A 111439-nucleotide genomic window follows, 5' to 3' on the forward strand; every position below is an offset into this window, starting at 1 on the left:
GGCCGGAGCGGGGCGGGCCGCCGGCAGCGCCGCCCTGGCGCGCGCCGGCGCCGCCAGCGCCGGCTGCTGTCCCTCGTCGCCCAGCTTGAACGAGGCCGCCACGTCGGCCAGCCGCGCCGCCTGGTCCTGCATGCTGGCCGCCGCCGCCGCCGCTTGCTCCACCAGCGCCGCGTTCTGCTGCGTCACCTGGTCCATCTGCGTGATGGCGGTGTTGACCTGGTCGATGCCGATGCTTTGCTCGCTGCTGGCCGAGGTGATCTCGCCCATGATGTCGGTCACGCGGCGCACGCTGGCCACCACGTCGCCCATGGTGGTGCCGGCCTGCTGCACCAGCTTGGCGCCGATGTCGACCTGCTCGACCGAATTGCCGATCAGCTCCTTGATCTCCTTGGCCGCCGCCGCGCTGCGCTGGGCCAGGTTGCGCACCTCCGACGCCACCACCGCGAAGCCGCGTCCCTGCTCGCCGGCGCGCGCCGCCTCGACGGCGGCGTTGAGCGCCAGGATGTTGGTCTGGAAGGCGATGCCGTCGATGACGGAGATGATGTCGACGATCTTGCGCGACGAGGCGTCGATCGAGCCCATGGTGTCGACCACCTGGCCGACGATGGTGCCGCCGCGCTCGGCCACGTCGGACGCGGCCTGCGCCAGCTGGTTGGCCTGCTTGGCGTTCTCGGCGTTCTGGCGCACGGTGCTGGTCAGCTGCTCCATCGACGACGCGGTCTCCTCCAGCGAGCTGGCCTGTTCCTCGGTGCGCTGCGACAGGTCCATATTGCCGGCCGCGATCTGGTTGGACGCGGTGGCGATGGTGCTGGTGCCGCTCTGCACCTGGCTGACCACATTGCGCAGCGCATCGTTCATGCCCTTGAGCGCGGTCATCAGCTCGCCGATCTCGCACTTGCTGGTCTCGGCGTCGAAGCGGGTGGTGAGGTCGCCGTTGGCCACGGTGGCGGCGATCTCCACCGCCGACTTCAGCGGCACCGTGATCGAGCGCGAGATCACCCACGCCGCCAGCGAGCCGATCGACACCATCAGCACCGCCAGCACCATCAGCAGCATGTTGCTGCGGTCGTTGGCGGCGTCGATCGCGCGGGCGGTGTCGTCGATCGCCTTGCGCTGCATGGTCAGCAGCGCCTGCACCTTGTCCTGGTAGGCCGTGGCCGACGGCATGAAGACCTCCTTGTACAGTTTTTCCGCCTGCTCGGCGTTGCCGGCCTTCTTGGCGTTCATGATGTCGGTCTTGGCCTTCTGGTAGGTGGCGCGCAGCGCGCCGGAGGCCTCGAACACCGCCTTTTCCTCGTCGCTGGCCATCAGCTCCTTGAGCTTGCCGATCAGCTCGCCGCCCTTCTTGCTGCTGTCGGCGATGACGTCGGCGAAGGTGGTCGACAGCGTGTCGTCGGTGCTGCGGGCGATCAGCGCGGTGCGCGCCACGGCCGAGTAGATCAGCACGTACCAGTCGGAGGCCAGCCGTTCCTTGGCCAGCGGCTTTTCCATCATGTGGCGGGTGGCCTCGGCGTTGGCGCGGGCGTTGACCAGCGCCACCGAGGTGGCGCAGATGGCGAGCAGCAGGACGATGGCGAAACCGAGCGCGAGGCGGGTGCCGATGCGCAGTTGAGACAGTAGATTCATGATGGACGCTCCGAAGTAGCCCGGGAATGGCTGCGCAGGCGCGCCGGACGGCACGGCTGGCAGGCTACAAGTATGCACCCGCCGCACCGTGGCGGTCATGCAACTTCAAGCCGTGGCGTTGCTTTTTCGAAACAATTAAAAGGCGGCGGCCTGCGCCAGGTCGGGCTGCTCGCACCAGCGGGCGAAGGCCTCGGCCAGGCGTTCGCTCTCGGCGATGGCGCGGGTCCAGTCGCGGTTGCGGGCGGCGTGGTCCTGGCCGTAGAACCGGAAGTCCTTGCGGTCGGGCAGTTTGCCGTTGGGCAGCCTGGCGACGAACCCGGCCGACGGCGACACCAGGATCACATTGTCCAGCGCCGGGTTGTGGGCGCCGGCGCGGGCGCGGCGCCACGGCATGCCCTTGTCCAGCCAGCCGGGCACGAGGTAGTCGTTGAAATGCGGGTACAGCACCAGGCCGGGATCGCGCTGGTAGGGCAGGTGCAGGTGGTAGTCGATCAGGCCGCCGTCCCAGTAGGCGCCGTCGGGCGCGCCGGCGATGCCCGACACCGCCTCGAGCAGCAGCGGGATCGAGCCCGAGGCCAGCAGCGCGTCGCGCAGGTTGGCCTCGCTCAGGCCGACGAAATGGCCGGTGAAGGCGTCGAACTGGCGGCGCAGCCAGTCGGCGTCGTCGCGCGTGTTGTGGAACACCACCCGCTGCATCGCCCCCGCCAGATGGCGGCGCGCCAGCGCGTTGCCGGCCGCCGCGCGCATGAAGCCGGCCACCTCGCGCCAGCGCTGGCCGTTGGTGCGGGCCAGCGGGCCGACGCCGCGCATGGTCAGCACCGAGACATGATGGTCGGCATGGCGGACCGGTTCGGCGGCGCGGCCGTCGAGCAGTTCATCGAGCAGCGCGCGCACGGTCTGGCTGACGTAGGCGGGCGTGACCTTGGCCGGATAGCGCTGGCCGGCGTACAGGCGGGCCAGGCGCCGGTGGGCGGCGAGCGGATCGTCGAAGGCCGACGCCGCCATGCGCCAGGCGCCGATCGAGGCGCCGACCAGCTTGCGCGGGCGCGGCGCGGCGCGCAGCCAGTGGCCGAACATCCAGCAGTCGAGGCCGTGCAGGATCAGGCCCTTCGGCCCGCCGGCGGCGGCCGGCACGATGGCGACATCGGCCGCCCGCAGGCCCTCGGCGGCGATGCGCTGGCGGGCGCGCGCGCCCAGGCGGATGGTGATCGGAGAGGTCATATACAAGTGGGGTCAGATCTGACATTCGGACACGGACTCTGCCGTAGTGGCCGTTACGGTGGAGCCCGTGTCCGAATGTCAGATCTGACCCCCGGGGTTATTTTACGCCGCCGCCGAGGGCGCGGTACAGGTCGATGGCGCTGGTGGTGCGCAGCAGGCGCGCTTGCACCAGCGTCTGCTGCGCGCTGAACAGCTCGCGCTGCGCGTCCAGCACGTCCAGCGAGCTGGCGACGCCGTTGTCGAAGCGCAGTTGCAGCAGCTTCAGGCGGTCGGCCTGCGCGTCCTGCACGGCGCGCTGCGCCGCCACCTGCTCGCCCAGGTAGTCGCGCGCGGCCAAGGCGTCGGCCACTTCGCGGAAGGCGGTCTGGATGGTCTTCTCGTAGTCGGCCACGGCCAGGTTCTTGCGCACTTCGGCCAGGCCCAGGTTGGCGCGGTTGCGGCCGGCGTCGAAGATCGGCAACGTCAGCTGCGGCGCGAACGACCAGCTGCCCGAACCGCCGTCGAACAGGCCGCCCAGCGACGGGCTGCTGCTGCCCAGCGCGGCCGTCAGGCTGATGCGCGGGAAGAAGGCGGCACGCGCGGCGCCGATGTTGGCGTTGGCCGACTTCAGGCGCTGCTCGGCGGCGCGGATGTCGGGCCGGCGCGCCAGCAGGTCCGACGGCAGGCCGGTCGGCAGCGCGCTCAGGGCGTCGATCTGCCGGTCGCTCGGCATGGCGCCGGCGGGCGTGCCCGACCCCGCGCCGGCGCCGACTGCAGCGCCGGTAGCTGTGGCGGCAGCGGCGGCGTTGGGCGCGCCGGCGCCGGCGCTGGCCGGCTGGCCGACCAGCAAGGTCAAGGCGTTGTCCGCCTGCGCGCGCTGGCGCGCCAGCGTCAGCGCGGCGGCGCGCGCGGTTTCCATCAGCGTTTCGTTGGAGCGCAGGTCCAGCCGCGACGAGGCGCCCACTTCGGCCCGCTGCTGCGTCAACTTGTAGGTGCGGGCGCGGGCGTCGTAGGTCTGCTGCGCCAGTGCGTACTGCTCGGCGTAGGCGCGCTCGGTGTAATAGGCTTGCGCCACCTGCGCCACCAGGCTGATTTGCGCCGCCTGGCGCGCTTCGTCGGTGGCCAGGTAGGCCGCCAGCGCGGCGTCGTTCAGGCTTTTCACGCGGCCGAAGAAATCCAGCTCGAAGGCCGATAGCGCCAGCCCGGCGTCGTAGCGCTTGCCGATGCTGGTCTGGCCGCTTGGCGACAGGAAGGCCGGCGTCTTGGCCTTGGTGGTGCTTGCGTTGGCGTTGAGGTTGGGCAGGCGGTCGGCCGACTGGATGTCGTACTGCGCGCGCGCCTCCTCGATGCGCAGCGCGGCGGTGCGCAGGTCGCGGTTGTTTTCCAGCGCGGCGGCGATCAGCTGCTGCAGGCGCGGATCGGCGAAGTACTCGCGCCAGCCGGTATCGACGGCGTCGCGCGCGCCGGCCGCCAGCGGCAGCGGCACGCTGGTGCGCGCGGCGGCGCCGGCGCTGTCGGCCGGGAAGGCGGCGGCCACCGGCGCGGCGGGGCGCTGGTAGGTCGGCGCCATCGAGCAGGCCGACAGCAAGGCCGCCAACAGCGTTGCCGGCACGGCCAGGGGCAGGTTAGGCTTATGGGCGGGCTTATGGACAAACTTAATCATAGGTTTCATGGTTCTTATCGTTCATTTCATGTGCGGCCAGTTTGCGCTGGCGTTCGCTGCCCTTGAAGATCTTGCGGATCACGACGAAGAACACCGGCACCAGGAACACCGCCAGCACCGTGGCGGTGATCATGCCGCCCATCACGCCGGTGCCGATGGCGCGCTGGCTGGCCGAACCCGCGCCGGTGGCGATCACCAGCGGCAGCACGCCGAGGATGAAGGCCAGCGACGTCATGATGATCGGCCGGAAGCGCAGGTGCACCGCCTCCAGCGTCGCCTCGACCAGGCCCTTGCCCTGCGCCTGCAGGTCCTTGGCGAATTCGATGATCAGGATCGCGTTCTTGGCCGACAGGCCGATGATGGCGATCAGGCCGACCTTGAAGTACACATCGTTCGGCAGCCCGCGCAGGGTGGCGCCCAGCAGCGCGCCCAGGATCCCCAGCGGCACCACCAGCAGCACCGCCACCGGGATCGATTCGCTTTCATACAGCGCCGCCAGCACCAGGAAGGCAGCCAGCAGCGACAGCGCGAACAGCATCGGCGCCTGCGAGCCGGAAGTCTTCTCCTCCAGCGACTGGCCGGTCCATTCGATGCTGAAGCCCGGCGGCAGCTGCGCCGCCAGGCGTTCCAGTTCGGCCATCGCCTCGCCGGTCGAGCGGCCCGGCGCGGCGTCGCCAGTCAGCTTGATGGCGGGGTAGCCGTTGTAGCGCACCAGTTGCACCGGACCCTGGATCCAGTGCGAGCTGGCGAACGAGGAGAACGGCACCATGGTGCCGGCCGCGCTGCGCACGTTGAGCTGCATGATGTCGGCCGGTTGCAAGCGGCGCGGCGCGTCGGCCTGCACGATCACGCGCTGCTGGCGCCCGCTGCTGGCGAAGTCGTTGACGTAGGACGAGCCGAGCGCGGTCGACATCATCGAGTTGATGTCGGCGAAGGTCACGCCCAGCGCGTTGGCCTTCTCGCGGTCGATGTCCACTTGCAGCTGCGGCGCGTCTTCCAGGCCTTCGGGACGCAGGCCCTTGAGGATGGCGCTCTTGCCGGCCATGCCGAGCAGCTGGTTGCGCGCCGCGATCAGCGCGTCGTGACCGAGCGCGCTGCGGTCCTGCAGGCGCGCGGTGATGCCGGTGGCGTTACCCAGCTCGCGGATCGGCGGCGGCGACAGCGGGAAGATGACCGCATCCGGAATGCTCGACAGCGCGCCGAACGCGCGCTGCGCGATCGCCTGCGCCGACTGTTCCGGCCCGCGTTCCTTCCAGTCCTTCAGCGGAATGAACACCAGGCCGGCGTTCTGGCCGTTGCCGGAGAAGCTGAAGCCCGCCACCGCGATGGTGCGGGCCACGCCCGGCTGCTTGCGGAAGTAGGCGTCGGCCTGCGCCAGCACGGCCTGCGTGCGGCTGCTCGAGGCGCCGGCCGGCAGCTGCACGTTGGCGATCAGATAGCCCTGGTCCTCGTTCGGCAGGAACGACGACGGCAGGCGCGCATACAGCCAGCCCACCACGCCGCAGATCAGCGCGAACACCACCAGGTAACGGCCGGTGCGCTTGATCATCTTGGCGATCACGCCCTGGTAGCCGGTGGCGGTCACCGCGAACTTGCGGTTGAACCAGCCGAAGAAGCCTTTCTTCTCATGGTGATGGCCGGCTTCCACCGGTTTCAAAATGGTGGCGCACAGCGCCGGCGTCAGGGTCAGCGCCATCAGCGCCGAGAACAGCATGGCCGACACCATCGCCAGCGAGAACTGGCGGTAGATCGCGCCGACCGCGCCGCCGAAGAAGGCCATCGGAATGAACACGGCGATCAGCACCAGCGTGATGCCGATGATGGCGCCGGTGATCTGGGTCATCGCCTTGCGGGTGGCGTCGCGCGGCGACAGGCCTTCCTCGCTCATGATGCGCTCGACGTTCTCCACCACCACGATGGCGTCATCGACCAGGATGCCGATCGCCAGCACCATGCCGAACATGGTCAGCACGTTGATCGAGAAGCCGAACAGCTGCATCGCCGCGAAGGTGCCCATCAGCGCCACCGGCACCACGATGGTCGGGATCAGGGTGTAGCGGAAGTTTTGCAGGAACAGGTACATCACCAGGAACACCAGCAGCACCGCCTCCAGCAGCGTCTTGACCACTTCCTCGATCGAGATCTTGACGAACAGCGAGGTGTCGTAAGGGATGGTGTACTTCACGCCCGGCGGGAAGTACTTGGCCAGCTGGTCCATCTTCTCGCGCACGGCGGTCGCCGTTTGCAGCGCGTTGCCGGTCAGGGACAGCTGCACCGCGATGGCGGAGAACGGCGCGCCGTTCAGGCGCGCGTTGATGTTGAAGCTGGCGCCGCCCATCTCGATGCGCGCCACGTCCTTCAGGCGCACCAGCGAGCCGTTGGGATTCGCGCGCAGCACGATCTGGCCGAATTCGGTGGTGGACGACAGCTGTCCGGTCACCACGATGGGCGCGGAGAAGGTCTGCCTGGCGGGGCTGGGCAAGTCGCCCAGCGTGCCGGAGGTGACCTGCGCGTTCTGTGCGCGGATGGCGGCGGTGACGTCGGCCATGTTCATCTTCAGGCCGATCAACTTGGCCGGGTCGACCCAGATGCGCATCGCCCGTTCGGTGCCGAACAACTGCGCCTGGCCCACGCCCGGTATGCGCTTGACTTCATTGACCACGTTGCGGGCCAGGTAGTCGCCCAGGCCGGTCGGGTCGAGCCGGCCGTCGGTCGAGGTCAGGCCGACGAACATCAGGATGTTGGAACGCGCCTTGTTGACCTGCACGCCCTGCTGCGTGACGGCGGCCGGCAGGCGCGACTCCACGCGCTTGATGCGGTTCTGCACATCGACCGCCGCCAGGTCCGGATTGGTGCCGGGGACGAAGGTGACGGTGATGGTGACGGCGCCGCTGGCCTCACTGGACGATTCGACGTACTGCAAGCCGTCGGCGCCGTTCATCTCCTGTTCGATCACGCTGGTGACGGCGTCGTCCAGCACCTGCGCGGTGGCGCCGGGGTAGTTGGCGGTCACCACGATCGATGGCGGCGCGATGGTCGGGTACTGCGACACGGGCAAGACCGTGATCGCCAGCATCCCGCCCAGCAGTATGAAGAGTGCGATCACCCACGCAAACACGGGGCGGTCGATGAAAAACTTGGCCATCAGGATACCCCAGGGTTATTTGGATGCTGCGGAAGCGGCCGGCGCCGGCGCCGGTGCTGCTGCGGGAGCTGCGCCGACCGGGCCTTTCCATGGCTGCGGATTGACGGTGGTGCCTGGCTTGGCCTTCTGGAAGCCTTCGACCACGATGCGCTCGCCGCCCTTCAGGCCGGAGCTGACCACCCAGTTCTGGCCGTCGTTGGCGGTGGCGCTGACCGGCTGCGCCAGCACCTTGTTGTCGGCGCCGACGATCAGCACCGACGAACCTTCGGGGCTGCGCACCACGGCCTGCTGCGGCACGGTGATGGCGGCGTCGCTGACGCCCTGGTCCAGCCGCGCGCGCACGTACATGCCGGGCAGCAGGGTGCGGTTAGGGTTGGGGAACTCGGCGCGCATCGATACCGCGCCGGTGCTCTCGTCCACCGACACGTCCGCGAACAGCAGCTTGCCGGCCTGCGGATAGGCCTGGCCGTCCTCGGTGATCAGGGTGACGCGCGCCTCGTTCTTGCCGGCGCCCTTGATCTTGCCGCTGGCGAGCGCGCGTTGCAGTTGCAGCAGTTCGGTCGAGGACTGGGTGATGGTGACGTAGATCGGGTCCAGCGTCTGCACGGTGGCCATCGGCGTCGCTTCGCCCTGGCCCACCAGCGCGCCCTCGGTCACCAGCGCGCGGCCGATGCGGCCGGAGATCGGCGAGGTCACGGTGGCGTAGCCCAAGGTCAGGCCGGCGTTGGTGCGCGCGGCCTTGGAGGTGGCCAGGTCGGCGGCGGCCTGCTTCTGCGCGGTGACGGCGTCGTCGTACTCCTGCTGGCTGACGGCCTGCGCCGCCAACAACGGTTTATATCGTTTTACCTTTAAATCGGCCTGGGCCAGGTTGGCCTCGGCCTTGGCGACGGCCGCCTGCGCGCTGTCGTAGGACGCCTGGAAGCTGGCGGGGTCGATGCGGAACAGTACCTCGCCGGCCTTGACGTCGCCGCCTTCCTTGAACACCCGCTGCAGCACGATGCCGGCGGTGCGCGCGCGCACCTGCGCGATGCGCGACGCTTCCGTGCGGCCCGGCAGTTCGGTGCTGAGCGTGACGGAGGCGGGCGCGACGGTGATGACGGCGACGGTGGCGGGCGGCGGGGCGGCGGGAGCGGCGGCTTTATCGCCGCAGGCGGCCAGCAGGGACAAGGTGACAACGGCGGCAGTGTAACGAGGTACTAATCTCATGGATGGTTCTCGTAAAAGAGTGATGTGTAGCGCTGGATCGGCCAGCTGGGGTAGGCTGGCTAAGGTCGCAACATTGTAATACAGCCAGTAATGTAACGTTTTGTATGGCAACAAAGTAAAAAAGGCGGCAACACAGCTTGCGCCGCGTTACCGCCTTGGTGCCCTGGCCGGCGCTGGATCAGCGCATGCCGGAGATGATTTGTTTCAGCTTGCCCGAGTCGGCGCAGAAGGCGCGGATGCCTTCGCCCAGTTTCTCCGAAGCCATCTGGTCTTCGTTGAGCTGGAAGCGGAAGGTCTTCTCGTCCTGCGACAGCTTGATGATGCCGGCCGCTGGCGCGCTGTCCGCGCTCAGCTTGCGTTCGACCGGGGCGTTGGTGTCGGCCAGCTTTTGCAGCAGGTCCGGGCTGATGGTGAGCAGGTCGCAGCCGGCCAGTTCCAGGATCTGGCCGGTGTTGCGGAAGCTCGCGCCCATCACTTCGGTCTTGTAGCCGAACTTGCGGTAGTAGTTGTAGATGCGCTTGACCGACTGCACGCCCGGATCTTCGGCGCCGACGTAGTCGATGCCGGTGGATTTTTTATACCAGTCGTAGATGCGGCCGACGAACGGCGAGATCAGCTGCGCGCCCGCTTCGGCGCAGGCGATGGCCTGGCCCAGCGAGAACAGCAAGGTCATGTTGCAGTGGATGCCTTCCTGTTCCAGGATCTCGGCGGCGCGGATGCCTTCCCAGGTGGCGGCCATCTTGATCAGCACGCGCTCGCGCTCGATGCCGGCCTGCTCGTACAGCTTGATCAGCTCGCGGCCCTTGGTCACCGAGCCTTCGACGTCGAACGACAGGCGGGCGTCGATTTCGGTCGACACGCGGCCCGGGATGATGCGCAGGATCTGCTTGCCGAAGGCGATCAGCAGGTGGTCGATGGTGTCGGCGATCGAGTTGTCGAGGTTGTCGCGCACGGCTTTTTCCAGCAGCGGCTTGTATTCTTCCTTCTGCACCGCCTTCAGGATCAGCGAAGGATTGGTGGTGGCGTCGCGCGGGGTGTAGGCCTGGATGGACTGGAAATCGCCGGTGTCGGCGACTACGGTGGTGAATTTCTTGAGCTGTTCGAGTTGGTTCATGTGCGCTGCCAGTCGGTTAAGGGGAGTGAGGCTTGCCTTATTGTACTCAACCATGAACAATTGTTAAAGAATGCGAAATTCAACAGTCTCTATATTGACACGCAATAAAGCTCAGTTTGCCGTTTAGGCAAGCTCATTCCCGGTTTTATTCCAGCCGGGCCAGGATGCGGTAGGCCGCCGTGATCCGCGCCGCGCCGGGATAGCCTTTGTTGGCCAGCATGACGATGCCGGTTTTCCGGCCGGGGCTGAAGAGCACGTAGGCGCCGAAGCCGCCGGTCGATCCGGTCTTGTGGAGCAGCACATCGGATTGCGGCGCCAGCGGCGGCGTCAGCGGCGTGACCGGATTGCTCTGCCAGACCATCTGTTCGGACGCGCTGACCAGCAGGCCGGGCAGGCCCGCGGCGGCGGGAAATTGTTCCCAGATCAGATCCTGGGTCATCTTGCCGGCCTGGAAGTAGCCGATATGCGTGGCGTCGACTGCCAGGCGCAGCGAATCGTCCAGTTGCGCCTGGCCCAGGTTGGCGTCGACGAAGCGGATCAGGTCCGCCGCCGTGGTCTTGACGCCGTAAGCCTCGGACGCCAGCACGCCGGGATGGACGCGCACCGGCGCGTTGGCGTCGTTGTAGCCCTGGGCGTAGTGCTGCATCTGGTCCGCCGGCACATTGATGTAGGTTTGGTGCATGCCCAGCGCGGGCAGCAGCCGGTGTTCCATCGCGTCCGCGAACGGCAGCCCCATGCTTTGGGCGCTGATCATGCCCAGCAGGCCTATGCCCAGGTTGGAGTAGGTCCGGCGGACGCCGGCCGGCTGTCGCCAGCCTCGGTAGTAGTCCATCAGCTGATCGTAGTTCTTGATGTCGTCGGGCACCTGCATCGGGAAGTCGCCCGCCGTGTGCGTGCCCAGGTGAATCAGGTTGACGTGGTCGAAGCTGCTGCCGCGCAGCGCCGGCATATGCTGGCTGACCTTGTCGGACAGCGCCAACCGGCCCTGGGCCTGCGCGTAGCCGGCCAGCGTGGCCACCAGCGTCTTGCTGACCGAACCGATTTCGAACAGCGTGTCGCGGTCGACGGGCTGGCGGGTCTCGCGCGAGGCGAGGCCGTAGTTGAAGACGTAGTGTTTACCGTGATCGGTGAGCGCCAGCGCCATGCCGGGGACATCGTATTTTTTCATCAGCGGCTTGATGGTCTGGTCCACCGTTGCCCTGAGCTGTGCCTCCTGTTCCAAGGAGCCCAATAACTGCGGGAGTTCCTTGAGCAGCGCCTCGCGCGCCAGCACGCCGGCCGGGACATCGTTCGGCTGCGTGCCATCCCTTTGCATCAGGTGCGCGAAGCTGAAGCTGCGCTTGCCCTTCGTGGCCCAGCCCACGTACCAGCCGTAGCCGGAGGCGGAGCCGGTCTTGCCGTGGATGCGCCATCCGGCCAGCGGCTGCCCGGCTTGCGTCAGGCGCGCCGTCATGTCATAGGCGCGGGCGCTGACGCCCAGCTGGCGGTTGACTACCTTGTTCAGGAAGGCCAACTGCTCCAGCGGCGAGATCTTCAGTGACGACGAGATCCACGACAAGGTCAGGCCGTCATGTTCGGCGTCGCCCGCGACGTCGGCGTTCCCGTACTGGAATTTGCTGGCGTAGCCGGCGAAGCGCCGCATGCCCAGCGACTGCGTCACCTGCTGCGAGTACCAGACCACCGAGTCTTTCATCCACTTGGCGGGATCGGTGTCCTGGCGCCAGTCTGCGCGCCAATCGACATAGCCTTCGCGGAACGGCAGTTTCGGCGCGTGCTGGTCTTTCAGGATGCCGGTGTCGTAGCCCATCAGGCTGATGGCGATCTTGAAGGTCGATGCCGGCGTCACCTGGCGCTGGCAGTCGCCTCGCTGGAATAAGGTCGGGCCGTTGCTGTCGGCAAGCGCCATGCACACCTCGGTGGCGTGGACTGCGGAAATCGGGACGAGACTAGCCAGCGCCCCCAATATGATGTGGCGAAAATTCATACGACTCCTTTGTGTTTGCGTGTGTTTAGAGCGTGTCCAGTTGCGCAGGCAGGTCGCGCAGGAACGCATCCCTGGTTTTGGGGCCGGCGGCGCGTGCCTCTTTGTCTTCCAGCACCAGGCGGGAAAAGACCACGGTGCGCGCGCCCTTGCTGGCCCAGCCGACAAACCAGCCGTAGCTATGCCGCTGGTCGTCGCTGCCGTCCGCCAGCACCGGCGAGGCGGTGCCGGTCTTGCCGTGGATTTGCCAGCCGTTCGGCAAGGTGCCCAGTGCGGTGAGGCGGGCGGTCATGTCGTAGGCGTGGGCTGACAGCGGCAACTGCCGGTTGACGATCTTGCGCAGGAAGGCCGCCTGCTCGGCTGCCGAGATCTTCAGGCTGGACGCGATCCAGGACATCGCCAGGCCGTTGTCCTTGCCGGCGTCGCCCGAGACATCCAGGTTGCCGTAGCCGAAGCTGGTCACATACTGCTGGAAGCGGCGCGCGCCGAGACTGGCCGTCACCTGCTGGGCATACCACACGGTTGAGTTGCGTATCCAGCTGGTCGGGTCGGTCGTCACGCGCCAGTCGGGGTTCCAGTCGATATAGCCGGGTTTGAACGGCAGGCTGGGGGCGTGGGCGTCGTGCAGTATGCCGCTGTCGTAGCCCATCAGGCTGACGGCGATGTTGAAGGTGGATGCCGGCGTGACGCGTTCGTCGCAATGGCCGTCGTGCACCAGCCGCACGCCGCTGGCGGCATCGACCATTTCCGTGCAGCTGAAGGTAACCGGCGTTGCGGCGCGGTCGGCCAGGGCTGGTTGGAATGCCAGGCTTGCGGCGAAGATGCCCGCCAGGCCGGTGACTGCGGCGCCGCGTGCCCACGGCCCGTGCGGTGTGGCGGCCGGTTCGCGGATCAGGCCAATGCGCGCCGCCACCGTGCGGGCGCTGACGCCGCCGAACGCCAGCGCTGTCTTGGCCCGATGCATGACCGGATGCGGTTGCAGCCGCAGCTGCGCCACCAGCGCCGCCGCATACGCTTTGCGCTGCGCCGGCGGACGGTTGCGCAGCACGTCGCTGTCGCAACCGAGTTCCTGCGCCCAAGCCAGGTTGTCGCGCAGCAGGCGCATGAAGGGATTGAACCACAGCAGCGTTTGCAGCACGATGCCTGTGCTCATCCATTGCAGGTCGTGCCGGCGCAGATGCATGAGTTCGTGTTCGACGATCATTTGCTGCTGCAAAGGGTCGAAGCTGCGCAGATGGCGCGGCAACAGCAGGCGCGGGCGGAACCAGCCGAACAGCATCGGTGATATCGGTGCATCGATTTCGATCACGGTGAGCGATGGCGCCGGCGTCGCGGCCGCGTCCAGGCCATGATGCAGGCCCGGTGCGGCCAGGCGTTCGCCGGTGGCGGCCAGGCCGTCCAGCGTGCGGTGCGCCTGCAGCACGCGACCGGTGGTGTAGGCCAGTCCCAGCAAGTAGAGCGACAGCCAGGCTTGCGCGCCACCGGTCAGCCAGGCGCGGTAGTCCGTTGCCGCATCAGCGCCATCGGCCATGGCGGCGGTCGGCGCCGGCATGGCGGCATGCTTCGGCGCGGCAGCAGCGGACAGCAAGGTCTCGGGAAGTTCTATCGGAGGAAGCAGGCGCAGCCGCTCACTGTGCGGCAGCAGGATGACCAGGAAGGTCGCGATGATCGTCATCTGGCCCAGCAGCCAGGTGGAGCGCTGCATGGCGACCTGGGGCAGGTAGCGGCGGCAAGCCGCAGTCAATGCCCACACCACCAGGCCGGCGGCCACGCAGCCCAGGCTGGCAAGCAGAAAACGACAAATCAACAGGGTGGAAATCAGCATGCGACGCCTCTTTGCGACAGATGTCACACATTATGTGACACGTGTCGCATGGCGTCAAGAGCCTTTGTTGCCCGGGGTGCTCAGCCGATGAAGGAATCGAACTGCAGGTCGAACTCTTGCAGCGCCTTTTGGGCGTTCTGCATCTTCTTGCGGAATTCGGGGCCGCGTTGCAGCGCCAGTCCTACCGCCAGCACGTCGATCACCACCAGGTAGGCCAGGCGCGCCGAGATCGGCGTGTACGGGTCGATGTTGAAGATCAGGTCGATCGGGATCAGCACCGTCGCCATGTCCGCCAGCGGCGTGCCGGACGGCGCCAGCACGATGACGTCGGCGCCGCCGCGGCGCGCCAGCTTGATCGAGCGCACCAGCGACGGGCTGTTGCCGCGCTGCGAAATGGCCACCACGGCGTCGCCGGCGCGCAGCAGGGCGGCGGCGATGCTGTGGATGTGCGGGTCGGCATAGGCCACCGTCGGCACGCCGGAACGGAAGAACTTGTGCTGCGCGTCCGCCGCCACGATGCCGGAGGTGCCCTGGCCGTAGAACTCGATCTTGTTGGCCTTGGACAGGATGTCCAGCGCCCGCTGGATCGCTTCCGGGTCGAGGTTGTTGCGCAGGTCCAGCAGGGTGTTGATCGAACGGCTGCAGATCTTGTTGACCAGGTCGGCCGCGAGGTCGTCCTGGGTCGGCTGCTCGTTCAGGCCGGGCAGGGCCAGCGCCAGGCCTTGCGCCAGCTTGAGCTTGAACTCATGCCAGCCGTCGTAGCCCAGCGTGCGGCAAAAACGCACCACGGTCGGCTCGGACACCTGCGCGCTCTTGGCGAGCGCCGTGATGTTCTGGCTGACCGTCTGGCCCGGATGATCAAGCACGGCCAGCGCGACCTTGCGCTCCGATTTGGAGAGCGAGTCGAGCTGGGTGCGGATGGAGTCTAAGAGCATTGCGGCTTAATCTTCAGGAAGCGCTTCTTCGCGCCATTGCAAACCATCGCGGCCGATCAGGGCCGACGCGGCGGCCGGGCCCCAGGTGCCGGAGGCGTAAGGAATCGGGAAGCTGTCGTCCGCTTCCCAGTTGTTCAGGATAGGCTCGACCCATTCCCACGCCGCCTCCAGCTCGTCGCCACGCATGAACAGCGTCAACTGGCCGCGCAGCACGTCGAGCAGCAGGCGCTCGTAAGCATCCATGCGCGGCGATTTGAACGATTCGCGGAAGTCCAGCTCCAGCTCGGCCTGTTTCAGGCGCATGCCGTCGCCCGGCGTCTTCGCCATCAGGTTCATGCGCAGGCCTTCGTCCGGCTGCAGGCGGATCACCAGCGAGTTGGGCTGGAAGCTGTTGGTCGGCTGGGCGAAGATCGAATGCGGGATCTGCTTGAAGCGCACCACGATCTCGGCCAGGCCGTCGGCCATGCGCTTGCCGGTACGCAGGTAGAACGGCACGCCGGCCCAGCGCCAGGTATCGATTTCCGCCTTCATCGCCACGAAGGTCTCGGTGCGCGAATGTTCCGGCGCATCCGGCTCGTCGCGGTAGCTCGGCACGGCCTTGCCATCGACGTGGCCGGCGCGGTACTGGCCGCGCACGATGTTCTGCGCCAGCGTGGTCGGGGTGAATTTTTTCAGCGAACGCAGCACCTGCAATTTCGCATCGCGCACGGCGTCCGGCGCGATCGAGGTCGGCGGTTCCATGGCGACGATGCACAGCAGTTGCAGCAGGTGGTTCTGCAGCATGTCGCGCAGCGCGCCCGAGGTGTCGTAGTAGCCCATGCGGTTGCCCACGCCCAGCTTCTCGGCGATGGTGATCTGTACGTCGGAGATCCACTCGCGGCGCCACAGCGGCTCGAACAGGATGTTACCGAAGCGCAGGGCCAGCAGATTCTGCACGGTCTCCTTGCCCAGGTAGTGGTCGATACGGTAGATCTGCGATTCCTCGAACACCTGGCCCACTTCGGCGTTGATCTGCTTGGCCGAAGCCAGGTCGCGGCCCAGCGGTTTTTCCAGCACCACGCGCGAGTTCTTCGTCACCAGGCCGTTGGCCTTGAGGTTCTCGCAGATTTGCGAGAAGATCGCCGGCGGCGTCGCCAGGTAGTAGACCTTGGTGATGGCGTCGTCCTTGCGCAGCGCCTCGACCAGCGTCTTGTAGCTGTCGGAGTCGGTGGCGTTGAGCGACACGTAGACGATGCGGGCGGTGAACTTGGCCCACGCGGCCGGCGTCACGGCCGGCGACTTGATGTGCGGCTTGGACGTGGTCTCTACCGTATGCAGGAAGTCCTGCTGGCTGGCGTCGGCGCGGCCGACGCAGATGATGCGGGCAGTTGCAGGCAAGTCATTGGCGACGTCGCGGGCGTACATCGCGGGCAGCAATTTGCGCATCGCCAGATCGCCGCTGCCGCCAAACAGAACCAGGTCAAAATCGGTAAGAGCCATAATTATTCGCAGTATGTAGAGTGCTGAAAGAGGGATTACTAGTCGTGACTGTAAATTTACTACACGATTTGTCGTTTTGCAAGAAAATTTACTACATATGCTGCGACTGCAGCATATAGTTTATTCGATATAGGCCGGCTCCGTGCGGCCGGCCACGTCGACGCGGAGGGACAGCAGTTTTCCGCTGAGCGGGAACTGCGCCAGTTCCGGCGCCGGACGGGCGCCGGCGCTGGTGACGTACAGCGTGCGCAGGTCGGCGCCGCCGAAGGCCATCATGGTCGGGCAGCGCACCGGCAGCGCGATCTCGCCGATCAATTCCCCGGTGGGCGACAGCTTGACCAGACGCGCGCCTTCGAACATCGCCACCCAGTAATTGCCTTCGCTGTCGACCGCGGCGCCGTCGGGACGGCCGCCGTAGTTGTTCTCCTTGTCCATCGAGAACTGGTGCAGCAGGCGCTGGTTGGAAGCGAGGCCGGTGGCGACATCGAAATCGAGCTTGGTGACGCGGTGGGCGCTGGTGTCGGCGTGGTACATGGCGCTGTAGTCCGGGCTGAAGCCCAGGCCGTTCGAATTGGTCATGCCGCCCGACCAGGCCTTGCGGATCGCGCCCCGTTCCAGCACGAACATCTCGGCGGCCGGCTTGTCGCGCGGCTCGTAGATGGTGCCGACCCAGAAGCGTCCGGCGCCGTCGACGTGGCCGTCGTTGAAGCGGGTGATGGCGGTGTCGTAGGGCGCGGCGGCGATTTCGGTCAGGCGCACTTCATCGCTGCTGGTGTCGAGGTGCGCGAAGCCGCTGCGCATGGCGACCACCAGGCCGCCCTGGTCGCTGACGGCCAGCGTGGCCGGCTCGCTGGAGAGCTTCCACGAGCGATGCGCGCCGGTGGCGGGATCGAGCCGGTGCACGGTGAAGGCGGGGATGTCGACCCAGTACAGCGCCTGCTCCTGCGCGTGCCACAGCGGGCACTCGCCGGTTTGCATGACGGCGTCGTAGGCTACTTCGATTGGATAGGTACTCATTGCATTGTTATCCGATGAGCCGTCATTCCCGCGTAGGCGGGAATCCATAGAACGCCTGTTGCATAGGCTCAGTATGGATTCCCGCCTACGCGGGAATGACTGGCGGTTAAATGTGCTGGGCGGCTTTGGCCATGATGATCAGGCCATTGGTGGAACTGTCGTGGCGTTCCGGCTTGATGTCGCCGGTCAGCTCCGCGTGGATGTTCTTGGCCAGGACCTTGCCCAGCTCCACGCCCCACTGGTCGAAGCTGTTGACGTCCCAGATCACGCCCTGCACAAAGGTCTTGTGCTCGTACAGTGCGATCAGCGCGCCCAGCGTGGACGGCGTCAGCTGGTCCATCAAAATGGTGTTGGATGGACGGTTGCCGGGGAAGGTCTTGTGCGGCACCAGCTCGTCGATTTCGGCTTCGCTCAACTTCTGCGCGGTCAGGTCGGCACGCACTTCGCCGGCGGTCTTGCCGGTCATGAAGGCTTCCGATTGCGCGAAGCAGTTGGCCAGCAGCGAATCGTGATGTCCCGCCAGATCATGCGTGGCGCGCAGCGCGGCGATGAAGTCGATCGGCGTGACGTCGGTACCCTGGTGCAGCAGCTGGAAGTAGGCGTGTTGCGCATTGGTGCCGCACTCGCCCCACACCACCGGGCAGGTCGGCGTATCGACTTCGGCGCCGCCGCGCGTGACGCGCTTGCCGTTGCTCTCCATGTCCAGCTGTTGCAGGTAGGCCGGGAAGCGGCTCAGGTCCTGGTGGTACGGCGCGATCGACAGCGAAGCGGCGTTGAGGAACTGGCGGTTCCAGAAGCCGATCATCGCCAGCAGCACCGGCATGTTCTGCTCCAGCGGCGCCTCGCGGAAGTGTTCGTCCATCGCATGCGCGCCGCCCAGGAAATCGGTGAAGTAGCCGTAGCCCACCGCCAGCGCCAGCGCCAGGCCGATCGCCGACCATACCGAATAACGGCCGCCGACCCAGTCCCAGAACGGGAACATATTGGCCGGATCGATGCCGAAGGCTTCCACCGCTTCGGTGTTGGTGGAGACGGCGACGAAGTGGCGCGCCAGGTCTTCCTCCTTGGCCGATTGCAGGAACCAGGTGCGGGCGGTGCCGGCGTTGAGCATGGTCTCGGCGGTGACGAAGGTCTTGGAGGCGATGATGAACAGCGTGGTCTCGGGATTGACCTGGGCCAGCGCGGCGTCCATGTCATGGCCGTCGACGTTGGAGACGAAGTGCATCTTCAGGCGTGGATGCGCATACGAGCGCAATGCCAGCACCGCCATCTTCGGGCCCAGGTCCGAACCGCCGATGCCGATGTTGACGACGTCGGTGATCGGCTTGCCGGTGTGGCCCAGCCAGGCGCCGCTGCGCACGCGGTCGGTGAAATCCTTGATGTGGTCCAGCACCGCATGCACGTCGTGCGCGATGTCCTGGCCGTCCACCGTCAGCGCCTTGCCGCGCGGCATACGCAGGGCCGTGTGCAGCACCGCGCGATGTTCGGTAAGATTGATCTTCTCACCACTGAGCATGGCGTCGCGCTGGCGCTCCACGCCGCGTTCGCGGGCCAGGTCCAGCAGCAGGCCGATGGTGTTGGCGTCCAGGCGGTTCTTCGAATAATCGAGGAACAGACCGGCCGCGTCCACCGTCAGTTTGGGGAAGCGCTGGGCATCGGCGGCGAACAGCTCGCGCAATTGCCAGTATTTCGCGGCGGCGGCATGGGATTCGAGGGCTTGGAAGCTGGGAGTGGAGGTCAGTGCTGGCTGGCGCATAATTGAGTGGCGTCGTTAAGTCTGAGGGAGGGGATGCGTGAATGATACATGAAAATCAGGTAAATTCACTACGGTTCCGTGAAAACTATGCTTTCCGGGCTGCGCGGCGTGGGTGGCCAGATACCTCGGACGCCAGCGGGATAAGAAAAGTAGGTTGAATTCGAAATTTTGTAGTAAAATTTCACGGAATTCATTCATAAGGAACGATCATGGCGTTGCATCCAGTCCTAGAAACCGTCACCGCACGCATTATCCAGCGCAGCAAACCATCGCGCGGCGCTTATCTGGCCCATCTTGAAGCCGCCCGCGTCAAAGGCGTGCAGCGCGGCGCCCTGGCCTGCACCAACCTGGCCCACGGCTTTGCCGCTTTCCCCGCCAACGACAAGCTGTCGCTGAAGGAGCTCAAGAAGCCATCGGTGGCGATCGTCTCGGCCTACAACGACATGCTGTCGGCCCACCAGCCCTTCGAAGGCTTCCCTGCATTGATCAAGGATGCCGTGCGCGAAGTCGGCGCGGTCGCCCAGTTCGCCGGCGGCACGCCCGCCATGTGCGACGGCGTCACCCAGGGCCAGCCGGGCATGGAGCTGTCGCTGTTCTCGCGCGACGCCATCGCCATGGCCACCGCCGTCGCGCTGTCGCACAATATGTTCGACTCCGCCGTCTACCTGGGCGTGTGCGACAAGATTGTACCCGGCCTGCTGATCGGCGCGCTGCACTTCGGCCATTTGCCTGCGGTGTTCGTGCCGGCCGGCCCGATGACCACCGGCCTGTCGAACTCCGAGAAAGCCAAGATCCGCCAGCTGTACGCGCAAGGCAAAGTCGGCCGCGCCGAACTGCTGGAAGGCGAATCGCAGTCTTATCACAGCGCCGGCACCTGCACCTTCTACGGCACCGCCAACAGCAACCAGATGCTGATGGAAGTGATGGGCCTGCACCTGCCGGGCGCCGCCTTCATCACCCCGAACACCCCGCTGCGCGATGAGCTGACCAAGGCCGCCGCCAAGCGGGCCGCCGTCATCACCGCGCAATCGAGCGAATACCTGCCGGTCGGCCATGTGGTCGATGAGAAGTGCATCGTCAACGCCATCGTCGCGCTGCTGACCACCGGCGGTTCGACCAACCACACGCTGCACCTGGTGGCGATCGCCAAGGCGGCCGGCATCGTCATCGACTGGAACGACTTCGATGAACTGTCGAAAGTGGTGCCGCTGCTGACGCGCATCTACCCGAACGGCAACGCCGACGTGAACCACTTCCACGCCGCCGGCGGCACCGGCTTCGTCATCCGCGAACTGCTCGATGGCGGTCTGCTGCACGACGACGTCACCACCATCCTGGGCAAGGGCCTGCGTGCGCACTGCGCCGAGCCGTTCCTGGGCGAGGCAGGCAAGGGCGTGGTCTGGAAGGATTCGCCGACCGAGTCGGGCGACGAAGCGGTGCTGCGCAAGATCACCGCGCCGTTCTCGCCGGACGGCGGCACCGTGCTGGTACAGGGTAACCTGGGCCGCGCCGTGATGAAGGTCTCGGCCGTCAAGCCTGAGCATCAGACGGTGGAAGCGCCGGCGCTGGTGTTCAACTCGCAGGAAGATTTCATGGATGCCTACAAGGCCGGCACGCTGGACCGCGACTTCGTCGCCGTGCTGCGCTTCCAGGGCCCGCGCGCCAACGGCATGCCGGAACTGCACGCGCTGACGCCGGCGCTGGCCAACCTGCAAGACGCCGGCCGCCACGTGGCGCTGGTCACCGACGGCCGCATGTCGGGCGCGTCGGGCAAGGTGCCGGCGGCGATCCACGTGTCGCCGGAGATCCTGGCCGGCGGTCCGCTGGGCCTGGTGCGCGATGGCGACATCATCCGCGTCTGCGCCCGCAGCGGCACGCTGGAAGCGCTGGTCGAATCGAGCGTATGGCATTCGCGCTCGCTGGCCACGGCCGACCTGACGCCGAATGGCGTCGGCATGGGCCGCGAGCTGTTCGCCATGTTCCGCAACAGCGTGTGCGAAGCGGAGAAGGGCGCCACCACCTTCGGGCTGCCGTCGCCTATCCCCACCACGGTGGGCCTGCATGACAAAGACCCGGTCGGCAATACCGTGCCAGGTTCCGATGAAGATTACTCGATGAAGAAAGATGCGTAAATCATGACCATGACTCTGCTCGACATTATGCGTACCTCGGCCGTGATCCCAGTGATCGCGATTGACGAACCTGAACATGCAGTACCGCTGGCGCGCGCGCTGGTGGCCGGCGGCATCCGCGTGCTGGAAGTAACGCTGCGCACCAAGCACGGCCTGGCCGCGATCAAGGCCATGTCGGAAGTGGAAGGCGCCATCGTCGGCGTCGGCACGTTGACGCAGCCGGAAGAATTCGCCGCCGCGCGCGATGCGGGCGCGGTGTTCGGCGTGTCGCCTGGCTTGACGTCGGCGCTGATCGCCGCCGCCAAGAGCAGCGGCCTGCCGCTGCTGCCGGGCGTGATGACGCCGTCGGAAGTGATGGCGGCGCGCGAGCACGGCTTCCGTCAGTTGAAGCTGTTCCCGGCGGTCCCGGCGGGCGGTATCGGCATGCTGAACGCGATCGGCGGTCCGCTGCCGGACGTGATGTTCTGCCCGACCGGCGGCATCTCGCAAGAGACCGCGTCGCAGTTCCTGTCGCTGAAGAACGTGGCCTGCGTAGGCGGCTCGTGGCTGACGCCGAAAGACGCCATCGCCGCCGGCGACTGGGATCGCATCACGGACCTGGCCAAGGCAGCCAGCGGCCTGCGCTGATAGAAGAAAGACGCCGCTGGCGTCTTTTTTTATGGAAAATCAGGCAGGTTTCTCATTTTTCCGAAGCATCGAAAGTTCTTCGCGGATGACTTTTCGGAGAGCTGCTGCGGTAATTGGCTTGCCGGGTTCGGCAGGTGGACTCATTGCGCTCCGCAGCGCGGTATTGATCATTGTTTGATAGCCGCTACCTTGCGCTTCGGCCAAATTTCGAAAATGTTGGATGACGTCGTCATCGAGCATGATGGTAATGCGCGTTTTTCCAGTTGCAGCGATAACGGCGCCGCGCTTTCCCTTGCTGAAATCATATTCTTTACGCATGGTATTGCTCCGCTTCGCCTTTGCTTGCCTTGCGCGCGGAAATCAGTCGAGTGCGATCTCCGCGAGGTGTATGAACGATGACCAAAATTCGTGCCTTGGAATCTGCACCGATTGTGACAAAGCGTTGCTCATCCAATGAGTCGATGTCTTGAATCGTGACGGCCATTGGATCGTTTAGTGCCTCTTCCGCTTGGGCAAAGCTAACCTTGTGCTTGTTCAGGTTTGCTCTTGCCTTGACCGGGTCGAATTCGACATCTGTATAAGGATTATGCATATCCTATGCATATAAGGTCAAGCGAGGCATGCGCCTTGATGTAGCGCAGCCTCGGAGTAATCAGCGGTTGGGATTCAGGCAGAACAGACCCGCTTTGGCGGCGAGTTCCAGTATCGGCGCTGCTTGCTCGCGGTTTTTGAAGTACAGGATATTGGTGTCATCCCAGCCCGCCGCGTAGATGCAGCCCAGTTCGGGCAGGATGATGAATTGCGAAGGCACGCCGTAGTCGTCGAAGCGCGACTGGCGCAGGAAGCCTTCGCGGTCGGTGTAGCGCTTCAGCACCGGCTTGGCCTTGGCCGGCCAGCGGCCGCGGTAGCGCAGCGTGTAGACCGGCGTCAGGTCGAACAGCGCCGCCCAGTGCTGTTCGAATTTCTTGTTGCGCTGTACGCGCTCCTGGCCTTCGAAACAGTCCAGCAGATGCCATTCGCTCTCGTCGTCGAGCCAGTGGTCGAACACGGAGATCGCCAGGCGCTCCATGCCGCCGTCCGAGTCCAGCTCCCTGATTTGCTTCAATTGCGGAAACTGCCGATTGATTTCGGCAGCGACGTTCGCGTCAACGCGAGACAGCATCTTCATATACATCCTTGATTGGTGACGGGGCTTTCAGCGCCGAAGTATATACCTCAAGCCACCGCGCTGGCGATGTGCTCGCGCAGCCACTGGTGCGCCGGATCGCGGTGCGAACGCTCATGCCACAGCATCGCCATCTCATAGCCCGGCACCTCGACCGGCGGCGCCACGCTGCGCAGCCCGGGATGCCCACGCACCAGCCGCTCCGGCAGCATCGCGACCATGTCGGTACTTGCTAGCGCCGATATCACAAACAGGAAGTGCGGCACCGACAACGCCACCCGCCGCGACATTCCCGCCGCCGCCAGCGCTTTATCCGTGACGCCGCTGAATCCTCCGCCGTCTGGCGATACGATGACGTGCTCCATGACGCAGAACTGCGCCAGCGTCGGCCGCCGTTTCAGGCGCGGATGGGCGCTGCGCCCCGCCAGTACGTAGCGTTCCCGGAACAGCAGCCGATGACGCATGCCGGGCGGCGCCTCCTCGCTGGTGTGGAAGGCCAGGTCGATCTCGCCCGATTCCGCCTGCCTGGCGATGCGCGGCGGGATCAGTTCCAGCACCGCCAGCCGCGTCCCCGGTGCCGCCGAGCGCAAGCCCGCCAGCGCCGGCAGCAGGATGGTCGATTCGCCGTAGTCGCTGGCGGCGACGCGCCAGGTTTGATTCGCCTCCAGCGGATCGAACGGACTGGCCGGCGACACCGCCCGGCCGAGCGCCTCCAGCGCCAGCCGCAAGGGCTCGCGCAATTGCTCGGCGCGCGCGGTGGGGCGCATGCCGCGCGGTCCGGGCAGCAGCAGCGGATCGCCGAAGATGTCGCGCAGCTTCGCCAGGTGCACGCTGATGGATGGCTGCGAAAAGTTCAAGCGTTCCGCCGCCCGCGTTACGTTGTGCTCCGAAAGCAGCACGTCCAGCGTCACCAGCAGGTTGAGGTCCAGACGACGGAGATTATTCATGACTATACCTGGAATATTGGAAATTCATTTCTAATATACCTGACGCGGTCCTATGCTGGTGTTTTCCAATCCAGGAGTAGCGTCATGAATGTTCTGATTGTGTATGCCCATCCCGAACCGCAGTCCCTGAACGGTGCGCTGAAGGACTTTGCGGTGCGGCGTCTTGAAGCGGCGGGACACGCCGTCCAGGTGTCCGACCTGTATGCGATGAAATGGAAGGCGCTGGTCGATGCCGACGACATCGTCGGCGGCCCGGTCGGCGCCCGTTTCGATCCAGTGATGGATTCGCGTCACGCCTACGCCAACAATTTGCAAAGCGCCGATATCGCCGCCGAGCAGGACAAGCTGCGCTGGGCCGACACCGTCATCTTCCAGTTCCCGATGTGGTGGTTTTCGATGCCGGCCATTATGAAGGGCTGGGTGGAGCGCGTCTATGCGTATGGCTTCGGCTACGGCGTCGGCGAGCATTCGGAGGTGCGCTGGGGCGACCGCTACGGCGAGGGCACGCTGGCCGGCAAGCGTGCCATGCTGGTGGTGACGGCGGGAGGATGGGAGTCGCATTACGGTCCGCGCGGCATCAACGGGCCGATCGACGATCTGCTGTTCCCGATTCACCATGGGATCCTGTACTACCCGGGCATGGAGGTATTGCCGCCGCTGGTGATCTATCGCAGCGATCGCATGGACGATGCCAGGTTTTCCGCCATCCGCGACGAATTCGGGCAGCGTCTCGACACGCTTGCGCAAACCGCGCCGATACCGTTCCGCCGACAGAATGCCGGCGACTATGAGATCCCTGCGATGACGCTGAAAGCCGATATCGCGCCCGGGCTGTCGGGCTTTGCCGCGCACCTCGCTGAGCCGCCCATCTTGTTGTAACGGATGCGCGGCCAGTGACTGGCTATTGGAACGTGGCGAGATATTTCGCCGGCACCGCAACGTCATACAGCGCGCCGGAGAAGGCCGCGACGATCAGCGTGGCGGCCGTGACGCCGGAGACCACCAGCAGCGTCGTGGCGATGCGCATCGCCCCAGCGCTCAGGCGATCGTGCGCCAGCCAGTGCAGCGCCCGCGCCAGATGGACGGTGATCGCCAGCACGGCGAAGAAGTAGTAGGGCATGAAGAAGTAGCGATACGGCAGCACATACATGCCGGCGGCGGCATAGTAGAAGTTCGTATCGAGCCCGAACTGCATGCGCCCGGCCAGCACCGCGCCCACATGCACCAGCAGGAAGAAGGCCAGGTACAGGCCTGAACCGAGCTGCAACAGGTCGAGTCCTTCATGCCGGTCGCGCCAGCGGCGGCGGACGAAGGTCAGGCCGCTGGCGGCCTGGCTGGCGACGCACAGCAGCAGGATGACTTCCACCACCCGGTTGCGGTACACGGCCCGAAACGCCTCCATGAAGTGGATGTGCGCTTCCGGGCTGCGGATCGCCAGCAGGTGGTTGAACAGATGCAGCGTCAAAAAGGCGCCGAGTACACCGGCGCCCGCGCGATGGATCTTGTGCAGCATGCGGCTTACTCGATGCGGTCGCGGTCGCACAGCTGCATGCGCAGGCCGACCGGCGACATCGTAAATGCCATCAGCTCCTCCGGTTCCTTGCCGTCTTCCGTGTCGAGCGAGGCGATGTCGAAGCTGTTGAGCAGCATGGCGCCGGCCAGTTTGATTTCCAGCAGCGCCAGATAACGCCCGGGACAGGTGCGCACGCCGGAGCCGAACGGCATCGACACATGCTTGTCCATCGCGCCGTCGCCTTTTTTCAGCCAGCGGTCGGGATCGAACTGGTCGGCCTGCGGCACGTGGCGATCGCTGACGCTGTCGTTGCGCATCACGCACCACACCATGCCGCCCTTGGGGATCTGCACGTCGCCGATCACGCTGTCGCGCAATGCTTCCAGCGGCAGGAAGGGCGCCACCGGTTTCAAACGCATGGCTTCCTGGGCGCAGGCGTCCAGGTAGTCCAGCGCGTCCATCTGTTCGATGGTGAAGGCGGCGGTGTCGGGCGCGATGCGCAGCACTTCCTCGCGCGCCTTGCGCAGCGCGGCCGGGTTCTTCTGCAGCAGGTACAGCATCCACGCCAGCGTGTTGCTGGTGGTGTCCTCGCCGGCCAGCAGCATGGTGGTGACGTTGCCCGCCACGGCGACGTCGTCGAGGCCGCTGTCGCCTTCGTCGGCCGCGCAGATCATCGATTCCAGCAGGTTGGTGGGACGTTCGCGCCGCTGCGGCTCGGCCGCCAGGCGGACGCGCGCGGTGGCGATCAGCTCATCGACTGCCTTGTCCAGTTCCCGCACGCAGTGGTCCAGGTGGCGGTCGCGCGGCAGCTTGACGTAGCGCCAGTAGGGGAACAGCGCGAACGAACGGCGCGACACTTCCGGCAGGATGGTGTCCATGTGGCGCTGGATCACGTCGTCGCCGCCGTCGATGGTGTTGACGTCGTTGCCGAAGGCCAGGCCGGCGATCACGTCGACGCTGAAGCGCTTCAGGTCCTCGGTCAGGTCGATCGCGCTGCCGTCGCGCGCGGCCTGTTGCCAGCGGCGTTGCAGCCGCAGGCCGACCGACACCAGCGAAGGAAAGTAGGCCTTCACCGCGTGCGGCGCCAGCGCGGTCATCACCATGCGGCGCTGGTTGCGCCAGGCCGCGCCTTCGGCCAGGAATACGCCGGGGCGTCCGCCCATCTCGTTCGACACCTCGGCCGTGATGGAAGGGCGGCGGAAACCGTCCGGCCGGTCGCGCAAGGCGGCGTTGACCAGTTCATGACCGGCCAGCACCAGCATCGGTACCGGACCGATGTTGATCTTGAACATCCGCCCGTAGCGCTTGCTCCAGTCCTCGACGTTGCGGTGGATCTGATCCAGCTTCATGTTCGGCAGGTTGCCCATCAGCGGCCAGGGGCGCGGGCCGGGCAGGCTGGCGATGGTGCGCAGGCGGGTGGCGGCGGGGGCTGTGATCGTGTTCTCCATTTCGGCTTCCTTTCGTGATGATGCCTCACTATGCCGGGTCGCCGCCGGCGCGTATTGAACGTTTGCGACAGCTTTGGTATAAACTTTACAAATGTCCAACACCGAACCTTCCCTGACGCGTTTGATCGTGCCGCCCTTCGCGCTGGCTTCCTGCGTGCGCGCCTACATCACGCGCAGCACGGTGGAAGCGCCGCTGACCGATCCGGCCGACCGCTTCAATCACTTCCCGGCCACGCCGCATTGCTCGATCACCTGGTTCATCGAGGGCGAGGCCGAAGTGGTGCAGCCGACGGGCATGCCGAAGACCGAAATCCGCGCCGTGTTCGTCGGCCCGCAGACGCGGCCGATGGCGACCTACAATCCGGGGCCGGTGCGCATCTTCATGGTGATGTTCTATCCGCAGGCCATGCACGCGCTGAGCGGCATCGACGTGCCGGCCTGGGTGAACCGCTGGGACGATGTGGGGCAGGTGCTGGGCCCGGAGTGGGGCGCGATGTCCGAGGCACTGCTGGCGGCCGCCGACGACGCGGCGCGGATGGCAGTGCTGGAAGCCTTCCTGACGCCACGCTGGCAGGCGGCGCGTCCAGGCGGGCCCGGCGCGACGGCGAGCGACTGGGTGCGCCACCTGGCGTGGCAGGTGGCCGATACCGCGCTCGGTCGCGGCGTGCGCAGCATCGAGCGCCACATCAAGGCGCGCGCCGGCCAGCCGATGCGCAAGCTGCTGCGCCTGCAGCGCGCCGAGCAATCGTTCTTCGACGCCCGCGACGAGTTCCTGGCGGGGCGGGTGGTGTGGTCCGACGTGGCCGCGCGCGGCGGCTATTCCGACCAGGCCCACCTCTGCCGCGAAGCGCGCGAGATCACCGGCCACAGCCCGCACGAACTGGCGCGCATCATGAAGTCCGAAGACGAAAGCTACTGGATCTACCGCATCTGGATATAACACCGGGGTCAGGTCTGATATTCGGACACGAGCTCTGCCGTAAGCTGCATTACGGCAGAGCTCGTGTCCGAATGTCAGACCTGACCCCGGGTTAAGAGAGCGTGCCGCCCCAAGCGGCCGGATCGACGTCGGCGATGGTCTGGGTGAAGGTCCACACATGCCCGCCCGGATCGGCCACCGAATACCGGCGCTCGCCGAACGGATAGCCGGTCGGCGGACTGAGCGAGCGCGCCTTGGCGGCCATGGCGCGCTTGTAGTGCTGGTCGATGTCGGTGATGCGCACCATGATCGAGTGGCAGGGATGCGGGCAGGGCGGCGCCGGCGCGGGCCGCTGCGCCACCACCACCGCGCCGGCGCCGCCGGCGATGTCGAGCTGGATGCGGTGGTCGCCGATGCGCAACCGCTCGCTGAAGCCGAACGCCCCGCACAGCCATTGCGCCGCCACCGCCACGTCCTGGTAGTGCAGCACCGGGATCACCATCACCTGCTGGATCGAACGGTTCGGGGCCAGCTGGGTCATGGTGCGCCTCTTGCAATGGAGATGGTTATCGTGCCGGGATTTTCAGCTTCAACTCTTCCCAGGCGGTGGTCAGCAGGCAGGTGATCAGCAGCGCGCTGTACTCCCAGCCGCCGGTGCCCGGCCCGACCACGAAGAAGCCGTTGTGGCGGTGGAACAGGATGATGCCGGTGCTGTAGATGATAGTCAGCGCGGCGCACACCGGCAAGGTAAATAAACGCAGCGCCAACAGCGCCGAGCCCAGCGTTTCGACCAGGTTGACCGCGTAGGCCAGCGCGGTGCCGCTGCCGGCCGGGAAGCCTTCCTCCTCGAGGATCTGGCCCAGGATGGGGCTGCTTCCCTCGTAGAAGCGGTAGGCGCCGTGGGTGAACAGGATGGCGCATAAAACCAGGCGCAGCAGGTCGGTGCCGGCGCTGGCGCGTGCAAAGATCTTCATCTTACGTCTCCGGGAATATTATTGTTTTTGCATGCCTGCGCAGGCACTCTAGCACAGGCGCGCCGCGCTGGATATCAGACCGGCAGCAACGCTTCGGTGCGGTTGCGGCCGTTGCGCTTGGCCAGGTAGAGCGCGCGGTCGGCGGCGCCGATCAGCGCTTCGATCTCCGCCGTCGCGTCGAGCTTGCGCGTGGTGATGCCGATGCTGATCGTGACCTGCCGCGCGTCGCCGCCGTCGCGCTCGTGCGGGATGGCCAGCTCCTGGACCCGGGCGCGGATCGCCTCGGCCATCACGGTGGCCTGCTCGACGTCGGTCTCGGGCAGGATCATGGCGAACTCCTCGCCGCCGTAGCGCGCCATCAGGTCGCACGGGCGCTTGAGCATGGCCGCCAGCGCGGCCGCCACCTGGATCAGGCACTGGTCGCCCTTCTGGTGGCCGTAGTAGTCGTTGTAGGCCTTGAAGTGGTCGATGTCGATCATCAGCAGCGACAGCGGCGTGCCGCCGCGCTTGGCGCGCCGGTGCTCCTTTTCCATCGCCACGTCGAAGTGGCGGCGGTTGGCGATGCCGGTCAGGCCGTCGGCGAAGGTTTGCGAGCGCAGCACCATGGCCTGCTCGCGCAGCAGCTTCTCGCGGGCGACCGCGATGCTGACGTCTTTAATCTGGATCAGGCAGTGGCGCGGCGCGCCCTCGACCGCGATCGGCGTCACCTCCACCGCCTGCTGGATGCGCTCGTTGCGGGCGGCCGCCGCCGGGCTGGCGTGCAGCGCGAACGGCGCCTTGTTGAGCGTTTGCGACAGCAGCGAAGGGAAGTTGTTGTACAGCGCCTGCTGGATCGCCGCCTCGACCCGGCCGCCGCGCAGGCTGGGGCAGACGCTGAAGAAATCGGCGCCGATCACCTTCTCGTGGCCCAGGCCGGAATGCTTGATCATCCAGGAATTCCACAGCACGACGCGGCGTTCGTTGTCGAGCACGATGGCGCCCAGGTTCACCGCGCACAGCACGCTGTGCAGCAGATGCAGGCGGTGGGCTTCGGTCAACGGACTCATCATGCCTGGCCCATGGCGCGGGCGATGTAGAGGTTGATCTGCTCCTTCAGGTCGTGCAGCGCCGAGACGTCCAGCACGAAGGCGACGTAGCCGTGGATCTGGTGCTTTTCCAGCAGGAAGTCGATGTGCAGCATCAGCACCACGGTGTCGGGCAGGCTGCCGGAGGCGACCAGGATTTCATCGCTGGTGCCGACATGGTATTGCGGCAGCGAGCCGTGCAGCTCGCGCTGGAAGATGTTGGCCAAGGTGCCGACGCAGGAATTGAGGATGATGTTGCCGATCTCGCACATGGCCTCCTGCTCCATCTCGGTCAGCTCCTTCAGCGGCACCGATTCGCCCACCATCAGGCGCACGATCTCCAGGCTTTTATCCTCGGGGAACATGAGGATGGCCTCGGTCGCGAACGCGCCCTCGTAGTGCTGGCTGACGCCGCAGATGCTCTCGGCCTCGGGCGACTTGCCGTCGAGCAGCCGGGCGGCCTCGGTGCGGTTGATGAAGCTCACCGACGGCACCGACATGCGCACCGTCTCGTTGACGATGGCGCTCATCGAGGCGGCCGCCTGGCCGACGCCGATGTTGAAGATCTCGATCAGCGCGTCGTTTTCCAGTTCGGTCAGGGAGAACATGATCAGGCCGCTTCCAGCGTGGACAGCAGCTGCGCGATGCGCGCTTCGGTGATCGGCTTTTCCATGAAGCCGATGCCGAGCTGGGTGGCGCGTTCGCGGGTGGAGGATTGCACATTGGCCGTCAGCAGCGAGATCGGCACGGCCGGGAATTCCTGCCGCAGCAGCTCGGCGGCGGCGATGCCGCCCATGCCGGGCATGTTGACGTCCATCAGGATCAGGTCCGGCGGCGTGGCGCGCGCCTTGAGCAGCGACTCCTCGCCGGTGCCGGCCTCCTCGACGATCCAGTCGGCATGCAGGCTGGTGATGTACTGGCGCGCCATCAGGCGCGAAACGCGGCTGTCATCGACTATCAAGACTGTTTTAGTAGGCGTCATATGTCATCCCCGGCGATCGTTTTTCGGACCTGTGTGGTGATCATTCTCGCATATCCCGCCCGGTCGCTGGCAACCATCGTTGCGTGGCCGCAGCGCTTGTGCCAGTCTGCGACACCGGCGCCGGATTGGTGTTGTCTCGGCGCAATTTTTGGCCGAAATCGGTGGCGGGCAGGGGCGATCCGTTAAAATAGCGGAATTGAATTCCCCTCTCTTATAGAAACATCATGACCCAAGACGAACTGAAACAAGCCGTAGCCCGCGCCGCCATCGAATACGTGGTGGAAAACGAGATCATCGGCGTCGGCACCGGCTCGACCGCCAATTTCTTCATCGACGAGCTGGCCAAGATCAAGCACCGCATCAAGGGCGCGGTGGCCTCGTCCGAAGCGACCGCGGCGCGCCTGCGCGGCCACGGCATCGAGGTGTTCGACCTCAACGACGTGCCGGAAATCGCCGTCTACATCGACGGCGCCGACGAGATCACCAATGCCGGCGCCATGATCAAGGGCGGCGGCGCGGCGCTGACGCGCGAGAAGATCGTCGCCTCGGTGTCGAAACAGTTCGTCTGCATCGCCGACGGTTCCAAGCTGGTCGAGGTGATGGGCAAGTTCCCGCTGCCGGTGGAAGTGCTGCCGATGGCGCGCGCTTCGGTCACCCGCGCGCTGGCCAAGCTGGGCGGCACGCCCAAGCTGCGCCTGAAGCCGGGCACCGAAGAGGCTTTCATCACCGACAACGGCGGCATGATCATCGACGTGGCCGGCCTGGCGATCGCCGATCCGGTGGCGCTGGAGCAGCGGATCAACCAGATCGTCGGCGTGATCGCGGTCGGCCTGTTCGCCGCGCGCGGCGCCAACGTCTGCCTGCTGGGCACGGCGGACGGCGTCAAGACGCTGAAATTCTAACCCGCAAGGCGTGGTGGGGTCAGACCCCTGCGGGGTCTGACCCCTATGCGGCGGAGCTGGCTCCGCCGGGCATGGTTGCGGGGTCAAACCGCCGCCAATTACTCTGAGAGCTCCCCCTATGAAACGATCGCTGGTATTGCTGTTGTGCTGCGCCTCGCTGCTGAGCGCCTGCTCGGTGCTGCCGTCGTTTGGCAAGCGCGACGAGCAACCGCCGCCGCGCAAGCCGGCGCCGCGCACCACGGCCGATGACGGCACGCCGCTGGGCTATGTGGACGGCGTCGAAATCCAGAAAGTACCGTTCCGCGCCGGCGTCTCGTCGGCGACGGTGGAAAGCCTGGCCAAGCAGCAGGGCTGCACGGGCGGCTGGGGCGCGGGATTGGTGAGCGAACCGGGACCGGTCGAGGTATATCGCATGACTTGCGAAAACGGCAAAGTTTTCATGGCCAAGTGCGAACTAAAACAATGTAAAGCGATGTGAGCTTGTTCAAAGCGACCGCAACGACGCTGCGCTCGCTTTGAACAAGCTCTGTTAATTACTTATTCCGCCGGCGGCACGTAGCCCATGGCGGCGTCGGCGCCGTCGCCGAAGAAGTGTTTCTCCATCTGCGTCGCCAGGTATTTGCGGGCGCGCTGATCGGCCAGGTTCAGGCGGTTTTCGTTGACCAGCATGGTCTGGTGCTTCAGCCAGGCCGCCCAGGCTTCCTTCGAAACCGATTCATAGATCTTCTTACCCAGTTCACCCGGATATGGTGGAAAGTCCAAGCCCTCGGCTTCCTTGTTGAGTTTGATGCATTGAACGGTGCGGGCCATCTGTGTTGCTCCTAAAGCGGTAGGTAAAACGAGATTATAAGGTCTTAATCAAAACCTGGGATTTGCGCTGCCAGTTATACATGCGCTGGCGGTCCTTCGGCAGGGCGTCCACGGTGGACGGCACGAAGCCGCGCTTCTGGAACCAGTGCGAGGTGCGGGTGGTCAGCACGAACAGCTTTTGCACGCCGATGGCGCGCGCACGGTTTTCCATGTGCTTGAGGATGCGCTCGCCGTCGCCCTGGGCCTGGACTTCCGGGTTGACGGTCAGGCAAGCCATCTCGGCCATCTTTTGTTCCGGGAACGGGTACAGCGCGGCGCAGCCGAAGATCACGCCATCGTGGTCGATGACGGAGAAGTAGTCGATCTCGCGTTCGATCAGCTCACGGCCGCGCTTGACCAGCGTGCCGTCGGCTTCGAGCGGCTCGATCAGCTTGATGATGCCGCCGACGTCCTCGATGGTGGCCTGGCGCAGCGACTCCAGGTTCTCGTGCGAGATCATGGTGCCGACGCCATCGTGGGTGAACAGCTCCAGCAGGGCCGAGCCGTCCATCTCGAACGGCACGATGTGCGAGCGCTCGACGCCGTTGTCGCAGGCCTTGACGCAGTGTTTCAGGTAGAAGGCGGTGGCGTCCGGCAGGAAGCCCGCCTGCAGCACGGCCTCGGCCTGGTGCGACGACAGTTCGCGGATCTCGGTGCCGCCGGCGTCGGTCATCATCGGCGTTTCGGTGATGAAGATCAGCTTGTCGGCGTGCAGCGCGATGGCGGTGCTGCACGCCACGTCTTCCATGGTCAGGTTGAAGGCCTCGCCGGTGGGCGAGAAGCCCAGCGGCGACAGCAGCACCAGGCCGTCCGAGCCGAGGATGGAGTGGATGGTCTCGGCGTCGACCTTGCGGGTGATGCCGGTCAGCTCGAGGTCGACGCCGTCGATCACGCCCAGCGGACGGGCGGTGATGAAGTTGCCGGAAATGATACGGATGGCCGCGTGCGACATCGGCGTGTTGGGCAAACCTTGGCTGAAGGCGGCCTCGATATCGAGGCGCAGCTCGCCGGCGGCCTCCTTGGCGCACTCCATGGCGGCGATGTCGGTGATGCGCAGGCCGTTGTGGAAGCGGCCCTCGACGTTACGCAGGGCCAGCTGTTCGGCCACCTGCGGGCGCGAGCCGTAGACCACGGTGACGTTGATGTCGAGCGCGTGCAGCAGCGACAAATCGTGCGCCAGCACCTGCAGCGCGCCGGCGCTGACGAGTTCACCAGGGAAGGCGACCACGAAGGTCTTGCCACGGAAGGCGTGGATGTACGGCGCGACTGAGCGCAGCCATTGGACGAATTGGGTAGGGTTTTCCATTAGCCGCATTATAATTCGGTGCGCGACTTCCGCGCCAAAACCTTTGTAAAAAACAATGTCAGAAGCCAGCAACAAGTCTAAAGGCGCGTCCAGCACGCCCGCCAGCACGCAGAACGCCCCTTCCCGCACTCCGCAAGCGCCCAACGCCCGGCCAGGGCAGGGCCAGCCACGCCCGCAAGGGGAGGCGCGCCCGCGCAGCGGCGAAGCGCGTCCGGCCGGCCAGCAGCAGCGTCAGCCAGGGCGCGCACCCCGAACCGACAAGGGGTCTGACCCCGTACGGGGTCAGACCCCCGGCTCCGGGTTGCGGGGTGGTCCGCGCGCGCCGCTGCCGGACGGCGAGGGCGGGCTGATTGCGCCGCCGCGCCGCGAGCCACGCGGCGGTGGCCGACCACCACGTCTGACGCCTGAAGAACAGGCCGCCCGCGATGCCGAACGCGCCTTCCGCAACCCGCTGCCGCCGATTACCTATCCCGAAGACCTGCCGGTCTCCGGCCGCCGCCACGAAATCGCCGAAGCGCTGCAAAATAGCCAGGTCATCATCGTCTCCGGCGAAACCGGCTCCGGCAAGACCACCCAGTTGCCGAAGATCTGCCTGGAACTGGGTCGCGGCCAGAAAGGCCTGATCGGCCACACGCAGCCGCGCCGTATCGCCGCCTCGTCCACCGCCAAGCGCATCGCGCAGGAGCTGGGCACGCCGCTGGGCGTGACGGTTGGCTTCAAGGTCCGCTTCGCCGACACGCTGACCAAGGGCGCCTCGGTCAAGCTGATGACCGACGGTATCCTGCTGGCCGAAACCCAGACCGACCCGCTGCTGCGCAACTACGACACCATCATCATCGATGAAGCGCACGAGCGCAGCCTGAACATCGACTTCCTGCTTGGCTACCTGAAGCAGCTGCTGCCGCGCCGCCCGGACCTGAAGGTGATCATCACCTCCGCGACCATCGACGCCGACCGCTTCTCGCGCCACTTCGGCACGCCGGAGAAACCGGCGCCGGTGATCGAAGTCTCCGGCCGCCTGTACAAGGTGGAAGTGCGCTACCGCCCGATCGAAAGCGACGTCGTCAATCCTGCCGTGGCCAACGCCGAAGGCAAAGGCCAGCGCACCGCCGCCGCCCGCGAAAAGCGCGACCTGATGGACGCCGTGATCGACGGCGTCGACGAACTGGCGCGCCTCGGTTCGGGCGACGTGCTGGTGTTCCTGCCCGGCGAACGCGAAATCCGCGACGCCGCCGAAGCGCTGCGCAAGCACCATCCGCCGCACGTGGAAATCCTGCCGCTGTTCGCCCGCCTGTCGGCCGAAGAGCAGGAGCGCGTGTTCAAGCTGACCAACGCCCGCCGCATCGTGCTGGCCACCAACGTCGCCGAAACCTCGCTGACGGTGCCGGGCATCCGCTACGTGGTCGACGCCGGCCTGGCGCGCGTGAAACGCTACAGCTACCGCAACAAGGTCGAACAACTGCAGATCGAACCGATCGCGCAATCGGCGGCCAACCAGCGCGCCGGCCGTTGCGGCCGCGTGGCCGACGGCGTCTGCATCCGTTTGTACGAAGAGCAGGACTACCTGCAACGGCCGAAGTTCACCGAGCCGGAAATCCTGCGCTCGTCGCTGGCCTCGGTCATCCTGCGCATGAAGTCCCTGCACCTGACGGACGTGGAGACCTTCCCGTTCATCGAACCGCCGCTGGCGCGCGCCATCGCCGACGGCTACCAGCTGCTGCAGGAACTGGGCGCGGTCGACGAATACAACCAGCTGACGCCACTCGGTAACAAGCTATCCAAGCTGCCGCTGGACCCGCGCGTAGGCCGCATGATCCTGGCCGCGCTGGACAACGTCTGTCTGGACGAAGTGCTGATCATCGCCTCCGCGCTGTCGGTGCAGGACCCGCGCGACCGGCCGATGGAGCACCAGCAGGCCGCCGACGAAGCGCACAAGAAGTTCGCCGACGAGAAGTCGGAGTTCCTCAGCTATCTCAAGATCTGGAAGTGGTTCGACAACGCGATTGAGCACAAGAAGACCAATCGTCAGCTGATGGACAACTGCCGCACCAACTTCCTGTCGCAGCTGCGCCTGCGCGAGTGGCGCGACGTGCACTCGCAGCTGCTGACCATCGTCAAGGAGCAGGGCTGGCGCATCAACGAAGCGCCGGCCACCTACGAGAACCTGCATATGGCGCTGTTGACTGGCCTGCTGGGCAACATCGGCTTCAAGGGCGAGGACGAGCCGGGCGCCGGCTACCTGGGCGCGCGCGGCATCAAGTTCAATATCTGGCCGGGTTCCTCGCTGCTGAAGAAGCCGGGCAAATGGATCATGGCGGCCGAACTGGTCGACACCACGCGCCTGTACGCGCGCTGCGTGGCGCAGATCCAGCCGGAATGGCTGGAGAAGGTCGGCGGCCACCTGCTGAAAAAATCCTGGGGCGAACCGCGCTGGGAGAAGAAGTCGGCGCAGGTCAGCGCGTCCGAACGGGCCACCTTGTACGGGCTGGTGGTGTACAGCCAGCGCCGCATCAACTACGGCTTGTTCAATCCGACCGAGGCGCGCGAGATCTTCATTCGCGATGCGCTGGTCGGCGGCGATTACGAAACGCGTGCGCCGTTCTTCGCGCACAACCATAAGCTGATCAAGGAAATCGAAAACCTTGAGCACAAGTCGCGCCGTCTCGACGTGCTGGTGGACGATGAACTGATCGCCGCCTTCTACGACAAGCTGATCCCGGCCGACGTGGTCAACGGCGCCGGTTTCGAGAAGTGGCACAAGGACGCGACGGCCGCCGAACCCAAGCTGCTGTACCTGAACCGCGACGAATTGATGCGCCACGAAGCGGCCGGCGTGACCACCGACCTGTTCCCGAAGATGATGTCGGTGACGGGGCTGGAGATGCAGCTGACCTATCACTTCGAACCGGGCAGCGTGCGCGATGGTGTGACCATGGCGGTGCCGCTGTTTGCCCTGAACCAGCTGCCGCGCGAGCGCTGCGAGTGGCTGGTGCCGGGCATGTTGAAGGAGAAGGTGCACCTGCTGCTCAAGTCCCTGCCGCAAAAGCTGCGCCGCCATTGTGTGCCGCTGCCGGATTACGCCGCCAAGTTCTGCGAGCGTGTGCATGAAGCGGGTGTGTTCGGCCGTGGCGATTTGATCGACGCGATCATCGCCGACATCCGCAAACAGATCACGATCTCGGTGCTGACCAGCGACTTCAAGCCGGAAACGCTGGCGGCTCACCACTTCATGAACTTCAAGGTGATCGACGAGCACGGACGCCAGCTGGATATGGGCCGCAACCTGGCCACGCTGCAAGCGGAATTCGGCACGCAGGCGCGCGAGAGCTTCCAGAAGATGGCCGAATCGTCGGGTGGACAGGGCGTCAGCATGCGCGCGCTGGGCACCGGCGGCAGCGCTGCGCCATCCGCGCCGACGAAAACCGGCGCACCTGCCGCACAAGGCAAGGCTGCACCCGCAGCCGCCGCGCCGACGGCCACCAGCGGCATCACGCTGACCGGCCTGACCTCGTGGACCTTCGGCGAGTTGCCGGAGCTGCTGGAAATCGCGCAGGGCAAGCTGACGCTGATCGGCTTCCCGGCGCTGGTCGACAAGAGCACGCACTGCGACCTGGAGGTGTTCGACGATCCGACCGTGGCCGCGCGCACGCACCGGGTCGGCCTGCGCCGCCTGTTCTCCCTGCAGATGAAGGACCAGATCAAGTTCATCGAAAAAGGCATCCCAGGCTTGCAGCAGATGGGCATGCAGTTCATGAGCATGGGCACGCAGGAAGAGCTGCGCGAGCAGATCATCAACAAGGCTTTGGATATCGCCTGCCTGCAAGATCCGTTGCCGCTGGATGCAGCCAGTTTCGCCAAGCGCAAGGACGAGGGTAAATCGCGCCTGGTGCTGCTGGTGAACGAGATCGCGCGTTTGCTGTCGCAGGTGCTGACCGAGTTCCACGGCCTGCCCAAGCGCTTGCAAGGCTTGCCCGCGCAGGCGGCGGCCGACATGCAGGCGCAGTTGCAGGGATTGGTCAACAAACGCTTCCTGTCGGAGAACGAGTACAGCCAGCTGTCGCACTTCCCGCGCTATCTGAAGGCGATGAACGTGCGCATCGAGAAGCTGCGCGGCGATCCCGCGCGCGACGCCAAGCTGATGGCCGAATGGCAGCAGGCGGCCACGTTGTACCAGCGCGCCAACAAGGACAAATCGGCCGGCAAGAACACCGATCCGAAGATGGTGGAATTCCGCTGGATGCTAGAGGAGTTGCGCGTGTCCCTGTTCGCGCAGGAGCTGCGTACGCCGATGCCGGTATCGGCCAAGCGACTGCTCAAAGTATGGGAGTCGATGCAGCGCTGATCGGCTGTTATGAGCGCTGGCGCACGCAGGATGGGGCGGGTTTCAGGGTAGACTTTATGGCAACAGGAGATCGTCGCCATGAAGAGAGCAGCCAGCAGTTTGTTACGCACTTTGGTCCGCTCAGGGACGCGGCAGAGCCGTTCCGTCAGCAAGATGGTGACGGCGATGTTCGCCGTCCCCGCAGCCGCCAAGCCCAAACGAAAACGCAAGCCGGCCGCTACCCCGAAACCCGCCCGCAAGGGGTCTGACCCCGTTCGGGGTCAGACCCCCGCAGCCGGTGTGCGGGGGCGAAGCGCGAGTACCGCGCCACCCCACCATGTTCCGCCGTCGCCGGGCAAATGGCTGGCGTCGCACTTCAGCGCACCGCCAGGCGTCGGCACGCCTGCGCGCCGGATGAGCTACTGGCTCTACCTGCCAAACAATCCACCCGAAGAGACGCAACGCACAGGCTTGCCGCTACTGGTCATGCTGCACGGCTGCCAGCAGACCGCGACCCAATTCGCGCAAGGCACGCGCATGAACCAGTGGGCCGAGCAGATGGGCTACGCCGTGCTCTATCCGCAGCAACTGGTCAGCGTCCAGGCGCAGCGCTGCTGGAAGTGGTATGACCGCGCCACGCAGGAGGGCGGCGGCGATGTCCCCGTCATCGTCGGCATGATCAACAAGGTGATGTCGCAGTACGCCATCGACCGTTCGCGCATCTATATCGCCGGCATCTCGGCCGGCGCCGCCATGGCCAACATCGTCGCGCTGAGTCATCCGCAGCTGTTTGCCGCCGTCGGCCTGCATTCGGCCCCGGTGTTCGGTGCTGGCCACAACACCATCGGCGCGCTGGGCGTGATGCAGCACGGCGCCGCCACGCGGTCCGAGGCCGCCGCGCTCGAGGTGATGATGCGCCATCCACAATTTCCCGGCATGCCTGCGATTTTGATCCAGGGGGAGGGCGACAAGGTGGTTCGTCCGATCAACCAGCTCCAGCTGGCGCGCCAAAGTCGCTTGCTGAACCGACTATCGGCCGCGCCGAAGACCACCCACAAGCCGCAAGGACGGGGCGGCCGCCACAACGCCCACCAGCTGCACGATTTTTATGAAGGAAGAAAACTGCTGCTGCGCGTCGCCCAGATCGCCGACCTGGAGCACGCCTGGAGCGGCGGCGATCCGGCCCTGGCCTTCAACGCCAAGGCCGGACCGGACGCCAGCAAGATGATGCTGGAATTTTTCTCACGCCACCAGCGCGTGTAGGCGCTACAGCAGAAAAGCCAGCGCAGCCACGGCCGTCGGCGCCAGCGCGCCGGCCAGCAGGCCGATAGCGCCTATCGACTCGTCCTGGAAGCCGCGCCGCAGCAGTGATACGCCGGCCGGATTCGGCGCGTTGGCGATCACCGTCAGGCCGCCGCCGGCCACCGCGCCGGCCACCAGCATGTATTGCGACTGCGCCGAAATGCCCTGGATCAGCGAACCGAGATAGGTCAGCGCGGCGTTGTCGGTAATCGCCGTCAGGCCAAGCGCACTGAAGAACAGCGCCACCGGCGGCAGACTTTCGACGATGGGCTGCAACCACCACTGCTGCATGCCGCCCAACACCACCAGCCCGGCCAGGAAGAAGCCGACCAGCAAGCCTTCCTTGATGATCAGCGGATTCTGGTAGCGCTGGTAAGCCTGCGTGAATCCCAGGAACAGCATGAAGATGCCGAGGAACAGCACCGGGTGATGGCCCAGCACCACCACCGCCGCCAGGAAGACCAGGTGGATCGCGGTGACCGTCAACGGCACGGCCGGCGCGGCCTGGACTTCAGCCGACGGCGCGGCCGGCGCCCTCAAATGCTTGCGCAGAACGAAGGTGATTACGGTTGCGTTGATCAGCACCGCGATGGCCGCCTTCCAGCCGAAGTGCGTGGCCATGAAGGCGCTGTCCCATTGCCAGGTGCTGGCCACCATCAACACCGGCGGCGCGGCGTAGGCGGTCAGCGTGCCGCCGATCGAGACGTTGACGAACAAGACGCCCAGCGCGCCGTACTTCAGCCACTCCGGCATGCCGTCGCGGAAAATCAGCGGCGCCAACATCAGCGCGGCCAAGGTCATCGCGGCCGGCTCGGTGATCAAGGAACCGGTCAGCGGCACCAGCGCCAGGCCGAACCACACCAGCGCCAGTTCGGCGCGCATCGGCAGCAGCCTGGCCAGCACCAGCAGCATGCGCTCCATGATATCCAGCACCGGCCGCGAGGCCGCCACCACCATCACGGTGAACACGAACAGCGGCTCGGTGTATTGGCGCGATTCGGCGTACTGGATGGCGGCGTCGCCCCCGCTCAGCAACGCCATCGCGATAATCAGGATAAAGGCCCAGAAGCCGAACACCACTTCCACTTCGCCCAACAGATGGAACAGGCCCGCATGGCGCGGGTGGCGGTGCGACAGTACTTCGAAGGATTTGGCTGCGAAGGTGTGCAGCAGCGCCAGTCCGAACAGGATGGCGCCGACCAATTGGATGGTTTGCAAAGGATGTCCTTGTTTAGTTGCCTGAACCACATGGTACAGCATGGGCCGCACGATATAGATTGGCCTTGCCAAAAACAGCCGCAAATAGTACTGTGTATTTATACAGTATTTGCGGTAGAATTCCTCCCATATCATGAGCTCATCCGCCACCCGCTCCGCTGCTCTTGCGCCCGAAGCCGTCCATCCATCGCTATGGCTGGCGTCGCAACTGGCGCACAGCGCCACCCGCTGCGTCGACACCGGCTTTGCCGCCTTGTCGGCGCAGCTGCCGGGCGGCGGCTGGCCGCTGGGTGTGCTGGTCGACCTGCTGGTGCAGCAACACGGCATCGGCGAACTGCGCCTGCTGCGGCCGGCGTTGCTGGGCCTGGGCAAACGGCCCATCGTGCTGCTGCAACCGCCGCATGCGCCGCAGGCGCTGGCGCTGGCGGCCCTGGGGCTGGAACCGTCGCAACTGATCTGGATACGCAGCGGCGCCAAGAGCGGCGACGCCTTGTGGGCCGCGGAACAAGTGCTGCGCAGCGGCTGTTGCGGCGCGCTGCTGCTGTGGCAAAACCATGCGCGCGGCGAAACGCTGCGCCGCCTGCATCTGGCGGCGCAAAGCGGCGACACGCTGTTCTGCATGCTGCGGCCGCTGGCGGCCGCGCAGGATGCCTCGCCGGCGCCGCTGCGGCTGTCGCTGCACACGGCGCCGGGCGGCATCAACATCGGCTTTGTCAAACGACGAGGACCGCAGCGCGACACCCCATTATTTTTGCCATTAACCCCATCGCTCTTACAACGCCATGCGCCTCTGGATCGGACTACACCTGCCACGGCTCCCGCTCGAAGTATTCTGCCCGCGCTGGTCGGATGACAGCTGCACCGTGGTGCTGGAGCAGGAGCGGGTAGTGGCCATGTCGGCGCTGGCGCGGCAGGCCGGCGTCGACGTCGGCATGCGGCGCGGCGGCGCGCTGATGCTGGCGCCGCAATCGCAGTTCCAGCAGCGCGCACCGCAGCGGGAGGCGGACGCGCAACACGCGGTGGCGTTGGCGTTGCTGCAATTTACGCCGCAGCTGGCGCAGGCGGAGGAGGCCACGCTGCTGCTCGACGTTGGCGCCAGCCTGCGCCTGTTCGGCGGCATCCGCGCGTTGTGCCGGCAGGTGGCGGCCAGCATGGAGGTGCTCGGTTTTACGGCCACGCTCAGCTGCGCGCCCACCGCGCGCGGCGCCTGGCTGCTGGCCCGCAGCGGTGCCGGACGGGCCTTGACGATGGACGCGTTAGTGCGGCGCATGGACCGCTTGCCCGGCAGCCTGCTGCCTCCGGCTCGGCCCTACCTGAGCTGGTTGGAAGGCATAGGGTGCTTGACGCTGGGCGAGATGCGCCGCCTGCCGCGTCCCGGCTTGCAGCGTCGCTGCGGACGGGCCTTGCTGGATATGCTGGACGATGCCTACGGCGAGCGCGCCGAGATGCATCGCTGGCTGGAAGCACCGGCCAGCTTCAGCGCCAAGCTGGAATTGTTCGACCGCGTTGAGAACGCCGAAGCGTTGCTGTTCGGCGCGCGCCGCTTGTTGCAGCAGCTGACCGGCTGGCTCAGCGCGCGCCAGTTCGCGGTCGAGCGCATCCGGCTGTTGCTGGAGCATGAGCGCGGCAGGGTGGCCGGTCCGCCGACGGTCATCGACATCGTGCTGGCCGAGCCGACCTGGCGCGACGAACACCTGGTGCGCCTGCTCAAGGAGCGGCTGGCCAAGCAGGTGCTGGATGCGCCGGTGATCGGCCTGTGCCTGGAAGCGCCGCAGGTGCAGGCTATGGCGCCGCCCAGCGATTCATTGTTCCCCGAGCCGGGCGGCAGCAAGGAGGATTGGCAGCGCCTGCTGGAATTGCTGACTGCGCGACTGGGACCGGACAACGTGCTGCAAGCGGCGCCGCGCGCCGATTACCGCCCCGAGCAGGCCAACGCCTGGGTCAGCGTGCAGGAAAAAATCCGTCCCGCCGACGCCCGCGCCCAGCTGCCGCCGGACATGCCCGGCCTGCCGCGTCCGGCCTGGCTGCTGGCCAAGCCGATCCCCTTGCTGATGCGCGACCACCGGCCGTTCTACGGCTCGCCGCTGAAGATCATGTCGACCGGCGAGCGCATCGAGGCCGGCTGGTGGGGCACCATGCAAACCCGCGACTACTTCATGGCCGAGGGCGACGACTACGCCCACTACTGGCTGTACCGCGAACGCACCGGCCACGAGGGCGAGCAATCGGCGCGCTGGTATCTGCACGGTTTGTTTGGTTAAATAGCGTCTGGCTTCAACAACGGGACAGCGCATGCGATCACAACGACAGGAATTCCTCGGCGCCGACGGCCAGAAGCTGGCGGCCAGGCTGGATGTGCCGGACGGCGACATCCGGGCCTACGCCTTGTTTGCCCACTGCTTCACCTGCGGCAAGGACGTGTTTGCCGCCAGCCGCATCGCGCAGGCGCTGACCGAGCATGGCTTTGCCGTGCTGCGCTTCGACTTCACCGGCCTGGGCGCCAGCGAGGGCGAATTCGCCAACACCAATTTCTCGTCCAACCTGGCGGACTTGCTGGCGGCCGCCGCCTACCTGCGCGCCAGCCACAAGGCGCCCAGTCTGCTGATCGGCCACAGCCTGGGCGGCGCGGCGGTGCTGGCGGTGGCCGGGCAGGTGCCGGAGGCGAAGGCGGTGGTGACGCTGGCCGCGCCCAGCGATCCCAGCCAAGTGACCGGCATGTTCAGCCAGCATCTGGACCAGATCGCCAGCGAGGGCGAGGCGCAGGTGCAATTGGCGGGCCGGCCTTTCCGCATCAAGCAGCAATTTGTCGAGGATGCGGGCGGGCACAATTTGAAGCTGAAGATCGCGGGCCTGAAGCGGGCCTTGCTGGTGATGCACGCGCCCGGCGACGACACGGTCGGCATCAGCAATGCGATGGAGATTTTCACCGCTGCCAAGCATCCGAAAAGCTTCATCTCGCTCGACAGCGCGGACCACCTGCTGACCGATCGCGACGATGCCGTCTACGTGGCCAACCTGATCGCGGCCTGGAGCGATCGCTATATCTGAACAACGTTGTTATATAATCTTTTCTTTTGTTCAATGCCTGGCTGCGCCGGCAAATCAGGAAAGGTTAGCGATGAACGTATTCAAACAGAGCTTCGGGCAATGGCGCGCACTGGGCGCCGTCGTGGGCATGGCCGGCGCGATGCTGGCGCCGCCGGCGCAAGCGGATGGCCGCAGCGCGACGCATAACCTGCTGGCCAATATGGCGCGCGCCAACCGCAGCCTGGGCATCACGGAAAACAACAGCCGCGCCATACCGACGCTGGTGCGCGGCATGTATGTGTTGAACGACAATAAGGGCGCATTCGTCGGCCTCATCAACGAAGCGGGCACGATTTACGGCGACGTCAATGGCTTCCAGGTACTGAGCACCACCAGCACCCCGCCACGCAAGATGACCAAAGACGAAATGAGCGATTTGCAGCAGGAAGTGATCGCGGCCATCGACTACGACAAGCTGATCAAGGTCAGTTACGGCGACGGCGGCGGCCGCAAGATGGTGCTGTTCTCGGCGGTGGATTGCGGCTTCTGCCAGCGCTTCGAGCAGGACTTGCTGAAAAAAGGCAGCGGCGTGAACACCACGTTCTATGTGGTGCCGATGTCGTTGCAGGATATTAATGCCGGTGCGGCGAAGTGGCAGACCGTGTCGCGCATCTGGTGCGCCGACAACAGCACCGCCGCCTGGAAAAAATACTGGAGCACGCTGGATGCGGCGCCGGGTCGCACGTGCGAATTCGATCCGAAGAATGCCGAGCAATCGGCGCGCCATCTGGAGCAGGTGCTGGCGGCGGTGGGCAGCCGCGTCGGCGGCACGCCGACCATTCTGCGCGAAGACGGTACCGTGTTACAGAACAAGCCCGATATGGACTTGCCGTACATGAAGAAGAACTTCGGCAGCGATGGCATGCCCAAGCTGGCGGCGGCCAAGCAGCCGCAGTGGCTGGTGGCGGCGGCGGACAATGCCAACGATCCGCAGCAGCCAGCTGCTGCCCAGTCGGGCGAGCAGCAGCCGAAGAAAATTAAGATTGATGTAAAGGATGCGTTGAAGAAGCTCTTTAACTAAGAGCTCGCCTCAAAAAGATGATTACTCGTCGTCGAATTCTTCGGCGAGGTCTTTCCAGCCCTTGCCGGCGGCGAAGGTGTTGAATTCGTCCGGCGCTTCCAGCACCAGCAGTTTGCTTTCCTGCAGCACGGAGTCGCCGGCGGTCAGGGCCGGGCCCTTGTAGCCGACGGTGCGCAGTTGCGCGACCACGGCGTCGATCAGCGATTTGTCCTTGTGCAGGCCGCTGATCGAAGCAGAAAAGTCCACATACACGTCAATCGCTCCGTAACCTTCGTCGAAGATACGGATCGCCTTGGCGTCGTGGGCACGGCCGGAGCCGTCGGAGGCCTTGAAGGGGCCGCTGAGTTGGATGTCGGTGTCTTTGTTCATAGCGATTAGCATACACCAAAACAGCAAAACGCCAAGGCTACGCCCGTGTTAACCCAGCTTCGGCAAGGCCATGCCGCGCTGCACCGCCGGACGCTCGGCCATCAACGCCATCCAGCGTTGCAGGTGGGGTTTGCTGGCCAGCTTGTCGCCCAGCGCCGGCTTCAGCATCAGTGTCAGGCCGAAGGTCCACGGGTAGCTGGCGATGTCGGCGATGCTGTAGTCCTCGCCGGCCAGGTAGGTATGCTGGGCCAGTTGGCGGTCCATCACGCCCAGCAGGCGGTCCGCCTCGTCGATGAAGCGCTGGCTGGCCAGCGCCGATTTCTCTTTCGAAAACACTTCGAAGAAGCCGACCTGGCCCAGGATCGGGCCGAGGCCGCCGATCTGCCAGTTCAGCCATTCCAGCACCTTGTAGCGGGCCGGGCCGGAGGCCGGCAGCAGCTTGCCGGTTTTCTCCGCCAGGTAGGTCAGGATGGCGCCGCTTTCAAACACGCTGACGGTTGCGCCGCCGGCGTCGGTGTCAACGATGGCCGGGATCTTGTTGTTGGGGGAGATCGCCAGGAATTCGGGCTTCAGTTGTTCGCCCTGGATGATGTTGACGGTCTTGATTTCATAGGGGATACCGAGCTCTTCCAGCATGATGGAAATCTTGCGGCCGTTCGGGGTGGTCCAGGTGTGCAGCGTAATCATCGTGTTCCTTGATTGTGGAGTGCCTGCACTGTAGGCCTTTCAAAGAACGAGATAAAGCGGCAAAAGCTGACTACGGTGTTTCGATATCCTGAACAATGCCTAGCGCGAGACGGTGTTGCGGCCCTGGTGCTTGGCCCGGTACAGGGCCTGGTCGGCTTGCTGGTAGATGTCTTCCTGGCTCGGCGTCGTTTCCGGCGCGATGAAGGCCAGCCCCAGCGACAGCGTCACGTGGCCGCAGGGCGGGTTGCCCTGGTGCGGGATCAGGCGGGCCGCCAGGTCGGCGCGGATCTGTTCGGCCAGCGCCTCGCTCTCCTCGGCACTGTTGCTGGCGAACAGGCAGGCAAACTCGTCGCCGCCGACGCGGAAGCTCAGGTCGCCTGGACGGCTGAGCGCCTGTCGCATGACGTCGGCCACCGCCTTCAACACCTGGTCGCCTTGCGGATGGCCGTAGCTGTCGTTGTATTCCTTGAAGCGGTCGACGTCGATCAGCAGCAGAGTCAGCAGGCGCTGGTCGCGGCGCGCGCGCTTTTGTTCTTCGTTGAAGCGGATGTTGAAGTAGCGCCGGTTCTTCAGCCCGGTCAGCTCGTCGGTCACGCTGTCGGTCTGCGCGGTCTTGGCTTCCGTGATGTCGGTGGAGACGGCGCAGGTGGCGTAGACCTGGCCGTCCTTGTCGAACAGCGGGAACTTCACGGTCATATAGGTGTGCAGCGTCTTGTCGCGGTGGTAGACCGATTCTTCTTCCTGGATCGCGCGCCGTTCCAGCGCGGCGATGCGGTCGTTGCGCCACAGCTGTTCGGCTATCTCGCGCGGAAACAATTCGAAGACATTGGAGCCGATGAAGGTGGCAGGATTGTAGCCGTCGAGGATGTCGAAATGGCGGTTGGCCAGCGTGACGGTGCCTTGCAAATCCTTGGTGGAGATCAGGATGGGCGCGTTGTCGAGCAGGGCGTGGAAAATACGGTCGGACACGCGCAACTCGTCTAGCTCGGTGCGCGGTGGAGGCTGGGTGTCGGTCCGGTCGGGCATGGGACCAGTATAACCCGATGGCGAGCCGGCACAATCAACCGGCTCCCTGCGGGATGATAATTACTTCAATGGTTGCAAAATTGCATCAAGGCGATCCGGCGTGCCCTCGATGCGCTCGAGGCGCGGATACTTCAGGCCGCCGTGGTAGTCGAGCGCATAGGTCTGGTACAAGCCGCCTTTCTTGACCAGCAGGTTGATAGGCTCCTTGCCGGTCTTGGCGGCCGTGACGGCGGCGCGCAGCACCTCGGCCTTGTAGGCGCGGCCGTTGACGGCCAGCAGCGTGCTGCCGCCCGACAGGCCTGCCTTGAAGCCCACGCCTTCCCACTGGAAGCCTTCCAGCTTGCCGTCGGCGCCGACCGAGAAACCCAGCGAATACTGGAAGTTGGCCGATTTGTTTTGGTCTTCCTGGGCTTTGAGGAAGTCGGTCGGCTTGTCGGTGTAGGCCAGTTTCCAGCCGGCGCGCGCCAGGCCGTCCAGTGGCGCGCCGGGGCCGTGGCCGTCGAGGCGGGTGCGCAGGAAGCCGGCCCAGTCGTGAGGCTGGACCGCGTTGAGCGCCTTCACCACGTCGTCGAAGGTGTAGTGCTTGGCCACGTTGACGCCGTCGTCGACGCCGAAGAAGTTGCGGGCGAAATCGTTGAGCGAGCGCTTGTCGCCGGACTTTTCGCGGATCAGCGTGTCGGCGTCCAGCCAGATCAGTTCGCCTTCCGAATAGTAATCCTCGGCGCGCTGCCAGTTGTTCCAGCCTTGCGGACGGCGGGCGTTGACGATCGGGTCGTTGGTGGTGTCCTGCACCGCGCGCCATTCGCGGCCGCGGGTGTTGTCGTAGCGGGCGGCGGTGGCGGCCAGCAGGTCGCGCGTGTGCTCTTGCTTGATCAGGCCGGAACGGGCCGCGATCACCGCGCCCCAGTACTGGGTCTGGCCTTCGTACACCCACAGCAGCGAATTCTGCAGCGGCGTGTTGAAGTTGGGGACGTTCTGGTCGGCCGGGCGGCGGAACTTGCCGTTCCACGAGTGGGTGAATTCATGCGGCAGCAGTTCGCGCCGCGCTTCCTGTTTGGCCCAGTCGGCGAAGTAGCCCAGCTTGACGCCGTTCTCGCTCGACTGGTGATGCTCGCGGCCGATGCCGCCGAACTCGTCGCTGATGGCGAACAGGAAATCGTAGTGCTGGTAGTGCTGCGAGTTGAACAGCTTGTAGGCTTGCTGCACCATCGCGCGGTGCGGGGCGATCTGTTCCGGCGTCGCTTCCAGCTGCTCGGCCGAGTCGGCCACGACGTTCAGGTGCACCGGCACTTTCGCGCCCGGGTCGAGGTCGATGCGGCGGAAGTAGCGGCCGGCGAACAGCGGCGAATCCATCATCGCCTCCAGGTTCAGCGGCTTGAAGGCGATCTCGTCGCCGTTGCGCGCGGCCGTCTCCAGCGCGGTGCCGTACTGCCAGCCGGCCGGCACCGTCAGGTTGGGCTGCATGGTGATGCGGCGGCTGTTGTAGCCGGCCGGGTACAAGGTCAGCGATTGCCATTGCACGCCGACGATGTCGTTGGTGATCGTGGTGCGGCCCTGGTTGGCCTCGGTCGGCGACAGGTACTGGAATTCCACGTCCACCGACGATGCATCCTTCGGCACCTCGATGTGGAAGGCGTAGACGTTGACCGTGTCGCGCTTCCAGTCCAGCGGCTTGCCGTTGGCGCTGACCTTGAGGCCGGCGAACTGGTTCAGCGCGCCGCTGGGGCCGTGGTTGGCCGGTATCCACTGCGGATAGAGCAGGGTCAGCTTGCCCGGCTTGGCGGGGATGCTCTCGCGCACACGGAAGATTTGCTGCGCCGTGTTGGTGGCGTCCACTTTCAAGACGATGGTGCCTGGGTAAGGCTGTTCGGAGATGGCTTCTGCCTGGGCGCTGAAGGCGGTGGCCAACAGGACGGCGAGGGCGGCACGGGACATGGACATGTGGTCGATAACGAGGTTGGACAGGAAGGCGAGTGTAGCACGCAGGCAACTTGCAAATCTGGCAAAAAACTGGCGAAAGCGTGGCGCGGTGCAGCGAAAATATTTTTAAAAATTTTGCGGCTCTGGGGATCTTGTGGGCGTTTTTCAAGGCCTTGAAAGGCCGGAAAACCATCCTATATCGGACTCAGTGGTTGCCCAGATGGGGACCACCGAGGGGAATCTTCCCCGTCCATATCGCTTAACTTTAAAAGGATATCCATCATGCGTACTTTTGACCTGACCCCACTGTATCGTTCCGCCATCGGCTTTGATCGTCTGGCGCAAATGCTGAATGACGCCCAGCGCGGCGATGCCACCCCGAGCTATCCTCCGTACAACATCGAACTGGTGTCGGAAGACAAATACCGTATCGTGATGGCGCTGGCCGGCTTCGACCGTTCGGAAATCGACATCACCTTCGAGCGCGATTCGCTGCACATCGTCGGCCGCAAGCAGAAGGACGCCACCGAGCGCACCTATCTGCACCGCGGCATCGCCGCCCGCGATTTCGAGCAGCGCTTCCAGCTGGCCAACCACGTCAAAGTGACCGGCGCCACCTTCGACAACGGCATGCTGAATATCGAACTGGTGCGCGAAGTGCCTGAAGCGCTCAAGCCACGCAAGATCGTCATCGACGGCAGCGACAACGTCACCGCCCTGGAGCAGCGCCAGGCCGCCTGATCCATGTAGCTGAGTAGTCCCGACTGGCCGGTATATCCGGCCAGTTTTGCGTAAACCAGCGTTGGTTGTAAGCAATTGTATTGTTAAGACGCGTCTAAGTTTTTACCCTCATATTGGATACATCTACAAACCTCATTCATTCAGGAGTGCAGCTATGTCCGAATCTACTCTCAAACGTGCAGCCCTCGCCGTGGCAGTGCTGGGCGTGATAGGCGTCGGCGGCGCCGTCGCCGTCAAACAAGGCAATGCCGTTGCCGCCGCCCCCATTGTGCTGCAAGCCGCAGCACCGGTCCAGGCCGCGGCGCCGGCCGCCGTGCCCGCGCCGCTGATGACGCTGCCCGACTTCAGCGTCATCGCTGCCCACAACGGCCCGGCGGTGGTCAACATCAGCGTCACCGGCAGCACCAAGACCTCCTACGACGGCGCCGAACAGACCGGCCGCGGCGATCCGTTCGCCGACGATCCGTTCTACGAATTCTTCCGCCGCTTCCAGGGTCCGCAGCAGCGCGGCGGCCAGCGCAGCGTGCCGACCCACGGCCTGGGCTCCGGCTTCATCGTCAGCGCCGACGGCATCATCCTGACCAACGCCCACGTGGTGCGCGACGCCAGCGAAGTGGTGGTCAAGCTGACCGACCGCCGCGAGTTCCGCGCCAAGGTGCTGGGCTCCGATCCGAAAAGCGACGTCGCCGTGCTGAAGATCGACGCCAAGAACCTGCCGGTGGTGCCGCTGGCCAAGGGCAACGACCTGAAAGTGGGCGAGTGGGTGCTGGCGATCGGCTCGCCATACGGCCTCGATAACACCGTCACCGCCGGCGTGGTCAGCGCCAAGGGCCGCTCGCTGCCGGACGGCAACGTGCCCTTCATCCAGACCGACGTCGCCGTCAATCCCGGCAACTCGGGCGGCCCGCTGTTCAACACGCGCGGCGAAGTGGTCGGCATCAACTCGCAGATCTACAGCCAGACCGGCGGCTACCAGGGCCTGTCGTTCGCGATCCCGATCGACGTGGCCGGCAAGATCAAGGACCAGATCGTCTCGACCGGCAAGGTCACCCACGCCAAGCTGGGCGTGACGGTGCAGGAGATCAACCAGGGCTTCGCCGATTCCTTCAACCTGGCCACGCCGGAAGGCGCGCTGGTGTCCAACGTCGAGAAGGGCGGCCCCGGCGACAAGGCCGGCCTGAAGGCTGGCGATGTGATCCGCACGCTTAACGGCAACAAGATCATCAGCTCGGGCGACTTGCCGGCCATCGTCGGCCTGGCCACGCCAGGTGATAAAGTGACGATGGAAGTCTGGCGCCAGGGTAAGCCGGTACAATTGAGCGCCACGCTGGGCAACGCCAACGACAAAGTCGCGGCGGCAGCCGACGGCGAACGCGGCGGACAAGCCAGCGCCAAGCTGAAGCTGGGCTTGTCGCTGCGTCCGCTGGAAAACATGGAGAAGCGCCAGTCCGGCATCGCCAACGGCTTGCTGATCGAGGATGCGCGCGGCGCGGCGGCCGACGCCGGCGTGCAGCCGGGCGATGTGCTGCTGTCGGTGAACGGCCGTGCGGTCAACACGGTGGACCAGGTGCGCGAAGTGGTCGACAAGTCCGGCAAGTCGGTGGCGTTGCTGATACAGCGCGGCGACGATAAAATCTTCATACCGGTGCGACTCGGATAAGTCGGGCCGGCAGAACGCAACACAAAAACAGAAAGGGAACAATATGCGACTTCTGCTGGTGGAAGACGATACGATGATCGGCGAGGTAGTGCTCGACCTGCTGCGGGCCGAGCACTACGCGGTCGACTGGGTCAAGGATGGCGCGATGGCCGACACCGCGCTGCAAACCCAGACCTACGACCTGGTGCTGCTGGACCTGGGCCTGCCGCGCAAGGACGGCCTCGAAGTGCTGCGCTCGATGCGCGCGCGCAAGGAGCTGACGCCGGTGCTGGTCGCCACGGCGCGCGACGCCAAGGAACAGCGCATCGCCGGCCTCGACGCCGGCGCCGACGATTATGTGCTCAAACCCTACGACCTCGACGAACTGCTGGCGCGCATCCGCGCCTTGCTGCGCCGTTCCGCCGGCCGCGCCGAGCCGATCTTCGAACACGGCGGCGTCAGCGTCAATCCGCAAACCCGCGAAGTGCTGGCCGACGGCAAGCCGGTCAGCCTGTCGGCGCGCGAATGGGCAGTGCTGGAGGCGCTGATCGCGCGGCCCGGCATCGTGCTGTCGCGGCATCAGCTGGAAGAAAAGCTGTACAGCTGGAAGGATGAAGTCAACAGCAACGCGGTCGAAGTCTACATCCACGGCCTGCGCAAGAAGCTCGGCGCGGAACTGATCCAAAACGTGCGCGGCCTGGGATACATGGTACCGAAACTATGAAGGTGAAGATGCCGTCGATGCCGCGGGTGCCCGTGGTAACGCACTCGCTGCGCGGGCGCCTGCTGTGGTTCCTGCTGGCCGCCATCACCATGGCCGCCATCGCGCAGGCGATGATCGCCTACCGCAGCGCGCTGAGCGACGCCGACCAGATCTTCGACTATCACATGCAGCAGATGGCGATGTCGCTGCGTTCCAGCGCCACGCTGACCAACAAGGCCGCCGACACGGCGGCCGATCCCGAAAACGACGACCTGGTGGTGCAGGTGTGGACGCCGGACGGCGCGCAAGTGTTCCGCTCGCTGTCGCGCGCGGCGCTGCCGCAGCGGGCGGTGCTGGGCTTCTCCAACGTCAAGGCCAACAACACCACCTACCGCATCTTCTCGGTGCAGACCAGCAACCAGACGGTGCAGGTGGCGCAGGACATGGCGGTGCGCCAGCGCATGGCCGGTACGCTGGCGCTGCGCACGGTCGGCCCGATCGCCGTCATGGCGCCGGTGCTGATGCTGGTGGTGTGGTGGGTGGTCAGCGGCTCGCTGGCGCCGGTGTCGCGCGTCAAGCGGCAGGTGGCGGCGCGCCAGGCGGACGATCTGTCGCCGGTCTCGGAAAACGATTTGCCCGATGAAGTGCTGCCGCTGGTGCACGAGCTGAACCTGCTGTTCGGCCGCGTGCGCACCGCCTTCGAGGCCCAGCAGCACTTCGTCGCCGACGCCGCGCACGAACTGCGCTCGCCGCTGGCGGCGCTCAAATTGCAGGTGCTGAGCCTGGAACGGGCGCAGGACGAGGCCGCGCGCAGCGTCGCCATCGGCCGCGTCACGGCCGGCATCGAACGCGCCACGCGGCTGGTGGAACAGTTGCTGGTGCTGGCGCGGCAGGAAGGCTCGGTCAACGACGTCAAGCTGGAGCCGGTCAACCTCACCGAGCTGGTCAAACGCTCGCTGGGCGACATGGCCGGGCTGGCGCAGGCGCGCCAGATCGACCTCGGCCTGGATCACGCCGACGAGGCCGCGGTGGACGGCCAGCCCGATGCGCTGATCATCCTGCTGCGCAACCTGATCGATAACGCCACCAAGTACACGCCGGCCGGCGGCACCGTCGATATCGAGCTGCGCCGTAGCGCCGGCGCCACAAAGGCCGCGCCGGGCCGCGTCATCCTCACGGTCGAGGATTCCGGCCCCGGCATCCCGCCGGACGAGCGCGAGCGCGTGTTCAGCCGCTTCTACCGCGTGCCCGGCAGCCAGGCCGGCGGCAGCGGGCTGGGGCTGGCGATCATCAAGTCGATCGCCGAACGCCACGGCGCCGTGCTGACCCTGGGCGAGTCCGAGCGCCTGGGCGGACTGAAGGTCAAGGTCGATTTTCCTGAGACTGCAAGGGCCACTCCAGTCTAAAATGCAACTTTGACATGGCGTTGGAGTGGCGTATGAAGAAAATCGGCTTTTCGGGCACCCTGGACCCGATCACCAACGGTCACATGTGGGTGATGAACGAAGCCCGGTCGCTGGCGGACGAGGTGGTGGTGTTCCTGTCCGAAAATCCGGCCAAGAAGCCCAAGTTCTCGGCCGAGGAGCGCAAGAGCATCATCGCCCTCAGCTGCGCCGAGCAGGGCTGGGACAATGTGCAGGTGGTCATCGTCAAGGGCGACTACACGGCGCGCGCCGCCAAGAAGCAGGGCGTGCACTGCCTGATCCGCGGCATCCGCACCACCGCCGATTTCGATTACGAAAACCTGATCCAGCAAACCAACGTCGATGTGCTGCAAGGCGCCAAGACCATCTTCGTCATGCCGCCGCGCGACCTCGGTTCGGTCAGCTCCAGCTTCGTCAAGGCGCTGGAAGGGCCGATCGGCTGGAACTGGATCATGAAGAAGTTCGTGCCCGGCCCGGCCTACCACGCCTGGGTGCTGAGCTGGCTGCGCAAGGAGTGGGAAACGCTGTGGGACTACGAGCACCGCGACGCCACCGCCATCGCCCACGCCGACCAGTGGTTCGTGCAGCTGACCGGCGCCACGGCCTACGGCGGTCCGGCGCGCCACTATCACAACCTCGACCACCTGGTGCACGGCCTGTGCGAGATCCGCGTGTGGGCTGCCAACACCCGGCCCGATCCGGCCGACGTCGACATCGTCAAGCAAGCGTTCTGGTTCCATGACGCCGAGTACGGCCACAGCGGCGAGCCGGGCGCGCTGACCAACGAGGAAGCCAGCGCCCAGCTCTGGCTGGGCAGCCATCTGGGGCAGGAGATGGGCGACGCGGCCGAACTGATACGCGCCACCGACCACTTCCAGGAAGCCTCGATCAGCCATCGCCTGAAGGACACGCTGCTCAGCGTCGACCTGGCCATTCTGGGACAGGATGACGAGGTCTACCAGAACTATGCGCGCGCCATCCGCCAGGAGTACATCCACCTGCCGGACGCCAAATACCGCGAACAGCGCGGCGGCGCACTGGCCCACCTGTGCCGCAAGGCCGACGCCGGCCAGCTGTTCGGCAACGACTACTTTGCCGAACAATACAACGAGCGCGCCATCGACAATATGCAGCGGGAGATGAAGCGGCTGGCATCGGCGGGTGCAGAATAAAACCTGTTCGTCAATCAATGTGAAGTTATAATTGCGGCAATATTTCAACCGGGAGTTGGTATGCCGTATATTCGCGTGATCGATGGGGTAATGCAGGAGTTTGACGAGACCGGCATGAACGTTGGGGCGGTTGCCAGCATCGCCTTGAATTCCTATAGCTATCTTGAGCGGCGCAACTGGAACAAAACTACCAAAGGGGGGACCGGTCCCAATAATCCGGACTACACCGATGACCTGCCTTTCCTGCATGCGCAAGGATACCAATATGTGCAGGTGATGATGGCGCCGTTTTCGGGTGCGACCGCTGCGGGTGCATATTTCAACTGGGGCGCTGTGGTGGGCGAGCCCAAATTCAACAGTGATAACTCCGTCAGCGACCCGGGATTCAAGGATGCTTATTGGGATGCGGTCAAAGCCCTGCTCGATTGCGCTGTCGTGAATAAAATCGGGGTGATCGCCTGCCCGTTCTGGCGCGTGAACGCCATTTGCGAAATGGTGGGGGAGAGCTTTACTGCGCTGACCGATGTCAATTCCAAGACGCGGAACTACATGCGTGCGTTTGCGGCCGCCTTTGTCGTCAAGTTTGGCCGGCATACCGGTGTCGCAGCATGGATGGCCAACCAGGAAATCCTGAACGTCGCGGTGGAGAAGGTCCCGGTGCTGAATTACGATACCGCTTCGGCAATATTGAAAGAGACTGCCACGATCATGCGTGCCAACGATCCGTTGGGACGCATGATCTCTTCGGGGAATGCGGGTATCGTCCATCGCTACCCCAAAACCGAATCATTGGATTGGTACACCTCGGTGGTGATACCCAAAATGAATCCCGATCCGATCGACTGCATCTGCGAAAATCTGTTCATCAACAACGAATACGTCAGCAGCGCCTTGGCCGCGGATGCCAATACTCCCGCCGGGTTTGTAACGAGCTCGCTGGGCTATCTCAAATGCATGCAGGCAGTGGCGGTCGCTTTGAAAAAGCCTTATTTCGTGGGCAGCTTTGGCGTATCGACGCTTCAAGAGAAGGCATACAACGATACCGACCAGACCAACCTGAAGGCCTTGCTGACCAATATGGGGAAAACAGGGGTACAACTGGCAGCGTTTTGGGTATGGAACGGCGGCATGTCGATGGAAAAAGAAGGATGGAATTTGCTGACTGAGTCGGGGTATGACAACGGCCGCATCCAGGCATACAACGCGCTCACGGACGCCAATAACTCCTGGGCACACAATATGGCCGATCCGGTCATCACGCGTTCGCGCGCGCTGTTCTATCCGCAGGTGCTGCAGTTTAGCGCCTCCAATTTATCCGAGTGCTACTTTAATATACCGGCTGCCGACGCTTATGCCAGAGCTGATTTCTCGGTGTCGTTTACGATCCGGCAGATCGATTTCGCGGATGCGACCCGGGAAATTATCGCCAACACCTCGGGCGGCCGGGGCTGGAAGGTGCTGGAAGCAATGAAGTCCTCCCGTCTTCAATTGTGGAGTGGCAGCACTGCCACCAACCCCAACGGCCTTGGCAGCAATGATTCGGGACGTGGCAGCTCGCCGCCGGGTCTCGATAGCGGCTGGATACGTTGTACTTATACCGTTAAACATGACGGCGCAATTTCGTTCTATGCCAATGATTTTCTGCTGGCGCAGCAGAGCACGAACATGTCGCCGCCGTTTTTAAATAATATTGCCAAGACACCGATCATGGTCGGCAGGAAAGCTCAGTCGGGGGCGGAGAGCGCCGGTGCGACCGCATCGTGGCAAATGTCGGACTTGATCTTGTATGACCGGGTGTTGACGCCGCAGGAGGTATTTGACTACGGCGTGTATCGCAAAGTCGACCGGCCGGTAGGGCGCTGGACATTGAACGGCGATCTGAAGGACTCCAGCGTCAATGCCAATACCGGGCTGCTCAACGGGAATCATGGCGTAGCCGCCACACAAAAAACATCCCCGGTTTTTGTCTCCATCGCCAGCTGATTGGCCTGCGGTGCGGCTGCTTCGGGTGAAAATAAATCAGCTGCGCCGCTCATAACAAGGCGCTGGCGCGGGCGTATGCGGTGCATGTCGAAGGCGTGTACGACCACTTCGTGTGGCGGGCTTTCCTGTCGAATGGCGGCGATCCGAAATCCATCTTCCAGCCGCTGACCGGCTGGAAGAGCGGCAACCGCGCCAAGGAACTGGCGTTCTCGATGAGTCAGGCTTAGTGCGGCGGCAGTTCGATCTGCTCCTTGCGAGCGGCGATCTCTGCGCCCAGCACATCGAGGTCGAGCTTGGCCTTGCGCGCCTTGGGGAACATCTCGCTCTCTTCTTCCTTGACGTGGTGGTCGATCAGCTCGGACAGCACCTTGACCTTGGCGTCGTACAGATCGTCGGTGGGTTCCATCGCAATGATCTGCGCGATCAAGTCCTTGGCTGAAGCATGCTCGACGACGGCCTCGTCGAGCATGTCGTCATCCTTGGTGGCGGCGCGCACGGCAGGGTAGAAAATTTCCTCTTCGGCCGTGGCGTGTTTGGTCAGTTCGGTGCAGATCTGCAGGGCCAGTTTCTGTTTGCTGACATGGGCGCGGTCGCCCAGTTCTTCGTACTGCTCGAACAGCGATTTGACGTGTTCATGGTCTTCCGTCAGCAGCGTGATCGCATCCTGAACATCGGTCTCGGTCGGGATAGGCTTGGGGATTTTGTCTTGCGGGCGGGCGGTGGTTCTCATGACGGCTCCTTGCGTGGCGAATGATTGGGGGATGCTGCTTACCCAGTCTAGGAGCGCGACCGATGGCGGTCTGTGCGTTGTTCAACGTTGCCGTTGTTGCCGCTGGCTTTGTATTGCAAGCACAAACACCGTGTCGATGTCGGCAAAGTACCTGTAAACAGCGACATAGCCATGTCTTCGTTTGCCCACCAGGAGTTCACGTTTGCCATCGCGGGCGGCATGGCCGATCAATGGGGTAAATTTCAGAACGTTGATCGACTGCTGAATTTCCTGAATCTTGGCGGATGCGTTTGGCGTCTTGTTTTGAACCAGAAAATCCAGAATGCGATCAAGATCGTCAATCGCCTGGGGCATCAGTTCCAGGCGCGCCATGATCAGGAGGTGAATTTTTTAGGTGCTGGCCGTGGAGGGGTTTCGCCGGCAGCTCGACGCGCGAGGTAGTTGCTGACTTCTTCCCATGAAATGGATTCTTTGTTCTTTAGGAATTTTTCGAACCGTTCGTCTGCGATTGCGTGGATTCTTTCTTTTTCGGTCAGCAGGGCGATCTTCTCCGCGATGGACTCCAGAATAAAATCTTGCGCCTTGATTGTATCGTTGTCCGTGATTGCATTGAGACTCCGACTAAGTGCGATTGGCAATTCAATGGTGAGTTTTGGCATGGCATCCTCCCGCAGTGAGAATAATTCTAGCACTGCGGGGATCCGGGGCTTGCGGTGTGATCAATCAAGCGTCAGAAGCGATTCCAGTTGTTGTGGCGGTGCTCGGCGGCTTCCTTGAGCAGGTAGCCGGCGCGGCGTTCGTCTTTGGGACTGAGGGCGTCGCCCAGTTGCACTGTCATCGCCAATTCCTGGATCGCCGGCGGATATTCGTGTTCGGCGGCTTCTTCCAGCAGGCGGCGGGCCTGTGCGCCGTCCTGCGCGACGCCGCTACCTTCGCGGTAAATGTAGGAGAGCAGGAACATCGCGTGTGGATTGCCAAGCCCGCTGGCGACGTCCAGCCAGTGCGCTGCCTGTGCATCGTCGCGCGCGACGCCGTCGCCGTTTTTGTAGAGCAGGCCCAGCATCAGCGCCGCCCGTGCATGATTCTGCCCGGCCGCCATGGCGTACCACGGCGCCGCGGCAGCCGGCGCCGCCGGCACGCCGGCCACGCCTACGCGCAGCATCTCGCCCAGCTGGTAGGCGGCGTCGACATCACCGCCGCGCGCGGCCTGCTCGAACAACTTCAGCGATTGCGCCCGTTGCTCGGGACGGGTTTGATACAGCAGCGCCAGCTCGCGCTGCGCCACCGGCATGTTCTGCGCCGACCACGCCATCAGCTTGCGCTCGGCGCCGGCGTCGGCCTGCTGCATGGCTTTCATGCCCACCGTCTCGATTTGCGCCGAGTTCGGCTTTTCCTGTTGCAGCTGGCAGCCGAACAGGAACACGCCGGCCAGCAGGCCGATTAACGCTACGCCAGGATAATTTTTGACTTGCATGTTAGTGACCTCACGATAAGCGGAGCCGGCGTTCACCGGCCCCGCGCACCACGCTTACATTACATTTACTTGCTCAGATCCACCGAGTACTTGGCGAAGCCGCTGGCGTCCAGCGCGCCTTCGGCCGTCACGGCGGTGATGCCGCTGCTCTTGGCCAATGCCAGATGGCCAGGCGCCGAACGCAGAATCACCGGACCGGCGGTCGCCACCTTGACGAAGCTCCAGCTACGCGCGCTGCCGTTGCCGGCCAGCGTGACCTTGCCGCTGGCCGCGCCTTGCGCCGTCAGGTAGTTGCTGACCACGGTCTGGTTGGCGTCCGGCGACTTGATGATGGTCTTGCTGCCGTCGATGCCGGGCACGGCGCCGCCGCCGCCCGCGCGGTAGTCGTTGGTGGCAACGATGAAGTCGTCACCTGCGGCCACGGCCTTGCCCAGGTAGCTCAGGTTGACGATGCGGCTGCCCACCGGCTTGGTCACGTCGATCTGGTAGGTCAGCGCATTGTTTTCGGCGTAGAACACGTCGTAGTTGTAGATCGTGCCGTACGACGGCACCAGGTCCTGCTCGGTGGTCTTGGCCGGGTCGATCTGGCCGAACTGCTTGGCCGCCGTTTCCAGCCAGGCCTTCAGGTCGGAACCCTTGATCTTGACCGCCTGCAGGTTGTTGTTGCTGTACAGGTAGAGGTCGCCAGGATTGCGCACTTGCAGGCCGATCGGCGCAGCGGCGCTGGCGCCCGGCGCGACGTCGGTGAAGTCGGAAGGACCGTTGCGACCGGCCTTGAACGGCGCGCTGCACGAGATCACCGGGATGTTCTTGTAGCTGGCGATGGTGGCGTCGGTGCTGGCGGCGATGAATTTCTTCACGTAGTCCAGCTGCGCCTGGTTGACCAGCTGGATCGCGCTGACGTCGCCGACCAGCGAGAAGTAGGCCGACATTTCAAAGTCGGTGGTCACGCCCAGCGGCTGCTTGGCGTAGGCGATGGTGGCCGCGTGCTCGGTGGCGACGATGGGCGCGATGGCAGGATCGGCCTTGACGTTGGTGACGCCGTCGGTGTACTTGAAGCCGCGCGATTCCACGCTGGTCTTATCCTGCTGCACCACCCACTTGCCGCCGGTGAAGACTAAGGTCAGCTTGATGATGCCCAGACGGCGGCCCCAGCTTTGCGCCATCACCGTCGGCACGCCGTTGACGAAGCCGTTGACGGCGTCGATCTTGGCGCTGGCCGGGAAGGCGGCGAACGATGGATCCAGCGCGGCCGCGCCGGTCTCTTTGCCTTTCGGGAAGATCAGGTGCGAGTGGCCGATCAGCAGCGCGTCGATGCCGGTGCTGGTCAGGTGATAGCTGCCGTTTTCCATTTTCGGGCTGTAGGCGCTCGGGTCCAGGCCGCCGTGCGACAGCGCCACCACCAGGTCGGCGCCCTTGGCGCGCATCTCCGGCACGTACTGCTTGGCCGCTTCCTGCACGCCGGTCACGGCAACCTTGCCGGCCAGGTTCTTCTGGTCCCAGTCCAGGATCTGCGGCGGCACGAAGCTCATGATGCCGATGTTGAGCTTGACGTCGACCTTGGTGCCGTCCAGCTTGGTGGCGCTGAAGGTGCGCGGCAGCAGCGTGTACGGCTGCACGATGGGCTTGTTGCTGGCGACGCCGGTGACGTTGGTCAGCACCAGCGGGAAGGCCGGCGCGCCGCAGCTGCCGGCCGGCTTGTTCACGCCCGGAATGCCGAAGTCGGTATTGGTGATCTGGCTCAGCAGCGGCAGGCCGTAGTTGAACTCGTGGTTGCCGAAGCCGCCGCCGTCGTACTTCATGGCGTTCATGACTTTGTGCACGGCCATGGTGTCGGTGCAGGCGATCGGCTTGGTGACGGCTTGCAGGTCGCCCAGCAGGGTGCCCTGGATCACGTCGCCGTCGTCCAGCAGCACGTTGTTCGGGTTTTCGGCGCGCGCCGCGCTGACCAGGGTCGAGGTGCGTTCCAGGCCCAGGCTGGTGTCTTCCGCCAGTGAGTAGTAGTTGTAGCTCATCACATTGGCATGGATGTCGGTGGTCTCCATCAGCGCCAGCGTGACGGTCGTGCCTTCCGCGATCGCCGGCGGCGGCGTGTAGTCGCCGCCGCAGCCAACCAGACCCGCTGCCGTCAACGCAGCCAACATCACCAGATTTGTTTTCATTACACCCTCAAATTAAGAAAATTCAAGGTGGCGACTGTACACAACGCGCATGACATGGCCGTGACAAAACGCAAACAATTGGCGCGATTTAACAGGGGGGTGTCGCGATTTCGCGATACCGCTCGGACCTCGCTCGCTATTCTGGCAATTCGTGCCGGGGCCACAAACCGCTGGCGCGCGCAGAGATGCATCAGCCTTCGACCAGACACCCACGGAGAGAAGGCAGGCAAAACCCAAAAGATGGACCACAACAGCGGCTCTGACGGCAGCGCTTATCGGGCGCTGCCGGCAATGTCGGACTATCCTAATATGCCCACAGCGGCCCGGTCTTGCCGTTGACGGCGCCCCCCTCGAACACCACGAACACGCGGCGGCCGTAGAAGAAGGGCAATCCCCAATCAAAGTCATTGCCGGCGTTGGTGCTGCTGCCCACCGTGCCGCCGACCTGCGCCGCCCAGATGGTCGACGCCAGTTGCACCAGGTTGGCGACGTTGAAGTTGACCACGCCGCTGGCGCTGCCGTCGGCCGCCGCGTTGGTGGCGCTGAGCGAGAGCGTCGCAGCAGGGCAATAGAAATCCCCTCCCGAGCAGGTGCGTATCGTGCTGTCGCTGAAGAAGTAGCCGTTGGAGCCGCTGTCGATGAAGCTGGCGCTGTAGGTCTTGCCCTTGTAGGTGGTGCTGAAGTCGCCGCCGCCGTTGGTTTTGTACAGCGTCTCGCCGGCGATGGTGTTGTTGCTCTGGGTGTTGACGCCGAAGATCAGCGTGCCGCTGACCGAGCTCAGGCCGGCCGTGCCGACGCTGGGCAGCACCACCAGCACGCCGTTGTTGTTGACCGCGAACGAGGCCACCGGATTGCTGACCTGCGACGCCAGCGCCATGCTGCTGGCGGTGCAGCCGTTGCTGGTGCAGGCGTAGTAGGCGCCGCTGACCGCGGATCGGGCGCAACTGTCGCCGCAGTCCTGCTTGAACAGGCCGACGCCGAGCACGCCCTTGGCGCCCAACGCCGCCAGCGTGCCGAGGTTGTTGCCGGCGCTGCTGCAACTGGACGGCGTGGCCGCGTAATTGGCGCCGCTGTCGGCGATCACCTGGATCGAAATGCCGGCCGCCTTTTCGTCCGCCAGCCTGACGTCGGCCTGGCGCACCGCGCCCCAGGTGTAGCCGCTGATGAACTTGCCGCATTCGCCGGCATCGGCGCCGGACGGCGTCTTCACGGCCGGCAGCTTCAGCGCCGCGTCGAGCGGGGCCAGCAGGCGCAGGCCGTAGGAGCCGGTGTCGAGCAGCACGTGGTCGATGGTCTGGCAGATGGTGGTGCCGGGCTGGCACACCGTCACGCTGACATACGGAATATTGATCGCGCCGTTGATGCCGGTGGGGCCGCTGTCGACCACGATGGCGGTGCTGTTGCTCAGCGGCGCAGTCACGCTGAGCGCGGCGCTGGCGTTGACGTTGCCGCCGTCGCCGCTGCAGGACAAGGTGTAGACAAAATTGCCCGCCGCGTTGGGCACGACGCTGATCGAGCCCGAGGTGGCCCTGGCGCCGCTCCAGGCGCCGCTGGCGGTGCAGCTGCTGGCGTTGGCCGAGGACCAGCTCAGCGTCGAAGTTTGCGCGGTGGTGATGCTGGCCGGCGCCAGCGTCAGGTTGACGGTGGGCGAGGGCGGCGGCGTGCTGACGACCACGCTGGTGGTCTTGCTGACGCCGCTGCAGGTGACGGTGTAGAAGGCGGTGCCGACCGCGCCGGCCGTGACGGTCTGCGAACCGCTGTTGTCCAGCGCACCGCTCCACGCGCCCGAGGCGGTGCAGCCGGTCGCGCTGGGATTGCTGACGCCCCAGCTCAGCGTGATGACCTGGCCGACGGTGGTGGCGGTCGGCGTGGCGCTGATGCTGACCACCGGCGTGACGGTGGCGGCGGCTTGGGTTGTGGTGCTGGTCGCGGCGGTGCTGCTGTCGCCGCCACCGCCGCCGCATGCGCTGAGGATCAGCGCGAGCATGAGCAGCAGCAGCCGGCCGGTGGGGAGAAAGCGGACCATGCGCGTATTCCTATTCCAGGGTGGAAGTATCGAAGCCGGCCGGCAGCGCGCTCGGTATCCACGCATGGCCGGCATAGGCGCGCATATGGCCGGCGGAGACGATCACCATGTCCGATTGTTCGACCGCCAACTGCGAGTGCCCCGCCTTGGGACGCTTGCCGGCGGCGCCGGTCAGCACCGCGAACTTGTCGCCCAGCAGGGTGCGCAGATCGGGCAGGGCCGGTCCGCTCCAGCTGACGGCGAACACCGTGCCCTGAGCGCTCACGTATTCGCGCACGACGGTGCCGCTATCGAGCGTGCTCTGGCTGACGGTGTAGACCGCCGTGCTGTCGGCGTTGGCCGCCGCGAGGCTGCGCGCGCCCTGCCGGACCGGCGTCGTACCGAAATTGGAAGGGGCGCTGCCCAGTGCGGCATAGGCCAGCGCGCCTTGCAGCAGGGGGAGTAACAACATGAGTAAGAGTGCGCGGCGCATGAAACGCTCCTGTGCCTGAGATGCAGGCAGTTTAGAACGACAGCGGGTTGGATAGCGTTAGCGATATGTAAGCAAACGTTACGGCCATCGCCAACGAAAACGGCGCCCGCAGGCGCCGTCGATTCCATGAACAGGAAGCTTAGAACTTGACGTACAGGCGGCCGAAGTAGGAGGCACCGTTCAAACCGAACTGCACGCTTTCATACTTGAAACCGTTGTCGGTCTGGTCGGCGTTCTGCGACGTCGGCTTGACGTTGAAGATGTTGTTGCCGCCGAAGGTGAACTTCATGTTCTTGTTGATGCTGTAGGTGAAGCTCAGGTCGGCCGAGGTTTTCGACTCGTAGTGCTGGTTCGGCACGCCGGCTGCCGTACCGTCGAAGGTGCCCAAGGTCTGTGGACCGAAGTGGATGATCTTCAGGTCGCTTTCCCACGGGCCGGTCACGTAGTCGAAGCCCAGCGTGGCCTTGGAACGCGGCGCGCCCTGCTCGATGTACAGGCGTTCCTTCTCCGACAGCAGCACGTCCTCGAAGCCCTTCAGCGAAGCCGGCGCGTGGATGCCGGTCACTTCCGTCTTGCTGACGTTGAGCGCCAGGAAGGTGGTCAGCTTGTTGGAGCCGAAGTTGGTCTTGTGCGAAGCGGTCAGGTCCAGGCCCTGGGTCTTGGTGTCGACCGAGTTGACGAAGAACTGCGCTTCGCCCACGCCCAGCTTGGCCAGGCGCTCGGCCAGGTCAGGGTAGGTGTCGGCATTGAAGCGGCCCGACAGCACGATGCGGTCCTTGATCTTGATGTTGTACAGGTCGGCGGTCACGGAGACGGCGGCGTTCGGCGTCCAGGTGGTGCCCAGCGTGAAGCTGGTCGACTTTTCTTCCTTCAGTTTCGGGATGCCGGCCGCGTTGGCGACGGTGCCGCCGTTGGGCGCCAGCACCACGTCGGTCGCCACGCCGCCGATGAAGTCGGTGAAGGTCGACGAGAAATAAACTTGTTGCAGCGACGGCGCGCGGAAGCCGGTGCTGCCCGAACCGCGCAGCAGCACGCTGTCGGCCACGCGCACGCTGCCGGCCAGCTTGCCGGTGACGGTGGAGCCGAAGTCGCTGAACTTCTCGTAGCGCAGCGCGCCTTGCAGCTTGACGATCTTGCTCAGGTCCGCTTCCAGGTCGAGGTAGGCGGCGGTGCTGTGGCGCTTGGCGTTGACCTGGTCGGCCGGCTGGAAGCCGGGGAAGCCCTGGCTGCCGGCGTTGCCGCCGAAGCCGATGCCGTCGACGTCGTTGTACGAGCCCGGCTCGCCAGCGAAGATCTTGTAGTTCTCGCTGCGGTATTCGCCGCCGAAGGCGACGTTCAGGCCGTCGCCGACCAGGCCGTCGTAGTAGTGGTTCAGGTCGAGGTTGGTGGTCAGTTGCTGGAACGAGAAGCCGCCCGCGTCGAAGCGGTCCGGGCTGATGCCTTTGCCGCCGGCCAGCAAGTCCTTGTTGGCGATCGAAGCGTTGATCGTATGGCTGATGTTGTAGCGCATCTTGTTGTAGCCATAGGTCTGCGACAGGTCCAGGTTCCAGTCGCCCACGGTGCTGCGGTGGCCGAGGATGGCGTACTGGTCGTCGATGTCGGCGTTGATGAACGGCACGAAACCGTTCGGGTACATGGCCGCCGAGTTGCGGCTCGGGATGTCGTCGGAACCGATGCCGCCGCGCGCGAAGGCGGCGCTGGAGGCGTTGCGGGTCTGGCCGCCGGCGGTGAAGTACAGCTTGCCGGTGCCGGTGGTCGGCAGTTCGCCGTTCAGGTAGATGGTCTGGTTCTTGGTCTTGGTGTCGCCGATGATGCGCGGGTTGTCGGCTTCGGCGCGGTTGGAGCGGCCGCGGTCCAGGTATTCGCCGGTGATGCCGAGCGTGCCGCCGTTGCCGATCTCAAAGCCGCAATAGGCCGAGGTCATGTAGTTCTTGCCGTCGCGCTTGGAGTATTCGCTGAAACCGGCGACGGCTTCGCAGCCCTTGCTTTTCTTCAGGCCGATGTCGATCACGCCGGCGATGGCGTCCGAGCCGTACTGGGCGGCGGCGCCGTCGCGCAGCACCTGCACGTCCTTGATCGCCAGCAGCGGGATGGTGTTCATGTCGGTGCCGGTGTTGCCGCGGTTGCGGGCGCCGAACAGGTTGACCAGCGCGGTGGTGTGGCGGCGCTTGCCGTTGACCAGCACCAGGGTCTGGTCGGAACCGAGGCCGCGCAGCGCGGCGGAGTCGACCAGGTCGGCGCCGTCGGAGCCGCTCTGGCGGGTCGAGTTGAACGATGGCGAGATGTAAGTCAGCGTTTGCGCCAGGTCGAACTGGCCGCCTTGTTCTGTGGACTTGCTCATCGGGATGATATCGACCGGCACCACGGTGTCGGTGGACGACGTGGTCGCGCGGCGCGAGCCGACTACGCTGACCGATTGCATGGGGGTGTCTGGCTTGGCTTCCTGCGCGGTCTGCGCGAAAGCGGATGGTGCGAGGCTGAGGGCGGCTGCGCCGTAAAGGCTGAGCAGTACTGCATGACGTAATGGCGTGTTGGCGAACAAGTTTTCTCTCCCGTGAAAAAACCGATTCTAGTCAAATAGCTCATCAGCACATGACTTTTTTGATAATTTTGCATTCAAACTTTATTTACTGTTGTTTTGCCGCGCCACAGTGGTGTCGGCACTACGTAATGCTACGTAGTGCCATAGTTTTAGCCAATTATTGCTTCATCTATCAGGTAGTAATTGGCGTACGGTGTATTATACTGTATAAAAACACAGTATCATGATGCCGATCACCACACCGACCACGCAAGGCTTGCCGGCATATGCCGAGCTGTTCTGCCTGACCAATTTCTCCTTCCTGCAAGGCGCCTCCAGCGCCGAGGAGCTGGTCGCGCGCGCCGTGCAGCTGGACTACGCCGCCCTGGCCATCACCGACGAATGCTCGCTGGCCGGCGTTGTGCGCGCTCACGCCCAGGCCAAGGAGGCCGGCCTGCCGCTGCTGATCGGCAGCCATTTCCACCTGAAGCATCCCGACGGCAGCCCGGCCTTGTCGCTGATCGCGCTGGCGCAGGATCGCGAGGGCTACGGCAATCTCTGCGAACTGATCACGATAGGGCGCAACCGGGTCGCCAAGGGCAGCTACCTGCTCACGCCGGCCGACCTGGCCGCGCCGCCGCCGGCCTACGCTCATCTGAAAGGCTTGCCCGGCTGTCTGATGATCCTGCTGCCGCATTACCCGGCCTTCCAGCCGGACGATGTCGACCGCCTGCATGCGCAGGCGGCGTGGATGGAGGTGACGTTTCCGGGCCGTAGCTGGATGGGCCTGAACCTGTTGCAGCGCGCGCTGGACGAGGCGCACCGCCTCAGCATCGACGAGGTGGCGCTACAGCACGGCATGCGCGTGGCGGCGCTGGGGCATGTGTGCATGCACGTACGCTCGCGCAAGCCGCTGCATGACACCTTGTGCGCGGTGCGGGTCGGCAAGCCGGTGGCCGAGTGCGGCTACGCGCTGGCGCAGAACGCCGAGCAGCACCTGCGCTCGCGGCTGCGGCTGGCGAACCTGTATCCGCCGCAGGCGCTGGCGGAAACGCTGAGCATTGCGCAGCGGTGCAAATTTAATCTGAGCCAGCTGCGCTATGAATATCCGCGCGAGCTGGTGCCGGCAGGCCACACGCCGGCCAGCTATCTGCGGCAGGAAGTGTATGCCGGCGCGCTGCGGCGCTTTCCGGCCGGCGTGTCCGACAAGGTGCGCGGGCAGATCGAGAAGGAGCTGGAGCTGATCGCGGAACTGAAATACGAGCCGTACTTCCTGACGGTCTACGACATCGTCCGCTTCGCCCGCTCGCAAAACATCCTGTGCCAGGGCAGGGGATCGGCGGCCAACTCCGTGGTCTGCTATTGCCTCGGCGTGACCGAGGTCGATCCCGAGCGCAGCAATATGCTGACCGGGCGTTTCATTTCCAAGGAGCGCAACGAGCCGCCGGACATCGACGTCGACTTCGAGCACCAGCGGCGCGAGGAAGTGATCCAGTACATCTACAAAAAATACGGGGCGGACCGGGCCGCGCTGGCGGCTGTCGTCATCAGCTACCGTCCCAAGAGCGCGCTGCGCGACAGCGGCAAGGCGCTCGGGGTGGACCTGGCGATCGTCGAGAAGGTGGCCAAGGCGCACCACTGGTTCGACAGCCGCAACGACCTGCTGGGCCGGCTGGCCGAGTGCGGACTGGACCCGGAATCGCAACTGGCGCAGCAATGGGCGGCGCTGGCGATCGCCTTGCTGGGCTTCCCGCGCCACCTGTCGCAGCATCCCGGCGGCTTTGTCATCTCGCACGAAAAGCTGTCGCGGCTGGTGCCGATCGAGGCCGCCACGATGGAGGGGCGCTGCGTGATCCAGTGGGACAAGGACGACCTGGAGGAGCTGGGTCTGATGAAGGTGGACGTGCTGGCGCTGGGCATGCTGTCGGCGCTGCGGCGCGCGCTGGCGCTGGTGGGTGAGCAGCGCGGCGAGCAATTCGAGATGCAGGACATCCCCAAGGAGGACAAGGCCACCTACGCGATGATGTGCGAAGCCGACACCATCGGCGTGTTCCAGATCGAATCGCGCGCGCAGATGAGCATGCTACCGCGCCTGCGGCCGGATAAGTTCTACGACCTGGTGATCGAGGTCGCGCTGGTACGGCCGGGACCGATCCAGGGCGGCATGGTGCATCCGTATTTGCAGCGGCGCATGGAGCGCGAAAAGGTGCATTGCCCGCCCGGCCTGGAGGAGGCCTTGGCCCGTACGCTGGGCGTGCCGATCTTCCAGGAGCAGGTGATGCAGATCGCCGTCATCGCCGCCGGTTTCACCGAAGGCGAGGCCGACCAGCTGCGGCGCGCGATGGCCGCATGGAAGCGCAAGGGCGGCGTCGACAAATACCAGCAGCGCATCATGGACGGCATGACGGAGCGCGGCTACGAGGCATCGTTCGCGGCGGCGATCTGCGAGCAGATCAAGGGTTTCGGCGAATACGGCTTCCCCGAATCGCACGCCGCCAGCTTCGCGCTGCTGACCTATGCCAGCTCCTGGCTCAAGTGCCACGAACCGGCCGCCTTCCTGTGCGCCTTGCTCAACAGCCAGCCGATGGGCTTCTACAGCCCGTCGCAACTGGTGCAGGACGCCAGGCGCCACGGCGTGCAGGTGCGCGAGATCGACGTCACCGTCAGCGGCTGGGATTCCTCCCTGGAGGAACGGGTGGGCCGGCGCGGCCAGCCGGCGGTGCGGCTGGGCCTGTCGCTGCTGAAGGGCATGCGCGCCGAAGCGGCCGAGCGCATCGAGCAGGCGCGCGCGCGGCAACCGTTCGCCAGCGTGGCCGACCTGGCGCGCCGGGCCGACCTGGACCGCCACGACCTGCAAGTGCTGGCCGGCGGCAACGCGCTGCAACATCTGGCCGGCAACCGGCGGCAAGCCTTGTGGCAGGCGGTCGGCGCCACGCCGGACAAGGATCTGCTGCGGCCGACCACGCCGGACGAGGAGATCCCGTTGCTGAAGCCGCCTACTGAGGGTGAGGAAATACTGGGCGATTACCGCTCGCACGGGCTGACGCTGGGCCGCCATCCGCTGGCGCTGCTGCGTCCCAAGCTGCTGGAGCACCGCTTCCTGCCGGCGTCCACGCTCAACACCTACACCAACGGCATGCTGGCGCGCGCCTGCGGCATGGTGACGGTGCGGCAGCGTCCCGGTACGGCCAAGGGCGTGTTGTTCATCACCATCGAGGATGAGACCGGCAACGTCAACGTCATCATCTGGCCGTCGCTGGTGGAGCAGCAGCGGCGCGAAGTACTGAGCGCGCCGTTGCTTGGGGTGTATGGCGTGTGGCAGCAGGAAGGCGTGGTGCGCCACCTGGTCGCCAAGCGGCTGGTCGACATGTCCCATCTGCTGGGACGGCTGCCGACCATCAGCCGCGATTTCTGCTAGCGCTGACCGCGCCGTAAATGCACCGCCACCGTCGATTCGTGCCGGCCGGACCAGCTGCTGAGCATGACGGGCACGCCGGCCTGCCGCTGCGGACGGCGGCGATGGCGGCGCAGCAGCCAGCTGGCGGCCAAACCGGCCCCCGCGGCGATCCCGCCCAGCACGACGATGGCGGCGAACATTATCGGAGGCCGGCGCTGCGGTTGCCGCTGGTGCCGTAGTAGGTATGGATCTGGCTGGCCCAGGTCTGGTTGGCCATATTGGGCCATTGGTCGCTATTGAAGCCGGGCGCTTCTTCGATGCGTTCCTTGTCCAGGTTCAAGGTGAAGCGTTTGTTGACGGTGTCCAGGGTCAGCGCTTCCCAGGGCACGGCGAACAGCTTTTCGCCCAGCGTGAACACGCCGCCGAACGCCATCACCGCGTAGGCGATGTTGCCGGTGCGCATGTCGAGCATGATTTCCTTGATCTCGCCCAGGTGTTCGTCCTGCAGGTTGTGGACGTGGTTGCCGATCAAGGTATCGGCGCCCATCAGTTCCGGACCGGGGCCTTTATGGCCGCGGTCGACATACATGCCCAAGGCATCGAGTTCTTCGTAGTTCATCATGACCTCCCTGTTTGAATGAGTTGTCATTTTTGCCTTGAAGAAGGTGCCGGTCTGTACGGTGCAACACAGTGCTGGCTGATAGGCAAACTGGCTATTTTTACACTTTCCTTCATAGGACTTTACCTCCGGGTTGCGGATTTTTCCGGGCAGGAAGGTGAAGAATCGGACGTTTTAGGGTATAATTTCAATTTCCCGCACGTGCCGTTCGGCACCATCTGCAATGACCAAATTTGTCTTCGTCACCGGCGGCGTCGTGTCTTCCCTTGGTAAAGGGATTGCCGCCGCCTCTCTCGCCGCGATCCTCGAATCGCGCGGCCTCAAAGTCACCATGCTCAAGCTCGACCCGTATATCAACGTCGATCCTGGCACGATGAGCCCTATGCAGCACGGTGAAGTATTCGTCACCGACGACGGGGCCGAAACCGACCTCGACCTCGGCCACTACGAGCGCTTCATCTCCACCCGCATGAAAAAGGTGAACAACTTCACCACCGGCCAGATCTACGAATCGGTGATCCGCAAGGAACGCCGCGGCGAGTACCTGGGCAAGACGGTGCAGGTGATCCCGCACATCACCAACGAAATCCAGGACTACATCCGTCGCGGCGCCGAAGGCTACGACGTGGCCCTGTGCGAAATCGGCGGTACCGTGGGCGACATCGAATCGCTGCCGTTCCTGGAAGCCGCGCGTCAGCTGAGCCTGCGCGCTGGCCGCAAGAACACCGCCTTCGTCCACCTGACGCTGGTGCCGTTCATCGCCTCCGCCGGCGAACTGAAGACCAAGCCGACCCAGCACTCGGTGCAGAAGCTGCGCGAAATCGGCATCTCGCCGAACGCGCTGCTGTGCCGCGCCGACCGTCCCATCCCGGACGACGAACGCGCCAAGATCTCGCTGTTCTCGAACATCGAAGAGCAGGCCGTCATTTCCGTGTGGGACGTCGACACCATCTACAAAGTGCCGCAGATGCTGCACGACCAGGGCCTGGACGCGATCATCTGCGAAGCGCTGGACCTGAACCCGGCCCCGGCCGACCTGTCGGTCTGGAGCCGTTTGATCTACACGCTGGAACATCCGAAGACCGAAGTGTCGATCGGCATGGTCGGCAAGTATGTGGAACTGACCGAGTCGTACAAGTCGCTGACCGAAGCGCTGCGCCACGCCGGCATCCACAACGAATCCAAGGTCAACATCGAGTACATCGACTCGGAAGAGATCGAGACCACCGGCTGCGCCGCGCTGGGCAAGTACGACGCCATCCTGGTACCGGGCGGCTTCGGCAAGCGCGGCGTGGAAGGCAAGATCATGGCCGCCCAGTTCGCCCGTGAAAACAAGATCCCTTACCTGGGCATCTGCCTCGGCATGCAGGTGGCGCTGATCGAATACGCCCGCCACAAGGCCGGCCTGACCACCGCCAACTCGACCGAGTTCGACCTGGAAACCTCGCAGCCCGTGGTCGCCCTGATCGACGAATGGCAAGGCCAGGACGGCAAGGTCGAGAAACGCGACGAGAATTCCGACATGGGCGGCACCATGCGCCTGGGCGCGCAAACCTGCGCCATCAAGCCGGGCACGCTGGCGTCGGAAATCTACGGCGCGGTGGTCACCGAGCGTCACCGTCACCGCTACGAAGCCAACAACCACTACCTGCCGCGCGTCGAAGCTGCCGGCCTGGTGGTCGCGGCCCGTACCCCGACCGAAGACCTGTGCGAAATCATGGAACTGCCGCGTACCGGCGAAAACGCCCACCCGTGGTACATGGGCGTGCAGTACCACCCGGAATTCAAATCGACCCCGCGTGACGGCCATCCGCTGTTCACGTCCTACATCAAGGCAGCACTGGCCCACAAGGCCGCCGGCGGCGCCCGCCTGCACGCTGTCACCGATGCCCTGCAAGGAGATGCAGCATGAAACTGTGCGGATTTGACGTTGGCCTCGACCAGCCGTTCTTCCTGATCGCCGGCACCTGCGTGATCGAATCGCGCCAGATGGCGTTCGACACCGCCGGCGCGCTGAAGGAAATGACGGCCGCGCTGGGCATCCCGTTCATTTACAAGTCCTCGTTCGACAAGGCCAATCGTTCCTCCGGTACCTCGTACCGCGGTCCGGGCCGCGACAAGGGCCTGGAGATCCTGGGCGACGTCAAGCGCGAGCTGGGCGTGCCGGTGCTGACCGACGTGCACTCGATCGACGAAATCGCCGAAGTCGCTTCGGTGGTCGACGTGCTGCAAACCCCGGCCTTCCTCTGCCGCCAGACCGACTTCATCGTCGCCTGCGCCGAGTCCGGCCTGCCGGTCAACATCAAGAAGGGCCAGTTCCTCGCCCCGCACGACATGAAGAACGTCATCGACAAAGCCCGCCTGGCCGCCAAGGCCAAGGGCCTGAACGAAGACAACTTCATGGCCTGCGAGCGCGGCGCTTCCTTCGGCTACAACAACCTGGTCTCGGACATGCGTTCGCTGGCCATCATGCGCGAATCGAACTGCCCTGTGGTGTTCGATGCGACCCACTCGGTGCAGCTGCCGGGCGGTAACGGTACTTCTTCGGGCGGCATGCGCGAAATGGTGCCGGTGCTGTCGCGCGCTGCGGTGGCGGTCGGCGTGGCCGGCGTCTTCATGGAAACCCATCCCAACCCTGCAGAAGCCCTGTCGGACGGCCCGAACGCCGTGCCGCTGGGTCGCATGAAGGAGTTGCTGTCGACTCTGATCGAGCTGGACCGCATCACCAAGAAAGCTGGCTTCCTGGAAAACAGCTTCAACTAATGCAACATACCTGGCGTACGAGTTTTCGTATGATCGGCTCGCCTACGCCGGGTACAATTCCCGTTATTTCGTCCGCAACGCGCATCAGAACGCGTAGCGACTTCGCATCGCCTAACTTTGGAGAATGACATGAGTGCTATTGTTGACATCATCGGACGTGAAATCATTGACTCGCGCGGCAATCCTACCGTCGAGTGCGACGTGCTGCTGGAATCGGGCGTCATGGGCCGCGCCGCCGTACCGTCGGGTGCATCGACCGGTTCGCGCGAAGCGATCGAACTGCGCGACGGCGATCCGAAGCGCTATTTCGGCAAGGGCGTGCTGCAAGCCTGCGAAAACATCAACACCGAAATCTCGGAAGCCATCATGGGCCTGGACGCCAATGAGCAAGCCTTCCTGGACCGCACCCTGATCGACCTGGACGGCACCGAGAACAAGGCACGCCTGGGCGCCAACGCCATGCTGGCCGTGTCGATGGCGGTGGCCAAGGCCGCCGCTGAAGAAGCCGGCCTGCCGCTGTACCGCTACTTCGGCGGTTCGGGCGCGATGCAACTGCCGGTGCCGATGATGAACGTCATCAACGGCGGCGCGCACGCCGACAACAACCTGGACATCCAGGAATTCATGATCATTCCGGTCGGCGCTCCGTCGTTCAAGGAAGCGGTCCGCTACGGCGCCGAAGTGTTCCACACGCTGAAAAAGATCCTGCACAAGAAGGGTCTGAGCACCTCGGTGGGCGACGAAGGCGGTTTCGCGCCATCGCTGGCCAACCATGAAGAAGCGATCAAGCTGATCATCCAGGCGATCGAAGAAGCCGGCTACGAGCCGGGCACCCAGATCGCCATCGGCCTGGACTGCGCGGCTTCCGAGTTCTACAAGGACGGCAAGTACGAGCTGGAAGGCGAAGGCCTGAGCCTGACCTCCACCGAGTTCACCAACCTGCTGGCGACCTGGTGCGACAAGTACCCGATCATCTCGATCGAAGACGCGATGCACGAAGGCGACTGGGACGGCTGGGCGATCCTGACCAAGGAACTGGGCAAGAAAATCCAGCTGGTGGGCGACGACCTGTACGTCACCAACACCAAGATCCTGAAAGAAGGCATCCAGAAGGGCATCGCCAACTCGATCCTGATCAAGATCAACCAGATCGGCACCCTGACCGAAACCTTCGCCGCCATCGAAATGGCCAAGCGCGCCGGCTACACCGCCGTGATCTCGCACCGTTCGGGCGAAACCGAAGATTCGACCATCGCCGATATCGCCGTTGGCATGAACGCCCTGCAGATCAAGACCGGCTCGATGTCGCGTTCGGACCGCATGGCCAAGTACAACCAGCTGCTGCGTATCGAAGAAGATCTGGGCGATATCGCTTCCTACCCGGGCCGCGACGCGTTCTATAATCTGAAGTAATTAAGCAAGCGCGGCCGGACAACCTCCGGCCGCTGTCGATTCCATGCGTCTGATCACCCTCGCACTGGCAGCCCTGCTGCTGTTGATACAGTACCCGCTCTGGCTGGGGAAGGGGGGCTGGCTGCGTGTGAAGGACTTCGAGGCCCAGGTCGACAGCGCCCACAAGAAAAACACGGAACTGATCGCCCGCAACGCCAAGCTCGACTCCGAAGTGCGCGACCTCAAGGACGGCACCGGCGCAGTGGAGGAGCGTGCTCGCTACGAGCTCAGCATGATCAAGCAAAACGAAATCTTCATCCAGATCGTCGGCAAAGGCCAGGCCGCAGCGCCGCCGCCGCTGGCGCCCAAACCTCCCGAAAACTGAGTCATCCATGACGATCCGTGCTGGCATATTGCTGATGTTGGCCACGCTTGTCCCCCTTGCGCACGGCGCAGGCGTCTGCACGCCGCTGCGGGTCGGCTATATGGACCAGAACCGTCCGCCGTACTGGATGGGCGAGGGCGAGCAAGTGCCTGAACCGCCGGGCGCGGCGGTCGACCTGATCCGCAACGCGGTGATGGGCTCGGGCTTCAATTGCCTGCCGACGCTGGTGCGCCTGCCGGTGGCGCGGCTGCGGGTGGCGCTGGAAGCGGGCGACATCGACATGACGCCGCTCGGTGAACAACCGAGCTACGCGGCCGAGATCGCGCTGCCGCGCGACAAGGACGGCAATGTCGATCGCAACCGCGCGCTGCACAACACGCTGGTGGTGCTGGTGCGCGCCAAGGACAAGATCCCGGCCGCCACCAATCCCAACGACTACTTTCGCGGCAAGGTGCTGGGTTCGGCGCAAGGCCTGGGCTACAACGCCCGCCTGCGCGAATCGGGCCTGACGCTGGACGACGGCGCCCGCGACCTGGAGCGCAACATCGAGAAGCTCAAGCTGGGCCGGGTGGACGGCGTGGTGGTCAACCTGGTCAAGCCCGAGCACCTGGCCGCCACGTTGAAGCGCTATCGCGGCGTGGTGGTGCAGCTGCCGCAGCCGCTGATCAACACGAGGCTGTGGCTGGCCTTCAACGCCAACTACTATCGCGCCCATCGCGAGCAAGTCGAAGCGCTGTGGAGCTGGCTGGACTCGCACCGCGGCCGCCTCGGCGACGTGATGCAAAAATACCGCAAACAGGAGTAGGCCGATGACATCCCCTTTGAACCACCTCAGCGCGATCAGCCTGTTCGTCGAAGACGTGACGGCGGCGAAAGAATTTTATCTGGACGTGTTCGGCGTGCCGGTGGTGTATGAGGATGCGGTCTCGGCCGCGCTCAAGTTCGACAACCTGATCATCAACCTGCTGCATGTAGGCAGCGCGCCGGTGATCATCGAGCCGGGCGTGGTGGCGCCGCGCGCCGCCGGTTCGCGTTTCCAGATCAGTATCTGGGTGCCGGATGTGGATGCGGTCTGCGCGCATCTGCAACAGCGCGGCGTGACCGTGCTGGCCGGCCCCGTCAACCGCCCTTGGGGCATGCGTACCGCTAACTTCGTCGACCCTGCTGGCCACAGCTGGGAAGTCGCACAACAATTGGACTCCTAATATGCTGCATCACATTTCTTTCGGCGTGCGCGACCTCGCGCTCGCCGGCGCCTTCTATGACGCCGCCTTGGGCGCGCTGGGCTTTCGCCGCGTGTTCGAAGACGATGACGCCATCGGCTATGGCCTGGAAGACGACAAGGACCTGTTGTGCCTGAAATTGCGTGACGACGCCACTGCGCCGGGCGCCGGCTTCCACATGGCCTTCGCCGCGCCGAGCCGCGCCGCCGTGGACGCCTTCCATGCCGACGCGCTGCGCATTGGCGGCCAAGACAACGGCGCCCCCGGGCCGCGCCCCGACTACGGCGACCATTACTACGCCGCCTTCCTGGTCGACCCGGACGGTCATCGCATTGAAGCCGTGATCAATAAATCGCCCGTCTTGTGAACCGTTACGACGGGCAGGCTTAAGCTAGAATAGGCGCCCGCATCGTCACACGAGTTCTGGTTTGAGAGTCTTATTTTTTGCAGTAGCGCTGGCGGTGGCCGGCATCGCCAACGCGGCAACCATCGGGCCGCACGCCCAAGGCGATCAGGTGTTGCGGGCGCAGGTGCTGCTGGACCGCGCCCACTTTTCATCCGGCGAAATGGACGGCGCCTACGGCAGCAATATGCGCCAGGCCATACGCGGCTTCCAGAAGCTGCACCAGTTGCCGCTGACCGGCGTGGTCGATGCCGCCACCTGGGCCGAGCTGGAGCGCGACCAGGCGCCGGTGCTCGACACCTACACCATCACCGCGCAGGACGTCGCCGGTCCCTACACGCCGGTCCCGGCCGGCATGATGGCCAAGGCCAAGCTGCCCGCGCTGGGTTACGCCAGCCTGGCCGAGGCGCTGGGCGAGCGCTTCCATTGCAGCCCTGACTTGCTGCGCCGCCTCAATCCCGGCAAGTCGCTGACCCGCGCCGGCACCCAGCTGACGGTGCCCAACGTGGCCGCCGCCAGGCCGCTGCCCAAAGCCAGTTCCATCCTGGTCGATGCGCGCGAAGGCACGCTGACCCTGCTCGACGCCGGCGGCATGCCGTTCGCGCAGTTTCCCGCCAGCACCGGCAGCAAGCACGATCCGCTGCCCGAAGGCCGCTGGCAGGTGCGCGGCGTCGCCATCAATCCCGAATACCGCTACAACCCCAAGCTGTTCTGGGACGCCAAGGCCGGTGACGCCAGGGCTCGCATCGCGGCCGGCCCCAACAATCCAGTGGGGCTGGCGTGGATAGAGCTGAGCAAGGAACACTACGGCATCCACGGCACGCCCGAGCCGGGCAAGATCGGCAAGACCCAGTCGCACGGCTGCATCCGCCTCACCAACTGGGATGTGATGGCGGTGGTGCATTCGATCGTGCGCGGCGCGGTGGTGTTATTGCAATAGTGGTGACATTTCAATAGATTTCCACTTGGAAATTTTTCGTACAATCCGCTGGTCGATTCTTCATGAGAACAATCCTCCATGTCCCGAACGTTACTGACCATCACTTTGCTGTGCGCCTGCGCGAGCGGCCACGCACAAATCTACAAATGGGCCGACGCCCAAGGGCGCATCCACTACACCGACAACAAGGACGATGCCGGCGACGCGCCCATCGCCGAGTTGAAATTGAACGGCGAGCCGACTGTGCTGCCGGCGCCGCCAGCCAACGGTCCGACCTGGCAGCAGCGCGACGCGGAATTCAAGCGCCGCCAGCAATACAAGCTGCTGGCGCCGAACTATCGCCCACGCCAACACGCCGCGCCGCAGCAGGCGTCGATCCGGCAGTCCTGACTACTTCGCGCCTGCCGCCGCCGTGCTGTTTTAGAATGGCGGTGGAGGTGCATATGACAATCCATCTTGATCATTTGTTGGTGCCGGTGCGCGACAAGCTCGCGGCGGCAAAGCAGCTGGCGGAATTGCTGGACGTGCCGTGGTCGCCCACCGGCGTCGGTCCGTTCGCGCCGGTGTTCGTCAACGATGGCCTGACCATCGACTTCGACCAGTGGCCGGAACCCATCCCGCTGCAGCACTACTGCTTCCGCGTGGAGCAGGCCGAGTTCGACGCCATCCTCGGCCGCATCCAGGCCGCCGGCATTCCCTACCGTAGCTCGGTGCGTGCCGATATGGATTACCAGGTCGGCAGCTACAACGGTGGCAGCATCGTTTACTGGAGCGAGCCCGGCGGCCACCAGTGGGAAATCCTGACCGTCAGCTACGCCCGTCCGGAAGCCTGAAGCGCCCGCGTCCGCAGCGCAAAAGCGCAGCGCCGTGTATGCTTGCGTCCAGCGGCAGCGGATCGCACGGCCGGATTTCTGGAAGGAGCGCAGTTGAAAACAATCGGACTGATAGGCGGCATGAGCTGGGAATCGACGGTGCCTTACTACCGTCAGGTCAACCAGACGGTCAAGCAGCATCTGGGCGGGCTGCATTCGGCCAAGGTGGTGCTGTACAGCGTGGACTTCCATGAAGTCGAGCGCTTGCAGCACGCCGGCGACTGGGACGCGGCCGGCGCCTTGCTGGCCGATGCCGCCCGCTCGCTGCGCGCCGCCGGCGCCGATTTCCTGGTGCTGTGCACCAACACCATGCACAAGGTGGCGCACGCCATCGAGGCGGCGGTGGACATTCCGCTGTTCCATATCGCCGACCCCACCGCCACCGAAATCAAGCACGCCGGCTACGGCAAGGTCGGCCTGCTGGGCACCCGCTTCACGATGGAGCAGGCGTTCTACAAGGACCGCCTGCGCGAGCGCCACGGCCTCGACGTGATCGTGCCGGACCAGCACGACCGCGACATCGTCCACCGCGTCATCTACGAAGAGCTGTGCCTGGGCCGCATCGTCGACGCCTCGCGCGACGAGTACCGCCGCATCATCGCCGGCTTGGTGGCGCAGGGCGCGCAGGCTATCATCCTGGGTTGCACCGAAATCTCGCTGCTGGTCGCGCAGGCGGACGCCGACGTGCCGCTGTTCGACACCACCGCCATCCACGCGCGCAAGGCCGCCGAGTGGGCGCTGGCTTAACTTTTGGAGAAAAAGATGAAATTAATCGGCATGCTCGATTCCCCCTATGTCCGCCGCGTGGCGGTGACCTTGCAGTTGATGGGCGTGCGCTTCGAGCACCAGTCGCTGTCGGTGTTCAGCACCTTCGAACAATTCCGCCAGCTCAATCCGGTGGTCAAGGCGCCGACCCTGGTGGCCGACGACGGCACCGTGCTGATGGATTCGACGCTGATCGTGCAATACGCGGAAGCGCTGGCCATGCCGGCCAGCCGTTTGACGCCGTCGATGCCGACCGAGCTGCTGCGCTCGCTGCGCGTGCTGGGCCTGGCGCTGGCCGCCTGCGACAAGGGCGTGCAGCTGGTGTATGAACGCATGGTGCGCCCGACCGTGCATCAGCCGTGGGCCGAACGCGTGACGGTGCAGATGCTGGCGGCGTTCGATGCGCTGGAAGCCGAGTTGCGCGCGCATCCGCTGTCGGTGGCGCAGATGGACCACGCCGGCGTGATGACCGCCGTGACCTGGCACTTCATGCAGCAGATGCTGCCGGAAGTGGTCGATGCGTCGCGCTATCCGCTGCAAGTTGAATTCTCGCGCCAGGCCGAAGCATTGCCTGCCTTCCACGCTGCGCCGCACGGCGACAGCACTTATGTCGCCTGACGCCATGCCAGTATCGAACTATCTGAACACCAGCCCCGTCCTCGGCGAGGACATCTATCTGCACGCCTCGGCGCAAGTGATCGGCGACGTGCGCATCGGCCGCGACAGCTCGGTCTGGTGCAACACCGTGCTGCGCGGCGACGTCAACCGCATCGTCATCGGCGCCTGCAGCAATGTGCAGGATTTCGCCATGGGCCACGTCTCGCACAAGAACGCCGCCAAGCCGGACGGCTCGCCGCTGGTCATCGGCGACTACGTCACCATCGGCCATTCGGTGCTGCTGCACGGCTGCACCATCGGCAACGAGTGCCTGATCGGCATGGGCTCCATCATCATGGACGACGTGGTCGTGCAGGACCGCGTGATGGTCGGCGCCGGCAGCCTGGTCTCGCCCGGCAAGGTGTTGGAGAGCGGCCACCTGTACGTTGGCCGCCCGGCGCAGAAGGTGAGGGCGCTCACCGCCGAGGAGATCGCCTACCTGAAGTACTCGGCCGAGCACTATGTGCGCGTGAAGAACAACTATCTGGCTGGCTGATCCTGTATTTTCTGGCTCATCCAGTAGCCGAAATCAACGTCGATATTCTCCAGCAGCGCCACGAAATTCGTGGTCTGGCTGGTCAGCAGCGCGGCCGATTGCGAGACCAGATTGCCCTGTTTTTCCAGCAGCTTGGACATGGTGTTGGCCTGCTTTAGCTGGCCATAATCCTCGACCAGAATCGCACAACCCTTGTGCCAGTCCTGGTTCTGGTCGTACAGGCGCTGCGCTATGGCCGCCTGCAACTGCGTCCACTCGCTCCAGACGGTGGGATTCCAGAGCTTCGTCACCAGCGCCATGGTCATGGCGCCGTTGTTGACCAGGTGGGTGGCGTCTTTTTGCACCAGTCTTTGCGTGGTCATTGCATGCGCCAGCGGCGCAAACGTGTTGGTAGCCAGCGCCACGGTTTCGGCGACGACGCCTTCTTTTGGCCGGGAATTCGATCCGGTAGAAATGGGAAATTTGCTCATGACATACTCCGTAGTCGCTCAAGCGCAAAGGCGGTCAAGCATGGCGTGGATCGCTTTGATCTGGACGGCATCGCGCGAATAGTAGGGTGAGTTCTCGTCCTTGTTGCTGTAGCCCCACCAATCCCAGCAGCCGTCCGGATTCTGGATCTGGCCGTTGTCCGTACCCTCGGCCTGCGGGTAGAGCACGATGATGTCGTTGCTCTCGGCGATATGGTTGTAGCCGGTCGTGGTGATGTAGCGGTTGCCGTATGGCGGCTGGTTGGCGGTGTCGGCGCGGCCGTTGACGTAGTCGGTGTAGTTGTAGCCTTGCTTGCAGCCGTGCAGGGCGATATGCACGCGCGGTTCCTTCACTTCGCCGGCCAGCACCCTGGACGGGATGTAGGCGTAGCCGAAGTGGCTCATGCTGGCCCACGGCGCATCGTCGCCAAGAAATTCCTTCTGGTCGAAACACAGCAGTTTCCCGGTGAGTTGCTCCGCGGGCTCATTCAATTTGCCGTAGATATGGCGCAGGATGTCGTGCGATTGCATGAAGCCGCCGTTGTTGATGTAGGGCGGCTGATTGAGATCGAGCTCCGAATCTTCCGGATTGTCCGTGATGATGCTGTGGCCTGCGGGCACGTCGTCACGGTAGCTGATATTTTTCTGCTGCACCCCCAGCATTTCGTAGAACTGCCGGGTTCTCTCGACGACGTCGGAGTACACCACGTCGTCCTTGCTGCCGGTGAAGATGTAGAGCCGGTCGTCGGCGAGATTGTCGATGTCGTCGATCAGTCCCGCCTTGGCCGTGTCCTTGGCCATGGCAACCAGTCGTTGTGCGTCGGGACCGGTTTGCGGGATAAGCGGGTTCATGCAGATGTACAGGGAGTTCTCGATGCGGGAATCTTCCGCCGTCACCGGCCCGGCCGGCTGGTAGGTCTCGGCGCAGCGGAACGGCCCGCCGGCGATAATGCCCGCGCCGGCAAAGCTGGCCGAGCGCGCAAGGTGCAGCTGCACCGTCATGAAGGCTCCGGACGACAGGCCGGAGATGGAATTATTCTGTTTCGACGCCTTGTACGATCCGAGTTGAGCAATTTTCCCGTTTGCATTTGCAACCATCGTGAACCTCCTGGTGGGGTTGAGCCTTCGCGTAGAAGCGGTATTCTGCGGGCGCCCCATGGATGGTGGTTGAGCCTTATCAAGATATCCGAAGAATTGATGATGCGAGAGCCGCTGATTGCTTTAATGTTAATGTTTCGCTATGCTGTGTCCTCCATCGAATCAAGGAGCATTCCATGTGGACTCATGTATCAAGCATAGAAACCAGCGCCACGCCGGCGCAGGTGTGGGCGCTGTGGTCGGATGTCGCCGGCTGGAAGCGCTGGAACCCCGGCATCGTTAACATCGAACTGCACGGACCGTTCGCGGAAGGCAGCAGCTTCACGATGCAGGTGCCGGGCGACGACATCTTCACCAGCACCTTGCGGGCGGTGCGCGAGCACCAGGAGTTCACCGACGAGACCGTCGTCGACGGCAATCGCGTGCTGGTCTCCCACCGCATCGAGGCGCTGCCATCGGGCCGGACGCGCATCAGCTACAGCACCGAGATCACCGGACCGCAGGAGGCCGAGTTCGGCCCGATGGTGGTGGGCGACTTCCCCGAGGTATTGAGCGCGTTGAAGCGCCACGTGGAAATCCGCGCAGCCGAAGAGCGCCTGCGGCTGGCCATGCTGGCCTCGGACGTGCAAGAGCTGGACCGGATCCTGGCCGACGACCTGCTGTTCACCAACCACATGGGGCAGGTCATCGACAAGGCGCAGGACCTGGAGCTGCACCGCTCCGGCACGCTGCGCTTGCGCAGCGTTGAAACGGTGGAGCTGCAAGTGCTGGGCAATGCGGCGCTGCCGATGACCTCCATCTGCGTCAAGCTCGACGGCTCATACGGCGGACAGAGCTTCGAAGCCTTGCTGCGCTTCACCCGCATTTGGCGGCAAGCGGAGGACGGCCGGTGGCAACTGGTCGTGGTCCACAGCAGCGTGGTGCTGTAAGTACTAGTAGTGGTAGCGACAAGAAATGATCACCAAGTCCTCTTCCGTGGCTTCGTAGATCAGGCGATTTGTCTCATCTATTCGCCTGGACCATAAACCAGAAAGACTATGCCTTAACGCCTCTGGCTTTCCGATGCCACTGAAGGGGTCTCTCTGCGCGTCTTTAATTAAATCGTTGACGCGTTTGAGTGTCTTCCTGTCTTGCGTTTGCCAATAGATGTAGCTGTTCCAGGCCTCATCGGTAAACTTCACGTTGCGCATATGGCGGCTACTCAGTATCGGGAATATCGATGAGTTGCCGCTGCTGCGCCTGGCCTGCGCGCGCCTGAGCGATGGATTTTGCAAGGTGCGCCGCGTTAGCAGGCGAACTCAACAAATGCACAGTCTCCATGAGGCTGCTGTAATGGTCGAAGGACATGACTACTGCATCTGGCGCATCGCGGCGCGAGATAACGGTGACGTCCGCATCCTCAACCACCTGGTCGATCACAGCGCGCAGATTGCTGCGGGCATCGGAAAAGTTGATGATTCTCATTTGGTTCCCTCGCTTAATTTAGGCAGCACATTACATGTACCGTAAATTGTACAAGTTCAAGTGTACACGAACAAATGCAAAAGTATCTGTTGATTTTTCAATGAGACGATGTCAAATTGAATATATTAATAAATATATACGGAGACCGGAATGAAATTGCTGCCTATCGCCAGTTTGCTCGTTGCCGCATTGTTGGCCGGCCCGGCCGGCGCCGACGAAACCTGCAACTCTCCCTACATGGCCAACCTGATCAAGGGCCAGGAAGACTATGTCCATGTCTGGACGCTGGGCATCAAGGGCATCGGTGACGGCAACGACAAACTGGTCACCATCGACGTCAACCCGGCCTCGCCGCAATACGGCAAGGTGATCAACAAGCTGTCGGTGCCGGGTCGCGGCGACGCCCATCACGTCGGCTTCACCGAAGACCGCAAATACCTGTGGGCCGGGCGCCTGCAGGACAGCAAGATCTTCGTGTTCGACGTCGGCACCGACCCGGCCCATCCCAAGCTGGTGAAGACCATCAATGACGTGGTCGACAAGAGCGGCTTCGTCGGCCCGCACACCTTTTACGCGCTGCCGGGCCGGATGCTGGTCGGCTTCCTGTCGAACCCGCGCGACATGGGCGGCGCCACCGGTATGGCGGTGTACAACAACAAGGGCGACGTGGTGGCCAGCTATCCCAACCCGACCGGCAAGATCGGCGACGTGCAGGGCGATGGCTACGGCTACGACCTGGCGATCAACCCCGCCCGCAACGCCATGCTGACCTCCAGCTTCACCGGCTACAACAACTACCGCACCGACTTGGGCAAGCTGATCAAGGACCCGGCGGCGATGCAAAAATTCGGCAACACCATGGTGCTGTGGGACTTCAAGGCGATGAAGCCGCTGCAGATCTTCAGCACTCCCGGCGCGCCGCTGGAGGTGCGCTGGTCGCAGGCCAGCGGCGACAACTGGGCGATCACCGCCACCGCGCTGACCTCCAAGCTGTGGCTGGTCAAGCCCGACGCCAGCGGCCGCTGGCAGGCGCGCGACGTCGGCGCGATCGGCGACCCGGCCAAGACGCCGCTGCCGGTCGACATGTCGATCACGGCCGACGGCAAAGGCTTGTGGGTCAACACCTTCATGGACGGCAAGACCCGCTTGTTCGACCTGAGTAATCCGGAAGCGCCGCGCCAGGTCTATGAAAAGGTCACCGGCAAGCACGTCAACATGGTCAGCCAGAGCTGGGACGGCAAGCGCCTGTACATCACCACCAGCCTGCTGGAACACTGGGACCTGGACAACGACGACCATTTCATCAAGCTCTACCACTGGGACGGCAAGGAGCTGGTCCAGCAATGGAAGATCGATTTCTACAAGGAGAAACTGGGCCGTCCGCACCACATGAAGTTCAGCGCCAAGCCGGCTCCCAATGTGGCCATGTCGCGCTAACACCTGGCCGCTACTGCCGGTCCTGCTGCTGGTGCTGCTGGTGAGCGGAACCGACATCGCGCCGCCAGCCGGCGCGGCGCAACGGCCGTCGCCCGCGCCGTCGCAGCTGATCGTGCCGGCGGCCGGCAGCTACAGCCTGCCGGTGATCCAGCCGGGTCCGCGCGGCGTGGTTCTCGACAGCGACGGCCGCGACATGCCGCTGGAGCGCTACACCACCGGCCGCGTCACGCTGCTCAATTTCATGTACACCTATTGCAGCGACCCGGTCGGCTGCCCGGCGCTGTTTTCCACTTTGCATGACCTGCGGCTACGCTTGCTGCAGACGCCCGCGCTGGCGCGCCGGGTGCAGTTCGCCAGCATCTCCTTCGATCCGCTCAACGACACGCCGGAAGCCATGCGCAACTACGGCGGCGCGCTGGGGCGTCCCGGCCAGCCGCTGCGCTGGCACTTCCTGACCTCGCGCTCGGTCGAACAGCTACAACCCATCCTCGACGAACTGGGGCAGAGCACCTCGGTCCAGCGCGACAATCAGGGCAAGCCTACGCGGCTGTACTACCACCAGGTCAAGCTGTTCCTGCTCGACCGGCAAGGACGGGTGCGCGAGATCTACAGCCCGGCCTTCCTGCAGCCCGAGCTGATCTACCGCGACATCCAGACCCTGCTGCTGGAGGCCGACGGCGCGCAAGCCCTGGCCCCGGCGGCAGACGGCCGGCAGCGGCGCTAGCGGCCATGGCGACGCTCAAGTCCACGCATGCGGTGGTGATTGTCGGCGGCGGCGCGGCCGGCGTCGCCACGGCGGCCAGCCTGCTGGCGCGCCATCCCGGCCTCGACATCGCCGTGGTCGAACCGGCCGACACCCATTACTACCAGCCCGGCTGGACGCTGGTGGGCGGCGGCGCGATGCGCAGCGCCGCCACGGCGCGGCCGATGGCCAGCACGATGCCGCGCGGGGTGCGCTGGATCAGGGCGGCGGTGGCCGGCTTCGAGCCGCAGCGCAACGCGATCATGCTGGCCGATGGCGACATGCTGGGCTATCGCCAGCTGGTGGTGTGTCCCGGCCTGAAGCTGGACTGGGATGCCATCGCCGGCTTGGCCGACACGCTGGGCCGCAACGGCGTCACCTCGAACTACCTGCATCGGCTGGCGCCCTGCACTTGGCAGATGGTGCGGCAGCTGCGTGGCGGCCGCGCCATCTTCACCCAGCCGGCCATGCCGATCAAATGCGCGGGCGCGCCGCAAAAGGCGATGTACCTGTCGGCCGACCACTGGCGCCGCAGCGGCGTGCTGGGCGATATCGAGATTGAGTTCTGCAGCGCCGCCGCCGCGTTGTTCGGCGTGCCGGACTATGTGCCGGCGTTGATGGAGTATGTCGGCGCCTATGGCATCGACTTGCGCTTCGGCCACGCGCTGGTCGCGGTGGACGGGGAGACCAGAACGGCGACCTTCCGCCGCGCCTTGCCGGACGGCGGCAGCGAAGAGATCCGGCGCGGCTATGATCTGCTGCACGTGGTGCCGCCGCAGACGCCGCCCGATTTCATACGCCGCAGCGAGCTGGCCGACGCCGGCGGCTGGCTGGACGTCGATCCGGCCACGCTGGCGCACCGGCGATGGGACAATATCCACGCGCTGGGCGACGTCATCAACTGCGGCAACGCCAAGACCGTCGCCGCCGCGCGCCGCCAGGCGCCGGTGGTGGCGCACAACGTGCTGGCCGCGCTGGGCGGCGCCCAATGCGGGACGCAAGGCCTGGCCCGCTATGACGGCTACGGCGCCTGCCCGCTGACGGTTGAACGGGGCAAGGTGGTGCTGGCCGAGTTTTGCTATGGCGGCCGCTTGTCGCCCAGCCTGCCCACCTGGCTGATCGACGGCGCCCATCCGTCCCGCTTGGCCTGGCTGCTCAAGCGGCATGTGCTGCCGCCCTTGTACTGGCAGGCGATGCTGAAAGGGCGGGAGTGGCTGGCCAGGCCGCCGACCGACGGCGACTGACGTCGCCAGGCCTGGTAGGCGTAGCTGACGTAGACCGCGCCGGTGGGGCTGGTCTTGCGCTGGGTGAGCGGGCTGCGCGAGGCGTCGCGCAGCAGGTGGTTAGCGCCCCAGTTTCAGGCGAGGGCGGCGCGGCCCAGCGCCGGATCGTCGGTGAAGAAACCATCCAGGCCGGTAGCGATGTAGCGCTTGATTTCGGCGATCGAGCCGGCCTCGTTGCGCGCGGCGTCGCCGGCGTTGTTGCGGAAGTCCGCCGCCAGAAAATGGTTTTCCGGACGGAAGGTCCAAGGCTCCACCCGCAAGCCCGCCTTGTGCGCGTCGTCCACCAGCGAGCTAGGCTGGTCCAGGCTGCCATCCATCTTCAGCGGGATCAGCGAGCGCGTCGGCGGCGCCACCACGTCGGCGTACTGCGCGATGTCGCGCAGGCCGGCCGGCGTGCACATCTGCGCGAAGGTCAGCGTGCCGCCGGCCTTGGCCACGTCCATCGGCCGCACGTTCTCGCCGATCACCAACTGCATCAGGCGCAGATTGGCGCGCTGGCCCAGTTTGCCGCGCAGGTATTTCAGGTTGGCCACTTCGAACGACTGGATCTCGACCGGATTGCGGCGCGTGTAGTCGTGCGCCGCCAGGATGGACAGGAAACGGTCCTCCAGCGGCAGGCCGACGCTGGCGAAGTAGGTCGAATGCTTCAGCTCCGGCACCAGGCCGATGATGCGGCCGCGCGCCGCCGCTTCCGCCGCAGTGAAGTCGATGATCTCTTCAAACGTCAGCACCTGGAACATGCCGTTGTACTGCGCGCTGCCCTGGCGGTACTGCGGCAGGCGTTCCACCGCGCGCAGCGTCTTCAGTTCGGCCAGCGTGAAGTCGTCGACGAACCAGCCTTCGTGCGTTTCGCCGTCGATGGTCTTGCGCGTCTTGCGGCTGGCAAATTCGGGATGGCTGGCGACGTCGGTGGTTTCGCTGAGGAAGGCTTCATGGCGCGCGACCAGCACGCCATCCTTGGTGCTGCACAGGTCAGGCTCGATGTAGTCGGCGCCGTCGGCGATCGCCTTGGCGTACGAACCCAGCGTGTGCTCGGGACGCAGCGCGCTGGCGCCGCGGTGGCCGAACACCAGCGGCGTCTTGGCGCCGGCGCCGACCGGGCCGACGCCCGGCATGCCCGACAGGTCCGGCGTGGCGGCCGCCAGCACCGAGCCCGGCAGGATCAGCGCAGCGCCGGCGGTCACCGCCGCCGCTTGAATGAAGCCGCGCCGCGACAGGCGCTTGGGCAAATAAAGATTGTTCATCAGAAGTCAGCCATCAAAGTCAGGAAGCCCTGACGTGGTGCGATCGGGAAGGTATTGTAAGTCCCGCTGGCCGCGCCGACCACTACGTTCAGGCTGCCTTCGCGATTGGCCAAGTTGCTGACGTTCAAACGATAGCGCGCATTCTTCACCCAGCTGTTGTTCAGGAACGGCAGCTTGCCCGATACGCCCAGGCTCATCAGGAAGTAGCTCGGCACGTCCAGGTCGTTGGTGTAGGTGGCGTAGCGCTTGCCGACGTAGTCGCCGATCAGCTGGAACTCGGTGTCGGCCACGGTCGCGGTGGCGACGAATTTGTTCATCCACTCCGGGCTGCCCGGCACGGCCTTGCCGGCGGTTTGCACGATGTCCTTGCCATTGCTGTAGTTGTCCGAGTAGGTCGAACGGTTGAACGACAGCGCATCGTAGAACGAGAACATGCGGCCGAAGTGCAGCGTGCCGGAGACGTCGATGCCGTCGGTCTTGACGCTGCCGACGTTGGCCAGCACCGGATTGCCGCCGATGATGGAGGTGATCACCGGCGTCGGGCTGATGGTCAGCAGGCGGTCCTTGAAGTCGACGTGGTACAGGTTGACCTGGCCGTCGATGGCCTGCAGCGGGCCGAGGTCCAGCTGGTGGCTGGTGCGCATGCCCAGCTCGTAGGTGATCGAGGTCTCAGGCCTGGCGCTGCTCTTGAACAGGTCGAACGCGGCTTGGCTGGCCAGGCTCCACGGCGAAGCGCCGCCGCCGCCGTAGGTGACGAACTGGCGCATGTTCTTCTGCACGTTGACGAACATCTGGTCCTGCGGCGTGATGTCCCAGCGCGCGCCGACCTGCGGCAGCAACCATTTCTTGGTGATGATCTCGCCCACCGGCAGGGCCAGCGAACCGTTGGCGATCGCGCCCTTGGCCGGCTGCACCGGGAACTGGCCGTCGGCAAATTGCAGGCTGGACTTGAAGCCCGCCTGCAGCGCCAGGTCGTCGCGCATACGCCATTCGTCCTGCACGTGGAACTGGACCACCTTGTTGTCGATCTCGCTGCCGTACTGCGTGATCAGCGGATTGCTCGGGCGGTCGTACGGCGAGCTCGGGTTGTTCACGTCCAGTGCGTACCAGCGGCGGTAGGCCGACGAGCGGTTATGTTCCAGCCACAGGCCGCCTTGCAGCTTGTGGTTGCCGAACTCGCTGGTCAGGGTCGACAGCCAGCCGTTGCGGTTGATCGCGTATTCGGTGGTGCGGGTGGCGTAGCCGGAGTTGCCGAACACCTGCTTCAGGTTCTGGCCGGGGAAGTAGACCGCGAACAGGCCAGGCAGGCCGGCCACGCCGATCGGCCCGGCCACCACGCCGACGCCGTCGTCGTTGTGGTAGTAGACCTGGTTGGACCAGGTGGTCGATGCGCCGAGGTTCATGTCGTACTTGGCGTAGGTCAGGTAGTCCTTGCGCTGGGCGTCGCTGTAGTAGTTGCGGTAGTTGTTGCCCTCGGCCGCAGGCGTGGCGCCGGTCGGCGACAGGTAGGCCAGCGCGGTCTGGAAGTTCGGGTACATGAACGGACGGGTGTAGGGCTGGTACTTCTCGGCGGCCGAGCGCACGGTGGCGTCTTCGTTCGGCTCGATCTTGTCCGAATAGTTGAAGTACAGCGTCAGCTTGCCGGCGTTGCCCTGGTTGATGTACTTGGCGTTGATTTGGTCGCCGCCCTGGCGGCCGTTGAAGTCCCAGGCCTTCTGCTCGTGGTGGACGGCCGAGATGTAGGCGCTGTTGCCGTTGCCGAAGTCGCCGGTGTCGTAGCGCAGGAAGGTGCGCGAGGTGCTGTAGCTGCCGACGGTCTGCTGCACGGCCAGGTTGCGGCTGCGCTGCGGGTCGCTGGAGTAGGTCTCGATCGTGCCGCCCAGGTTGCTGGTCGAGGCGGTCGACAGGTCGCCGGCGCCGGACGACAGGATCACGCTGCCGACGTTCTCGCTGATGACGGCGCGCTGCGGCGACAGGCCGTTGTAGTTGCCGTACTGCTGGTCGCCCAGCGGCACGCCGTCCATGGTGTAGCCCAGTTGCGGGCCGCTGAAGCCGTGCACGAACAGCGACAGGTTCTGCTCGTTGTTGCCCCATGGGTCGGCGGTCTGGAAGCTCACGCCTGGCAAGGTTTCCAGGGCCTTCAAAGGATTAATCCCTGGCAGGATTTTCTGCATATCGCCCTTGGTCAGCGCGACCGAGGAGCGGGTCTTGCGGGTGGCGATTTCAATCGTGGCGACCGGTGCGGCGGCGGCCGCTTCGGCTTCCGTAGCGTGGCCTTGCGCGGCGGCCGCGGGCGCATCGGCGGCCATGTCGGCCACGGCGGCGGCGACGTTGGCGGCCATCGCCAGCATGGGGAAGCTCAGCGCGGCGAAGCACACTGCGGATAATTTCTTGTTCATGTTCTGCCTTGGATACCAGTTGGAGGAAATGGAAACTTTGCGCATGATAGGTAGCAAGTGTTACCGGGTGATGACGCCGGTGCGATACACTGCAGGCTGGAAATAACGAGAGGATCGCGATGCGCAAACTTTTGATGCTGGCGCTGCTGGGGGGGCTAGCCCAGCTGGCCGGCTGCTACACGGTGAACCAGGCGGGGCTGGGCAACTTCGTCACGCAGACGATACAGCCGGGCATGCCGCTGGACCAGGCGCTGGTGCGCATGCGCGCCGAAGGATTCAACTGCAATACCAGTACCGCCGGCACGGTGACGATCTGCACCCGCGACCAGCCGCGCCTGCTACGCGGCTCCTGCCTGGAGCGGGTCGACCTGATGCGCAGCGCCACGTCCACGCAGACGCTGGGCACGATCGACGTGATGGAAATCCGTTGCACCAAGTTCTGAGATGCGTACTGGCGATGCATTGAAAGTGGGACGTGTCGTGGGCGATATCGCCTTGTCGTTTGTTGTTCCGATGTGGATTTGGCTCGCCTATCTGGAGCATGGGGCAAGGCATGAATCGAAAGCCGCACTCTACGGCGAAATAGCCGTTGGCACAGCGGCGCTTATTTCGGCGTTCGGACTCTATCGGCTCACCAGCAGCTGGCCTTTGTTGGGGCGTATCGTATTTGGCGCGGTCAGCTTGCTGTTTTTGTTCGGGGTGTTTGGACTGCTTGCCGCAGGTGCTCTACTGGCCGGTGCCACGACGATGCCTTAACTTATCGCGGAAGCTTAAAAATAAAAAAACCGCGCCGGACGTGAACGTCGGGCGCGGCTTTTCTTGAGTGATACGGTTTAGTGCTTCACTTCGCCGGCAGGTATCAGCGCTTCGACCGGCGCGTCGGTGGCGAACAGCTGGGCGCAGTCGACCTTGTCGTAGTCGTAGTGCTGGCCGCAGAAATCGCAGTTGACGCCGACATGGCCCAGTTCTTCCAGCACGCTGTCGACTTCTGGACGGCCCAGCATCTTCAGCATGTTGCCCACCTTCTCGCGGGTGCAGGTGCAGTGGAAGGACGGATGCAGCGGATCGAACACGCGGATCGTCTCTTCCCAGAACAGGCGCTCCATCAGCACGTCGATGGTGGTCGACAGTATCTCTTCCTGCTTCAAGGTCGAGCCCAGGATCACCGCGCGGTTCCAGGTCTCCAGCGCTTCGTCTTCGGTCAGCGGCGTGGTCTCGACGGCGGTCGTGCCGCCGTGGTAAGGCAGCTTTTGCAGCAGCAGGCCGCGCGAGACGTTGTCGTCCGCCGCCAGCCACAGCTTGGTGTCCAGCTGTTCCGAACGCAGCATGTAGTTTTCAATGACGGTGCTGACGTCGTCGCCGTCCAGCGGCACGATGCCCTGGTACGGTTGCTGCCCAGGCATCTTGTCGGCGGGGTCAAGCGTGATCACGAAGCGGCCCTTGCCGCTCGCATTCAGCAGCGACGGCAAGGTGGCGTCGTCGGCGATCACGGCGTCGGAAGCGAGCTTGGCGGTGGCGCGCAGATGCAGGTCGGCGTCGCACTCGACCACCAGCAGGTTCACCGGACCGTCGCCGTGGATCTGCATGATGATGGTGCCGTTGAACTTCAGGTTGGCCGACAGCAGCGCGGCGGCGGCCACCATTTCGCCCAGCAGTTTCTTGACCGGGGCAGGGTAGGCGTGGCGCGACAGCACCTCGCGCCAGGTGGCGGAAATGTCGATGAATTCGCCACGCACCGAGGCGTTGTCGAAGATGAATTTTTGCAGGGTGTCCTGGCCGATGATGGGGGTGATGCTCATGTTTTATCCAATCTTTTTGAGTTGCGTCTTGAACAGTTGGCCGCGTTTGACGTAGCTGTCGGCGCTGGCGAGCAGGCGCGCGGCGTCTGCGTCGGTCAGCGTGCGCACGGCCTTGGCCGGCGAGCCGATGATCAGCGAGTTGTCCGGGAATTCCTTGCCTTCGGTGACCAGCGCACCGGCTCCGACCAGGCAGCCCTTGCCGATCTTGGCGCCGTTGAGGATCACGGCCTGGATGCCGATCAGGGCGCCGTCGCCGATGGTGCAGCCGTGCAGCATGGCCTGGTGGCCGATGGTGACGTTCTTGCCCACCGTGAGCGGGTAGCCCATGTCGGTGTGCATGACCGTGCCTTCCTGTACATTGCTGTTTTCGCCGATGGTGATGCGTTCATTATCGCCGCGCAGCGTCGCACCGAACCATACCGACGTGTTGGCGTGCAGGCTGACTTTGCCGATCACTGTGGCAGTGTCGGCAACAAATGACGATGCATCGATCTCGGGCGCATGTTCGCCCAGTTGATATATAGACATTGGAAACCTTACTTAGTTGAGCTGAAGTGCTGAATTCAGCGCTGATGAGCGGTGGGATGGTGCTATTTTACGCTTGAGCGGCTATCGAACGGTCGTGCTATTATTTTACTTCATCGCCAGCAAGCAACTGATATTGCGCCGGCTTACGCATTTTCAAGGACCATCATGACCTTCACTCCGTCCCGTTCCGAATTCCTGACCATCCGCGGCCTGCGCTGCCACGTGCGCCACTGGGGCCGGGACGGCGCTCCCAAGATCTTCATGCTGCACGGCTGGATGGACGTGGGCGCCTCGTTCCAGTTCGTGGTCGACGCCCTGCAGGGCGACTGGCACGTGATCGCGCCGGACTGGCGCGGGTTTGGCCTGTCGCAGCGCTGCGGCACCGATACCTACTGGTTCCCGGACTACCTGGGCGACCTGGACGCCATCCTGCTCCACTATTCGCCGGACGAAGCGGTCAACCTGCTGGGCCACAGCATGGGCGGCAATGTGGTCGGCATCTACGCCGGCGCGCGGCCGGAGCGCATTCGCAAACTGATCAACCTGGAGGGCGGCGGCCTGCGTTCCAGCAAGCCGGAGCAGGCGCCGGGCCGCTACGCCAAGTGGATGGATGCGCTGCTGGAGCGGCCGGAAATGCGCAACTATCCGTCGCAGGCCGCCGTCGCCGCGCGCCTGCAAAAGACCAATCCCCGCCTCAGCGACGAGCGCGCCGCCTTCCTGGCGCAGCACTGGTCGGCGCAGAACGATGCGGGCGAATGGGAAATCCTCGGCGATCCGGCGCACAAGCAGCCGGGGCCGCTGCCGTACCACGTCGAGGACATCATGGCCTGCTGGAGCGCCATCACCGCGCCGACGCTGTGGGTGGAGGCCGAGCAGACCAATATGTGGACCTGGATGGGCGGCGAGCAGGAAGGGCGCGCCGAACTGGAGCGTCGCCTCGGGCATTTGCGCGACGTTGAGTGCAAAGTGCTGGCCGATGCTGGCCACATGCTGCATCACGACCAGCCGGAGGAGCTGGCGCACCTGATCCAAGCCTTCCTGGCGCGCTAGCAATATTCGGCAGGAACTACTTGCCAAGGCTTTGCTTATTTGGCATGATTAAACCCATGACCTCTTATCCGACCATCTTGCCAACCCGCCGCCACGTCGCTTCCGACGCTGGTGCTGCCGCGTTTGCCGGTCGGAGCCTGTCCGCAGTCTCCATTATTCGAATTATTCAGGGTCGCTGAGCTGCGGCTGCGCCGGTGCTCGGCGCCCCCAGCCCCTCACGCGGCTGAGCCGCATTCCCTCGAATATTCTATGGAGCAGCACCATGACCCAACTCTATCCCTCGCTGGCCGAGATCCGCGCCACCGCCCATCGCCTGCAAGGCAAGATCCTTGAAACGCCCGTGTGGCGCTGGCAGACCGGCGTCGTCGAACAACAGTTTGCCGGCGGCGAAGTCTGGCTCAAGCTGGAACTGTTTCAAAAGACCGGCACCTTCAAGCTGCGCGGCGCCCTCAACTGCATCGCCGCGCTGGATGACGCGGCGCGGCGGCGCGGCATCGTCGCCGTCAGCGCCGGCAACCACGCGATCGCCGCCGCCTACGCCGCCAGGCTGGCGGCATGCAGCGCCAAGGTGGTGATGCCGCAGCACGCCAGCCCGGCCCGCATCGCAGCATGCCGCGATTTGGGCGCAGAAGTGCTGCTGATGCCCGACGTACACCAGGCTTTCGCGCGCGGACGCGAGATCGAGCGCGACGAGGCGCGCACCATGCTGCATCCCTACGAGGGGCCGCTGACGGCGCAAGGCACCGGCACGGTCGGCCTGGAACTGATGGCGCAGGTGCCGCATCTGGACGCGGTGGTGGTGCCGGTGGGCGGCGGCGGCCTGTGCGCCGGCATCGCCGCCGCCGTCAAGCAGATCAATCCGGCCTGCGCGGTGTACGGTGTGGAACCATTCGGCGCCGACGCGCTGTACCGCAGCTTCGCCTCCGGCCAGCCGGAAGCGCTGGAACGGGTCGACACCGTGGCCGACAGCCTGGGCGCGCCGTATGCGATGGCCTACAGCTTCGGCGTGTGCCGGCGCTTCGTCGACGAGGTGGTGCGGGTGACCGACGACGAGATCTGCCTGGCGATGCTGCATCTGTTCCGCGACGCCAAGCTGGTGGCGGAACCGGCCGCTGCGGTGGCGACGGCCGCCCTGTTCGGACCGCTGCGCGAGCGACTGTCGGGCAAGCGCGTGGCGCTGCTGGTGTGCGGTTCCAACATCGATCCGGTGCGCTTTGCCGAGCTGTTGGCGCGCGGCGCGCGGGTCCGCAGCGCCGACCTTGATGTGGCGATGGATGGCTTTTGCGCAGGCAGCGTACAATGATCACTTCATTGCCGTAACCATAGAGCCATATGTTGAAAGTCGATCTGCATTGCCATTCCAACGTTTCCGACGGCGTCCTCGCGCCGGCCGCCGTGGCGCAGCACGCGCGCAAGGCGGGGGTGGACGTGTGGGCGCTGACCGACCATGACGAAGTGGGCGGCATTCCGGCCGCCCGCGCCGCGGCGCAGGAGCAGGGCATGCGCTTCGTGACCGGGGTCGAGATTTCGATCACCTGGGCCAACGAAACCGTGCACATCGTCGGCCTGCAGATCGATGAAAACAATGCCGGGCTGGTCAACGGCCTGGCCCGCACCCGCTCCGGCCGCGACAACCGCGGCCGCGAGATCGCCAACCAGCTGGCCAAGGTCGGCATCATGGGCGCCTATGAGGGCGCGCTGAAATATGTCGGCAATCCGGACCTGATGTCGCGCACCCACTTTGCCCGCTATCTGGTGGAAATCGGCGCCTGCGCCAATATTCCCGACGTGTTCAAGAAGTTCCTGTCCGAAGGCAAGCCTGGCTATGTGCCGCATTGCTGGGCCAGCCTGGCCGATTCGGTCAACTGGATACGCGGCGCCGGCGGCATCGCCGTGATCGCCCATCCTGGCCGCTACAAGTTCAGCCAGCTGGCCCAGGGCCAGTTGTTCGACGAGTTCAAGCAACTGGGCGGCACGGCGATCGAGGTGGTCACCGGCAGCCACACGCCGGAGCAGTATGGCGTCTACGCGCAGCTGGCCAACAGCTACGGCTTCCTGGCTTCGCGCGGCACCGATTTCCATGCGCCGGGCGAATCCCGCGTCGATTTCGCCTTGCTGCCGCCGCTGCCTGCCAACGTAACTCCCGTCTGGCACGACTGGTTCTAGGAAGTTACTTCTGAGCGGTAAATTACCGTGTCGATTACCGGCGCGATGTAATACCTTGTATCTTGAATTTGCGTTCGCTCGGTCCTACCTTACTATTTGGGCAAATTTTGTCCGTATCGGAGACCTCCAATGAAACGCATCATCCTGTTTATCGCCACCAACCTCGCCGTGATGCTGGTGCTGTCCATCGTCCTGTCGTTGCTGGGCATCGGCCGTCCGGGATCGGGCAGCACGCTGCAACTGGGCAGCCTGCTGGCGTTTTCGCTGGTGGTCGGCTTTACCGGCGCGATCTTCTCGCTGCTGATCAGCAAACCGATGGCCAAGTGGTCGACCGGCGCCCGCGTGATCGCCACGCCGTCTTCGTCGACCGAGCTGTGGCTGGTCAACACCGTCAAGGCGCTGTCCGAGCGCGCCGGCATCGGCATGCCGGAGGTGGCGGTCTATGAAGGCGAAGCGAACGCCTTCGCCACCGGCGCGTTCAAGAATTCGGCGCTGGTGGCCGTCTCCACCGGCCTGCTGGAGAACATGAATCGCGACGAAGTGGAAGCCGTGCTGGGCCACGAAGTCGCCCACATCGCCAACGGCGACATGGTGACCATGACCCTGATCCAAGGCGTGGTGAACACCTTCGTCGTGTTCCTGGCGCGCGTGGTCGGCTTCTTCGTCGACAACATGCTGCTGAAAAATAACGACAGCGAACGTCGCGGTCCCGGCATCGGTTACATGGTGACGGTGTTTGTCTGTGAAATCATCTTCGGCCTGGCCGCCTCGCTGATCGTGGCCTGGTTCTCGCGCCAGCGCGAATTCCGCGCAGACGCCGGTTCCGCCAAGCTGCTGGGCAGCAGCGTGCCGATGCAGCACGCGCTGGCGCGCCTGAACGGCATGGAGCCCGGCGCCTTGCCGCAATCGATCGCGGCGGCCGGTATCACGGCTGGTAGTGGCTGGACGGCATTGTTTTCGACCCATCCGCCGTTTGAGCAACGTATTGCCGCCTTGCGTAGCGTACAATCTTAACCGTTAATAACAGCGGCCGGCAGCATGCCCCGGCAGCGGCCATATGAGTCAATTTTTCCAGGTCCATCCCGTCAATCCGCAGCCGCGGCTGATCAAGCAGGCGGCGCAGATTGTGCACGACGGCGGCATCGTCGCCGTGCCGACGGATTCCTGTTACGCGCTGGTCTGCCATCTGGATGACAAAGCCGCGGTCGAACGCCTGCGGCGCATCCGCGGCATCGACGAGAAACACCACCTGACCTTGCTGTGCCGCGACCTGAGCGAGATCGGCGTCTACGCGCGGGTCGACAACCGCCAGTTCCGCCTGCTGAAGGCGGCCACCCCGGGGCCGTTCACCTTCATCCTGGAAGCGACCAAGTGCGTGCCGCGCCGGCTCAGCCATCCGTCGCGCAAGACCATCGGCCTGCGGGTGCCGGAAGACGCCATCGTCCACGCGCTGCTGGAGGAGTTGCAACAGCCGCTGCTGGGCACGACCCTGATCATGCCGGGCGAGGAAGACGCGCTGAACGATGCCGACACCATCTGCGAGCGGCTCGGCAAGCAGATCGAGCTGGTCATCGACGGCGGCGCCTGCAGCCTGGAGCCGACCACGGTGATCGACCTCAGCGGGCCGGGCGCCGAGCTGGTGCGCCAGGGCAGGGGCGATGCGGCCATGTTTGGGCTGTAAGCCCGGCCTAAGCCTGGGCTGTCATTGTCAGGTTTTCAATCGGGCACGTGCGCCGGCCCTCGACGGCGCAGCAAGAACACTCCGCAGCCTCTGGTAAAATTCCCCACATGAACGAAACCGACAGTATTATCCAGACCATCGCGGTCTACCTGATCCCTGTTCTTTTTGCAATTTCCCTGCATGAAGCCGCACACGGATATGTCGCCCGCTATTTCGGCGACCCCACCGCCGCCAACGAAGGCCGGCTGAGCCTCAATCCGCTGCGCCACATCGACCCGTTCGGCACGGTGATCCTGCCGCTGATCCTCAGCCTGCTGCACTTGCCCGCGCTCGGCTATGCCAAGCCGGTGCCGGTCGATTACGGCCGCCTGCGCAATCCGAAAAAGCAGATGGCGCTGGTGGCGGCGGCCGGTCCGGCGGCCAACTTCGCCATGGGCCTGGCATGGATGGCGTTGTGGGTGGTGCTGAGCTACGCGTTGAGCGTGCCGCAGGACGACTTCTTCATCGAGATGAGCAAGGCCGGCATCGGCGTCAATTCGGCCATGTGCATCTTCAATCTGATTCCCTTGCCGCCGCTCGATGGCGGCCGCATCGTCACCGGCATTTTGCCGTTGCCGCTGGCCCGCAAATACGCGCAGATCGAGCGTTATGGCATGTATGTGTTCATCGGCCTGATCCTGATGATGCAATTTGGTATGCTGACCGGTTTCTTGATCGGTGGCATGCACATTTTGCAGAGCATTTTCCACGTGCTGTTGTACCCCCTTATTTTCCTTCTTAGCTGAGCCTGACTATGTATCCCGATCGTGTTGTATCCGGCATGCGCCCCACCGGCGCCATGCACCTGGGCCACTACCACGGCGCCTTGAAGAACTGGATCAAGATGCAGTCCGAACTGCCGTGCCTGTTCTTCGTGGCCGACTGGCACGCGCTGACCACGCATTACGACGACCCGTCCGTGATCGAGCGCAGTACCTGGGAAATGCTGGTCGACTGGCTGGCGGCCGGCGTCGATCCGTCGCAGGCCACGCTGTTCATCCAGTCGCGCGTGCCGGAGCACGCCGAGCTGCACCTGTTGCTGTCGATGGCCACGCCGCTGGGCTGGCTGGAGCGCGTGCCGACCTACAAGGACCAGATCGAGAACCTGTCCAACAAGGACCTGGCCACCTACGGCTTCCTCGGCTACCCGCTGCTGCAGGCGGCCGACGTGCTGATCTACCGCGCCAGCCAGGTGCCGGTGGGCGACGACCAGGTGCCGCATATCGAGATGATGCGCGAAATTGCGCGGCGTTTTAATCACTTGTACGGCAAGGAAAAAGGCTTCGAAGAAAAGGCGCAGGACGCCGTCAAGAAGCTGGGCAGCAAACGCGCCAAGCTCTACAACGAACTGCGCACCGAATACCAGCAGGACGGCAAGGACGAGGCGCTGGAGCAGGCCAAGGCCATGCTGGACGACGCCCAGAGCCTGTCGATGGGCGACCGCGAGCGCCTGTTCGGCTATCTGGAAGGCAGCCGCAAGCTGATCCTGGTCGAGCCGCAAGCCCGCCTGACGGCCGCCTCGCGCCTGCCGGGGCTGGACGGCCGCAAGATGTCCAAGAGCTACGGCAACTCGATCGCGCTGCGCGAGGACAAGGCTTCGGTCGAAAAGAAAATCCGCACCATGCCGACCGACCCGGCGCGCGTACGCCGCACCGACGCCGGCGACCCGGCCCGTTGCCCGGTCTGGCAGTTCCACGAGGTGTATTCCAACAACGAAACCCAGGAATGGGTGGTAAAAGGATGTAAATCCGCCGGCATCGGCTGCATCGAATGCAAGCAGCCGGTGATCGACGCCATCGTCAAGGAACAGGAACCGATGCACGAGCGCGCCCAGCAGTATCTGGACGACCCGTCGCTGGTGCGCGCCATCGTCGCCGACGGCAATGACGCCGCCCGCAAGCTGGCGCTGGAAACCATGCGCGATGTGCGCGAAGCGATGGGACTGGCTTACACATGAGCGACGTTTTGATCGACCCCGTTTCCCCTTGGGTGCGGCGTTACGCGCCGCTGATACCCGGCGGCGAAGTGCTGGATCTGGCATGCGGCAGCGGCCGCCATGCGCGCCACCTGGCTTCGCTCGGCCATGCCGTCGTGGCAGTGGATCGCGACGCCGAGGCGCTGGCCGCCGCGGCCGGACCGGAAATCATCACCAGCGCCATCGACCTGGAAGAGGCTGGCGCCGCCTGGCCCTTCGGTCCTGATCGATTTGCCGGCATCGTGGTCACAAACTACCTGCATCGGCCGCTAATCGCGGACATGCTGGCCAGCCTGGCGCCGAATGGCGTATTGATCTACGAAACCTTCGCGGACGGCAATGCGCAGTTCGGCAAACCGTCGAATCCCGCCTTTTTGCTGCAAGCCGGCGAACTGCTGGAATGGGCAGCCACCCACGGTTTGCGGGTGGTGGCCTTCGAGGACGGCGTCATCGATACGCCAAAAGCTGCTATGGTGCAACGTCTATGCGCCGTGAAGCCTGATTTCCCCCGCGTGGCGGCACTTTTACCGCCATTTTGACGGCCGATTTGTCGCCCTGAATGCACCATATGAGCGGCCTATCGTCTACAATCGTTGTTTTAATACTTTATGCAGTGGTTACCTATGATTAAGGGCAGCATAGTAGCAATCGTCACCCCGATGAACGCAGACGGCAGTCTGGACTTCGAGGGTCTGAATCAGCTGATCGACTGGCACATCGCCGAAGGTACGGACAGCATCGTCATCGCCGGCACCACCGGCGAATCGGCCACCGTGAGCGTGGATGAGCACTGCGCGCTGATCAAGGCGACCGTCGCCCACGCCAAGGGCCGCATCCCGATCATCGCCGGCGCCGGCGCCAACTCGACCGCCGAGGCGATCAAGCTGACCCGCTACGCCAAGGAAGCCGGTGCGGACGCCACGCTGCAAGTGGTTCCTTACTACAACCGTCCTACCCAGGAAGGCATGTACCAGCACTTCAAGGCCATCGCTGAAGCGGTGGACCTGCCGGTGATCCTGTACAACGTGCCGGGCCGTACCGTTGCCGACATGAGCAACGAGACCATCCTGCGCCTGGCGCAAATCCCGAACATCGTCGGCGTGAAAGACGCGACCGGCAACATCGGCCGCGGCTACGACCTGCTGCGCCTGGCGCCGAAATCGTTCGCCGTGTATTCCGGCGACGATCCGACCGCGATGGCCCTGATGCTGGCCGGCGGCGCCGGCAACATCTCCGTCACCGCCAACGTCGCCCCGCGCGACATGGCCGACATGTGCGAAGCTGCCATCGCCGGCAACATCGCCAAGGCCGTGGAACTGAACAACAAGATGTTCCCGCTGCACCAGAAACTGTTCATCGAGCCGAATCCTGTGCCGGTCAAATGGGCGCTGGCGGAAATGGGCAAAATGCCAGCCGGCATCCGTCTGCCGCTGGTGCCGCTGGCGGCCGAATGCCACGAAGCGGTACGCGCGGCCCTGCGAGAAGCCGGCGTACTGTAAAAACCTTAGCAACAAGCCCCGACTTCGGTTCGGATCATCCCTGATTTGCTGCTTTTCAGCTTCTTAAACAGTAACGACATGACTATTCGCAAGACAGCTTCTATTTCCTCGCAGCGCGCCGTCGTAGTAGGCGCATTGATGGCCAGTTTGACCGGTTGCGGCATGATCAGCTCCGTAGTCGGTAATGATAAGGTGGACTACAAGTCCGCCAAGAAGGCCAGCACGCTGGACGTGCCGCCGGATCTGACGCAATTGCAGAAAGATAACCGCTACTCGCTGCCGGATTCGAACAACGGTGTCGCCACCGCTTCCGGCTACAACGCTTCCAAGGGTATCGCCACCGGTCCCGCCGCCATCATGCCGGGCACGCCTGCCGCCGGTACCGTGGTGCCGACCAGCATCAACGACATCAAGGTCGAGCGCGACGGCAACCAGCGCTGGCTGGTGATCAAGCAAACGCCTGAGCAACTGTGGCCGCAGCTGAAGCAGTTCTGGGAAGATTCGGGTTTCGTGCTGGGCAAGGAAAACGCCACCGCCGGTACCATGGAAACCGAATGGAATGAAAACCGCGCCAAGATCCCGCAAGATTTCATCCGCAACACCATCGGCAAGGTCTTCGACTCGGTCTATTCGAGCGGCGAGCGCGACAAGTTCCGCACCCGCATCGAGCGCCGCGCCGACGGCGCCAGCGAGATCTACATCAGCCACCGCGGCGCCCAGGAAGTCGTGACCGGCGCCCAGAAGGAATCGACGATCTGGACTCCGCGTCCTAACGATCCGGGCCTGGAAGCGGAATTCCTGGCGCGTCTGATGACCAAGCTGGGCAACGGTTCGGAAGTGGCGCAAGCCAAGACCGCCGTCGATACCGCGATTGTGCAGCCGCAGCATGCGTCGCTGGTGGGCGCAGGCGCCGACCGCGCCGTGCAGGTGGACGAGGGCTTCGACCGCGCCTGGCGCCGTGTCGGCCTGGCGCTGGACCGCGCCGGCTTCACCGTCGAAGACCGCGACCGCACCCAGGGTACTTACTTCGTGCGCTATGTCGACGATACCACCGAAACCAAGGGCTTCTTCGGCAAGCTGTTCAGCTGGGGTTCGTCGTCGGAAGCCGATAAGGAAGCGCAGCGCTATCGCATTTCGGTGAAAGCCGGCGCGGGTAATAGCAGCACCGTTACCGTGCTGAGCAATGCCGGGAAAGCGGAAGCCACGCCAGTCGCCGATAAGATCCTGACGCTGCTGCACGAGCAATTGAAATAAAGCCTTTTAATAGGCGAAAAAAAACCGCCAGCCTGAACGCGCTCAAGATCGCGTTCGGTGCTGGCGGCTTTTTTTATTGGGGGTCAGTTCCGGTATCGTGCCAAGCGTGGCACGATGCCGGAACTGACCCCCAATAAAAGCTTGAGACGAAAAAAAACCGGCCCGAAAGCCGGCTTTTTTTTCGCAAGCTGATTACTTCGAAGCAGCAGGAGCAGCAGCAGCCGAAGCGGCTGGAGCAGCAGCAGCGTCCGAAGCAGCAGGAGCGGCAGCAGCAGGAGCAGCAGCGTCAGCAGCTGGTGCTGGTGCTGGAGCAGCAGCTGGAGCAGCAGCTTCTGGAGCAGCTACTGGAGCTGGAGCAGCAGGAGCTTCTTCTTTTTTCGAGCAAGCAGCCAGAGCAACAGCCAGCAGGGAAACGATCAGCAGGGATTTTTTCATGGGGTTTTCCTTAATTAATTCAAAATTAAACACAATTGTTGCGATTAATAATTACCGGTAATTATCGCTCATTAGGTCGTCTTCGAAGGCTTTCGTACCTGAAATGGTGCCTGCCAGACAACGGAAACTTCCTAACCGAATATTATAGCGATTTTTAGTGCGTCGCAATAGGACAAACAGCCGTAAGTACAACTATTTTGCGATATCGCAACATTTCGGTTTCGACTCTACTTTAGCAGAATCCGCACAGAATACCAGCGTTCGCATCGAACACCGGCATTTTACCTTGAACTGACTCATAATCCAGTTGAGTTTGCGAACAAACCGGGCGTAGATTCTAACCAAATAGTAATAAAGCGGTCGGTGCTGGTTTGGGTATCTTCCGGCCCGTCAAAAACTGCTTCGCCACGGAAATGATCTGCATGAAAACGCCGCACGATATCGCGATCGTCGGCGATGCAGAACGAGTCCGTCAGCTGGCGCAGCTGCTGGCTGCTGCGGCGCACCTCAACCAGGTGGCCGTAGTCCTTGATCAGGCGCAGGAAACGCGGCGCGTCGCGCTCGACGGCATGGCCGTCGTGCGCCACCAGCTGCAAATGCCCGCCGGCCCGCAGGAAATGGCGCAGCAGGGCGTCGGTGGCGCTGCCGCCCAGCTCCCAGATGGCGAAGTCCGGGTCGAACATGGTCAGCTTGTGCTCGGCGCGGGTGATGCAGCGGGACAGGTGCTGGAGAAACTCCGCCTTCGTAGTGAATGGAAAACTCTGCCGTTCCATGCCGCCTCCCCGTGTGGTTATCCCAATTCGATCCAGCCGTCCGTGTACCAGGTGTACAGGGCGTCCATGACGTCGTCCGACGCCTCGGCCAGCGCCGCGCCGTCCAGCGCGCGGGTGTTGGCCAGCAGCTCCAGCGTGACCTTGTCGGCGCGGCCGACGCCGAACGATTCGCCGTTGATGAACACGTTTTTGCCGCGGTACAGCATTTGCGTCTTGCGCGACAATACCAGGCCTTTTTTCGCCGCGGTTTCGGCGAACTTGCCGACCGTTAGCGGCTTGGCCGGGCCGGTGAAGAACACGTTGTGCTTGGGCTCGGACATGTACTCGCCCAGGAAGATGGTGATGTCTTCCTCGGTGAAGCGGACCTTGTTCATTTCCTCGGCGATCGCGCTCAGCATGTGGCGCGGGATTTCCGCCGGCTTGGAGGTCGCTTCCAGCTCCGGATCGGCGTAGCGGCCCGGCAGGTCGATCGAGTCGGCCATGAACTGCAGGAAGGCTTCGCCCAGCTCCTGGTAGGATGGCGAACGGAAGCCGATCGAATAGGTCTGGCAGTCGCCGATGGCGATGCCGTCGTGCGCGTAGTGCGGCGGCAGGTACAGCATGTCGCCCGGATTGAGCACGAACTCCTCGTTCGGCTTGAAATTGGCCAGGATCTTCAGCGGCAGGCCTTCGACCAACGTCAGGTCCTTCTGCGGGCCGATGCTCCAGCGGCGCTGGCCCTGCGCTTGCAGCAGGAACACGTCGTAGGAATCGAAGTGCGGACCGACGCCGCCGCCGTCGGTGGCGAAGCTGACCATCAGGTCGTCCAGGCGGGCATCGGGAAGGAAGCGGAACTGGCGCAGCAGCGCGTCGGCCTTGGCGTCGAACAGGTTGACGCCCTGGACCAGCATGGTCCATTCCTTCTGGTCCATCGGAGGCAGGCTTTCCAGCGGACCGTGCTGCATATTCCACTGGCCGTCGACATTGGTCACCAGGCGCGATTCCGCGTGGTTGGTCGAGGCCAGCTTGGTCAGCGCCTCCATGCTCAGCAAAGGCTTGAAGCCGGGGATGGCGTTACGGATCAGCAGGGGCTTCTTGTGCCAGTAGTCGCGCAGGAACTGCGCCGGCGTGATGTCGCCGAGGAGAGGTAATTTTTTCATGCGCTCATTATAACCATCGCCGCGCCGATTGTCGGGCTGGCGGCGGTTCGCCCGGCGATCCAAGGTATAATTCCGGGGCTTATATACAGAAAGGAATTACAAAATGAAGATTGCCAAGAACACGGTCGTGACTGTGAATTACAAGCTGTCCGATGCCCAGGACAATCTGATCGAAGACGGCCGTCAGCCTATGGTCTACCTGCATGGTGGCTACGAGAACACCTTGCCGAAAATTGAAGAAGAACTGGACGGCAAGGAAGTCGGTTATTCCTCCATCATCCAGATCGAGCCGGAAGATGCGTTCGGCGACTACGACGCCGCGCTGGTCAAGGTCGAGCCGCGCAGCCGCCTGCCGGAGCCGCTGGAAGTGGGCATGCAGTTCGAAGGCATGCCGGATGGCGACGATGGCGAAGAAGCGATGATCTTCACCGTCACCGAAATCGCTGACGACAAAGTGGTCCTGGACGGCAATCACCCTCTGGCCGGCATGGCGCTGCGCTTCGCGCTGAGCGTGGCCGAAGTGCGTGAAGCATCGGACGAAGAAATCGCCCACGGCCACGTGCACGGCGCCCACGGCCACCACCACGGTGACGAGGACGACGAAGGCGAAGAGGGCGATCACGTCGCCATCCACCCGATCCACTAAGTACCGCTGTCGTTCCCGCGAAAGCGGGAATCCATGCCGACTATGATCCGCCTCAGCATGGGTACCCGCCTGCGCGGGTACGACGTTACGGCGTCGTCTCGGCGCTGCCGCCCTTGAGCGTGAACAGGGCGGCGGTGCCGGGTGCGACGCGCACCTCAGCCCATTCCGCGGCCAGGCTCATATGCCCCACATTGCCGCGCCAGACGATGGACGGCTCGGTCCCGGCGCCGCCCTGGGTATCGACCAGCAGCACCTTCCCTTTGAATTTTTCCGCCATCGCCCGTATCTGCCGGCGCGGTTCGGCGAAGCCATCCTGTTTCGACTGAAAACTTGGCAGCAGCGAGAAGCCTTGCTCCGCCTGCACGCCAACGTCGCCGTCCGAGAACAGCACCAGCCCCTGCATCTTCTGCCGCTCCGCCAGCGTGAACAGCCGGTGCAGCCAGGCGCGGTTGGCCACCAGGCGGTCTTCGTACTCGCTGTTGCGGCCGGCCTCGGCGCGGAAGTGGTTGTTGTTGGCCGGCAGATTGATGGTGGCGAACAGCACCTTGCCGTATTCCCAGTGCGCGTTCTCGGCGTAGCTGCGGAACTTGGCGCTGGTCGACAAGCGCGTCAGCGGCAGGCGGCGTTCGCCCAGCGATTCGCCGTCGGCGTAGAACAGTTCGCGCAGGCGGTTCAGGCGCTCGATGGCGTTCGAGCGGCCGATCGAATTGACGCAGCCGCTCCAGTCGCTGCCGGCCAGCGAGACGATCATCGGCGGCGCCGCCTCGCTCAGCAGCGCGCGGCGCTGGGCATACAGCTTGTCGCTGCATGGCTCGGTGCTGGACTTGATGCCGGTGGCGACGATGAAGGCGGGCGCGGTCAGCGTGGCGTCGGCGATGGCGCGCCTGAGCACCGATTCATCCGGACCGCTCTTGAAGGAGTGGCCGATCACGCCGAACTGGAAGCCGCGCACGGCCGGCTGCACCGCTTGCGCGTGGCCGCCGGCCAGCGCGGCCAGGCCGGCCAGCGCTGCGGTCAGCAGGACGCGCCGCGGCGTCATGCCTGCGCCGTCTCCGTCAGGCGCTTGAGCTGATACAGGCGTTCCAGCGCTTCGCGCGGGGTCAGCGCATCGGGATCGAGATCGTCGAGCGCCTCCAGCAGTTCGCGCATCGCCGGGCTGGCGGCTGCGGGCGCGGCGTGACTGTTGAGCGGCGCCTCGAGCTCGTCGTCGTCGGCGTCGGTGGTCGGCGCGGCGAACAGGTCCAGCTGCGGCGTGGCGTCCAGCGCCTGCGCCTCCAGCCGCGCCAGGTGCTTGCGCGCGGCCTTGATCACCGGCTGCGGCACGCCGGCCAGCTGCGCCACCTGCAAGCCGTAGCTCTGCGAGGCCGGGCCGTCCTGCACCGCGTGCAGGAACACGATGCTGTCCTTGTGCTCGACCGCCGACAGGTGGACGTTGGCCGCCGTCGGATGGCTCTCCGGCAGCTGCGTCAGTTCGAAGTAGTGGGTGGCGAACAGCGAGAAGCTGCGGCTGGTGTCGATCAGATGGCGCGCGATCGCCCACGCCAGCGCCAGGCCGTCGAAGGTCGAGGTGCCGCGGCCCACTTCATCCATCAGCACCAGCGAGTGCTCGGTGGCGCCGTTGAGGATCGCCGCCGATTCGGTCATCTCCACCATGAAGGTCGAGCGGCCGCCGGCCAGGTCGTCGGTGGCGCCGATGCGGGTGAAGATGCGGTCGATCGGGCCGATGGTCGCGCTGGTTGCCGGCACGTAGCTGCCCACGTAGGCCAGCAGCGTGATCAGCGCCACCTGGCGCATGAAGGTCGATTTACCGCCCATGTTGGGGCCGGTGATCAGCAGCAGGCGGCGGTCTTCGACGAAGCGGCAATCGTTGGCGATGAAGCGTTCGATCTGGTTCTCCACCACCGGGTGGCGGCCTTCGGCGATATTGATGCACGGCGTGTCCACCAGCTGCGGAGCGCACCAGTTGTGGCGCAGCGCATGGTCGGTCAGCGAGGTCAGGGCGTCCAGCTGCGCCAGCGCCTTCGAGATCGTTTGCAGGCAGCCGATGAACGGCGCCAGGTCGCCCAGCAGCTGGTCGTACAGCATCTTCTCGCGCGCCAGCGCCTTGTCCTGCGCAGACAGGGCCTTGTCTTCGAAGGCCTTCAGCTCCGGCGTGATGTAGCGCTCGGCGTTCTTCAGCGTCTGGCGGCGGCGGTAGTCGTCCGGCACCTTGGTGGTCTGGCCGTGCGTGACTTCGATGTAGAAGCCGTGCACCTTGTTGTACTCCACGCGCAGGTTGGCGATGCCGGTGCGGGCGCGTTCGCGCGTCTCCAGGTCGACCAGGAACTGGCCGGCGTTTTCGGACAGCGCGCGCAGTTCGTCGAGCTCCGCGTCGAAGCCGCGCGCGAACACGCCGCCGTCGCGCACCATCGCCGCCGGCTCCAGCGCCACCGCGCGTTGCAGCAGGTCGAGGCAGGCTTCGGGCGTGGCCATGTCGGCGTGGATCGCGGCCAGCAGGCCGTCGGTATCGTTCAATGCGCGCTGCATCGCGTGGCGCAGCGCCGGCAGTTGCTGCACGCCGTCGCGCAGGCTGGCCAGGTCGCGCGGACGCGCCGACAGCAGCGCAATGCGGGTGGTGATGCGTTCGATGTCCGGCACCTGCGCCAGCGTGTGCGACAGCGTGCCGGTGGCGTCGGCCTGGCCCAGCGCGGCGATGGCTACATGGCGCGAGCGGGCGATGGCCTGGTCGCGGCGCGCGTGGTGCAGCCAGTGGCGCAGCAGGCGCGAACCCATCGCGGTGCGGCAGTGGTCCAGCAGCGAGAACAGGGTGGGGGCTTCTTGGCCGCGGATGGTCTCGGTCAGTTCCAGGTTGCGGCGGGTGGCCGCATCGAGGCCGATGAATTCGGTTTCGGTTTCGGTGGTCAGCGTGCGTACGTGTTGCAAGCCGCGTCCCTGCGTCGACTGGGCGTAGCGCAGCAGCGCGCCGGCCGCGCCGAACGCCGCGCCCAGGCCGTCGGCGCCGAAGCCGGTCAGCGTCGCCACGCTCAGTTGGTCGAGCAGCGCCTTGTGGCCGCCGACGACGTCGAAGTGCCAGTCCGGCACCCGATTGACGTGGCAGCTCAGGGTTTCCTCGAACAGGTCGGCGTTATCGCCGCGCAGCACCTCGGCCGGCGCGATGCGCTCCAGTTCCTGCTGCATGCGGGCGGTGACGGTGCGGCTGTCGCCGGAAAACTCCATCAGCTTCAACGCGCCGGAAGCCAGCGACAGCCACGCCAGGCCGGCCGTGGCCACCTTGCGCTGGCTGATGATGCACATCGCCAGCAGCGGACGTTCGGCCTTTTCCGGCAGCAGGTCGGCGTCGGTCAGCGTGCCCGGCGTGACCACCCGCAGCACCTTGCGTTCGACCGGGCCTTTGCTGGTGGCCGGGTCGCCGATCTGTTCGCAGATCGCGCAGGACTCGCCGATCTTGACCAGCTTGGCCAGGTAGCCTTCGAGCGAATGGAACGGCACGCCGCACATCTTGATCGGCTGGCCGCCCGAGCTGCCGCGCGCGGTCAGCGTGATGCCCAGAACGCGCGCCGCTTTTTCCGCATCCGAGTGGAACAGCTCATAGAAGTCGCCCATGCGGTAGAACACCAGCATGTCCGGGTATTCGGCCTTGATGCTCAGGTACTGCTGCATCATCGGCGTGACTTTTTCGGTGGGACTGTTCTTGACGGCGGCGGCGTTGATTTCGTTCGGGACGGTGGTCATTGGTTCTTTTTCGGCGATGCGTGAGTCTGGTTTTGCAGAGGCTCAACCAGCCCCCGCGCGTAACCCGTCATTCTACCGCTTTCGGCGCCGTGCTGACGAATTCGCGGAACTGTCTTGACTTAAGGATTGATGCCATGACCAGATGTGAGCGGGAGTGGGCGATCGCCCGCGAGCGATGTTCGGCGTGGTTCGCGTCGCCGGGCCGTCAAAGAGGACTGCGCGGCGCTACAATGGACCAATGCATGAAGGGCCAGGTGAGTGAAAGATGTGGCGGCAATCCCGTCGCGAGGAGGTCGAAATGAACTATGCGCTAGAAATTGATCGGGCAATCGACGATGAGCGGCTCGCGTCTGCTTTGACTCTCGCCGAACAATGGGTCGTTGTTGCGCCTGAAGATGCTGATGCCTGGAGTAAGTTGGCGCATGTCCATGAAATGAACGAAGATTTTGCGAATGCCAGCGGTGCCGTCGCTGTCGCCCTGAAAATTTCGCCTGAATACCCACCCTACTTGTTCAAGCAAGGCTATGTCGAGTATCGCTTGGGAAACTTCGCGGCGGCTGCAAACGTATTTGGACTATGCGTCGAGAGGTCAGAAACCATCCATGACGGCTATTACCTGGACGCCGCCCGGATAGCTCAGGCCAAATGTCTGGTTTTGGATGGTCGTGCGAGCCTCGCCGTGGACGTCATTGCCTCAGCTGCTACAGGCTCGGCAACATGGCTGGACAAACGACTTTCCAAAGAAGATGTCGTGAAGTCTATTCACAGAGTGCGGTGAGGCTTCAGGATTGGTCCAGGCCGCTACGACGCGGGGTGTTGGTGCAGCAGCGCCCGCTGGCTGCCGCGCAGCAGGAACACGCCATACAGGCACAGCGGCAGCACCGCCAGCACGGCCGCAAACGGCAGCACCGAACCCTCGCCAGTGTTGGCCGCCGTCAGCGCCGACGTCACCAATGCAAAATCCCACAGGCCGTGCACCACCACCATGGGCCATACCGAACGCGTGCGCAGGCGGATGGCGGCATAGCCCACGCCCTGCAGGAAGGCCGCCGCCGATTGCCAGAGCGCGCTGTTGAAGTCGCCGCTAGCCAAGCCATTGAGCGTGTGCACCACGCCGAACAGCAACGACGAGATCAGCACGGCCGGCCAGATCGCATGCCGGCTCAGCAGGCTTTGCAGCAGTATCGAACGGAACATCAACTCTTCCGACACCGCCACCAGCGCCGTATTGCAGCCGACGATCAGCAGCACATGCGACGGCGGCCAGCCGCCCGCCCACGCCACCAACAGCATCAGCAGCGAATAGAGCAGGGGCGGCCAGACCAGCCATAGCGATTTCCACGACTCCGGAGCGCGCAGGCCGGCGGCGCGGCGTTCGGTCGACGCCAGCGCCACCACCAGGGAAAACAAGACCGCCAGCACCCACGCCGGACCGATGCCGCCGGCCACCGAATCGAACAACGATTGCTGCCGGCCGCCGCCGAGCAGTCTGCCGACGCCCAAGGTCAGGCCCAGCCACACCGCCAGCGCGACCAGCGCCAACGGTAAAGTAATTTGTAGTCTTTTCATGTGGCAATAGTACATGAACGCACCTCAGCGGCGATCAAACGAAAGCCGTTTCAATCTCCCAGCTTCGCTTTCCCCAAGCTTGACTAACATACAAACCAAAACTGTGTATTAAAGACAACAGTGATTTTTTGTATTTGCACCTGAAACGCTCATGTTTCCAGTCCTGTACAAAAAAAATGTCCGCCAACTGTTGTGACGAAAAATTAATTAAGCAATACTTAAGTTGAAACTTTTGCATGTCTTGTTCACAACACATGAATGTTTCACTGGGCATATTTTTGCGTGGAAATGGATATGTTCAGAGTGAAATTGGCAGGCCACACAGGGAAAACAGACTTTTCGGATCAACAATAAAATTAAGGGTATAGCAGGCATGAAAATTTCAGTGAACCCGTCACCGACTCCCCGCCTCAAAAAGGCCGGGGCAACGCTGCGTCCTACCGCTGGACGCATGTTATTCGCCTTCATGGCGTTGGGCTGGACCATCTCCAGTTCCGCCGCCGTCATCGCCAAGGATGGACCGACCGCCAGCCAGGCCACCGGCGACTTCTGGCAGGACGTGGGCGCCGCCGGCGGCCGGACCGCACAGGCCGCCAACACGTCCGGCCCGCGCCGCTTCCACGCCGCCAGCCTGAACCGCAACGGCCTGAAGCAACTGGCCAAGTCGGCGCCGCTGGAGCACACCGACGCCGCCGCCGTCAGCCCGCTGATCATTTCCCTGCCGCACCCGGACGGCGGCTACCAGCGCTTCGCCATCGTCGATTCGCCGATCATGGAAGCCGGCCTGGCCGCCAAGCACCCTGAAATCAAGACCTATGCCGGCAAGGGCATCGACGATCCGAACGCCAGCCTGCGCATGGACATCACGCCGCTGGGCCTGCACGCCTCGGTGCGCACGCCGGCCGGCGCCTGGTATGTCGACCCGCAAACCGCGCTGGACGACAGCGTCTACAACAGCTATCACAGCCGCGACCTGGGCAACCGCCACGGCGCGCTGCGCGAAGCGCCGCTGACCGAGGCGCAGATCGCCCTGTCGCAGGGCTTCTACCACGCCGACGACAAGGTCGAAGTGCGCGGCGCCGGCTTCACGCCGGGCGCCTCGGTCACCGTGTCGGTGCGCAACGAAGGCGACAGCGGCACACGCCAGAGCGTGGTCGTCACCGCCGATGCGGAAGGGGTGATCAACACTTCGCTGGTGGCCGATCCGTCGCGCAACACCGGCGCCTTCGAAGTCAGCGCCACCGACGGCAACACCACCAGCACCGCGGCCTACCACGTGGTGGACGACCAGGTCGTGGCCGGCCCGACTTCCGGCAACCAGCTGCGCACCTACCG

Annotated in this window: 105 protein-coding genes and 3 pseudogenes (1 of these 108 cut by a window edge); 52 read left to right on the forward strand and 56 right to left on the reverse strand. The window is 64.5% G+C overall.

Annotated elements, in window-relative coordinates; genetic code table 11:
* The 14 genes and pseudogenes from RUGAMON1_RS25485 to pgi form a co-directional block, all read right to left on the reverse strand.
* The coding region (locus tag RUGAMON1_RS25485) for a methyl-accepting chemotaxis protein (protein ID WP_445233159.1) at positions 1-1626 on the reverse strand (1626 nt) is incomplete at its 3' end.
* 135 nt (positions 1627-1761) lie between these two features.
* A complete protein-coding gene (locus RUGAMON1_RS25490; RefSeq protein WP_445233160.1) occupies positions 1762-2847 on the reverse strand; it encodes a patatin-like phospholipase family protein in 1086 nt (361 codons plus the stop codon).
* A 97-nt stretch (positions 2848-2944) separates the two neighbouring features.
* Positions 2945-4489 carry an efflux transporter outer membrane subunit gene (locus tag RUGAMON1_RS25495; protein ID WP_445233322.1) on the reverse strand — a complete coding sequence of 515 codons (1545 nt, stop codon included), beginning with the start codon at positions 4487-4489 and terminating at the stop codon, positions 2945-2947.
* The gene (locus RUGAMON1_RS25500; protein ID WP_445233161.1) at positions 4482-7634 is read right to left on the reverse strand and encodes an efflux RND transporter permease subunit; all 3153 of its coding nucleotides are present in this window, start codon (positions 7632-7634) and stop codon (positions 4482-4484) included. Before RUGAMON1_RS25500 ends, RUGAMON1_RS25495 begins: the two co-directional genes overlap by 8 nt.
* A gap of 15 nt (positions 7635-7649) precedes the next feature.
* Positions 7650-8840: an efflux RND transporter periplasmic adaptor subunit gene (locus tag RUGAMON1_RS25505; RefSeq protein WP_445233162.1), complete on the reverse strand. Its 1191-nt coding sequence runs from the start codon at positions 8838-8840 to the stop codon at positions 7650-7652.
* A 178-nt stretch (positions 8841-9018) separates the two neighbouring features.
* On the reverse strand, positions 9019-9954 hold the full coding sequence (tal, locus tag RUGAMON1_RS25510) for a transaldolase (RefSeq protein ID WP_445233163.1): 936 nt from the start codon (positions 9952-9954) through the stop codon (positions 9019-9021).
* A 145-nt stretch (positions 9955-10099) separates the two neighbouring features.
* A complete protein-coding gene (ampC, locus tag RUGAMON1_RS25515) occupies positions 10100-11185 on the reverse strand; it encodes a class C beta-lactamase (RefSeq protein ID WP_445233323.1) in 1086 nt (361 codons plus the stop codon).
* Positions 11174-11938: pseudogene (gene blaOXA / locus RUGAMON1_RS25520) on the reverse strand (class D beta-lactamase); the annotation flags it as partial. The pseudogene blaOXA (RUGAMON1_RS25520) and the gene ampC, both read right to left, overlap by 12 nt.
* Positions 11939-11963: 25 nt before the next feature.
* Entirely contained in the window at positions 11964-12767 is an 804-nt protein-coding gene (blaOXA, locus tag RUGAMON1_RS25525; protein ID WP_445233324.1) for a class D beta-lactamase, read from the reverse strand.
* A 159-nt stretch (positions 12768-12926) separates the two neighbouring features.
* A pseudogene (locus tag RUGAMON1_RS25530) lies at positions 12927-13760 on the reverse strand (M56 family metallopeptidase); the annotation flags it as partial.
* Positions 13761-13840: 80 nt separating this feature from the next.
* Positions 13841-14695, reverse strand: a complete 855-nt coding sequence (locus tag RUGAMON1_RS25535) for an SIS domain-containing protein (protein ID WP_445233164.1) — start codon at positions 14693-14695, stop codon at positions 13841-13843.
* 6 nt (positions 14696-14701) lie between these two features.
* Positions 14702-16174, reverse strand: coding sequence for a glucose-6-phosphate dehydrogenase (zwf, locus tag RUGAMON1_RS25540; protein ID WP_445233165.1), 1473 nt, complete (start codon positions 16172-16174; stop codon positions 14702-14704).
* Positions 16175-16294: 120 nt separating this feature from the next.
* Positions 16295-17191 (reverse strand): SMP-30/gluconolactonase/LRE family protein, encoded by an 897-nt coding sequence (locus RUGAMON1_RS25545; protein ID WP_445233166.1) that lies wholly within the window; start codon positions 17189-17191, stop codon positions 16295-16297.
* A 106-nt stretch (positions 17192-17297) separates the two neighbouring features.
* The gene (pgi, locus tag RUGAMON1_RS25550; RefSeq protein WP_445233167.1) at positions 17298-18947 is read right to left on the reverse strand and encodes a glucose-6-phosphate isomerase; all 1650 of its coding nucleotides are present in this window, start codon (positions 18945-18947) and stop codon (positions 17298-17300) included.
* Positions 18948-19156: 209 nt separating this feature from the next.
* On the opposite strand from pgi, the gene edd reads away from it, so the two are divergent.
* Positions 19157-21079 (forward strand): phosphogluconate dehydratase, encoded by a 1923-nt coding sequence (edd, locus tag RUGAMON1_RS25555; RefSeq protein ID WP_445233168.1) that lies wholly within the window; start codon positions 19157-19159, stop codon positions 21077-21079.
* Between the two features lie 3 nt (positions 21080-21082).
* Positions 21083-21706, forward strand: a complete 624-nt coding sequence (eda, locus tag RUGAMON1_RS25560) for a bifunctional 4-hydroxy-2-oxoglutarate aldolase/2-dehydro-3-deoxy-phosphogluconate aldolase (protein WP_445233169.1) — start codon at positions 21083-21085, stop codon at positions 21704-21706.
* 39 nt (positions 21707-21745) lie between these two features.
* On the opposite strand, the gene RUGAMON1_RS25565 is transcribed toward eda, so the two are convergent.
* From RUGAMON1_RS25565 to RUGAMON1_RS25580, 4 genes are read right to left on the reverse strand one after another with little or no spacing between them, the layout of a single operon-like run.
* Positions 21746-22024: a BrnA antitoxin family protein gene (locus RUGAMON1_RS25565; protein WP_445233170.1), complete on the reverse strand. Its 279-nt coding sequence runs from the start codon at positions 22022-22024 to the stop codon at positions 21746-21748.
* Entirely contained in the window at positions 22017-22298 is a 282-nt protein-coding gene (locus RUGAMON1_RS25570) for a BrnT family toxin (RefSeq protein ID WP_445233171.1), read from the reverse strand. Before RUGAMON1_RS25570 ends, RUGAMON1_RS25565 begins: the two co-directional genes overlap by 8 nt.
* Positions 22299-22358: 60 nt before the next feature.
* On the reverse strand, positions 22359-22874 hold the full coding sequence (locus tag RUGAMON1_RS25575; protein ID WP_445233172.1) for a hypothetical protein: 516 nt from the start codon (positions 22872-22874) through the stop codon (positions 22359-22361).
* 47 nt (positions 22875-22921) lie between these two features.
* The gene (locus RUGAMON1_RS25580; protein ID WP_445233173.1) at positions 22922-23818 is read right to left on the reverse strand and encodes a LysR family transcriptional regulator; all 897 of its coding nucleotides are present in this window, start codon (positions 23816-23818) and stop codon (positions 22922-22924) included.
* 84 nt (positions 23819-23902) lie between these two features.
* On the opposite strand from RUGAMON1_RS25580, the gene RUGAMON1_RS25585 reads away from it, so the two are divergent.
* Positions 23903-24697: an NAD(P)H-dependent oxidoreductase gene (locus RUGAMON1_RS25585; protein WP_445233174.1), complete on the forward strand. Its 795-nt coding sequence runs from the start codon at positions 23903-23905 to the stop codon at positions 24695-24697.
* 22 nt (positions 24698-24719) lie between these two features.
* Here RUGAMON1_RS25585 and RUGAMON1_RS25590 read toward each other — a convergent pair whose 3' ends face one another.
* Positions 24720-25331, reverse strand: a complete 612-nt coding sequence (locus RUGAMON1_RS25590; RefSeq protein ID WP_445233175.1) for a hypothetical protein — start codon at positions 25329-25331, stop codon at positions 24720-24722.
* Between the two features lie 5 nt (positions 25332-25336).
* On the reverse strand, positions 25337-26779 hold the full coding sequence (locus RUGAMON1_RS25595) for a cytochrome P450 (RefSeq protein ID WP_445233176.1): 1443 nt from the start codon (positions 26777-26779) through the stop codon (positions 25337-25339).
* A 91-nt stretch (positions 26780-26870) separates the two neighbouring features.
* Between RUGAMON1_RS25595 and RUGAMON1_RS25600 the strand changes: the two genes are divergently transcribed.
* Positions 26871-27719 carry a helix-turn-helix domain-containing protein gene (locus RUGAMON1_RS25600; RefSeq protein WP_445233177.1) on the forward strand — a complete coding sequence of 283 codons (849 nt, stop codon included), beginning with the start codon at positions 26871-26873 and terminating at the stop codon, positions 27717-27719.
* A 91-nt stretch (positions 27720-27810) separates the two neighbouring features.
* On the opposite strand, the gene RUGAMON1_RS25605 is transcribed toward RUGAMON1_RS25600, so the two are convergent.
* From RUGAMON1_RS25605 to RUGAMON1_RS25625, 5 genes are all read right to left on the reverse strand, one after another.
* Positions 27811-28239 (reverse strand): VOC family protein, encoded by a 429-nt coding sequence (locus RUGAMON1_RS25605; RefSeq protein ID WP_445233178.1) that lies wholly within the window; start codon positions 28237-28239, stop codon positions 27811-27813.
* A gap of 25 nt (positions 28240-28264) precedes the next feature.
* On the reverse strand, positions 28265-28672 hold the full coding sequence (locus RUGAMON1_RS25610; RefSeq protein WP_445233179.1) for a DoxX family protein: 408 nt from the start codon (positions 28670-28672) through the stop codon (positions 28265-28267).
* A gap of 74 nt (positions 28673-28746) precedes the next feature.
* Positions 28747-29721, reverse strand: coding sequence for a sensor domain-containing diguanylate cyclase (locus RUGAMON1_RS25615; protein ID WP_445233180.1), 975 nt, complete (start codon positions 29719-29721; stop codon positions 28747-28749).
* A complete protein-coding gene (locus RUGAMON1_RS25620; protein ID WP_445233181.1) occupies positions 29718-30344 on the reverse strand; it encodes a chemotaxis protein CheC in 627 nt (208 codons plus the stop codon). Before RUGAMON1_RS25620 ends, RUGAMON1_RS25615 begins: the two co-directional genes overlap by 4 nt.
* A gap of 2 nt (positions 30345-30346) precedes the next feature.
* Complete coding sequence (locus RUGAMON1_RS25625) at positions 30347-30718, reverse strand: response regulator (RefSeq protein WP_445233182.1); 372 nt, start codon at positions 30716-30718, stop codon at positions 30347-30349.
* A gap of 224 nt (positions 30719-30942) precedes the next feature.
* Between RUGAMON1_RS25625 and rpiA the strand changes: the two genes are divergently transcribed.
* Together rpiA and RUGAMON1_RS25635 are read left to right on the forward strand one after the other, a co-directional pair.
* On the forward strand, positions 30943-31620 hold the full coding sequence (rpiA, locus tag RUGAMON1_RS25630) for a ribose-5-phosphate isomerase RpiA (RefSeq protein ID WP_445233183.1): 678 nt from the start codon (positions 30943-30945) through the stop codon (positions 31618-31620).
* Between the two features lie 118 nt (positions 31621-31738).
* Positions 31739-32098, forward strand: coding sequence for a hypothetical protein (locus tag RUGAMON1_RS25635; RefSeq protein ID WP_445233184.1), 360 nt, complete (start codon positions 31739-31741; stop codon positions 32096-32098).
* A 59-nt stretch (positions 32099-32157) separates the two neighbouring features.
* On the opposite strand, the gene RUGAMON1_RS25640 is transcribed toward RUGAMON1_RS25635, so the two are convergent.
* Both RUGAMON1_RS25640 and argA read right to left on the reverse strand, forming a co-directional pair.
* Positions 32158-32430, reverse strand: a complete 273-nt coding sequence (locus tag RUGAMON1_RS25640) for an oxidative damage protection protein (protein WP_116990319.1) — start codon at positions 32428-32430, stop codon at positions 32158-32160.
* Between the two features lie 34 nt (positions 32431-32464).
* The gene (gene argA / locus RUGAMON1_RS25645) at positions 32465-33775 is read right to left on the reverse strand and encodes an amino-acid N-acetyltransferase (RefSeq protein ID WP_116990318.1); all 1311 of its coding nucleotides are present in this window, start codon (positions 33773-33775) and stop codon (positions 32465-32467) included.
* Positions 33776-33830: 55 nt separating this feature from the next.
* Here argA and hrpA point away from each other — a divergent pair, with 55 nt between their 5' ends.
* Positions 33831-38117, forward strand: coding sequence for an ATP-dependent RNA helicase HrpA (gene hrpA, locus RUGAMON1_RS25650; RefSeq protein ID WP_445233185.1), 4287 nt, complete (start codon positions 33831-33833; stop codon positions 38115-38117).
* A gap of 165 nt (positions 38118-38282) precedes the next feature.
* Positions 38283-39359, forward strand: coding sequence for an extracellular catalytic domain type 1 short-chain-length polyhydroxyalkanoate depolymerase (locus RUGAMON1_RS25655; RefSeq protein WP_445233325.1), 1077 nt, complete (start codon positions 38283-38285; stop codon positions 39357-39359).
* Between the two features lie 3 nt (positions 39360-39362).
* Here the strand turns inward: RUGAMON1_RS25655 and RUGAMON1_RS25660 are convergent, their stop codons facing one another.
* On the reverse strand, positions 39363-40616 hold the full coding sequence (locus RUGAMON1_RS25660) for a putative Na+/H+ antiporter (RefSeq protein ID WP_445233186.1): 1254 nt from the start codon (positions 40614-40616) through the stop codon (positions 39363-39365).
* Positions 40617-40749: 133 nt separating this feature from the next.
* Between RUGAMON1_RS25660 and imuA the strand changes: the two genes are divergently transcribed.
* From imuA to RUGAMON1_RS25680, 4 genes are all read left to right on the forward strand, one after another.
* Positions 40750-41469 (forward strand): translesion DNA synthesis-associated protein ImuA, encoded by a 720-nt coding sequence (imuA, locus tag RUGAMON1_RS25665; RefSeq protein WP_445233187.1) that lies wholly within the window; start codon positions 40750-40752, stop codon positions 41467-41469.
* Positions 41399-42877, forward strand: coding sequence for a Y-family DNA polymerase (locus RUGAMON1_RS25670; protein ID WP_445233188.1), 1479 nt, complete (start codon positions 41399-41401; stop codon positions 42875-42877). The genes imuA and RUGAMON1_RS25670 overlap by 71 nt, the downstream gene beginning before the upstream one ends.
* A gap of 31 nt (positions 42878-42908) precedes the next feature.
* Complete coding sequence (locus RUGAMON1_RS25675) at positions 42909-43664, forward strand: alpha/beta hydrolase family protein (protein WP_445233189.1); 756 nt, start codon at positions 42909-42911, stop codon at positions 43662-43664.
* A 70-nt stretch (positions 43665-43734) separates the two neighbouring features.
* Positions 43735-44724, forward strand: a complete 990-nt coding sequence (locus RUGAMON1_RS25680) for a thioredoxin fold domain-containing protein (protein ID WP_445233190.1) — start codon at positions 43735-43737, stop codon at positions 44722-44724.
* 21 nt (positions 44725-44745) lie between these two features.
* On the opposite strand, the gene RUGAMON1_RS25685 is transcribed toward RUGAMON1_RS25680, so the two are convergent.
* The 4 genes from RUGAMON1_RS25685 to RUGAMON1_RS25700 all read right to left on the reverse strand — a co-directional run bounded on the left by RUGAMON1_RS25685 (position 44746) and on the right by RUGAMON1_RS25700 (position 48741).
* Complete coding sequence (locus RUGAMON1_RS25685) at positions 44746-45093, reverse strand: hypothetical protein (protein ID WP_116990312.1); 348 nt, start codon at positions 45091-45093, stop codon at positions 44746-44748.
* A gap of 48 nt (positions 45094-45141) precedes the next feature.
* A complete protein-coding gene (locus RUGAMON1_RS25690) occupies positions 45142-45780 on the reverse strand; it encodes a glutathione S-transferase family protein (RefSeq protein WP_445233191.1) in 639 nt (212 codons plus the stop codon).
* Between the two features lie 99 nt (positions 45781-45879).
* Positions 45880-46749 carry a sensor domain-containing diguanylate cyclase gene (locus tag RUGAMON1_RS25695; protein ID WP_445233192.1) on the reverse strand — a complete coding sequence of 290 codons (870 nt, stop codon included), beginning with the start codon at positions 46747-46749 and terminating at the stop codon, positions 45880-45882.
* Between the two features lie 117 nt (positions 46750-46866).
* Positions 46867-48741, reverse strand: a complete 1875-nt coding sequence (locus RUGAMON1_RS25700; protein WP_445233193.1) for a M61 family metallopeptidase — start codon at positions 48739-48741, stop codon at positions 46867-46869.
* A gap of 267 nt (positions 48742-49008) precedes the next feature.
* Here RUGAMON1_RS25700 and RUGAMON1_RS25705 point away from each other — a divergent pair, with 267 nt between their 5' ends.
* From RUGAMON1_RS25705 to RUGAMON1_RS25735, 7 genes are all read left to right on the forward strand, one after another.
* Positions 49009-49467 (forward strand): Hsp20 family protein, encoded by a 459-nt coding sequence (locus RUGAMON1_RS25705; RefSeq protein ID WP_445233194.1) that lies wholly within the window; start codon positions 49009-49011, stop codon positions 49465-49467.
* Between the two features lie 154 nt (positions 49468-49621).
* Positions 49622-51127, forward strand: coding sequence for a Do family serine endopeptidase (locus RUGAMON1_RS25710; protein WP_445233195.1), 1506 nt, complete (start codon positions 49622-49624; stop codon positions 51125-51127).
* Positions 51128-51170: 43 nt separating this feature from the next.
* Positions 51171-51830, forward strand: a complete 660-nt coding sequence (locus tag RUGAMON1_RS25715; RefSeq protein ID WP_445233196.1) for a response regulator — start codon at positions 51171-51173, stop codon at positions 51828-51830.
* An 8-nt stretch (positions 51831-51838) separates the two neighbouring features.
* On the forward strand, positions 51839-53215 hold the full coding sequence (locus tag RUGAMON1_RS25720; RefSeq protein WP_445233197.1) for an ATP-binding protein: 1377 nt from the start codon (positions 51839-51841) through the stop codon (positions 53213-53215).
* A gap of 32 nt (positions 53216-53247) precedes the next feature.
* Positions 53248-54405 (forward strand): pantetheine-phosphate adenylyltransferase, encoded by a 1158-nt coding sequence (gene coaD / locus RUGAMON1_RS25725; RefSeq protein ID WP_445233198.1) that lies wholly within the window; start codon positions 53248-53250, stop codon positions 54403-54405.
* A gap of 60 nt (positions 54406-54465) precedes the next feature.
* Positions 54466-56388 carry a LamG-like jellyroll fold domain-containing protein gene (locus RUGAMON1_RS25730; protein WP_445233199.1) on the forward strand — a complete coding sequence of 641 codons (1923 nt, stop codon included), beginning with the start codon at positions 54466-54468 and terminating at the stop codon, positions 56386-56388.
* An 80-nt stretch (positions 56389-56468) separates the two neighbouring features.
* Positions 56469-56615, forward strand: a complete 147-nt coding sequence (locus tag RUGAMON1_RS25735) for a hypothetical protein (RefSeq protein ID WP_445233200.1) — start codon at positions 56469-56471, stop codon at positions 56613-56615.
* Here RUGAMON1_RS25735 and RUGAMON1_RS25740 read toward each other — a convergent pair.
* From RUGAMON1_RS25740 to RUGAMON1_RS25775, 8 genes are all read right to left on the reverse strand, one after another.
* Entirely contained in the window at positions 56612-57118 is a 507-nt protein-coding gene (locus RUGAMON1_RS25740; protein ID WP_445233201.1) for a hemerythrin domain-containing protein, read from the reverse strand. The genes RUGAMON1_RS25735 and RUGAMON1_RS25740 overlap by 4 nt on opposite strands.
* Before the next feature lie 81 nt (positions 57119-57199).
* Positions 57200-57490 carry a type II toxin-antitoxin system RelE/ParE family toxin gene (locus RUGAMON1_RS25745; RefSeq protein WP_445233202.1) on the reverse strand — a complete coding sequence of 97 codons (291 nt, stop codon included), beginning with the start codon at positions 57488-57490 and terminating at the stop codon, positions 57200-57202.
* Positions 57491-57492: 2 nt separating this feature from the next.
* Positions 57493-57777 (reverse strand): hypothetical protein, encoded by a 285-nt coding sequence (locus RUGAMON1_RS25750; protein WP_445233203.1) that lies wholly within the window; start codon positions 57775-57777, stop codon positions 57493-57495.
* Positions 57778-57848: 71 nt separating this feature from the next.
* Positions 57849-58592 (reverse strand): tetratricopeptide repeat protein, encoded by a 744-nt coding sequence (locus RUGAMON1_RS25755; RefSeq protein WP_445233204.1) that lies wholly within the window; start codon positions 58590-58592, stop codon positions 57849-57851.
* Between the two features lie 65 nt (positions 58593-58657).
* Positions 58658-60754: a bifunctional 2',3'-cyclic-nucleotide 2'-phosphodiesterase/3'-nucleotidase gene (locus RUGAMON1_RS25760; protein WP_445233205.1), complete on the reverse strand. Its 2097-nt coding sequence runs from the start codon at positions 60752-60754 to the stop codon at positions 58658-58660.
* A gap of 304 nt (positions 60755-61058) precedes the next feature.
* On the reverse strand, positions 61059-62780 hold the full coding sequence (locus RUGAMON1_RS25765) for a DUF3443 family protein (RefSeq protein ID WP_445233206.1): 1722 nt from the start codon (positions 62778-62780) through the stop codon (positions 61059-61061).
* A gap of 10 nt (positions 62781-62790) precedes the next feature.
* On the reverse strand, positions 62791-63252 hold the full coding sequence (locus RUGAMON1_RS25770) for a DUF2844 domain-containing protein (RefSeq protein WP_445233207.1): 462 nt from the start codon (positions 63250-63252) through the stop codon (positions 62791-62793).
* Between the two features lie 139 nt (positions 63253-63391).
* A complete protein-coding gene (locus tag RUGAMON1_RS25775; protein ID WP_445233208.1) occupies positions 63392-65674 on the reverse strand; it encodes a TonB-dependent receptor plug domain-containing protein in 2283 nt (760 codons plus the stop codon).
* 343 nt (positions 65675-66017) lie between these two features.
* Between RUGAMON1_RS25775 and RUGAMON1_RS25780 the strand changes: the two genes are divergently transcribed.
* Positions 66018-69191, forward strand: a complete 3174-nt coding sequence (locus RUGAMON1_RS25780) for an error-prone DNA polymerase (protein WP_445233209.1) — start codon at positions 66018-66020, stop codon at positions 69189-69191.
* Here the strand turns inward: RUGAMON1_RS25780 and RUGAMON1_RS25785 are convergent.
* Both RUGAMON1_RS25785 and RUGAMON1_RS25790 read right to left on the reverse strand, forming a co-directional pair.
* Positions 69188-69370, reverse strand: coding sequence for a hypothetical protein (locus RUGAMON1_RS25785; RefSeq protein WP_445233210.1), 183 nt, complete (start codon positions 69368-69370; stop codon positions 69188-69190). The two genes, RUGAMON1_RS25780 and RUGAMON1_RS25785, sit on opposite strands and share 4 nt — an antisense overlap.
* Complete coding sequence (locus tag RUGAMON1_RS25790) at positions 69370-69789, reverse strand: PRC-barrel domain-containing protein (RefSeq protein WP_445233326.1); 420 nt, start codon at positions 69787-69789, stop codon at positions 69370-69372. Before RUGAMON1_RS25790 ends, RUGAMON1_RS25785 begins: the two co-directional genes overlap by 1 nt.
* A 223-nt stretch (positions 69790-70012) precedes the next feature.
* On the opposite strand from RUGAMON1_RS25790, the gene pyrG reads away from it, so the two are divergent.
* From pyrG to RUGAMON1_RS25855, 13 genes are all read left to right on the forward strand, one after another.
* Positions 70013-71701 carry a CTP synthase gene (gene pyrG, locus RUGAMON1_RS25795; protein WP_445233211.1) on the forward strand — a complete coding sequence of 563 codons (1689 nt, stop codon included), beginning with the start codon at positions 70013-70015 and terminating at the stop codon, positions 71699-71701.
* On the forward strand, positions 71698-72552 hold the full coding sequence (kdsA, locus tag RUGAMON1_RS25800) for a 3-deoxy-8-phosphooctulonate synthase (RefSeq protein WP_445233212.1): 855 nt from the start codon (positions 71698-71700) through the stop codon (positions 72550-72552). Before pyrG ends, kdsA begins: the two co-directional genes overlap by 4 nt.
* A 129-nt stretch (positions 72553-72681) precedes the next feature.
* Entirely contained in the window at positions 72682-73965 is a 1284-nt protein-coding gene (gene eno, locus RUGAMON1_RS25805) for a phosphopyruvate hydratase (RefSeq protein WP_445233213.1), read from the forward strand.
* Positions 73966-74008: 43 nt separating this feature from the next.
* The gene (gene ftsB, locus RUGAMON1_RS25810) at positions 74009-74329 is read left to right on the forward strand and encodes a cell division protein FtsB (RefSeq protein ID WP_445233214.1); all 321 of its coding nucleotides are present in this window, start codon (positions 74009-74011) and stop codon (positions 74327-74329) included.
* Between the two features lie 7 nt (positions 74330-74336).
* A complete protein-coding gene (locus tag RUGAMON1_RS25815) occupies positions 74337-75134 on the forward strand; it encodes a transporter substrate-binding domain-containing protein (protein ID WP_445233215.1) in 798 nt (265 codons plus the stop codon).
* 4 nt (positions 75135-75138) lie between these two features.
* Positions 75139-75534 carry a VOC family protein gene (locus tag RUGAMON1_RS25820; RefSeq protein ID WP_445233216.1) on the forward strand — a complete coding sequence of 132 codons (396 nt, stop codon included), beginning with the start codon at positions 75139-75141 and terminating at the stop codon, positions 75532-75534.
* Position 75535: 1 nt separating this feature from the next.
* Positions 75536-75919: a VOC family protein gene (locus RUGAMON1_RS25825; RefSeq protein ID WP_445233217.1), complete on the forward strand. Its 384-nt coding sequence runs from the start codon at positions 75536-75538 to the stop codon at positions 75917-75919.
* A gap of 61 nt (positions 75920-75980) precedes the next feature.
* Complete coding sequence (locus tag RUGAMON1_RS25830; protein ID WP_445233218.1) at positions 75981-76895, forward strand: L,D-transpeptidase family protein; 915 nt, start codon at positions 75981-75983, stop codon at positions 76893-76895.
* Positions 76896-76973: 78 nt separating this feature from the next.
* Positions 76974-77285 carry a DUF4124 domain-containing protein gene (locus RUGAMON1_RS25835; protein ID WP_445233219.1) on the forward strand — a complete coding sequence of 104 codons (312 nt, stop codon included), beginning with the start codon at positions 76974-76976 and terminating at the stop codon, positions 77283-77285.
* 53 nt (positions 77286-77338) lie between these two features.
* On the forward strand, positions 77339-77728 hold the full coding sequence (locus RUGAMON1_RS25840) for a VOC family protein (protein WP_445233220.1): 390 nt from the start codon (positions 77339-77341) through the stop codon (positions 77726-77728).
* Positions 77729-77821: 93 nt separating this feature from the next.
* On the forward strand, positions 77822-78514 hold the full coding sequence (locus tag RUGAMON1_RS25845) for an aspartate/glutamate racemase family protein (protein WP_445233221.1): 693 nt from the start codon (positions 77822-77824) through the stop codon (positions 78512-78514).
* A gap of 15 nt (positions 78515-78529) precedes the next feature.
* Entirely contained in the window at positions 78530-79150 is a 621-nt protein-coding gene (locus RUGAMON1_RS25850; protein ID WP_445233222.1) for a glutathione S-transferase family protein, read from the forward strand.
* A 4-nt stretch (positions 79151-79154) separates the two neighbouring features.
* Positions 79155-79685: a gamma carbonic anhydrase family protein gene (locus RUGAMON1_RS25855; RefSeq protein WP_445233327.1), complete on the forward strand. Its 531-nt coding sequence runs from the start codon at positions 79155-79157 to the stop codon at positions 79683-79685.
* Here RUGAMON1_RS25855 and RUGAMON1_RS25860 read toward each other — a convergent pair.
* On the reverse strand, positions 79670-80155 hold the full coding sequence (locus RUGAMON1_RS25860; protein ID WP_445233223.1) for a hypothetical protein: 486 nt from the start codon (positions 80153-80155) through the stop codon (positions 79670-79672). The two genes, RUGAMON1_RS25855 and RUGAMON1_RS25860, sit on opposite strands and share 16 nt — an antisense overlap.
* An 18-nt stretch (positions 80156-80173) precedes the next feature.
* Positions 80174-81250, reverse strand: coding sequence for an extracellular catalytic domain type 2 short-chain-length polyhydroxyalkanoate depolymerase (locus tag RUGAMON1_RS25865; protein ID WP_445233224.1), 1077 nt, complete (start codon positions 81248-81250; stop codon positions 80174-80176).
* Positions 81251-81426: 176 nt separating this feature from the next.
* On the opposite strand from RUGAMON1_RS25865, the gene RUGAMON1_RS25870 reads away from it, so the two are divergent.
* Complete coding sequence (locus RUGAMON1_RS25870; protein WP_445233225.1) at positions 81427-82179, forward strand: DUF4440 domain-containing protein; 753 nt, start codon at positions 81427-81429, stop codon at positions 82177-82179.
* 3 nt (positions 82180-82182) lie between these two features.
* Here RUGAMON1_RS25870 and RUGAMON1_RS25875 read toward each other — a convergent pair whose 3' ends face one another.
* Both RUGAMON1_RS25875 and RUGAMON1_RS25880 read right to left on the reverse strand, forming a co-directional pair.
* Entirely contained in the window at positions 82183-82440 is a 258-nt protein-coding gene (locus RUGAMON1_RS25875) for a Txe/YoeB family addiction module toxin (protein ID WP_445233226.1), read from the reverse strand.
* Positions 82441-82447: 7 nt separating this feature from the next.
* Complete coding sequence (locus tag RUGAMON1_RS25880; RefSeq protein ID WP_445233227.1) at positions 82448-82714, reverse strand: type II toxin-antitoxin system Phd/YefM family antitoxin; 267 nt, start codon at positions 82712-82714, stop codon at positions 82448-82450.
* A gap of 150 nt (positions 82715-82864) precedes the next feature.
* Here RUGAMON1_RS25880 and mtoX point away from each other — a divergent pair, with 150 nt between their 5' ends.
* From mtoX to RUGAMON1_RS25895, 3 genes and pseudogenes are all read left to right on the forward strand, one after another.
* Entirely contained in the window at positions 82865-84151 is a 1287-nt protein-coding gene (mtoX, locus tag RUGAMON1_RS25885) for a methanethiol oxidase (protein WP_445233228.1), read from the forward strand.
* Entirely contained in the window at positions 84132-84875 is a 744-nt protein-coding gene (locus RUGAMON1_RS32810; protein WP_510167299.1) for an SCO family protein, read from the forward strand. Before mtoX ends, RUGAMON1_RS32810 begins: the two co-directional genes overlap by 20 nt.
* A pseudogene (locus tag RUGAMON1_RS25895) lies at positions 84875-86137 on the forward strand (NAD(P)/FAD-dependent oxidoreductase); the annotation flags it as partial. The gene RUGAMON1_RS32810 and the pseudogene RUGAMON1_RS25895, both read left to right, overlap by 1 nt.
* A gap of 113 nt (positions 86138-86250) precedes the next feature.
* On the opposite strand, the gene RUGAMON1_RS25900 reads toward RUGAMON1_RS25895, so the two are convergent.
* Both RUGAMON1_RS25900 and RUGAMON1_RS25905 read right to left on the reverse strand, forming a co-directional pair.
* Positions 86251-87420, reverse strand: a complete 1170-nt coding sequence (locus RUGAMON1_RS25900; RefSeq protein WP_445233229.1) for a glycerophosphodiester phosphodiesterase — start codon at positions 87418-87420, stop codon at positions 86251-86253.
* Positions 87420-89819 (reverse strand): TonB-dependent receptor, encoded by a 2400-nt coding sequence (locus tag RUGAMON1_RS25905; RefSeq protein ID WP_445233230.1) that lies wholly within the window; start codon positions 89817-89819, stop codon positions 87420-87422. Before RUGAMON1_RS25905 ends, RUGAMON1_RS25900 begins: the two co-directional genes overlap by 1 nt.
* Before the next feature lie 119 nt (positions 89820-89938).
* On the opposite strand from RUGAMON1_RS25905, the gene RUGAMON1_RS25910 reads away from it, so the two are divergent.
* Both RUGAMON1_RS25910 and RUGAMON1_RS25915 read left to right on the forward strand, forming a co-directional pair.
* Positions 89939-90262, forward strand: a complete 324-nt coding sequence (locus tag RUGAMON1_RS25910; protein ID WP_445233231.1) for a hypothetical protein — start codon at positions 89939-89941, stop codon at positions 90260-90262.
* Position 90263: 1 nt separating this feature from the next.
* The gene (locus tag RUGAMON1_RS25915; protein ID WP_445233232.1) at positions 90264-90575 is read left to right on the forward strand and encodes a hypothetical protein; all 312 of its coding nucleotides are present in this window, start codon (positions 90264-90266) and stop codon (positions 90573-90575) included.
* A 77-nt stretch (positions 90576-90652) separates the two neighbouring features.
* Here the strand turns inward: RUGAMON1_RS25915 and hslO are convergent, their stop codons facing one another.
* Both hslO and RUGAMON1_RS25925 read right to left on the reverse strand, forming a co-directional pair.
* Positions 90653-91618, reverse strand: coding sequence for an Hsp33 family molecular chaperone HslO (gene hslO, locus RUGAMON1_RS25920; RefSeq protein WP_445233233.1), 966 nt, complete (start codon positions 91616-91618; stop codon positions 90653-90655).
* A gap of 3 nt (positions 91619-91621) precedes the next feature.
* Positions 91622-92146, reverse strand: a complete 525-nt coding sequence (locus RUGAMON1_RS25925) for a gamma carbonic anhydrase family protein (protein ID WP_445233234.1) — start codon at positions 92144-92146, stop codon at positions 91622-91624.
* A 165-nt stretch (positions 92147-92311) separates the two neighbouring features.
* Here RUGAMON1_RS25925 and RUGAMON1_RS25930 point away from each other — a divergent pair, with 165 nt between their 5' ends.
* The 10 genes from RUGAMON1_RS25930 to bamC all read left to right on the forward strand — a co-directional run bounded on the left by RUGAMON1_RS25930 (position 92312) and on the right by bamC (position 101810).
* Complete coding sequence (locus RUGAMON1_RS25930) at positions 92312-93196, forward strand: alpha/beta fold hydrolase (RefSeq protein WP_445233235.1); 885 nt, start codon at positions 92312-92314, stop codon at positions 93194-93196.
* A gap of 262 nt (positions 93197-93458) precedes the next feature.
* Positions 93459-94499 (forward strand): threonine ammonia-lyase, encoded by a 1041-nt coding sequence (locus tag RUGAMON1_RS25935; protein WP_445233236.1) that lies wholly within the window; start codon positions 93459-93461, stop codon positions 94497-94499.
* Between the two features lie 29 nt (positions 94500-94528).
* On the forward strand, positions 94529-95362 hold the full coding sequence (locus RUGAMON1_RS25940) for a 3',5'-nucleoside bisphosphate phosphatase (protein ID WP_445233237.1): 834 nt from the start codon (positions 94529-94531) through the stop codon (positions 95360-95362).
* A gap of 129 nt (positions 95363-95491) precedes the next feature.
* Positions 95492-96376 (forward strand): protease HtpX, encoded by an 885-nt coding sequence (htpX, locus tag RUGAMON1_RS25945; RefSeq protein WP_445233238.1) that lies wholly within the window; start codon positions 95492-95494, stop codon positions 96374-96376.
* A 43-nt stretch (positions 96377-96419) separates the two neighbouring features.
* Positions 96420-97043, forward strand: coding sequence for an L-threonylcarbamoyladenylate synthase (locus RUGAMON1_RS25950; RefSeq protein ID WP_445233239.1), 624 nt, complete (start codon positions 96420-96422; stop codon positions 97041-97043).
* A 107-nt stretch (positions 97044-97150) separates the two neighbouring features.
* The gene (locus RUGAMON1_RS25955) at positions 97151-97828 is read left to right on the forward strand and encodes a site-2 protease family protein (protein WP_445233240.1); all 678 of its coding nucleotides are present in this window, start codon (positions 97151-97153) and stop codon (positions 97826-97828) included.
* A gap of 8 nt (positions 97829-97836) precedes the next feature.
* Positions 97837-99039, forward strand: coding sequence for a tryptophan--tRNA ligase (locus RUGAMON1_RS25960; RefSeq protein WP_445233241.1), 1203 nt, complete (start codon positions 97837-97839; stop codon positions 99037-99039).
* Positions 99036-99596, forward strand: coding sequence for a class I SAM-dependent methyltransferase (locus RUGAMON1_RS25965; protein WP_445233242.1), 561 nt, complete (start codon positions 99036-99038; stop codon positions 99594-99596). Before RUGAMON1_RS25960 ends, RUGAMON1_RS25965 begins: the two co-directional genes overlap by 4 nt.
* 84 nt (positions 99597-99680) lie before the next feature.
* A complete protein-coding gene (gene dapA / locus RUGAMON1_RS25970; protein ID WP_445233243.1) occupies positions 99681-100556 on the forward strand; it encodes a 4-hydroxy-tetrahydrodipicolinate synthase in 876 nt (291 codons plus the stop codon).
* Positions 100557-100694: 138 nt separating this feature from the next.
* Positions 100695-101810: an NlpB/DapX family lipoprotein gene (gene bamC, locus RUGAMON1_RS25975; protein WP_445233244.1), complete on the forward strand. Its 1116-nt coding sequence runs from the start codon at positions 100695-100697 to the stop codon at positions 101808-101810.
* Positions 101811-102002: 192 nt separating this feature from the next.
* On the opposite strand, the gene RUGAMON1_RS25980 is transcribed toward bamC, so the two are convergent.
* The 3 genes from RUGAMON1_RS25980 to RUGAMON1_RS25990 all read right to left on the reverse strand — a co-directional run bounded on the left by RUGAMON1_RS25980 (position 102003) and on the right by RUGAMON1_RS25990 (position 104157).
* Positions 102003-102245, reverse strand: coding sequence for a hypothetical protein (locus tag RUGAMON1_RS25980; RefSeq protein ID WP_116990225.1), 243 nt, complete (start codon positions 102243-102245; stop codon positions 102003-102005).
* A 296-nt stretch (positions 102246-102541) separates the two neighbouring features.
* Complete coding sequence (locus RUGAMON1_RS25985; RefSeq protein ID WP_445233245.1) at positions 102542-103018, reverse strand: DUF7931 domain-containing protein; 477 nt, start codon at positions 103016-103018, stop codon at positions 102542-102544.
* A 17-nt stretch (positions 103019-103035) separates the two neighbouring features.
* A complete protein-coding gene (locus RUGAMON1_RS25990; RefSeq protein WP_445233246.1) occupies positions 103036-104157 on the reverse strand; it encodes a JmjC domain-containing protein in 1122 nt (373 codons plus the stop codon).
* Between the two features lie 103 nt (positions 104158-104260).
* Here RUGAMON1_RS25990 and RUGAMON1_RS25995 point away from each other — a divergent pair, with 103 nt between their 5' ends.
* On the forward strand, positions 104261-104803 hold the full coding sequence (locus RUGAMON1_RS25995; protein ID WP_445233247.1) for an FKBP-type peptidyl-prolyl cis-trans isomerase: 543 nt from the start codon (positions 104261-104263) through the stop codon (positions 104801-104803).
* Between the two features lie 85 nt (positions 104804-104888).
* Here RUGAMON1_RS25995 and RUGAMON1_RS26000 read toward each other — a convergent pair whose 3' ends face one another.
* On the reverse strand, positions 104889-105842 hold the full coding sequence (locus RUGAMON1_RS26000) for a hypothetical protein (RefSeq protein ID WP_445233248.1): 954 nt from the start codon (positions 105840-105842) through the stop codon (positions 104889-104891).
* Complete coding sequence (gene mutS, locus RUGAMON1_RS26005) at positions 105839-108535, reverse strand: DNA mismatch repair protein MutS (protein ID WP_445233249.1); 2697 nt, start codon at positions 108533-108535, stop codon at positions 105839-105841. The genes RUGAMON1_RS26000 and mutS overlap by 4 nt, the downstream gene beginning before the upstream one ends.
* A gap of 298 nt (positions 108536-108833) precedes the next feature.
* On the opposite strand from mutS, the gene RUGAMON1_RS26010 reads away from it, so the two are divergent.
* Positions 108834-109313 carry a hypothetical protein gene (locus RUGAMON1_RS26010; protein ID WP_445233250.1) on the forward strand — a complete coding sequence of 160 codons (480 nt, stop codon included), beginning with the start codon at positions 108834-108836 and terminating at the stop codon, positions 109311-109313.
* 23 nt (positions 109314-109336) lie between these two features.
* On the opposite strand, the gene RUGAMON1_RS26015 is transcribed toward RUGAMON1_RS26010, so the two are convergent.
* A complete protein-coding gene (locus RUGAMON1_RS26015) occupies positions 109337-110104 on the reverse strand; it encodes a CPBP family intramembrane glutamic endopeptidase (RefSeq protein WP_445233251.1) in 768 nt (255 codons plus the stop codon).
* 451 nt (positions 110105-110555) lie between these two features.
* On the opposite strand from RUGAMON1_RS26015, the gene RUGAMON1_RS26020 reads away from it, so the two are divergent.
* Positions 110556-111439 carry the 5' end (the start) of a reprolysin-like metallopeptidase gene (locus RUGAMON1_RS26020; RefSeq protein ID WP_445233252.1) on the forward strand. Its footprint extends 2038 nt past the window's final position, so 884 of the gene's 2922 nt are visible here — the first part of the coding sequence; its start codon is at positions 110556-110558; the stop codon falls past the right edge of the window.

The sequence above is a fragment of the Duganella rhizosphaerae genome (assembly GCF_040364205.1).
Lineage (GTDB): Bacteria > Pseudomonadota > Gammaproteobacteria > Burkholderiales > Burkholderiaceae_D > Rugamonas > Rugamonas rhizosphaerae.

What these genes read in the sequence shown, in the direction of transcription:
- RUGAMON1_RS26015 (WP_445233251.1), bottom strand. Translation starts at nt 110,104, where the DNA reads ATGAAAAGACTACAAATTACTTTACCGTTGGCGCTGGTCGCGCTGGCG.
- tal (WP_445233163.1), bottom strand. Translation starts at nt 9,954, where the DNA reads ATGAACCAACTCGAACAGCTCAAGAAATTCACCACCGTAGTCGCCGAC.
- ftsB (WP_445233214.1), top strand. Translation starts at nt 74,009, where the DNA reads ATGCGTCTGATCACCCTCGCACTGGCAGCCCTGCTGCTGTTGATACAG.
- RUGAMON1_RS25495 (WP_445233322.1), bottom strand. Translation starts at nt 4,489, where the DNA reads ATGATTAAGTTTGTCCATAAGCCCGCCCATAAGCCTAACCTGCCCCTG.
- RUGAMON1_RS25505 (WP_445233162.1), bottom strand. Translation starts at nt 8,840, where the DNA reads ATGAGATTAGTACCTCGTTACACTGCCGCCGTTGTCACCTTGTCCCTG.
- RUGAMON1_RS25740 (WP_445233201.1), bottom strand. Translation starts at nt 57,118, where the DNA reads ATGAGAACCACCGCCCGCCCGCAAGACAAAATCCCCAAGCCTATCCCG.
- RUGAMON1_RS25855 (WP_445233327.1), top strand. Translation starts at nt 79,155, where the DNA reads ATGCCAGTATCGAACTATCTGAACACCAGCCCCGTCCTCGGCGAGGAC.
- RUGAMON1_RS25600 (WP_445233177.1), top strand. Translation starts at nt 26,871, where the DNA reads ATGTCCAACACCGAACCTTCCCTGACGCGTTTGATCGTGCCGCCCTTC.
- RUGAMON1_RS25840 (WP_445233220.1), top strand. Translation starts at nt 77,339, where the DNA reads ATGACAATCCATCTTGATCATTTGTTGGTGCCGGTGCGCGACAAGCTC.
- RUGAMON1_RS25790 (WP_445233326.1), bottom strand. Translation starts at nt 69,789, where the DNA reads ATGAACTACGAAGAACTCGATGCCTTGGGCATGTATGTCGACCGCGGC.
- RUGAMON1_RS25750 (WP_445233203.1), bottom strand. Translation starts at nt 57,777, where the DNA reads ATGCCAAAACTCACCATTGAATTGCCAATCGCACTTAGTCGGAGTCTC.
- RUGAMON1_RS25820 (WP_445233216.1), top strand. Translation starts at nt 75,139, where the DNA reads ATGACATCCCCTTTGAACCACCTCAGCGCGATCAGCCTGTTCGTCGAA.
- RUGAMON1_RS25870 (WP_445233225.1), top strand. Translation starts at nt 81,427, where the DNA reads ATGTGGACTCATGTATCAAGCATAGAAACCAGCGCCACGCCGGCGCAG.
- zwf (WP_445233165.1), bottom strand. Translation starts at nt 16,174, where the DNA reads ATGGCTCTTACCGATTTTGACCTGGTTCTGTTTGGCGGCAGCGGCGAT.
- RUGAMON1_RS25900 (WP_445233229.1), bottom strand. Translation starts at nt 87,420, where the DNA reads ATGAACAATCTTTATTTGCCCAAGCGCCTGTCGCGGCGCGGCTTCATT.
- RUGAMON1_RS25590 (WP_445233175.1), bottom strand. Translation starts at nt 25,331, where the DNA reads ATGCTGCACAAGATCCATCGCGCGGGCGCCGGTGTACTCGGCGCCTTT.
- RUGAMON1_RS25760 (WP_445233205.1), bottom strand. Translation starts at nt 60,754, where the DNA reads ATGAAAACAAATCTGGTGATGTTGGCTGCGTTGACGGCAGCGGGTCTG.
- RUGAMON1_RS25490 (WP_445233160.1), bottom strand. Translation starts at nt 2,847, where the DNA reads ATGACCTCTCCGATCACCATCCGCCTGGGCGCGCGCGCCCGCCAGCGC.
- RUGAMON1_RS25635 (WP_445233184.1), top strand. Translation starts at nt 31,739, where the DNA reads ATGAAACGATCGCTGGTATTGCTGTTGTGCTGCGCCTCGCTGCTGAGC.
- RUGAMON1_RS25675 (WP_445233189.1), top strand. Translation starts at nt 42,909, where the DNA reads ATGCGATCACAACGACAGGAATTCCTCGGCGCCGACGGCCAGAAGCTG.
- RUGAMON1_RS26010 (WP_445233250.1), top strand. Translation starts at nt 108,834, where the DNA reads ATGAACTATGCGCTAGAAATTGATCGGGCAATCGACGATGAGCGGCTC.
- RUGAMON1_RS25835 (WP_445233219.1), top strand. Translation starts at nt 76,974, where the DNA reads ATGTCCCGAACGTTACTGACCATCACTTTGCTGTGCGCCTGCGCGAGC.
- imuA (WP_445233187.1), top strand. Translation starts at nt 40,750, where the DNA reads ATGAGCTCATCCGCCACCCGCTCCGCTGCTCTTGCGCCCGAAGCCGTC.
- hrpA (WP_445233185.1), top strand. Translation starts at nt 33,831, where the DNA reads ATGTCAGAAGCCAGCAACAAGTCTAAAGGCGCGTCCAGCACGCCCGCC.
- RUGAMON1_RS26000 (WP_445233248.1), bottom strand. Translation starts at nt 105,842, where the DNA reads ATGACGCCGCGGCGCGTCCTGCTGACCGCAGCGCTGGCCGGCCTGGCC.
- RUGAMON1_RS25755 (WP_445233204.1), bottom strand. Translation starts at nt 58,592, where the DNA reads ATGCAAGTCAAAAATTATCCTGGCGTAGCGTTAATCGGCCTGCTGGCC.
- RUGAMON1_RS25575 (WP_445233172.1), bottom strand. Translation starts at nt 22,874, where the DNA reads ATGAAGATGCTGTCTCGCGTTGACGCGAACGTCGCTGCCGAAATCAAT.
- RUGAMON1_RS25915 (WP_445233232.1), top strand. Translation starts at nt 90,264, where the DNA reads ATGCGTACTGGCGATGCATTGAAAGTGGGACGTGTCGTGGGCGATATC.
- RUGAMON1_RS25610 (WP_445233179.1), bottom strand. Translation starts at nt 28,672, where the DNA reads ATGAAGATCTTTGCACGCGCCAGCGCCGGCACCGACCTGCTGCGCCTG.
- RUGAMON1_RS25565 (WP_445233170.1), bottom strand. Translation starts at nt 22,024, where the DNA reads ATGCGTAAAGAATATGATTTCAGCAAGGGAAAGCGCGGCGCCGTTATC.
- htpX (WP_445233238.1), top strand. Translation starts at nt 95,492, where the DNA reads ATGAAACGCATCATCCTGTTTATCGCCACCAACCTCGCCGTGATGCTG.
- RUGAMON1_RS25690 (WP_445233191.1), bottom strand. Translation starts at nt 45,780, where the DNA reads ATGATTACGCTGCACACCTGGACCACCCCGAACGGCCGCAAGATTTCC.
- RUGAMON1_RS25865 (WP_445233224.1), bottom strand. Translation starts at nt 81,250, where the DNA reads ATGGTTGCAAATGCAAACGGGAAAATTGCTCAACTCGGATCGTACAAG.
- RUGAMON1_RS25960 (WP_445233241.1), top strand. Translation starts at nt 97,837, where the DNA reads ATGTATCCCGATCGTGTTGTATCCGGCATGCGCCCCACCGGCGCCATG.
- RUGAMON1_RS25985 (WP_445233245.1), bottom strand. Translation starts at nt 103,018, where the DNA reads ATGGAACGGCAGAGTTTTCCATTCACTACGAAGGCGGAGTTTCTCCAG.
- rpiA (WP_445233183.1), top strand. Translation starts at nt 30,943, where the DNA reads ATGACCCAAGACGAACTGAAACAAGCCGTAGCCCGCGCCGCCATCGAA.
- RUGAMON1_RS25990 (WP_445233246.1), bottom strand. Translation starts at nt 104,157, where the DNA reads ATGAAAAAATTACCTCTCCTCGGCGACATCACGCCGGCGCAGTTCCTG.
- RUGAMON1_RS25670 (WP_445233188.1), top strand. Translation starts at nt 41,399, where the DNA reads ATGCGCCTCTGGATCGGACTACACCTGCCACGGCTCCCGCTCGAAGTA.
- RUGAMON1_RS25535 (WP_445233164.1), bottom strand. Translation starts at nt 14,695, where the DNA reads ATGCTCTTAGACTCCATCCGCACCCAGCTCGACTCGCTCTCCAAATCG.
- RUGAMON1_RS25940 (WP_445233237.1), top strand. Translation starts at nt 94,529, where the DNA reads ATGTTGAAAGTCGATCTGCATTGCCATTCCAACGTTTCCGACGGCGTC.
- coaD (WP_445233198.1), top strand. Translation starts at nt 53,248, where the DNA reads ATGAAGAAAATCGGCTTTTCGGGCACCCTGGACCCGATCACCAACGGT.
- kdsA (WP_445233212.1), top strand. Translation starts at nt 71,698, where the DNA reads ATGAAACTGTGCGGATTTGACGTTGGCCTCGACCAGCCGTTCTTCCTG.
- RUGAMON1_RS25875 (WP_445233226.1), bottom strand. Translation starts at nt 82,440, where the DNA reads ATGCGCAACGTGAAGTTTACCGATGAGGCCTGGAACAGCTACATCTAT.
- RUGAMON1_RS25815 (WP_445233215.1), top strand. Translation starts at nt 74,337, where the DNA reads ATGACGATCCGTGCTGGCATATTGCTGATGTTGGCCACGCTTGTCCCC.
- RUGAMON1_RS25860 (WP_445233223.1), bottom strand. Translation starts at nt 80,155, where the DNA reads ATGAGCAAATTTCCCATTTCTACCGGATCGAATTCCCGGCCAAAAGAA.
- RUGAMON1_RS25680 (WP_445233190.1), top strand. Translation starts at nt 43,735, where the DNA reads ATGAACGTATTCAAACAGAGCTTCGGGCAATGGCGCGCACTGGGCGCC.
- pyrG (WP_445233211.1), top strand. Translation starts at nt 70,013, where the DNA reads ATGACCAAATTTGTCTTCGTCACCGGCGGCGTCGTGTCTTCCCTTGGT.
- RUGAMON1_RS25580 (WP_445233173.1), bottom strand. Translation starts at nt 23,818, where the DNA reads ATGAATAATCTCCGTCGTCTGGACCTCAACCTGCTGGTGACGCTGGAC.
- RUGAMON1_RS25910 (WP_445233231.1), top strand. Translation starts at nt 89,939, where the DNA reads ATGCGCAAACTTTTGATGCTGGCGCTGCTGGGGGGGCTAGCCCAGCTG.
- RUGAMON1_RS25715 (WP_445233196.1), top strand. Translation starts at nt 51,171, where the DNA reads ATGCGACTTCTGCTGGTGGAAGACGATACGATGATCGGCGAGGTAGTG.
- RUGAMON1_RS25545 (WP_445233166.1), bottom strand. Translation starts at nt 17,191, where the DNA reads ATGAGTACCTATCCAATCGAAGTAGCCTACGACGCCGTCATGCAAACC.
- RUGAMON1_RS25780 (WP_445233209.1), top strand. Translation starts at nt 66,018, where the DNA reads ATGATGCCGATCACCACACCGACCACGCAAGGCTTGCCGGCATATGCC.
- RUGAMON1_RS25625 (WP_445233182.1), bottom strand. Translation starts at nt 30,718, where the DNA reads ATGACGCCTACTAAAACAGTCTTGATAGTCGATGACAGCCGCGTTTCG.
- hslO (WP_445233233.1), bottom strand. Translation starts at nt 91,618, where the DNA reads ATGAGCATCACCCCCATCATCGGCCAGGACACCCTGCAAAAATTCATC.
- eda (WP_445233169.1), top strand. Translation starts at nt 21,083, where the DNA reads ATGACCATGACTCTGCTCGACATTATGCGTACCTCGGCCGTGATCCCA.
- mutS (WP_445233249.1), bottom strand. Translation starts at nt 108,535, where the DNA reads ATGACCACCGTCCCGAACGAAATCAACGCCGCCGCCGTCAAGAACAGT.
- RUGAMON1_RS25850 (WP_445233222.1), top strand. Translation starts at nt 78,530, where the DNA reads ATGAAATTAATCGGCATGCTCGATTCCCCCTATGTCCGCCGCGTGGCG.
- RUGAMON1_RS25595 (WP_445233176.1), bottom strand. Translation starts at nt 26,779, where the DNA reads ATGGAGAACACGATCACAGCCCCCGCCGCCACCCGCCTGCGCACCATC.
- RUGAMON1_RS25685 (WP_116990312.1), bottom strand. Translation starts at nt 45,093, where the DNA reads ATGAACAAAGACACCGACATCCAACTCAGCGGCCCCTTCAAGGCCTCC.
- RUGAMON1_RS25785 (WP_445233210.1), bottom strand. Translation starts at nt 69,370, where the DNA reads ATGTTCGCCGCCATCGTCGTGCTGGGCGGGATCGCCGCGGGGGCCGGT.
- RUGAMON1_RS25710 (WP_445233195.1), top strand. Translation starts at nt 49,622, where the DNA reads ATGTCCGAATCTACTCTCAAACGTGCAGCCCTCGCCGTGGCAGTGCTG.
- RUGAMON1_RS25905 (WP_445233230.1), bottom strand. Translation starts at nt 89,819, where the DNA reads ATGAACAAGAAATTATCCGCAGTGTGCTTCGCCGCGCTGAGCTTCCCC.
- eno (WP_445233213.1), top strand. Translation starts at nt 72,682, where the DNA reads ATGAGTGCTATTGTTGACATCATCGGACGTGAAATCATTGACTCGCGC.
- RUGAMON1_RS25825 (WP_445233217.1), top strand. Translation starts at nt 75,536, where the DNA reads ATGCTGCATCACATTTCTTTCGGCGTGCGCGACCTCGCGCTCGCCGGC.
- RUGAMON1_RS25500 (WP_445233161.1), bottom strand. Translation starts at nt 7,634, where the DNA reads ATGGCCAAGTTTTTCATCGACCGCCCCGTGTTTGCGTGGGTGATCGCA.
- RUGAMON1_RS25925 (WP_445233234.1), bottom strand. Translation starts at nt 92,146, where the DNA reads ATGTCTATATATCAACTGGGCGAACATGCGCCCGAGATCGATGCATCG.
- pgi (WP_445233167.1), bottom strand. Translation starts at nt 18,947, where the DNA reads ATGCGCCAGCCAGCACTGACCTCCACTCCCAGCTTCCAAGCCCTCGAA.
- dapA (WP_445233243.1), top strand. Translation starts at nt 99,681, where the DNA reads ATGATTAAGGGCAGCATAGTAGCAATCGTCACCCCGATGAACGCAGAC.
- RUGAMON1_RS25930 (WP_445233235.1), top strand. Translation starts at nt 92,312, where the DNA reads ATGACCTTCACTCCGTCCCGTTCCGAATTCCTGACCATCCGCGGCCTG.
- argA (WP_116990318.1), bottom strand. Translation starts at nt 33,775, where the DNA reads ATGGAAAACCCTACCCAATTCGTCCAATGGCTGCGCTCAGTCGCGCCG.
- RUGAMON1_RS25615 (WP_445233180.1), bottom strand. Translation starts at nt 29,721, where the DNA reads ATGATGAGTCCGTTGACCGAAGCCCACCGCCTGCATCTGCTGCACAGC.
- RUGAMON1_RS25965 (WP_445233242.1), top strand. Translation starts at nt 99,036, where the DNA reads ATGAGCGACGTTTTGATCGACCCCGTTTCCCCTTGGGTGCGGCGTTAC.
- RUGAMON1_RS25570 (WP_445233171.1), bottom strand. Translation starts at nt 22,298, where the DNA reads ATGCATAATCCTTATACAGATGTCGAATTCGACCCGGTCAAGGCAAGA.
- RUGAMON1_RS25640 (WP_116990319.1), bottom strand. Translation starts at nt 32,430, where the DNA reads ATGGCCCGCACCGTTCAATGCATCAAACTCAACAAGGAAGCCGAGGGC.
- RUGAMON1_RS25980 (WP_116990225.1), bottom strand. Translation starts at nt 102,245, where the DNA reads ATGAAAAAATCCCTGCTGATCGTTTCCCTGCTGGCTGTTGCTCTGGCT.
- RUGAMON1_RS25935 (WP_445233236.1), top strand. Translation starts at nt 93,459, where the DNA reads ATGACCCAACTCTATCCCTCGCTGGCCGAGATCCGCGCCACCGCCCAT.
- RUGAMON1_RS25955 (WP_445233240.1), top strand. Translation starts at nt 97,151, where the DNA reads ATGAACGAAACCGACAGTATTATCCAGACCATCGCGGTCTACCTGATC.
- RUGAMON1_RS25705 (WP_445233194.1), top strand. Translation starts at nt 49,009, where the DNA reads ATGCGTACTTTTGACCTGACCCCACTGTATCGTTCCGCCATCGGCTTT.
- mtoX (WP_445233228.1), top strand. Translation starts at nt 82,865, where the DNA reads ATGAAATTGCTGCCTATCGCCAGTTTGCTCGTTGCCGCATTGTTGGCC.
- RUGAMON1_RS25655 (WP_445233325.1), top strand. Translation starts at nt 38,283, where the DNA reads ATGTTCGCCGTCCCCGCAGCCGCCAAGCCCAAACGAAAACGCAAGCCG.
- RUGAMON1_RS25880 (WP_445233227.1), bottom strand. Translation starts at nt 82,714, where the DNA reads ATGAGAATCATCAACTTTTCCGATGCCCGCAGCAATCTGCGCGCTGTG.
- bamC (WP_445233244.1), top strand. Translation starts at nt 100,695, where the DNA reads ATGGCCAGTTTGACCGGTTGCGGCATGATCAGCTCCGTAGTCGGTAAT.
- RUGAMON1_RS25605 (WP_445233178.1), bottom strand. Translation starts at nt 28,239, where the DNA reads ATGACCCAGCTGGCCCCGAACCGTTCGATCCAGCAGGTGATGGTGATC.
- RUGAMON1_RS25745 (WP_445233202.1), bottom strand. Translation starts at nt 57,490, where the DNA reads ATGGCGCGCCTGGAACTGATGCCCCAGGCGATTGACGATCTTGATCGC.
- RUGAMON1_RS25775 (WP_445233208.1), bottom strand. Translation starts at nt 65,674, where the DNA reads ATGCAATCGGTCAGCGTAGTCGGCTCGCGCCGCGCGACCACGTCGTCC.
- RUGAMON1_RS25720 (WP_445233197.1), top strand. Translation starts at nt 51,839, where the DNA reads ATGCCGTCGATGCCGCGGGTGCCCGTGGTAACGCACTCGCTGCGCGGG.
- edd (WP_445233168.1), top strand. Translation starts at nt 19,157, where the DNA reads ATGGCGTTGCATCCAGTCCTAGAAACCGTCACCGCACGCATTATCCAG.
- RUGAMON1_RS25995 (WP_445233247.1), top strand. Translation starts at nt 104,261, where the DNA reads ATGAAGATTGCCAAGAACACGGTCGTGACTGTGAATTACAAGCTGTCC.
- RUGAMON1_RS25730 (WP_445233199.1), top strand. Translation starts at nt 54,466, where the DNA reads ATGCCGTATATTCGCGTGATCGATGGGGTAATGCAGGAGTTTGACGAG.
- RUGAMON1_RS25765 (WP_445233206.1), bottom strand. Translation starts at nt 62,780, where the DNA reads ATGGTCCGCTTTCTCCCCACCGGCCGGCTGCTGCTGCTCATGCTCGCG.
- RUGAMON1_RS25770 (WP_445233207.1), bottom strand. Translation starts at nt 63,252, where the DNA reads ATGCGCCGCGCACTCTTACTCATGTTGTTACTCCCCCTGCTGCAAGGC.
- RUGAMON1_RS25700 (WP_445233193.1), bottom strand. Translation starts at nt 48,741, where the DNA reads ATGTCCCGTGCCGCCCTCGCCGTCCTGTTGGCCACCGCCTTCAGCGCC.
- RUGAMON1_RS32810 (WP_510167299.1), top strand. Translation starts at nt 84,132, where the DNA reads ATGTGGCCATGTCGCGCTAACACCTGGCCGCTACTGCCGGTCCTGCTG.
- RUGAMON1_RS25950 (WP_445233239.1), top strand. Translation starts at nt 96,420, where the DNA reads ATGAGTCAATTTTTCCAGGTCCATCCCGTCAATCCGCAGCCGCGGCTG.
- RUGAMON1_RS25585 (WP_445233174.1), top strand. Translation starts at nt 23,903, where the DNA reads ATGAATGTTCTGATTGTGTATGCCCATCCCGAACCGCAGTCCCTGAAC.
- RUGAMON1_RS25620 (WP_445233181.1), bottom strand. Translation starts at nt 30,344, where the DNA reads ATGTTCTCCCTGACCGAACTGGAAAACGACGCGCTGATCGAGATCTTC.